This is a genomic window from Nocardioides sp. YIM 152588 (genome assembly GCF_040191335.1).
Lineage (GTDB): Bacteria > Actinomycetota > Actinomycetes > Propionibacteriales > Nocardioidaceae > Nocardioides.
This window is the reverse complement of sequence record NZ_JBEGDJ010000012.1, coordinates 1-101723: the sequence shown is the minus strand read 5'-3', so window position 1 is coordinate 101723 and position 101723 is coordinate 1. Positions and strand designations below refer to the sequence as shown.

The window sequence follows — 101723 nt, the reverse complement described above, 5'->3', positions numbered from 1 at the left end:
CGGCCTGCACGCGGATGTTCGGAGCGGGAGGGCAGCGCGGTCTGCATCTGCGCGACCGGCACGGCGAGCGCGCCGAGGACGACCACGACCAGCGCGGCGAACGCGAGCGGCGCCCTGCCCGACGGCCGACCAGACCCGGGTACGACGTGTTACATGCCGAGCGGCCGGGCCGCCGGAGCCGCATCGCCTCGCGGGGCCCGCACGCGGCCACCGCGTCAGAGCAAGGTCGCGGGCCGCACCGCGCCGTTCCCGAAGCGGCCCGCGACGCGGTCGACCGCGCGGTCCGCCGCCGGCCATCCCGGATCCGGCTCCCCGAGCGCGGCCTGGCGCGTCTCGCCGCTCCGGCGCGGGCGCAGCCCCTGCACGGCGACACCGACGAGCCGCACGCGGCGCCCGGGGTGCCGCTGGAGCACGGACAGCAGCAGGGCGTGGGCGACCCCGTACACGACCTGGGTGACGTCGGTCGGCTCCGGCAGCGTCCGCGAGCGCGACACCGTGCTGAAGTCGCTGAACCGCACGGTCACGGCCACGGTCCGCCCGACCTTGGCCGCGGCCCGGACCCGCGCCGCCACCCGCTGCACCAGTGAGAGCAGCTCCCGGGCCAGCCGATCCGCGTCCCCCACGTCGGCCGCCAGCGTGCGCTGGGCGCCCATGCTCCCCTCCGGCGCTCCCTCGCCGAAGCCGAACACCCCGGCGCCGCCCGGGCGCAGCTCGCGCCGGTCGGTGCCGTGCGACAGCGCGTGCAGCTGCGCTCCCAGGTGGTCGCCGAGGAGTCCGCGCAGCTCCTCGACGCCCAGTGCGGCGACGTCGCCGACGGTGACCAGGCCCAGCCGGTGCAGCCGGTCGCGCGTCGCCGGACCGACGCCGTACAGCTCGCCGACGTCGAGCGGGTGCACCCGTTCGACGAGGTCCGCGGGCGCCAGCACCAGCACGCCGTCGGGCTTGGCGCGCCGGCTGGCCAGCTTCGCCACCGAGACGGTCGCGGCGATGCCCACCGAGCACGTGATCCCGTGCTCGCGGCGCACGCGCTCGCGGATCGCCGCGGCGATCGCCTCCGGCCCGCCGAAGAGCCGCCGGGCCCCGCCGACGTCGAGGAACGCCTCGTCGAGCGACATCACCTCCACCACCGGGGTGAAGGAGCGGAAGGTCGTCATGATCGCCCGCGAGACCGGTCGCAGCAGGTCGAAGTCCGGCGCGATGAAGACCGCCCGAGGGCAGAGCCTCCGGGCCTCGGTGCCGGACATGCCGGACCGGACGCCGAACCCCCGCGCCGGGTAGTTCGCGGACAGCACGACGCCGCGATGGCCGCCGCCGACGATCACCGGCACGTCCTGCAGGTCCGGCCGGTCCCGCGTCATCACCGACGCGTAGAACGCGTCCATGTCCACGTGCAGGAGCCGGCACGCCGACTCCGCGGCATCGGTCTCGGCCCAGGAGCTCACGTCCGGGCCGGTGCGCGGCCCCGCTCCCGGTGGCCCGGAAGCGCGGGCTCAGGAGCAGAGCAGGTGCAGCTGCGTCGCCAGCGGCAGGTACTCCTCGCGCCCCGCGGCCGTGCGCTCGAGGTCGACCAGGGCCGCGGCCGCACCGGGCTCGACGTCGAGCAGCGCGCCCGGGACGTGGTCGGCGAAGACGCGGATGCCGTGCACGGCGTCGACCCCGAACCCGGCGTCGCGGACCAGTTCCCGCAGCTCGGTGAGCTCGAACCGGTGGCCGCGGCGCGGCTCACCGCCGCCGCCCTCGAGCAGCTCCTTGGCGTGGACGAAGTGTCCCGCCATCGCCCGGGCCAGCACCGCGGCGCTGCGCTGGGCGACCAGCAGGCTGAGCACGCCGCCGGGGCGCAGCACGGCGCGGATCGCCGCCAGCGCCGCCGCCGGGTCGACCACCTCGAGGACCCCGTGGCAGAGCACGACGTCCGCGCTCGACTCACCGACGAGCTCGACCAGGCCGGCGACGTCCCCCTGGTGGCCGGCCACCTCGACACCCTCCTCACCCGCGCGACGCGCGAGGGCCGCCAGGGCGTCCGGGCTCGGGTCGACCACGGAGACGCGGTGGCCGGAGGCCGCGAGCCGCACCGCCGAGCCGCCGGTGCCGCCGCCGATGTCGACGACCTCCCGGGGCGGGCCGGCGAGGGCCGCGTCGAGCACGTCCCACACGACCGCGGTGCGGATCGATCCCCGACGTTCGGTGGACTGGTTCTCCTGGACCATGGGCCGAACACTACGACCTCCCGCTCCGTCGCCTCAGCCGGCCGCCCGACCGGCGAGCCGATCGCCGACCGGCGGGTGCTCGCTCAGGCCGAGCGCCCGCTCGACGACCGCCAGGAACCGGTCCGCGTCGCGCACCAGGTCGTCGGCCTCCCGGTCGCTCGCGGCGCGCGAGGAGCCGGCCTCGGCGGCGGCGCGCTTGGCCGCGCCCGCCGCGAAGAAGGTCGCCCACTCCTCCATCTCCGGGGCCACCTGGGCCAGCAGCGCCCAGGCGTTCTGCTGGCGGCGTCGCTGACCGGGCGTGGGCCGGGCGCGAGCGGCCAGCAGCGCGGCCGCCGCCCGGAGCGCGGCCACGTGGGCGCAGGCGTAGCGCGTGGCCGCGTCCGTCGCCGCGACCGCCTCGCTCAGCGACTCGGCCGCCCGCAGCAGGTAGGAGTGCGTCGTCGCCGGGAGGGTGTGCGGCCGCCACAGCGGCAGCTCCGGGACCTCGGTGTTGTCGTTCGCCTCGCTCGCCACGGTGCCTCCCCTTCGTCCGGGGTCCGGTGGGAGCGGGGTCGAGGGCGCCCCCACCGGACCGTCGTTCGAACATCTGTTCGAACACCTCCGAAGGTACACCCCCGGTCCGTCACAACGTCAAGAGTCACGTCCGCGGACGAAGCGGGTCGTCTCCGGATGCCAGAGGAAGACCACGGCGACGGCCGCCGCGACGCCCGCGGCACCCGCGCCGACCAGCACCATCAACGGCGAGTCGGTGCGCATCATCGCCATCGCGCCGAGCGCGATCCCGATCGCGACGGCGGCCAGGCCGTGCTGCGCCCACAGGTGCCGGTTCCGGAAGAGCTGCACCATGGTCAGCATGGTGATCGCGATGACGCCGTAGAGGACCAGGACCACCGGCACGAACTCCGTCGGCTGGACCGTGCCGTCGCCGGCCTCCATCGGCGACCACACCTCGTTCAGGTCGCCGCGGAAGGCCACCACCAGCACGGACATCAGCAGTCCCGCCGCGACCAGCAGCCACAGCAGCCAGCTGGCGAGGTCGACCGTCACCGGCCGCTTCGTCATCGTTCCTCCTCTGGGCCCGCGGAACGGGCCGGATATTGTCGCCCCATGTCGGACGACCATCCCTCGATCAGCCGGTTCCGTGAGGAGCACCGACGTCGTGGTGGCGCCGGCGAGATCGTCATTCTGCCCGACTCGGTGCACACCGCCGCGCTGGCCGCCCAGGCGCTCGGCTGCGAGGTCGGCGCGATCGCCAACAGCCTGCTGTTCGAGTCCGACGGATCCCCCGTGCTGATCCTCACCTCCGGCGCGCACCGCGTGGACACCGAGGCGACCGACGCCGCGCTCGGCACCCGCCTGCGCCGCGCCGCGCCCGACTTCGTCCGCACCCACACGGGGCAGGTGATCGGCGGGGTCTCGCCCATCGGCCACCCGGCACCGATCGCGACGTACCTGGACCCCTGGCTCGCCCGGCACGAGGTCGTCTGGGCGGCGGCCGGCCACCCCGCCGCGGTCTTCGCGACCAGCTACGGCGAGCTGCTCACGCTCACCGGCGCGACCCCGCTCGAGGTCGAGTGACCCGATGAGCAGCATCGTCGTCGTCGGCGGCGGTCTCGGGGGCCTGGCCTCCGCGGCACGCCTGGCCAAGCTCGGCCACCAGGTCACCCTGCTGGAGGCGTCGGGCGGCCTCGGCGGAGCGCTCGGCCTGCTCGAGCAGGACGGGTACGCCTGGGAGTCCGGGCCGGCCGCGACCCTCCTCCCCGCCGCGCTGCGCGACCTGTTCCGCAAGTCCGGCCGCCCGCTGGAGGCCGAGCTCAAGGCGGACCTGGAACCGCTGCCGGTGATCCGCGAGCACCGGTTCGAGGACCGCACCTCGCTCCGCCTCCCCGGCGGGTCCCGGGCCGCCCAACTGCACGCCTTCGAGGCGCTGGGCGCCGGCCTCGGCGAGGCCTGGACAGCCCACGTGGACCCCTACGGGCCCGTCTGGGAGGTGCTGCGGCGCCACTACGCGGAGGTCCCCTGGGACCCGTTCACGAGGGGAGCACTCCCCCGCGAGCTGGACCGCCTCCTCCGCGACCGCGAGACCCTGCACCGCCGGCTGCGGCGCGACTTCCGCGACGAGCGGCTGGCGATGATCGCCGGCCACGAGGCCGTGCTCGCCGGGCACGACCTGCGCAACGTGCCCTCCTGGATGGGCGTCACCGCCTACCTGGAGGAGTGCTTCGGGGTCTGGCGCGTCCCCGGCGGCATGGGTCGGCTCGCCGACGTCCTCACCGGCCGGCTGCGCACCCGGAAGGTCGAGGTCCGCACCGGGACGCCCGCCCGCGACCTGGTCTGCCGGGACGGGCGCGTGGTCGCGGTCCGCACCGACGATGGCGACCTCGACGCGGACCGCGTCGTGGTCGCCGTCGACCCCCGCCGGCTGCCGACCCTCCGGCCGCTCGTCGAGCGCACGATGCCGGCCGTGCCGCCGGTCACCGTGCACGTGGGCCTGGAGGGTCCGCTCCCCGAGGCCGAGCGGGACCTGGACCACGACCTGGTCATCCACGCCGACCCGCTGATCGTGCTGCGCCGCGGGACGGCCGCCCCCGAGGGCGGCGCGGCCTGGAGCGTGCTGGTCCGCGGGCGGCTGGTCGAGGACCCGCTGACCGCCCTGGCCCGGCACGGGATCGACGTGCGCGAGCAGGTGGTCACCCGGCTGGACCTGAGCCCCCGCGACCAGGTGGAGCGGTTCGGCGGCTCGCCGTACGGGGTGCTCTGGCAGGGCCGCGGGACGGTACGCCGGCGGCTCGGCCCGACCACGCCGATCGAGGGCGTGCTGACCGCCGGCGCGCACGCGGCGCCGGGCGCCGGGATGGCGTTCGTAACGCTCTCCGCGGCGCTGGTGGCGCAGGTCGTCGGACCCGCCTGACCGGCCGCGCGGCCAGTCTCAGACGGTGATCCGCAGGGCGTCGAAGATCTCCAGCGTCGCCTTGGACCGGTTCAGCGTGTAGAAGTGCAGGCCCGGCGCCCCGCCCGCGAGCAGGTCGTCGCAGAGCTCGGCCGCCAGCCGGATGCCGGCCGCCCGGACCACCGCCGGGTCCTCGCCCGCCGACGTGATCCTGGCGACCACGTCGTCCGGCACGCTGGTGCCGATCAGCTCGCCCTGGCGGCGGATCGCGGCCAGGTTCAGGATCGGCATGATGCCCGGGAGGATCGGGATGTCCACGCCGCGAGCGCGGACGCGGTCGACCAGGCCGAAGTAGTCCTCGGCGCGGAAGAACATCTGGGTGACCGCGAACTCGGCGCCGGCGCGGGCCTTGGCCACCAGCACGTCGGCGTCGGCGTCCAGCGACGCGGCCGACGGGTGCCCCTCGGGGAAGGCCGCGACGCCGACCCGGAACCCGCGCGCGTGGGCGAGCTCGACGAGCTCGACCGCGTGGTTGAGGCCGCCGGGCGTCGGGGTCCACTCGGCGCGCGGACCCTCCTGCGGGTCGCCGCGCAGCGCCATGACGTGGCTGACGCCCTCCGCGACGTAGGAGTCGAGGATCCCCTCGAGCTCGGAGCGCGTGTGGCCGACGCAGGTCAGGTGGGCCATCGGCACCAGCTCGGTCTCCCGGGCGATCCGCCCGGTGATCGCGACCGTCTTGTCGCGGGTGGTGCCGCCGGCGCCGTACGTCACGGAGACGAACGTGGGCCGGTAGGGCTCCAGCGCCCGGATCGCCGACCACAGCTGCTGCTCCCCGGCCGCGTCCTTCGGGGGGAAGAACTCGAAGGAGAACGAACGCTCGCCCGCGCCGATCAGATCACGTAGGGAGCGTCCGGGACCGGTAGCCATGGGGGCGATTCTAGGGTGCCCACTAGGGTGTCCTGACGTGACGGACGCGGGATGGGACCCGGGCGCATTCCGCGCCGGGGTCCAGGGTGAGCTGGACCATTTCCTCGACCTCCAGGCGGTCCGCCTGGCGGCGCTCGGACCCGACGCCGATCGGCTCCTGGCCGAGGCGCGCGCGGTGGTCTCCGGCGGCAAGCGGTTCCGCGCCGCGTTCTGCTACTGGGGCTACTCGGCCGTCGCCGGGGTGCCCGAGGGCGCGGCCGCGAGCGCAGTGCTGCGGGCGGCCGCGTCGCTGGAGCTGCTGCACGCCTCGGCACTGGTGCACGACGACCTGATGGACGCCTCCGACACCCGGCGCGGCCGCGCGGCGACCCACCGCGGGTTCGAGGCCGGCCACCGTGGCGACGGATGGCGCGGCGACCCCGAGCAGTACGGCGCGGCGGCGGCCATCCTGATCGGCGACCTGCTCCTCTCCTGGGCCGACGAGCTGCTGCGCACCTGCGGCCTGGAGCGCACCGGACCGGCGCAGGACGTGCTCGACCTGTGCCGGTCGGAGGTGATCGCCGGGCAGTTCCTGGACGTCTCGGTCCAGGCGCGCGGCCACGCCGACGTCGCCGAGGCGATGACCGTGCTGCGCTACAAGTCGGCCAAGTACTCCATCGAGCGGCCCCTCCACATCGGCGCCGCGCTGGCCGGCGCGGACTCCGTCACGCTGGACCGGCTGACCGAGTTCGGTCTGCCCCTGGGCGAGGCGTTCCAGCTCCGGGACGACCTGCTCGGCGTCTTCGGCGACCCCGCCACCACCGGCAAGCCCGCCGGCGACGACCTGGTCGAGGGCAAGCGGACTGTGCTGGTCGCCCACGCCCTCTCCGGCGCCGCCCCCGCGGACGCCCGGCGGCTCGACGCCGCACTGGGCGGTCCGCTGACGCCCGACGAGGTCGACGAGATGCGCCGCATCATCACCGACTCCGGCGCCCGGGACCGCGTCGAGGAGCAGATCGCGGACCTCGGCCGCCAGGCGCTCGACGCCCTCGACCGCGGCCGGGAGCGGTTCGGCTGGGACGACGCCGCGTGCGGCGTGCTGGCCGGGCTCGCAGCCGCCGCGACGCAGCGCACGCACTGAGCCTGGGTGGGGCTGCTCGGCCCACCCGTGGGGTGGGTCGTGTGCCTGAGACACCGGCATGGCGGGGCCTGGGGCACACGAGCCCACTCCGAGCCCGGTCGTGTGCCTCAGAACGACGCATAGGCGGGTGTCAGGCACACGACTCCCCCGCGCGACGGCTCCCCCGCAGCCGGCCCGCAGCGTGGCCCGCGCCCAGGACCTTCACGTGGTCGGCGCCCGGTGGAACGATCGCCGCATGATCGACCACTTCGGCATCAACTGCGCCGACTGGGACGCGTCCCGGTCGTTCTATGACGCGGTCCTGGGCACGCTCGGCCACGGCCGCGTCATGGACTTCGGGGTGGCCGTCGGCTACGGCAGCGACGGCAACCCGGCCTTCTGGATCTCCGACGCGACCAAGGGCGACCACGTCGACGGCCCCAACCGCGAGGTGCACATCGCCTTCGCCGCCCGCGACGTCGAGCAGGTGCGGGCCTTCCACGACGCCGCGGTGGCCTGGGGTGCCGAGTCGCTGCACGCGCCGCGGCTGTGGCCGGAGTACCACCCGGGCTACTTCGGGGCGTTCGTCCGCGACCCCGACGGGAACAACGTGGAGGCCGTCTTCCACGGCGCGGCGCCGGCGTAGGCGAGCGCACGCCGACTCCGCTCAGTCGCCGAGGAGCTGGACGGGCCCGACGGGCGCCTCGTGTGCCCGACGGCCCGCTATGCCGATGCCTCAGGCACACGACCCACCCCCGCGGCGCCTCGAGTGCCCCACGCCCCGCCATGCCGATGCCTCAGGCACACGACCCACCCCCGCGACGCCTCGAGTGCCCCACGCCCCGCCATGCCGATGCCTCAGGCACACGACCCACCCCCGCGACGCCTCGAGTGCCCCACGCCCCGCTATGCCGATGCCTCAGGCACACGACCCCTCCCCACGGCGCCTCGAGTGCCCCACGCCCCGCCATGCCGATGCCTCACGCACACGACCCACCCCCGCGACGCCTCGAGCACCCCACACCCCGCCATGCCGATGCCTCAGGCACACGACCCACCCCAAACGACGCCTCCCAGCGCCGGACCTCCCCCGCGCCGGGCCCCCACCGCGTCGAGCGACGCGCGGGCTCAGCCCAGCAGCGGCGCGGCGTCCGCCGGCCCCGGCCCGACGAGCACGACCTCGAGCGCCGCGCCAGGCCGATCGGCGCCGAGCACGCGCACCACCCCGGCGAACGCCCGCGGCTCGGCGAGCGCCGGCGTGCCCCAGCCGCGCCAGACCAGCACGGTCGGCTCGGCGAGGTCCCGCAGGCAGTCGTGCAGCGCGTCCAGGTTCCGGCCGTAGTGGGCGGGGAAGTCGAGGGCGGCGCCGAGCTCGGCGAGCAGGCCGGCCCGGTCCTCGACGCCGGCGGTGTCGAGCGTCGCGCACCGCCACCCGGCCTCGCGCGCGGCCGGACACGGGTCGGCGTCCGCCCCTCCGGCCCAGCGGTGCACGCCGGCCGCGACGCGGCCGGCGAGGACGTCGGCCAGCACGTCGGCCCGCCCGGTCATCGGCGGATCCGCGAGAACGACGCGTAGTGGTCGTCGGTCCAGTACAGCTCGCCCCCGTCGCCGGCCACGATCCGGCGGGCGCCGCGATCGGGCGACCCGGGCGTCTCGACGGTGTACTCCGCGTAGTAGCCGTGCTCGTGCTCCGGCAGGATCCCCTCGTAGTTGCCGAAGGTGCTGCCGTCGGAGTCCGGGTAGGGGAACGGGCCGCCGTCGTCGATCAGCCGCAGCGTCTCCGCTGCCTCGGCGGGCAGGTCGGCCACGACGACCACCGGCAGGCCGCTCTCGGGGTCGATCTCCCCGTCGGCCGCCCCGTCGTCCGCCCCGTCCGCCACCCCGCCGTCCACCGCGACGCTGCTGCCGGGCGAGGCGGCCGGCGACTCGTCGCGCTCCTGCACCCACCACAGGCCCGCGCCGACCAGCACGAGCGCCAGGGCCAGCGAGCCGAGCAGGCTCCGCGGGCGCGCGCCCCGCCCCGCGGTCCCCCCGGCCATCGGCGCGTCAGAACCCGAGGGCCTGCGCCCGGCGCTTGACCTCCGAGCCGCGGTTCTCGCGCAGCGCGTCGATCGGCCGGCCCGGCAGGTTCGCGTCGAGGAAGATCCAGGCGATGCACTCGCGGTCGTCGAAGCCGGCGTCGTGCAGCAGCGTGAGCAGGCCGGGCAGCCCCTTGACGGGCAGCCCCTCCTCGTCGAGGAACAGCGCGGGGACCCCGGGCCGCCGGCCCGGGGACGGTACGGCGGAGGCCAGCTCGTGCTCGCGCACCATGGTCCGGACCTTGGCCGGCGTCACGCCGATCAGCTCGGCGGCGGCGTCCCAGTCCAGCCACTCCTCCACCAGCGCGTCGAGGTCGTGCTCGGACAGTCGCGGTTCACTCATGCCCCCATCCTCCACCACCGGCGGGCAGGACACCCAGCCACGCACCGCCCGGCCCGGGGACGCCGGATCCGGCGTGCCTGCCGATCTGACCGGCGCCGCGCCGTACGATGGGCGCTCCCGGTCGCTTCCCCGCCGGGGTCACCGAACGCGCACAGGAGGGTCGCTGTGCACGAACCGCAGGCCAGCGGCGCCGACACGCCGCCCGTCAGCGACCCCAACACCGGCCGGGTGCTGGACGGGCGCTACCGGATCGGCCGGCGGATCGCGCGCGGCGGCATGGCCAGCGTCTACCAGGCCCTGGACCTGCGCCTGGACCGCACGGTCGCGGTGAAGATCATGCACACCGGGCTCGGCGACCCGGCCGCCGGTGACGACGAGGCGTTCGCGGCGCGGTTCGTGCGCGAGGCGCGGGCCGCCGCCGGGCTCTCCCACCCCAACGTGGTCGCGATCTACGACCAGGGGCAGGAGCGCGACGGCACCCTGTTCATGGCCATGGAGCTCGTGCCGGGCCACACGCTGCGCGACACCGTGACCACGGAGGCGCCGATGGCGCCCGAGAAGGCGCTGGCGCTGCTCGAGCCGGTGCTGGCCGCGCTCGCGGCGGCCCACCGCGCCGGCCTGATCCACCGCGACGTGAAGCCGGAGAACGTGCTGATCGCGAACGACGGCCGGGTCAAGGTCGCCGACTTCGGGCTGGCCAAGGCGGTCAGCGCGGACACCCAGCACACGGCCACGCAGGGCGTGCTGATCGGCACCGTCTCCTACCTGGCGCCCGAGCTGGTGGTCGACGGCCTGGCCGACGCCCGGGCGGACGTGTACGCCGCCGGCGTCATGCTCTACGAGCTGCTCACGGGGGTGAAGCCGCACACCGGCGAGTCGCCGATCCAGGTCGCCTACCGCCACGTCCACCACGACGTCCCGCCGCCGTCGGAGCGGGTCCCCGGGCTCCCGGCGTACGTCGACGCGCTGGTCACCCGGGCGACGACCCGCGACCGCACGCTGCGCCCCGCCGACGCCACGGTGCTGCTGCACCACCTGCGCCGCGTCCAGGCCGCGCTGCGCGACGGGCTGGCCGAGGACCCCGAGCTGGTCGCCGACCTGCTGCCCGCGACGCGGGCCGCCCAGCCGACCGGGACGACCAGCGACACCTCGCCCGACCCCATCGAGGACCTGTGGGACGAGGCCGAGGCCGAGGCGCTCCTGGTGGCCCCCGCCGCGGCGGCCGCGGCCGGTCGCGGCGGGGTGCGTGAGGCGGCGCGCCCGACCCGGGCGCACGAGCAGACCACCGTGATCCCCGCCGGCGGCCCCGGCGTGCCGACCGGCGGCGGACGCCCCGGCGGCGGGTCCGGCCGCGCGGCGAAGCCGCAGCGTCCCCGGCGCCGGCGGCGCGGACTGGTCCTGCTGGTCCTCCTGCTGGTGCTGGCGGTCGCCGTCGGCGGCGGCGCCTACTGGTTCGGCTGGGCCCGCTACACGACCGCCCCGGCCGTGGTCGGGATGGGCGAGCGCAAGGCCGTGGCGACGCTGGAGGACGCCGGCCTGACCGTGGAGCAGGGCGCCGCCCTCCACTCCGACACCGTGGACTCCGGAAAGGTGATCTCCGCCGACCCGGGCGCCGGGAGCCGGGTCCTGCCCGGTGAGACCGTCACCCTGGTGCTGTCGCTGGGGCCGGAGCTGCACGACGTCCCGGACGTGTCGGGGATGAAGGTCCCCGAGGCGACCGACGCCCTGGCCGAGGTGAAGCTCGTCGTCGGCCGGCGGGTCGAGCGCTGGTCGGAGACCGTGCCCGAGGGCGTCGTGATCCGCACGGACCCCGCCTTCGGCACCAAGAAGGCCAAGGACCTCCCGGTCGACACCGCCGTGCGCCTGGTGGTCAGCAAGGGCCGGCAGCCGATCGCGGTCCGCGACTGGGTGGGCGAGGACGCCGGCGAGGCACGCTCCTACTGGGAGGGCAAGGGCCTCGTCGTCCAGGTCTCCGGCGAGGAGTACAGCGACGACGTGCCCGAGGGGAACATCATCGAGCAGAGCCCGCCGCGCGGCTCGCTCTTCCGCGGCGACACGGTCTCGATGACCGTGTCGAAGGGCCCCGAGCTGGTCAAGGTCCCGTCCGTCTTCTACGACTCCACCGACGACGCCGTGCGGGCGCTGGAGGACCTGGGTCTCAAGGTCGTGGTCAAGCACGCGGCGATCTACTTCAACGGCTCGCGCGCCTACTCCACCGACCCGCCGTCGGGGACGATGGTCCGCAAGGGCAGCACCATCACCGTCTACGTGGTCTGAGGACCCCCGCCGACTGCGGCGAACGGGTCCCCAGGGGCTAGGTTCTCCCCCGAGATGAGCACCCGCACCGCCCGCCCCGTCGGCACCCACGTCCCCGTTGGCAAGAACCTCGTGGCAGGCGCGCTGCGCACCGCGGTCGACCTCGGCTGCGAGGCCGTCCAGGTCTTCGCCGGCAACCCGCGCGGCTGGGCCCTCTCGGCCGGCGACCCGGCCGTGGACGCCGAGTTCCGCACGCGCACCGCCGAGCTGGGAATGCCGGTCTTCATCCACGCTCCGTACCTGGTCAACCTCGGCTCGCCGACCCCGGCGACGTACGAGAAGTCGGTCGCGGTCGTCGCCCACAACCTGCGCCGCGCCGTCCAGATCGGCGCCGAGGGCGTCGTCGTGCACACCGGCTCCTACGTCGACCCCGAGGGCGGCGAGGAGCGGTACGCCGCCGCGATGCGCCAGGTCCGCGAGGGCCTGCTGCCGGTCCTGGAGACCCTCGACGAGCTCGGCGAGGACGCGCCGTGGCTGCTGCTGGAGCCGACCGCCGGCCAGGGCCGGTCCCTGTGCGCGGGGATCGAGGACCTCGCGGCGTACCTGGGCGCGCTGGACCACCACCCGCGGGCGGGCGTGTGCCTGGACACCTGCCACGTGTTCGCGGCCGGCGAGCCGCTGGACGTCGAGGGCGGCGGCACCGCGGCGGTCGACCGCGTCGAGGAGATCGCGGGTCCGGGGCGGCTGCGCCTGATCCACGCCAACGACTCCAAGGACGTGCGCGGCGCGTTCAAGGACCGCCACGAGAAGATCGGCCAGGGCCACATCGGCACCGGCGCCTTCGCCGAGCTGTTCGCCCACCCCGCGACCGCCGGCGTCCCGTTCATCCTGGAGACACCCGGGTCGCGCGACGCCGACGACCCCGACCTGGCGCTGCTCAAGGCGCTGCGGGATGGCTGAGAGCCGTACCTCCCTGCTGGCGACGGCGGCGCTGCTGGCGATGACCGCCGCGTGGGGCTCGTCGTTCTACCTGACCAAGGACCTCCTCGACCACGTCCCCGCGATCGACTTCCTCGCCGTCCGGTTCGCCCTGGCCGGCGTCGCGCTGGTGGCGCTCGCACCGGGCGCGCTCGGCCGCCTCTCCCCCGAGCTGCGCCGCCGGGCGGTCGCCCTCGGCCTGCTCTACGGCGCCGCCCAGCTGATGCAGACGGTGGGCCTGGCGCACACCGCCGCCAGCGTCTCCGGCTTCATCACCGGCCTGTACGTCGTCGCCACCCCGCTGCTCGCCGCCCTGGTGCTCGGCACCCGGATCACCGCGGTCACCTGGGGCGCGGTGGTGCTGGCGACCACCGGCCTCGGGGTGCTCACGCTGGACGGCCTGGCGATCGGCTACGGGGAGGCGCTGACCCTGGTCGGCGCCCTGCTCTACGCGGCGCACATCGTGGGGCTCGCGGCGTGGTCGTCGGCCGTCGACGCGATCGGCATGACGATCATCCAGGTGCTGGTGATCGCGGCCGCGTGCCTGGCGGGGGCGCTGCTCACCGGCGACGTCGGCACGGTGGTGCTGCCGGAACGGACGGGCGACTGGCTGTCGCTGGTCTACATGGCGCTGATCCCCGGGGCGGCGGCCATGCTCGCCCAGACGTGGGCCCAGGCCCACCTGCCGGCGACCCGCAGCGCGATCATCATGAGCTCGGAGCCGGTCTTCGCGACGTTCTTCGCGGTCCTGCTGGGCGGGGAGTCGATGACGACCCGGATGCTGCTGGGCGGGGCGCTGGTGCTGGTCGCGATGGTGGTCACGGAGCTGGTGCCGCGGCGCCGGGTCGAGGCCGAGGTCACCCACCTCGCCGTGTGACCCCGCGGCCCGATCCTGCTGTCATTCTGTGAGACGGCTGTCCGTATCCCGATACTCGCCCCGCCCCGGCCGCGGCTGACCTACCGTCGTCGGGAGCACGAGGGACGGAGAGAACCATGGTCGTCGTCATGGCGCCCACCGCCACGGCCGCGGACATCGCCCAGGTCGTCCGGAAGGTCGAGGCGGCCGGCGGCAAGGCCAACGTGTCCCAGGGTGTCAGCCGCACCATCATCGGCCTCGTCGGCGACGTCGACGCCTTCCACGGCCTCAACCTGCGGGCGCTCCCGGGCGTCGCCGCGGTGCACCGGATCTCCGACCCCTACAAGCTGGTCAGCCGCCAGCACCACCCCGAGCGCTCGACGGTCTGGGTGGGCAACGGGGCGGCCCGGGTCCCGATCGGCCCGTCCACCTTCACCCTGATCGCCGGGCCGTGCGCCGTGGAGTCCCCCCGGCAGACGCACGAGGCCGCCACGATGGTGCGGGCAGCCGGCGCGACCATCCTGCGCGCCGGGGCGTTCATGCCGCGCACGTCGCCGTACTCCTTCCAGGGCCTGGGCGCCGAGGGCCTGGAGATCCTGGCCCGGGTCGGCGCCGAGCTCGGCCTGCCGGTGGTCACCGAGGTGACCGACGCCCGCGACGCCGAGATCGTCGCCGAGCACGCCGACATGCTGCAGGTCGGCACCCGCAACGCCCAGAGCTCCGCACTGCTCCAGGCGGTCGCCGACACCGGCAAGCCGGTGCTCCTCGAGCGCGGCGCCAGCGCGACCGTCGAGGAGTGGCTGCTGGCCGCCGAGCACATCGCGCAGCGCGGCAACCTCGACATCGTGCTCTGCGAGCGCGGGATCCGGACCTTCGAGCCGGCGACCCGGAGCACCCTGGACCTCTCGGCCGTCCCGGTCGTGCAGGCCGCCAGCCACCTCCCGATCGTCGTCGACCCCTCCCACGCCACGGGACGCAGGGAGCTGGTCGTGCCCCTCTCGCGGGCCGCCATCGCCGTGGGCGCGGACGGCCTGGTGGTCGACGTCCACCCGCACCCCGAGTACGCGCTGTGCGACGGCCAGCAGGCCGTCCTCGGACCCGAGCTGCGGGCGGTCGCCCAGGCCGTGCGCCAGCTCCCGCAGGCGGTCGGCCGCGTCCCTGCCGTGCCGCGCTCCGACGCGCCGGGCGGGGCCCGGGCCGGGGCCACCCGCCAGCCCTGACCGCTCGCCGCGCAGGTCGACCGCTGGGCTGCGGCGACGCGCCGCGGTTGTGGTCGGCGGCCGCTCGTGGGGCACACTGGCCATCCGAGCAACGAGCGGGGGCCCGATGACGCGCCCCTTGGTCGGCCGGCCCGGCGCCCGAGCGGCGCCGTCACCGGCCCGGGGAGCGCCATGACCTACTGCACCACCTGCGGGCACCAGATCGCGCTGGGACAGTTCTGCCACCAGTGCGGCGCGCCGATCGCCGAGCCGGTCACCGAGCCGATCGCCGAGCCGCCGCTGGTGGCGCCGGTCGGCGGGGGCGCCGCGTCGACCGCGGTCAGGGAGCCGGCGACCGCCGGCCTGACGTCCGCGGCCCCCACGGCGCCGATCACCCCGCTGCCGACGGGCCCGTTGCCGCCGGCCGCGCGCTACCCGCTCTACGCCACCGAGCACGCCTCCCCGGCGACCACCGAGCAGACCGCCGAGCGCGCCGCCGTACCCCCGACCCCGACGACCGCCTCGACGCCCCGCGGGCGGCGCCGGGCGTGGTGGATCGGCGGCGTCGCGGCGCTCGTGGTGACCGGCGCCGGCGCCGTCGGCGCCGTCCGGCTGGTCGGCGGCCAGGAGGGCCCGAGCCCCCTCGGCGCGGCCGCGGGCTCGGTCCGCGAGGGCTCCGAGGACGCCGCCGGAGGGGACTCCCCCGCGCCGACCGAGGACCTCACGCCCCTGGTCACGACGGTGCAGGTGCCCGGCACGGCACCCGACAGCGCCGACGCCCGGACCGGCGAGCCGGTCACCTTCGGGTCCCAGAACCTCACCGACGGCGACGAGAGCACCGCCTGGCGGGTCGCCGGCGACGCGTCCGGCTCCTCCCTCGTCATCGATCTCGGCCGGGAGGTCGAGCTGCGCGAGGTCGGCCTGGTCAACGGCTACGCCAAGTCCTACCCCGGGTACGACGGCTACCGGGCCAACCGACGGGTGAGCGCGGTCCGGTGGACCTTCGACGACGGCAGCAGCGTCGTCCAGCGCCTCGACGAGGACCGCTCGATGCAGGCGATCGGGATCGACACGGTCCGCACCGAGCGGGTCGTGCTCGAGATCCTGCGCACCGCCGCGCCCGGCGGGCGGAACTTCACGGCGATCAGCGAGCTGCGGCTCGGCGGCGCGGACGGCTGACGCTCCGGCCCCGGACAGCACCGAGCCCGGCCCCGACCGTGGTCGGAGCCGGGCTCGCTCGGCAGGTGGCGGCGGGATCAGGCCCGGCGCAGCATCTCCGCGACCAGGAACGCCATCTCCAGCGACTGCACCCGGTTCAGGCGCGGGTCGCAGACCGACTCGTACCGGTTGGCCAGGTCCTCCGCGGTCAGCTCCTCGCCGCCGCCGACGCACTCGGTGACGTCGTCGCCGGTCAGCTCCACGTGGATGCCGCCCGGCCAGGTGCCCAGCGAGCGGTGCACGTCGAAGAAGCCCTGCACCTCGTCGATGACGTCGTCGAAGCGGCGGGTCTTGTAGCCCGAGGACGCCTCGAACGTGTTGCCGTGCATCGGGTCGCAGACCCAGGCGACCTGGGTGCCCGACGCGGTCACCTTCTCGATCAGGTTCGGCAGCCCGTCGCGGATCTTCTGGGCGCCGAAGCGGGTGATGAAGGTCAGGCGGCCCGCCTCGTTGTCCGGGTTCAGCTTCTCGGCGAGCGCCAGCGCGTCGTCCGCGGTGGAGGTCGGGCCGAGCTTCACGCCGATCGGGTTGCGGATCTTCGAGAGCAGCTCCACGTGGGCGCCGTCGAGCTGGCGGGTGCGCTCGCCGATCCACACGAAGTGGCCCGAGACGTCGTACGGCTGCTCGGTCCGCGAGTCGATCCGGGTCATCGCGTGCTCGTACTCGAGCACCAGCGCCTCGTGCGAGGAGTGGAAGTCGACCCGCTTCAGCTCCTCGGCGTCGACGCCGATCGCCTTCATGAACTGCATGGCCTTGTCGATCTCGGCGGCCAGCTTCTCGTAGCGCTGCCCGTACAGCGAGCCGCTGACGAAGTCGGTGTTCCAGGTGTGCACCTCGCGCAGGTCCGCGTAGCCACCCGTGGTGAACGCGCGGATCAGGTTCAGCGTCGAGGAGGAGGCGTGGTAGACGTCCAGCAGCCGCTGCGGGTCGGGGCGCCGGGCCTCCGGCGTGAAGTCGAAGCCGTTGACGGCGTCGCCGCGGTACGCCGGCAGCGTGACGTCGCCGTCGGCGGTGGTCCGGGTCTCGGTGTCCTTCGAGCGCGGCTTCGCGTACTGGCCCGCCAGGCGGCCGACCTTCACGACCGGCACGGAGCCCGCGTAGGTCAGCACGACCGCCATCTGCAGCAGGACGCGCAGCTTGTTGCGGACGTTGTCGGCGCTGACGCCGGCCAGCGTCTCCGCGCAGTCGCCGCCCTGCAGCAGGAACGCCTCGCCCCGGGTGACCGCCGCCAGCTTGGTGGTCAGGTCGTCGCACTCGCCGGCGAAGACGAGGGGCGGCATGGTCCGCAGCCGGTCGACGACGCCCGCCACCGCGGTGGGGTCGGCGTAGGTGGGCTGCTGGGCCGCTCCGATGGCGTGCAGCTGCTCGAGGGTGGGGATGACGCTCACCGCACAAGGGTACGGCGCCGCCGGCGAGGATGCCGACTCCGTGCGGGACGTGGACACCCGCGCCCGCTCCGAGCGGCACGGCCGACCGCTTCCCCGCGTGCAGCCGCCGCAGGCCACCGCGACCACCGCGGCGCCCGACCGCGCGGCCGGCAGCGTGGCGCGAGCGCAGCGAGCGACACGCTCGGCCCATCCAGCTCAGCCGAAGAAGACCTGCGCCTCGGCGTACTCCTCGGGGCTGACCACCTTGAGCTCGTCGGTGCCCTCCGAGAGCGGCACCCGCACGATGTTCGTGCCGCGCAGCGCGACCATCACGCCGAACTCCTTGTCAGCGACCGCGTCGATCGCCTGGAGGCCGAACCGGGTCGCCAGCCACCGGTCGAAGGCGGTGGGCGTGCCGCCGCGCTGGACGTGGCCGAGCACCACCGCCCGCGCCTCCTCACCCGTGCGGGTCTCGATCTCCTTCGCGAGCCAGTCGCCGATGCCGCCGAGCCGGACGTGGCCGAAGGCGTCCCGATCCGCGCTCTGCAGGGTCTGCCCTCCGGTGTCGGCGGGGACCGCTCCCTCGGAGACGACGATGATCGGCGCGTACTCGCTCTGGAAGCGGGTCTGGACGTCCTCGCAGACCCGGTCGATGTCGAACGGGACCTCCGGGATCAGCACCTCCGAGGCGCCGCCGGCGATGCCGCTGTGCAGGGCGATCCACCCGGCGTGACGACCCATCACCTCGACCACCAGCACCCGGTGGTGGCTCTCGGCGGTCGTGTGCAGCCGGTCGATCGCCTCCGTGGCGATGTTGACCGCGGTGTCGAAGCCGAAGGTGAAGTCCGTGCCGGACAGGTCGTTGTCGATCGTCTTGGGGACGCCGACCACGCTGACGCCCATGCCGGCGAGCCTGTTGGCCACGCCGAGGGTGTCCTCGCCGCCGATCGCGATCAGCGCGTCGACCCCGGTGTCGGCCAGGTTCGCGACGATCCGCTCCACGCCGCCCTCGGCCGCGAACGGGTTGGTCCGCGACGAGCCGAGGATCGTTCCGCCGCGCGGCAGGATGCCGCGGCACTGCTCGATCCCGAGCGGGATGGTCAGCCCGTCCATCGGGCCGCGCCAGCCGTCGCGGTAGCCGACGAACTCGAAGCCGTGGGTCTTCACCCCCTTGCGGACGATCGCGCGGATCACCGCGTTCAGTCCTGGACAGTCACCGCCTCCGGTGAGCACTCCCACGCGCATGCGGACTCCCCCTGCCGGGTTGATGGCCTGCTGGTCGATGGTGCGTTCCGGCGCCGAGCCTAGCCACCGCAGCGGACCCAGGTCAGCCGAATCGCTCGCGTGTCCGCTCCAGGGCCGCCCGGGCCGCCTCCCGGTCGGCCTCGGCGCGGCGCAGCGCGGCGGCCGCCTCGTCCCTCTCCTCCGCCAGCGCGGCGGCCTCCTCGTCGACCTCGTCGCTCTCGGCCTCGAGGTCCGTCGTGCGCCGGCGCAGCTCCTCGATCTCGGCCTGCAGCTGCAGGGACCGCGCCTCCAGCCGGGCGCGCTCCTCGTCGGCCTCGGCCAGCGCCGCGGCGGCCGCGGCCCGCTCCTCCTCGGCGGCGGCGAGCCGCTCCTCGGCCGCCCGCACGGCCTTCGCCGCGGCGTCGGGGTCGGGCACCACCCGCAGGTCCGGCGGCCCGGGGGTGGGCGCCTCCCGGGCGGTGGCGGCGAAGCCCAGCGCCTCCGGGAGCGCCAGCGCGCCCGCCAGGTCGGCGGGGTCCAGCGGGGCGAGGCCGGTGGTGCGGACCGTCGTCACCAGCAGCCCGCTGCGCAGCGCGCGGCCGCAGTCGGCGTCGACCATCGCGGCGGTCAGCATCTCCTCGACCTGGCCGGACACCGCCTCGGTGACCCGCAGCCCCTCCGCCGCCGCCAGCGAGCGCGCCTGCTGGGCCAGCGCCGCGGTCAGCTGGCGGCGCTGCCGGGTCAGGGCGCGCAGCTCGCCGGCCTCCATCGCCGCCTGGGCCTCGCGCAGCGCCGCCCCCACGGCGAGCACCTGGTCGACCTGGCCGGCCTCCCGTCGTACCAGCAGGTTGGCCACCCAGGCCGCCGTGGTCGGCTTGCGCAGCGCCCGCACCGCCGCCGCCAACTCGGCCTCGCCCTCGGCGCGCAGCGCCTTGACCCGGGCGTCGCGCGCCGCGGTGAACGCGCCCAGCGGCTCGGCGTAGAGCTCGTCGGCGATGTCGAGCGGGGTGGTGGCGGGCACGGGCTCAGGATAGGGATGGTCGGCGCGTCCCTCGGCTCGCCTCCGGGGGTAGTCCCTGACGAAAAGCACCCGTGCCCGGGCGATGCGGGTGCTTTTCGTCAGGGACTACCCCCCAACCTCTAGAAAACGATGGATTGCTCGCTTTAGCCTCGGAGCATGACGCTCGACGAGGCCGGCACGGCCATCACCCCCGCCTCCGGCGCCGCCCCCACCCCCGCCGCCGGTACGACGGCGCTCCCGACCAGCCTGCGCCGGGTCGACGAGGCGCGGGCCCGGTTCGGCGCGTTCACCGAGGACTACCTCGCGGCGATGTGGCGCGGCGATGCCCTCGCCGACGCGTTCGTCGCCGACATGGGGCGGATCGGGCACGGACGCGCGATGCGGATGCTGCGGACCGCCTGCCGCGAGGGCGTCGACGCCGTCGCCGACGCTCCGGACTCGCTGCGCGACCTCTTCGCCCGGCTCGACGACACCCCCGACTGGTTCGACCTGCCGGCGATCGAGGCGGCGACGAGGTTCACCTCCCGCTACTCGCGCGCCTCCGGGATCGCCCTCGGCGCGGCGTCACTGGTGAGCGGCTACGCCAACTCGGCAGCCTCCCGGCCGCTGGAGATGACCGGCCGCTACATCGAGAACGCCGGCGCGCGCACCGTCGAGGTCGGCGCCTGGCTGAAGGCGGTCAACGACCCCGGTGGCCTCGACCGGTTCGGGCACGGCTTCGAGCTGACCGTGCGGGTGCGGATCATCCACGCGCTGGTCCGGGCCAGCCTGGCCGGGCGCGAGGACTGGGACGAGGCCGCGTGGGGCGTCCCGATCTGCCAGGCCTACCTCGCCTACACCCTGGTCGAGTTCACGCTGATCCCGCTGCGCGCGATGGAGCGGATCGGCGCCCCGTACCGGCCCGAGGAGCGGGCCGCCGGCTACGCGCGCTGGCGCTACATCGGCCACCTGCTCGGGATCGAGGAGACGCTGCTGCCCCGCGACGCGGCCGAGCAGCAGCGCCTGGAGGAGCTCTACCTGCTCACCCGGCCCGAGGTCGACGACTACTGCCGCTCGCTCGTGGCCAGCATCAACCGCGAGTTCCTGGTGCCCGAGCTCGAGGGCGTGCTCCCCGGGTTCCTGCACAGCCGGGCACCGCAGGTGGTGCACGCGCTGGAGCGGATCTTCCTCGGCGAGGAGATCGCCGACGACCTGCACATCCCGCGCACCCGGTTGGTCGGCGCGGTCCGCGTGGCCGGGCCGGCGCTCAGCGGCGTCAACCGACTGCTGGACCGGGTGCCCCGGCTGGTGGCGCTCCGCGCGGCGAGGGGCAAGGAGTTCGAGGCCTACCAGGAGGAGCGGCTGCGCCGGGAGTGGGGCGTGGGGCACGACCTGGTGGACGACTCCCCCAGCGGCGGGCGACCGCACCCGGCCCGGGGCGACATGCCCGCGACCCCGACGGCCCAGTGACCTGCACTTGTACGACGGCTCAGACCGGCCCGTCGGGATGGATGCTGCGCGTCTCGGCGCGGCGCCGCCGCGACGGCAGCAGGTCGCTGAGGTAGACCTTCGGCAGGATCTTCGCCACCGCCAGCGCCACGTACGCGATCGTGTTGATCGCGACGAACGCCGTCAGGACCGCGACCACCTGGGAGCGCAGCACAGCCTCCGGGAGCAGGATCCCCCACACCGTCGTCATGCGTGCTCAGCCTCCATCTCGCGCTCGATCGGACCGCCGGTCGCCGTTCCGGGCCCCGGCAGGTGCTTCCACGACGCCTCGCGCGCCAGCGACATGTCCCAGACCCCCTTCACGAAGGCGACGTTGAGGAACATCGCGTAGTAGAGCTCCGGGAAGAGCGTGACCGCGAGCAGCCGAGCGCGCCAGCCGCCGCGCCACACCGTCACCACCCGCTCCAGGGTGAAGACGCCGCCGATCCCGAGCCAGAACGGGAACCACACCCAGGTGTCGGTGGAGACCGCCATCAGCAGGATCAGCAGCAGGTAGGAGCCGAGGGCGAACACGCCGTACCCGAGGCCCAGCTGCTGCGCCCAGTAGCGGACCGTCGACGGTCGCAGCCCGTAGGCCCCGAGGTTCTCCAGCGCCCCGCGCTGCCACCGCAGCCGCTGCGACCACAGGGTCCGCCACGACGGCATCACCTCGGTGACCACGGTGCACTCGGCGGGCGAGATGATCAGCGCCCCCAGGGTCTTCAACGCGATCGTGAGCTCGTTGTCCTCCGTCAGCGCGACGGTGTCGTAGACGTCGCCGGGCACGCCGGGCAGGGCGCGACCCCGCTGCGCGGCGACCTCGCGCAGCGCCCACGGCCGGAACACCGAAGCGGTGCCGGTGAGCACGAAGACCCGGCCGCGGCGGCGCTTGAGGTCGCGCTGGTAGCGGGTGTACTCGTTGCGCTGGAACTGCCCGATCAGGCCGCCGCCCTGGTCGCCGTAGAACAGGCCGCCGACCGCCATCAGCGCCCGGTCGTCGGTCAGCCGGCGGATCGCGCCCGCCAGGAAGCCCTGGTCGAGGATGGTGTCGGCGTCCAGCACCATCACCGTGTCGTTGTCACCCTGCCCCGGCAGCAGCACCTCGAGCACCTGGTTGAGGGCTCCGGCCTTCTTGCGGCGGTTGCCGTCGGTCTCGAAGACCTCGACCCCCGCGGCGCGCGCCAGCGCCACGGTGCCGTCCGTGCAGTTGTCGGCGACGACGATGATCCGGTCCGGCGGCACCGACTGCGCCCGCAGCGAGGCGAGCGTGGCGCCCAGGCAGGCCTCCTCGTCGTGCGCCGGGATCAGGACGGTGACCGTCACCGGCCCGGCGTAGACGCCGTGCGTCTCGTCCATCACCAGCCGAGGGGCGAGCGGCAGCGCGGCGACGTCCCAGCTGCGACGCGTGCGGTCGCTGATCCGGCGCTCCAGCAGCGCCACGGCCGCCGCGAGGAGCAGGGCGACCCCGATCGCGGCCACGATGACGTCCACCGGCGGGATCTCAGTCTCGTAGAAGATCCGCCAGATCCCGAACAGGACACCACGTTCCGGTGGCGCGGCCGGCTCGGGATCGCTGGCACCGACCGAGACCCAGAGGAGCCCGGCGCCGAGCAACGCCGCTCCCAGGACCAGAAGACCGATGAATCGCTGGAACCTCATCCGCGCACCTCCCCGCGAGACCCGCGGGACCCGCGGTGCCTCGGGGATCCGACCCGTGGCCCATGCCGATCGGCCCACCCGGCCCCGACCTGAGTCGTCGGCCGGTGCGCGCCGCGTGGGATGGCTCACTCGAGCCGCAGGAACCGCCCACGCCGGTGCATCAGCGGCGCCGTGTCCTCGCCGACCTCGACCCGGTCCAGCTCGGCGGTGACCTCCACCGACCAGCCCACGTCGCGCTCGCCGACCAGGCGCACCGTGGCCCACGTCGTCGCCGACGCGAGGCGGGGCCCGTGGTCGGTGTCGACCCACTCCGCCTGCCGGAACGGCCCGCCGGGCGCCGGGCCGGTCCCGGCGAAGACCTCCGCCAGCCCACGGTCGGGCCAGGAGAGCACCTGCACGACGGCCCGTCCGGTCTCCCGCAGGGCACCGATCAGGTCGGAGTCGGGGTCGATCAGGGCCAGCAGCGCCGGTCGCGGCCCGAGCGCGACCAGCAGCGAGGAGACGGTCAGGCCCGCGCGACCCGCGCCGGCGCCCGCGGTCCACACCGTGACCGCGCCGCCGAGCCGGCCGCGCAGCCGGCGCACCGGATCGGGCTCGGGGTCGGCGAACGGGTGGGTCGTGTGGATCGTCATCCCACCGCCCCCTCGGGTGAGCCCCCGGTCAGGAGGCCAGCTTGCGGTCGCCGGCGTCGGCCTGCTTCGCCAGCTCCTTGGCCTTGGTGGCGTACATGTCGACGTACTCCTGGCCGGAGAGCCGCATGATCTCGTACATGATCTCGTCGGTGACCGAGCGCAGGATGAAGCGGTCGTTCTCGAGCCCCGCGTAGCGGGAGAAGTCCAGCGGCTCGCCGAACCGGACGTCGGGGCGCGTCCACCGGCCGAACACCTTGCCCGGGGGCGCCACCACGTCGGTGCCGATCACCGCGACCGGAACGACGGGCACCCCGGTCTCCAGCGTCAGCCGCGCGATGCCGGTCTTCCCGCGGTAGAGGCGGCCGTCGTGGGAGCGGGTGCCCTCGGGGTAGATGCCGAAGATCCCGCCCTCGGCGAGCACCCGCTTCGCCGAGAGCAGCGCGCCGGCCGCGGCGTCGGCGCCGGAGCGGTCGATCGGGATGTTGCCGGTGCCGCTGAAGAAGGTCTTCTTCAGCCAGCCCCGCACGCCCGGCGCGGTGAAGTACTCGGCCTTCGCGACGAAGCTGACCTTGCGCGGCACGACCAGCGGCATGAACAGCCAGTCCGCGTAGGAGAGGTGGTTGCTGGCCAGGATCACCGGTCCCTCGGCGGGCACGTTGCCGACGCCGGTCTCCTTCGGCCGGAAGACCAGCTTCAGCAGCGGACCCAGCGCGACGAACTTGAGGAACCAGTAGAACAACTCAGCACACCTTTCCCCGGACCGGTGCCGGGTCGCCCGCGGCCCCCGGAGCCGGGCCGACGGGTGCAGCGTAGCCGCTGCACCGGCCCCCGTGGCCAGGGCCGGGTGGCACAATCGCGACGTGCCCACACCCGAGGTCCTCCCCGACGCGAGCCCCCTGACGGCCGACGCCCGCCCCGAGCTCACCGGGGGCGCGCGGATCGGCGTCCTGCTCAGCCACGGCTTCACCGGCTCGCCCGCCTCGATGCGGCCGTGGGGCGAGTTCCTCGCCGAGCGCGGGTACGGCGTCCGGGTGCCGCGCCTCCCGGGCCACGGCACCACCTGGCAGGACCTCAACACCCGGCGCTGGGAGGACTGGCTCGAGGAGCTGAGCACGGCCCTCGACGACCTGAAGGCGCAGAGCGACGCGGTCGTGGTGGGTGGCCTGTCGATGGGTGGCGCCCTGGCCCTGCGCCTGGCCGCGGACCGTGGGGACGAGGTGGCGGGCGTGGTCGTGGTCAACCCCGCGCTGGCCAGCCGGCGCCTCGACGTCAAGCTGCTGCCCGTGCTCAAGCACGTGGTCGGCAGCTTCCCCGGGATCACCGACGACATCAAGAGGCCCGGGATGAGCGAGGGCGGCTACACCCGGACGCCGCTGAAGGCGATCCACTCCTTCATCCGGGCCTGGCCCGACCTCGTCGCCGACCTGGAGCGGATCACCGCTCCCCTGCTCTACCTGCGCTCCGACGTGGACCACGTCGTCGACGACGCGAGCGAGCCGCTGATCCTCGGCGGCGTCGGCTCCAGCGACGTGACCCGCGTGGCGCTGCCCGAGTCGTACCACGTCGCGACCCTGGACAACGACGCCGGGACGATCTTCGCCGAATCTGCGGATTTCATCGCGCGGGTGACGAAGTAGCCTGGGCCCGTGCAGCGCGACGACGGGACCGACGACCGGCGAGACGGTCAGGCCGAGGACGCAGCCTGGCAGGCGATCGTCGCCAACTACGGGGAGCGCCCGGCACTGGACCCGACCGAGATCGCCGAGGAGGCGCGGCCGGAGCCGGCCGACCCGCCGCCGGGCCCCCGCGGAACGGGCGCCCCCGCGCCCGAGGCGGCCGAGGCGCCCGAGGTGCCCGACGAGGACGCCTTCGTGCCGCCCGAGGCGCCGCCCGTGCCCGTCCCCTCGCTCGACCGCCTGGCCGCGTGGGTGGGCGTGCTCGGCTCGCCCGCGGTGCTGCTCGTCTGCCTGATCGCCGGCCTGTCCATCCCGACCTGGCTCGGCTGGCTGCTGGTCGTCGGCTTCATCGGCGGCTTCGGCTACCTGCTGTACCGCATGCCCGGCTCCCCCCGCGACCCCTGGGACGACGGCGCTCGCGTCTGACGGCCGACCGCACCGCGGCGCCGGCAGCGGCGGCTACAGCTCCAGCTCGTACGCGGCACCCACCGGGCGCCAGGCCTGGGGCAGGTGGTCGTAGTACGGCGCCAGCATCCCCGGCGGCGTCACCACCCTCCGGAAGCCCCGGTCCCGCAGCCCGGTCGCCTGCCGCCAGACGAACTCGCCCGGGGTGAAGTCCCGGTAGCGCGGCGTCACGAAGTCCAGCAGCACCTGGGCCACCTCGCCATCGCGCCGGATCAGCACCACGCCCACGGTCTCGTCGCCGCTCTGCACCTGGAACGCAAGGTCGTCCTCACCCAGCAGACCGGCGGAGAACCCGGGCTGGTGACGCTCGATGTCGGCCTCGTGCACCCCGAGGAAGTAGCGCAGGTAGGGGTCGCCGGGGCCGACCTCCAGCACGTCGTACGCCGTCTCCGAGTGCCGGTCGCGGAGCATCCTGGTGATGAAGAAGATGTTGATCGCGCTGGTCGCCAGGTTCATCCCGACCATCGGCCACACGGCCAGGAGCGCGTTGAAGATGACCAGGATGACCGACGCGGCGAGGTTCAGGAGCCGGAACCTCAGGACCCGGGTCTGCAGCAGCGAGACGATCAGCAGCCCGCTCCCGAGCCAGCCGAACAGGTCGAGCCAGTACTCGCTGAGCCAGGTCACCCTGGCAGGCTACGTCCGCCGCGGCGGCGTGCGGCGGGTCACCGACCGTCGCGGGCGATGAGCGCGGCGCCGACGGCGCCGGCCTCGGGCCCGAAGGCGGCCGGCACCAGGTCCGGTACGACGCGGTGGCCGGTCCCCTGGAGGGACTCGGCCAGCGCAGCGCGGGCCGGCGCCAGCAGCAGGTCGCCGTCGTTGGAGACGCCGCCGCCGACGATCACCAGCTCGGGGTCGAAGGCGGAGACCAGGCCGGCCGCGCCGACGCCCAGCCACGTGCCGATCGAGGCGATGGAGCGCCGGGCGACCTCGTCGCCCGCGCGGGCCAGCGCGGCCACCCGCGGCCCGTCGTAGTGCCGCCCCACGGCGACCCGCATCACCCGCTCGAGCGCCCGGCCGCTGCAGTACTGCTCCCAGCAGCCCCGCAGGCCGCACTCGCACTCCAGGCCGTCGGGGACGACCTGCATGTGGCCGAACTCGCCGGCGGTGCCGTGGGCGCCCCGGTACAGCCGGCCGCCCACGATGAGGGCGCCGCCGATCCCGGTGCCCACCGTGATCAGCAGGGCCGACCCGACGCCCTGCGCGGCGCCGGCGACCAGCTCGGCGTACGCCGCGCAGTTGGCGTCGTTGTCGAGCGTCACCGGGAGGCCCAGCAGGTCCTCCATGCGGGAGCGGACGGGGGTGTCGCGCCAGGGCAGGTGCGCGGCGAACCGGACCCGCTCCCCCTCCGCGTCGACGAGGCCGGCGCCGGAGATCCCCACCCCGCGCACCTCGGCACCGGCCGCCACGCGGCGGGCCGCGTCGGCCATCGCCTCCTCGATCGCGGCCTCGGGCGCGTCCCGTCCGGGCATCGCCACGGTCACCGAGCCGAGGATCTTCACCCCCGGGCCGGACTCCTCCACGCCCACGGCGAGCACCTTCGTGCCGCCGACGTCGACACCGACGTACACGCCCACGCCCTCCCGTCGCGCCTCAGGACCGCGCCAGGTCCGCCGCGCCGATGACCCCGGCGCGGTTGCCGAGCTCGGCGGACCGGATCTCCGCCTGGGACCGGTAGCCACGGCCCACGAGCCTGCTGTCGAAGGTGGTTCGCAGCGGGTCGAGCAGCAGGCTGCCCGCCTCGCTCACACCGCCGCCGATCACCACGATCGCGGGGTCGAGCACCTCGACCAGCGACGCGATCCCGTGGCCCAGCCAGTGGCCGAGCTGCTCGAAGAGACCGATCGCGAAGGGGTCGCCCTCGCGGGCGGCGGTGGTGACCATCGGGCCGGTGATCGCCATCGGGTCGCCGCCGGCGCGCTCGCGCAGTCCCGCGGCCAGCCGCGAGCCGCCGCTGGCGGTGGAGCGCGCGTCCCGGACCAGCGCACTCCCGCTGCCGTACTGCTCCAGGCAGCCGCGGTTGCCGCAGCCGCACAGCACCCCGTCGGGCACGACGCACAGGTGGCCGATCTCCGCCGCGGCGCCGAACGCACCGCGCTGCAGCCGGCCGCCGCTGATGATCCCGCCGCCCACGCCGGTGCCGACGGTGACCATCAGCTGGTCCTCGACGTCGCGGCCGGCCCCGAACCGGAACTCCCCCCAGGCCGCGGCGTTGGCGTCGTTCTCGACGACGACCGGCAGCCCGGTGAGCTTGGCGAGGTCCGCGCCGAGCGGCTCGTCGCGCCAGGCGATGTTGGGCGCGAAGAGCACCTTGGAGCGGCCCGCGTCGACGTAGCCGGCGGCACCGACCCCGACGGCGACCACCTCGCGGCCGGCGGAGAGGCCGGCCACCAGCGTCGCCGCGGCGGTCTCGATGTGGGCGGGCTCCGTCGCCGGCGAGGTCACCCGGTCCTCGGCGAGGACCACGCCCTCGGCGTCGACCAGCGCGCCGGCGATCTTGGTGCCGCCGATGTCGATCCCGATCGTCAGCGGTGCTGCGGTCACCACTCACCTCCCTGGTCGGTGTCGTCGCCGAGGTCGATCTTCTCCACCTCGGGTCCGCGCGGGTGTCCGTCCCCGTCGCCGTCCCGGCTGGCGGACGCCGCCTGCTCCATCAGCCCGGCGGCGGCCTGCAGCAGCGACGACGCCGCGGTGGCCAGGTGCGCGCGGACCTCCGGCGACGTCTCGCGGACGGCGTGGACCACCCGGCAGACGGGACAGTAGCGGCACTCGGCGTCGCCGGTCGCGATGTGGTCGTTGACGTCGCGCGCGAACGAGGCCGCCTGGCCCGCGAACCCGCCGATCCCCTCGCCGACGCCTCCGGCGGCCTCGCCGCCGTGCTGGCGGGCGAGGTCCGCGATCGCGCCGAACAGCTTCGCGGCCTCCTCGGCGACCCCGCCGACGTCCTCGGGACCGCCCTCGCGTCCGGCGCCGTGCCCGCCGGTCTGGTCGCTCATCGCCGGCCTCCGGTCGGCTCGGCGCCGGCGCCCGCCGCGGCGGCACCGACGGTCGTCGGCGCCGCGAACCGCACGCGCAGTTCCCCGTCCCCCACCCGGGCCCCGGCCACGTCCATCCGGGCCAGGCCCGGCGGCAGGGTGAGCAGGCGTCGGGCGGAGCCCACGGTGACCACCAGCTCGTCGCCGTTGCGGGCGAGGTCGACCTCGGCACGCGACACGAACGGCAGGGCGAGGTGCAGCACCGCGGCGCCGTCCTCGGTGCGGGTCACCCGGAACGGTCCGTCGCCGCCGGGCACCGCCAGCGGGTCGTCCCCGCCGTAGAGCGCCGCGGCGAAGTCCCGCAGCGCGGGCGCGCCGAGGGGCTCGCCGCTCTGGTACTCCGAGCGCCAGACCGGGAGCCCGGCGAACGACTGGTGGACCCGGCCCATGACCTCGTCCTGCGCCTCCACCCACGCCGCCCGCCACGGATCCTCACCGCCGTCGGGGAAGACCCGGTTGGCGACGACGCCGTCGACCCGGTAGCCGAAGAGGCACAGGCTCGTGTAGGCCCGGCGGGCCTCGGCCAGCACGACGTTCTCAGGCGTCATCACCAGCCGCACGGTCGACTCCGGCGCCGCCAGGAGCGCGTGCACCTCGTCCAGCTCGGCGTGCAGCGAGGCGACGGCGTCGAAGACCGAGTCGCCCGGCATCGGTACGCCGGCGGCGCGGTTGAGCACCGGGCGCAGCGCCCGCACCAGGCGCCGCTGGATCGGCAGCAGGCGCTCGATGTACCACCCGAGCGCCTCGGGCAGCGCCAGCAGCCGCAGCGTCTCCGCGGTCGGCGCGCAGTCGACCACGATGACGTCCCACCGGCCGGAGCGCGCGTGCAGCCGCAGCTCGAGGAGCGCGAGCACCTCCTCGGCACCCGGGATGACGGTCATCTCCTCGGCGGCCACCGGGTCCATGCCCGCGGCGTCGAGGACGGAGAGCAGGTAGCGCTGGACGTCCGCCCACGACTGCTCGAACCGGAGCTGGGCGTCGACCTGCTGCACGTGGAGCCGGGGCGCGACCTCGACGGGGTCGGCGGCGACCGTGCCCTCGGGCACGCCGTAGGCGTCGGCCAGGGAGTGGGCGGCGTCGGTGGACAGGACCAGCGTGCGCAGCCCGCGCTCGGCGGCCAGCGCGGCGGTGCCGGCCGCGACCGTCGACTTGCCCACACCACCCTTGCCGGTGAACAGGAGGATCCTCACGGTCCGGCGTTCCTCGACTTTCCCGTTGCCGCGCGCCTCAGGCGCCGGTCTCGACGCGCTTCTTGAGTCCCTTGAGCGCGGTGTCGATCAGGATCTTCTCGCCCTTGCGCTTGAGCATGCCGATCAGCGGGATCGACACGTCCAGGGCGAGCCGGTAGGTGACCTCCGTGGCACCGGTCCCGGTCTCGCGGAGGAGGTAGGCCCCCTCGAGCGAGCGCAGCATCTTGCCCTCGACGAGGTCCCAGGTGACCCGCTCGTCGCCGTGCCACCGGTACCGCAGCGTGTACTCGTCCTTGATCGGCGACACGTCGAGCGAGAAGAAGACCTCGCGGGCGCGGCCGCCGGCCTCGCCCTGGTCGAAGGTGGAGCGCACCTCGGCGACCCGGACGCCCTTGGCCCACTCGGGGTAGGCGGGGAAGTCCGCGATCACGGCCATCACGTCCGCCGCGGGCGCCTCGATGAGGATCGACGAAGACGTCTGCTCGGCCATGCGCGCAGGCTACCGGACCCGATCCCGCCTCGTGGGCGGGCCCGCTCACGGCGTAGCCTCCAGTCCGGGACGCGCGAGGTCCCGGAGATCGACCAGGAGGAACCGTGCGCGAGTACTCGACGCCGCAGACCGTGAGGATCGCGGCGACCGGGAACCTGACCGACGACATCGTCCGCAACGCGGCGGAGGTCCCCGACGCGGCCCTGTTCAGCCGTCCGGGACCGGACGGTCCGGACGGCGAGGCGTGGCAGGACGTGACCGCCGCGCAGTTCCTGGCCGAGGTCCGGGCGGTCGCCCAGGGGCTCGTCGCCGCCGGCATCGAGCCCGGCGACCGGGTCGGGCTGCTCTCCCGGACGCGCTACGAGTGGACGCTGCTCGACTACGCGATCTGGTTCGCCGGCGCGGTCTCCGTGCCGATCTACGAGACCTCCTCCGCGGTCCAGATCGCCTGGATCCTCGGCGACTCCGGCTCGCGTGCGGTGGTCGCCGAGGACGCGGCGCACCTGGAGCGGATCGCCTCGGTGCGCGCGGACCTGCCCGCACTGGAGCACGTGTGGGCGCTCGAGGACGGCGCCGTCGCGACGCTCACCGCGACCGGGGCGGAGGTCGACGCGGCCGACCTGGAGGCACGGCGCGTCGCGGCCGGCCCGGAGGACGCGGCCACCCTCATCTACACCTCGGGCACGACGGGGCGGCCGAAGGGCTGCATCCTCACGCACGGCAACTTCGAGACCGAGCTCGCGGTCGCGGTGGACCAGCTGCACGAGCTGTTCGAGGACGAGGAGGCGGCCACGCTGCTCTTCCTCCCGCTGGCCCACGTCTTCGCCCGGATCATCCAGATCGGCGCGGTGAAGTCGCGCACCCGGCTCGGCCACAGCGCCGACATCAAGAACCTCCTCGCCTCGCTCGACGCGTTCCGGCCGACGTTCATCCTCGGCGTGCCGCGGGTCTTCGAGAAGGTCTTCAACACCGCCTCGCAGCGGGCCGCCGCGGACGGCAAGGGGCGGATCTTCGACCGGGCCGTCGAGGTCGCCATCGCGACGTCCCGGGCGATGGACGGCGGCCGGACCCCGGTGCGGCTGCGCGCGCAGCGCGCCCTCTTCGCACGCCTCGTCTACCGCCGCCTGCTCGCCGCGCTCGGCGGCAACTGCCGCTACGTCATCTCCGGTGGCGCCCCGCTCGGCGAGCGGCTGGGGCACTTCTACCGCGGCATCGGGCTCAACGTCCTGGAGGGCTACGGGCTCACCGAGACCACGGGGGCGCTGACCGTCAACCTGCCGGACGCGCAGCGGATCGGCACGGTGGGGCGGCCGCTGCCGGGCACGGCGGTGCGGGTCAGCGACGACGGCGAGCTGCTCTTCCGCGGCGGCCAGGTCTTCCGGGGCTACTGGAACGCGCCGGACGAGACCGCCCAGGTGCTGGGCGCGGACGGCTGGTTCCACACCGGCGACGTCGGCGAGATCGACGACGAGGGGTTCGTGCGGATCACCGGCCGCAAGAAGGAGATCCTGGTGACCGCGGGCGGCAAGAACGTGGCGCCCGCCGTGCTCGAGGACCGGGTCCGGGCCCATCACCTGGTCAGCCAGTGCCTGGTCGTCGGCGACGGGCAGCCCTTCATCGGCGCCCTCGTGACGATCGACCCGGAGGCCTACGAGGTCTGGGCCGAGCAGCACCACCTGTCCGGCCCGTTCTCGGCCCATGTGGACGACCCCGACCTGCGGGCCGAGATCCAGGCCGCGGTCGACGACGCCAATCTCGCGGTCTCCAAGGCCGAGTCGATCCGCAAGTTCACCATCCTCCCCGAGGACTGGACCGAGGACGCCGGGCAGATCACCCCCAGCCTCAAGCTGAAGCGCAACGTCGTGATGCGCGAGTGCCGCGACGAGATCGCGGCGCTCTACCTCTAGCGCCTAGCACCTAGCGGTCACAACCGCCCCATCCGCCCCTTTTCGCGATTTTCGTCACCCGTGTCGCTACCAGCGGTTAGCCTCGCCCTGCTGCCGGGAGGGCAGTGATTTAACCAATCCTGGGGTTGCTGCCTCGGGATTGTTGGGGGACAGCACGGGGGCTCGCCTCCGTGTGGCCATGGGGAGCGGGGAGGGCTCTGATGGACCGTCGAAGGTTGTTGTTGGTCGTGGCGGCGGTGATCGCCACCTGCGGCGTCGCACTCGTCTTCGTCTACGCGCAGGGCGCCGACGCCCGCGCGGCGGAGCAGTACGACACCGTGGAGGTGCTCACCGCCACCGAGCGGATCCTGCCGGGCGAGAGCATCGACGATGCGATCGAGGTCGGGAAGGTCCGGCTGTCGGACGTCACCCGCGCGCAGCTGCTCCCGGACGCCAGCACCTCGGCGGCCGACCTGCGCGGCACGGTCGCGCTGACCACGCTCTACCCCGGCGAGCAGCTGATCCCGCTCAAGTTCGGCGGCGCCGACGACGTGGAGGCCGCGGCGAGCCTGCCCATCCCGGAGGACAAGCTCGCGATCTCGATCGCCGTCGAGGACGCCGCACGCGTCGGCGACTTCATCCGCCCCGGCGCGGAGGTCGCGGTCTTCCTCACCCAGCCGACGGAGTCCACCCGGACGCTGCTCGGCCGGGTCACGGTGCTGGCCTTCGGTGCGAGCACTGCGGTGCCCACGGACCCGGCCGCCCAGACGGAGGTCCGCAACGACGACCTCCGCTCGCTGCTCACCGTCGCCGTGACCCAGCGGGAGGCGGAGAAGGTGCGGTTCGCCGAGTCCGTCGGCGCGCTCTCCGTCGCGCTGCTCAACGACGGCAGCAAGGTCAAGCCCGACGAGGGCGTCACCGACGCCAACCTCTTCGACTGAGGAGTCACAGATGCCCGTCATCGTCGAGGCCGACTCGGCCGTCGTCCCACTGCTGCAGCGGGCCCTGCCCGCCGGCTCCCACGTCGTCGCCACCGTCGACGGCATGCTCGCCTGGCTGGACCAGCGCAGCGACGAGTACGGGGTCGTCCTCGGCCCCTCCGTCGGCCTGGAGGTCGCCTTCTCGGTCGCCGAGCTGCTCCGGATCACCCGGCCGGCGGTCAGCGTCGTGCTGGTCCGCCAGACCCTCGACACCACCGTGCTCACCCGGTCCATGCAGGCCGGCGTGCGGGACGTCGTCACCACCGACGACCACGCGATGCTGGCCGGCGCCATCGAGCGCGCCAACCAGCTGCACCGCGCGCTGCGCGGCATCACCGACGACGCCGAACGGGGCAGGATCGTCACGGTCTTCTCCCCCAAGGGCGGCGTCGGCAAGACCACGTCGTCGGTGAACCTGGCACTCACCCTCGCCGACGACGGCGCGCGCAAGGTCTGCCTCGTCGACCTCGACCTCGCCTTCGGCGACGTCGCGATCACGATGCAGATGTTCCCCACGCGCTCGATCGAGCAGGCGATCGGCTCGGAGAACTCGGTCGACCTGGCGATGCTCGAGGGGCTGCTGAGCCACCACGACAGCGGGCTGGAGGTCCTCGCCGCGCCGGCCCACCCGGACGTCCGCGAGCGGATCTCCCCGCTGCTCATCTCCCGGATCCTGCGCACCCTGCGCGACGGGTTCGACTTCGTCGTGATCGACACCTCGCCGTCGTTCGACGACGCCACGCTGACCGCGCTGGACGAGACCGACGAGTGCGTCGTCGTCGCCACGCTCGACGTGCCGACCCTGAAGAACGTCAAGGTCGCGCTCGAGACCATGGACATGCTCTCCATCGCGCGCGGCCACCGCCACCTCCTCCTCAACCGCGCCGACGACGCCGTCGGGATCACGGTCGAGAAGGTGGAGGCGATCCTGGACATGCCGGTGAGCGCCCAGATCGCCACGGCCGTCGACGTCGCCGCCGCCACCAACGCCGGCACGCCGATCGTGGCCCAGAAGCCCGGCCACCAGGCGAGCCAGGCCTACCTGAACCTGGCCGCGGCCCTGATCGGCGAGCCGCTGGCCGGGGCCGGAGCCGGCGCCGGCACCGGTGACGCCGCCCGGGCGCGCGGCCTGTTCCGCCGCGGGAGGAACTGATGGCCACCCTGTCCGAGCGGCTCGAGGCCGCACGACGCAGCGTCGCCGGCCAGCAGGCCGCGACCGAGCCCGACGAGGCCGGTACGACGCCGGCCGGCCCCGCCGCGCCCCCGGCCCACGCCGACGCGCCGGTCGCCGGCCCCGCGACGGACCCGCTCGACGGGCCGCTCCCCCAGGCGGCGGTGGAGGACCCGCTCGGCGTCGCCGGGCAGTCCGCGGCGGCACCCGCGGCGGCACCCTCGGCGGCCCTCACGCCTCAGGCGGCGCCCGCCGCGCCGGTCGCCATCACCGCCCAACCGCTCTCCGCGCGCGCCGCGGCGGCGGCCACGGGCGGCACCGAGAACCGGTCGGCCCAGCGCCGGGTCCTGGCCGGCCAGGGGGCGGACCGGATCAACGACCTGAAGACCGGGGTCCACGCCGAGCTGCTTGCCCAGCTCGGCCCCCAGCTCTACGACCAGAACCTCGAGCCGGCCGAGCTCGACCAGCGCGTGCGCACCGTGCTGACCAGCGTGCTCGCCGCCCAGGACCACCCGCTCAGCAACGCCGACCGGGCACGGGTGACGAGCGAGATCAGCGACGAGATCCTCGGCTTCGGGCCGATCGACCCGTACCTGCGGGACCCCGAGGTCTCCGAGATCATGGTCAACGGCCACGACGACGTCTGGCTGGAGCGCCGCGGGCGCCTGGTGAAGGCCGAGGCCCACTTCTCCGACGAGGCGCACCTGCGCCGCACCATCGACAAGATCGTCTCCCGGATGGGGCGGCGCGTGGACGAGGCCAGCCCGATGGTCGACGCACGCCTCCCCGACGGGAGCCGCGTCAACGCGATCGTGCCGCCGCTGGCGATCGACGGGTCCGCGCTGACCATCCGGAAGTTCTCCGCCAACCCGCTCACCGTCCAGGACCTGATCGACTCGGGCACCCTGACGGCCGCCACCGCCGACTTCCTCCACGCCTGCATCCACGGGCGCCTCAACGTCGTCGTCTCCGGCGGCACGGGAGCCGGCAAGACCACCACGCTCAACGTGCTCTCGTCGTTCATCCCGGCCGACGAGCGGATCGTCACCATCGAGGACGCCGCCGAGCTCCAGCTGACCCAGGGGCACGTCGTGCGGCTGGAGTCGCGCCCCTCCAACATCGAGGGCAGGGGCGAGGTCTCCATCCGCGACCTGGTCCGCAACAGCCTGCGGATGCGGCCGGACCGGGTCGTCGTCGGCGAGGTCCGCGACGCGTCGGCGCTGGACATGCTGCAGGCCATGAACACCGGCCACGACGGCTCCATCTGCACCCTGCACTCCAACGGCCCCCGCGACGCGCTGTCCCGGCTGGAGACGATGGTGATGATGGCCGGGATGGACCTGCCGATCCGCGCCATCCGCGAGCAGATCGCCTCCGCCGTCGACCTGATCGTGCACCAGGTCCGGCTCAAGGACGGCAGCCGGCGGATCACCCACATCACCGAGGTCGAGCGGATGGAGGGCGACGCGATCACCCTCCAGGACCTGTTCGTCTTCGACACCGGCGCCGGCTTCGACGACTCCGGACGCGCCCTGGGCCAGCTGCGCCCGACCGGGCTGCGCCCCGGGTTCCTCGACAAGATCGCCGCGCAGAACGTCGCCGTGGACCCGGCGCTGTTCCGGTCGGAGTGGCTGTGACGGGCCTCGAGAGCGCCCCCTGGCTGCTGTACGCCGGGACGGCGGTCCTCGGCCTGGGCGCGCTGGTCGTGGCGGTGCTGCTCGTCCCCGGCCGCCCGACGCCGATGTCGGTGGACGAGCGGATCTCGGCGTACGCGGCCGCGTCCGGTGCCGCCGGCAGCCACCGCAGCGCACCGTCGGCACGCCGGCCGGCGCGCACGCTCGCCGCCGGCGTCCTGCAGCGCAACAGGTCGCTCGACGCCCGGCTGACCCGGCTGCTCACCGCGGCCGGCAGCGAGATGAACAGCGCCGAGTGGCTGGTCGCGCACGTCGGCGTGGCGCTCGGCGGCGGCGCCCTGGGGCTCCTCGTCGGCCGCGGCAGCGCCGTGGTGGCGCTGCTGTTCGTCGCGGCCGGGGCCGTGCTGCCCTCGGCGTACCTGCGCTGGCGGGCCACCCAGCGGGCCCGCGCCTTCAACGCCGCCCTGCCCGAGACGCTGCAGCTGATGGCCGGCGCCCTCTCCGTCGGCATGTCGCTGGGCCAGGCGGTCGACGTGATCGTCCGCGAGGGTCCCGACCCGATCGCCTCGGAGTTCAAGCGGGTCCAGGTCGAGACCCGCATCGGGGTCTCGCTGGAGGACGCCCTCGAGAGCGTGGCGCTGCGGTTCGAGAGCAAGGACTTCGCCTGGGTCGTGATGGCGATCCGGATCCAGCGCCAGGTCGGCGGCAACCTCGCCCAGCTGCTCACCACCGTCGCGGACACGATGCGCGAGCGCGACTACCTGCGCCGGCAGGTGCACTCGCTCGCCGCCGAGGGGAAGTACTCGGCCTACATCCTGACCGCGCTCCCGGTCGGCTTCTTCACCTTCCAGCTGGTGACCAACCGGTCCTACCTCGAGCCGCTCTTCACCGACCCGGTCGGCATCGCGATGCTGGTCGGGTCCGCCTTCTGGCTGGCACTCGGGGTGTTCTGGATGAGCCGCATGATCCGAGTGGAGGTCTGATCGTGCTGACCGCCGCGATCGTGCTGATCGGCGCCGCGCTCCTGCTGGGCGGGATCGGGCTGGCCGGCGCCCGCCGCGTCGACCCAGTGACCCGGGCCCTGGACGCGCTCACGGACTCCCCCACCCGGTCCGAGGAGGTACGCCGGGAGGTGGACCGTCCCCTCGTCGAGCGGGTCGTCGCCCCGTTCCACGACCGGTGCGCCCGGCTCGGGCGCCGGCTCACCGGGATGGACAAGGCCGAGCGCCTCCGGCGCAGCCTCGACGTCGCCGGCAACCCGCACGACTGGTCCGTCGACACCATCCTGGCGTTCAAGGTCGCCGGCGCGGTGGCACTGCCGATCGCCGGCCTCGGCTACTGCGCGCTGGTCGACGCCTCGGTCACCGTGCTCGTCGCCGCGCCCCTCGCCTGCGTCGCGATCGGGTTCCTCCTGCCCGAGATGTACCTCTACAACAAGGGACACCACCGCAGCGAGGCCATCCGCGCCGCGCTCGCCGACACCGTCGACCTGCTCGCGATCAGCGTCGAGGCGGGGCTGGGCTTCGACGCCGCGCTGCTGCAGGTCGCGCGGAACACCCAGGGCCCGCTCTCCGAGGAGCTGGCGCGCGTGCTGCGCGAGATGCAGCTCGGCACCGGCCGCGCCGACGCGCTGCGGCGGCTCGCCGAGCGGACCGACGTGGACGAGCTGAAGTCCTTCGTCAGCGCGATGATCCAGACCGACGCGTTCGGCATCTCCATCGCGACGGTGCTGCGGACCCAGGCCGCCGAGATGCGGGTCAAGCGCCGCCAGTATGCTGAGGCCCGCGCTCGGCAGGTTCCGGTGAAGATCATGATGCCTCTGGTCGCCTGCATCCTCCCGTGCCTCCTCGTGGTCGTGATCGGCCCGGCCGCCCTCGACATGTACCGCACCCTCAACCTGTAGCCCTATGCCGAACCACCAAGCGCTCCTCGTCGTCTCGGCGGCCCGACTCTTCACGTTGATGGCCATCGGGGCCCAGGTGCTGTGGGCACCCGCCCCGAACGTGCTGCTCGCGGTGATCGGCCTCGGGGTGCTCTGGCTGCACCAGGTGCTGACGCCGTTGCTGCGCGCGCCGCAGCTGATGTTCGGTCCGGCCACCGAGGCGGCCGCGGTCGGCGCGCTCTGCGCGCTCGGCATGGACGCCTCCACCAGCGTGCTCGCCGCGCTGCTCGCGCCGGCGCTCTTCGCGACCATGCTGCTGGGCCTGCGGACGATGGTGCGCACGGTGCTGGTCGAGGTCGTCGTCGTGGTCGGGCTCGGGCTGCTGTGGTGGCAGACCGTCACCCCGGAGCAGGCGGTCGCCATCTTCACCTGGTCCGCCGCGGGCGTGGGCCTCAGCCTGGTCGCGAGCGCGACCGTCGCGGACGTGCCCCGGGAGACCGACCCGCTTCGCCCGTACCGCGACGCCCAGCACCTGTTCCGGCAGCTGATCGGGCTGTCCGGCAACCTCAGCTCCGGCCTGGACCCGGCCGCGCTCGGCGGCGGGCTCCTCGCCGAGCTCGGGGACATGGTGCCCACGCGCACCCAGTTCCTCTTCGTCCCGCGCGGCGACGGGCTGACCCCGATCGCCGCGGCCGCGACGGCGACGCCGGCCGACTCCGCCGTGTGCGAGACCCTCGCCCACGACGCGCGTGCCCGCGGGCGGGCGGTGCTGACCGACGGCGGGTTCGCGTTCCCCGCCGGTGACCAGGCCGTCGTCGCCGGCCTGCTGCCCGGCGACAGCGAGGTCGACCTCGACGAGGCCGGGCTCGAGCAGGTGCGCGCGAGCCTGTCCGCCGCCGTCGTACGGCTCGACACCGCGTTGCTCTTCGCCCAGTTCCGCGACGCCGCGACGGCCGACGAGCGCCAGCGCCTCGCCCGGGAGATGCACGACGGCGTCGCCCAGGACATCGCGTCGATCGGCTACATCGTCGACGCGCTCGCGGCCCGGCCGGCCGACGACACGCAGGCCGCCCAGTTCACCGCCCTGCGCGACCGGGTGACCCGGGTCGTGGCCGAGGTGCGCCAGTCCGTCACCAACCTGCGCACCAGCATCGGCGAGAACGAGAGCCTCGGCGCGGCGATCAGCGGCGTGGCGCGCCACCTGTCCGAGGCGTCGGGGATCGCGATCCAGGTCCGCCTCGAGGAGCAGCCCGCGCGCCTGCGCCCGGAGGTCGAGGCCGAGCTGTTCCGGATCGCGCAGGAGGCGATCAACAACGCCGTCAAGCACTCCCGCGCGCACTGCATCGAGGTGCTCTGCCACGTCTCCCCGCCGTACGCGCGGATCACGGTCACCGACGACGGCGTCGGGCTGCAGACCGGCCGGACGGACTCGCACGGCCTGACGATCATGCGGGAACGTGCAAGATTGATCGGCGCCGACCTGTCCGTCAGGGACAATGCCAGCCGGGGACTGACCGTCTCCGTGACGCTGCGTCCGCAGCTCGTACCCGCCGGCTGACCAGGAGGATCGATGGCCGACCGACCGATCAAGGTGCTGCTGATCGACGACCACGAGCTGATCCGCAACGGCCTGGGAGTGGTGCTCGACCTCGAGCCCGACATGTCGGTGGCGGCCACGGTCGCCACCGTTGCCGAGGGGATCGCCGCGGCCCAGGAGCTCCAGCCGGACGTGGTGGTCACCGACCTCCAGCTGCAGGACGGCACCGGCCTCGACGTCGTCCGCACGCTGCGGCGGCAGAGCGACACGGTCGGCCTGGTCGTGCTGACCATGCACTCCGGCGACGAGCAGATCTTCGCGGCGATGCAGGCCGGCGCCTCCGGCTTCGTCGGCAAGGACGCCCCCGCGACCGAGGTGATCAAGGCGACCCGGCACGCGTCGGTCTCGCCGCGGGCCTTCGTCTGCGCCGGCCTCGTCGGCGCCATGATGCGGCGGCAGTCGGGCGAGTCGACGGCGCTCACCGAGCGCGAGCACGAGGTGCTGCTGCTCCTCGCCGAGGGGCTCAACGCCGCCTCGATCGGCCAGCACCTCTTCCTCTCGGAGTCCTCGACGAAGTCGCACATCGCGCGGATCTACCAGAAGCTCGGCGCGGCCAACCGCGCCCAGGCGCTGGTCACCGCGATGCGGATCGGCCTGCTCTCCACCGTGCAGCCCTCCGCGCGCTGAGCCGCGCTGGGACCCCGCCCGGGTTCGCTGGTCAGAACTGACTAGCGCGTCGAAGACGATCTCCCGATCCGCTGACGGGTGCTCTCGGTCCAGAGTGGAAACGTCGGGGACCTATCCCCCCGGGGACAACGCTCCATTCACGAGAACATTCAGGAGGCACCCATGGTGCAGTACCTTCAGGCTCTGCTGGTGAGCCGCTACGCGCGCTCCGACCGTGGCGCCTCGGCCGTCGAGTACGGCCTGCTGGTGGCGCTCATCGCGCTGGCCCTCATCGTCGGCGCGGGGCTCCTCGGCGACGGCCTCAACCAGATCTTCAGCGACTCGGCCGACAAGCTCGACGAGGCCACCACCCCGACCACCCCGTGATCATCGGCGGGTCGCGCCGGCGCCACCGATCCGGGAGGCCAGCGCGACCCGCTCCAGCACCGTCGGGTGCGATCCGAACCACCACTGGGAGATCCGCGGCGGCGTCGGGTCCGACAGGTTCGCCAGCGCCAGCTCCTTCTGCAGCGCGACGAACGACGCCGAGTCCCCCGTCGTGCGCAGCGCCACCACGTCGGCGCGCGTCTCGACCTCGCGGCTGATCCCGTTCTGCACGGGCGCCGCCACCACTCCGGCCACCGCGACGAGCGCCAGCACCGCCGGCACCGCGGTCCCGTCGCGCAGCCGCACCACGCCGCGCCGCTCCCACCCGAGCAGCAGCAGCGCCAGCAGGCCCGTCCCGGCCACCACGCCCGCGACCCCGAGGACGGTGCCGACCAGCACGTCGTCGTGCCCGGCATGGGCCAGCTCGTGCGCGACCACCGAGAGCACCTCGTCCTCGGGACGCTGGTCGACGAGGTTGTCGTAGACGACCACCCGCCGGGTGTCGCCGAAGCCGGAGACGTAGGCGTTGAGCGCCGTCGTGCGGCGCGAGGCGTCGGCGACCAGCACGTCGTCCACCGCCACGCCCTCCTGGTCGGCCAGGTCGAGGATCGCCGAACGCAGGTGCCCCGCGGGCAGCGGCTCGAAGGAGTTGAACAGGGGCTCGATCAGCACGGGGTAGGCGTAGGAGCCGAGCAGCACGGCCACCCCCAGCACGGCCGCGAGCACCGCCGGCCACGCGGCGCGCCAGCGGCGGGCGCAGCCGACCGCGAGCACCAGGGCGAACGAGGTCACCGCGACCGTCACCGCCTCCGACACCAGCTGGTCGCGGGCCCACGCGCCCCACGAGGAGGTGGCCAGGCCCTCCCGCAGCTGCAGGCTCCGGAGGCCGATCCGGAACGGCGCGGTCGCCACCCAACCGGCGAGGGAGACGGCGGCCACGAGCAGCACGACCCGGAGCCACCAGCGGCCGGGGACGCGACCCGCCCACCGGCGGCCGGTCCGGCTGAACCCGAGCCAGCAGGCCACCACGAGGGAGACGGCGAGGCCGCTCCACGACCAGACCCGCGCCCACGTCGCGTAGGACTCCGCCCGGTCGATCTGGGCGGCCGTGAAGACGCTGTCGGCCGGGACCGGCGCCGGGGTCCCGCCCGGGACGGGCTGCCAGGGCACCAGCCAGGCGGCCAGCGCCACGAAGGCGACAGCACCGACGGCCAGCGTCACGGCCGCGACCCGGCCGGCTGGGCGCGGGCCGCCCGCGGCCCGATCGCCGACTGCGGCCGACGCCTGCTCGTCCGTGCTCACGTCCCTACTCTGACAGGCCGGCGAGCGCGGCCAGCCGGGCCCGCCAGGCGTCGGTGAGCCGCTCGGTGCTCCAACCGGTGGTCCGGCGCAGCGCGGCCTCCAGCGGGCGCCCGTCGAGCACCTGGCGGTAGAGCTCCACCAGCGCCTCCTCGCCCTTGCGGTCGGCGATCGTGACGCAGGCCAGCCAGGCCGCCTCGTACTGGGCGCCCAGGTGCTCGGCCGAGCCGGTGAAGTCGGCCTGGGTCGGCAGCTGGTCCGGCAGTCCGTCCGCGCGCAGGCGCTCGATCACCTGGCCCGCCGTACGCCGGTAGGGCAGATCGACGTCGCGCAGCGCGACGTAGTCGGCGAAGCCCTCCACCAGCCACAGCGGCGCGCCCACGGCGAGCGGCGCCCGGGTCACGGCGTGCACCCCCTCATGGGTCACCACCACCTGCGCGGCCAGCTCGCCGAGGGGATAGAAGACGCCCGGGTTGATCAGCACGTGCACGGGCGCGTCGGCGGCGAGCGAGCCGTCCACCGGGGCGGTGACCGCCGCGACCTCCGCGTAGAGCGGCGGGTCGGCGCCCAGGGCGCGGTGCAGCGAGGCCGAGGACGCCGGAGCCTCCACCACGATCCGCGGCGCGCCGCCGAGCACGGCCGCGACCTGGCGCGCGGCGACGCGGGTGAGGCGGGCCAGCCGGCCGAGACCGGCACGGCTGCCCTCGGCGAGCACCAGGTGGCTCGGACCGCGGGCCACGACGAGGCGGCGGGCCAGCCACAGCGGCGTCGCCTCGCGGCCACCGCCCACGTGGGTGATGCTGCGGGAGTCGGCGGCGAGGCCCACCTCGACCTCGCGGCGGGCGACCCCGTCGTCGAAGCCGCGGTAGCGCCACGTCACCTGCATGGTCGCGGTCCAGCGGCCGAGGGCGTCCGGGGCACCGCTCGCGCCCAGGTACCGGACGCCGACGTCGGCCATGTCGGCCCGCACGACGTTGCCCGCCGCGGCCGCGAGGCGGCGGCCGGCGCGGCGGTTGGCACCGAGGTCGGCGGCGCCGGCGCGGTCCCCCGCCGCGAGCGCGCTCCCGAGCGCGGCCACGGTCGCGGCCGCGGCGTCCTCGTCGCGGCCGCCGGCCGACGGCGTGGGCGTCGGAGCGACGTACGGGTCGGTGCAGCCCGTCGCCACCACGGCGGCGAGGACCACCCCGCCGACCGCCGGCCGGATCAGCGGCCGGCGCGAGCGACGCGGGGCGTCAGCCCGGACGGACCGCACCCACGTACGGCATCGAGTGCAGGGGCGCGACCCGGACGCCGGTGCCCGGGTTCGCGGCGTGCACGATGTTGCCGCCACCGATGTAGATGCCGACGTGGCTGATCGGGCTGTAGTAGAAGACCAGGTCGCCCGGCTGCAGCTGGCTCTCCGAGATCCGGGTGCCGCTGCTGAACTGCGCACTCGAGGAGTGCGGCAGGGAGACGCCGGCCTGCGCCCAGGCCATCATCGTCAGGCCGGAGCAGTCGAAGGCGCTCGGGCCGGCCGCACCGTAGACGTAGGCCTTGCCGACCTGCGCCATGGCGTAGGACAGCGCCGCGGAGGCGCGCCCGGACGCGGGCACCTGCGCGGTGGTCGTCGTCGGCACGGTGCGCGGCTCGCTGGAGCGCGAGAGCACCGCCGCGCGCTCCTCGGCCTCGAGCTCGTCGAGCAGGTCCTCGGCGTCGGCGAGCTTGTCGTTCGCGCTCGCCTTCTCCTTGTCGAGCCGGCTCTCGAGCGTCGCGATCCGGTCGCGGCGGTCCGCGGTCTGGGCGCGGCGGATGTTGTAGGCCTTCAGCTCGTCGCCGTAGGCCGAGAGCAGGGAGTCCTGGAGGTCGCTGACGGTGGACAGCGTCGACAGCTGGGTGAGGAAGCCGTCGGAGTCCGACTCGAGCAGCTCGCCGGCGGCACCGAGGGTCTGGCCCTGGTACTGGGCGATCATCGCCTCGCGCACGTCGGTGCGGACACCGTCGAGCACGTCGCCCTGACGCTTCTGGTCCGCCTTGAGGGACTCCAGCTCGGCGTTGAGCTCGTCGAGCTCGATCTTCGCGTCGTTGTAGCGCTCGGAGGCCTGCTCGGCCTCGTGCAGCAGGGACTCGACGCGGTCGCGCACGGTGTCGATGTCGGGCTCCGCCTGGGCCGGGCTCTGCGACACGGTCACGGCGACGCCGACGGATCCGGCGACAGCGAGGGCGGCGAGCGTTCCGGTGATGCGGTTGCGGGCGTTCAGCACGAGCTGGCGGTCCCCTTCATGTCGTACGCCTACCGGGTGAGCTGTCGGGTTCGGGCACGACCTGCCCTACCCGCACTCCACGCGTGTCGCGCTCTCGTGCGGGACTCACCCCAGAAAACCTGTGGTTCCCCGGCTCCGGACCGCGGACGGTCCAGACTCAGCGCGGTGCCCGCGCGGGTCGGTCGACCCACTTCCACGAGCACCTGAACCGGCAGGATAGCCAGGCCCGGCCCGCTCGCCCAAGACGACGCGGCAAATCGAGACGCTCGCCGAAGTGAGACACATCTCACATTGCGCGATTCAGGCGGACTCCACGTCGGGGCCCTCGACCGGGCGCACCAGCCGCAGCGGCGGCACCAACCCGGAGTCGGCGAGGACGTCGAGGGCGCGCTGCTCCTCGTCGTCGATGGTCAGCTCGGGCGGCGGGCCGAGCAGCACCGTCACGACGCAGTCGTGACAGGCCAGGCCGCGCAGCACGCACGTGTCGCAATCGATCGTGGTCATGGCGTCAGGCTCGCGCGGCCCTCCGACACAACGCGCGGACCGGGCCGCCGCGACGGGCGGTGGCGACGAGCGGTGGCGCCTCAGGCGTCGGTGCGGACGACCGTCTCGATCGCGTCGTCACGCCCGCACCAGCGGCAGCGCACGCTCTCGACCGTCTCCGCCAGCACCTCGGCCTCCTCGACCTGGGGCTCGCCCGGGAGGTCGAGGTGCCAGAACTCGGTGGTCCGGCGGGTGCGGACGACGTCGAAGCGCGTCAGGTTGCCGCAACCAGCACAACGCCACCGGTGCGACTCGTCGGGAAGCTCAGGCATGCCGCGAAGTCTAGGGGCGCCGGCACGGGCCCGCCGTGCCGGGCGTCCCCCGCGGGACGCCTCCCGGGTTGTGTCGCCCCGCCGTCCTACCGTGATCGGCATGACCACCCACGCACCCGAGGCAGCGACCCGACCGCGGTGGGAGGACCAGCGCGGGTTCGACGACCTCGGCCGCGCGCTGCACGGGGTGACGTTCTGCGTGGTGGACCTCGAGACGACCGGGGGCTCGGTCGGCGACGGCGACCGGATCACCGAGATCGGCGCGGTCAAGGTCCGCGGCGGCGAGGTCCTCGGCGAGTTCCAGACACTGGTCAACCCCCACCAGCCGATCCCGGCGTTCATCGCGGTGCTGACCGGGATCACGAGCGCGATGGTGGCGGACGCGCCGAGGATCGGCAGCGCGCTGCCGGCGTTCCTGGAGTTCGCCGCCGGCAGCGTCCTGGTCGCCCACAACGCCCGGTTCGACGTCGGGTTCCTCCAGCACTTCGCGCGCGAGGAGGGGCTGGCCTGGCCGGACTTCGAGGTGCTCGACACCGTCAAGCTCGCACGGCACGTCGTCAGCCGCGAGGAGTCCCGGAACCACAAGCTCTCCTCCCTGGCCCGCGTGTTCGGCTCGGCGACGACGCCGAACCACCGGGCACTGGCCGACGCCCGGGCCACGGTCGACGTCCTGCACGGCCTGATCGGGCGCCTGGGCGGCCTCGGCGTGCACACCCTCGAGGAGCTCCAGTCCTACTCCTCCAAGGTGGCCGCGCCGCAGCGGCGCAAGCGGCACCTCGCCGACCACCTCCCCCACGCGCCGGGCGTCTACCTGTTCACCGACGCCGGCTCCCGCGTGCTCTACGTCGGCACCTCCAAGGACCTCCGCAAGCGCGTCCGGTCCTACTTCACGGCCTCCGAGACCCGGTCCCGGATCGGGGAGATGGTGCGCCTCGCCGAGGCGGTGCGCGGCATCGAGTGCGCCACGGCCCTGGAGGCGGAGGTCCGCGAGCTGCGGCTGATCGCCGAGCACAAGCCGCCCTACAACCGCCGCTCGCGCCACCCGGAGAAGGTGACCTACCTCAAGCTCACCCGCGAGGCGTGGCCGCGGCTGTCGCTGGTCCGCCGGATCGCCGACGACGGAGCCGACTACGTCGGACCGTTCTCCTCGCGCGGCGCCGCCGAGGCCAGCCTCGCGACGCTGCACGAGGTCTTCCCGCTGCGCCAGTGCAGCGACCGCCTCGGCCGGTCACCCAGCCGCAGCGCGTGCGCCCTGGCCGAGCTGGGGCGGTGCCTCGCCCCCTGCGACGGCAGCGTCGACCCGCTCACCTACGGCGCGGTGGTGCGCCAGGTCCGCGACGCGGTCGTCGAGCGCCCCGAGGAGGTGGTCGAGGCCGTCGAGCGCAAGCTCGCTGCGCTGGCCTCCGAGGAGCGCTTCGAGGAGGCCGCGCTCCACCGCGACCGGCTCGCGGCCTTCATCCGGGCAGCGGCCCGGACCCAGCGCCTCGGGCCGCTCCTGGCCTGCCCGGAGATCGTCGCCGCCCGGCGCGAGGACGACGGCCGGTGGGCCGTGCACGTGGTGCGCCACGGGCGGCTCGCCGCGGCCGGCGTGATCCCCGGCGGCGTCGACGCGGGCGACTACGTGGCCGGGCTGCGCGCCTCGGCCGAGACCGTGCTGCCCTCCCTCGCCCCGGCCGCGACGGCCGAGGAGTCCGAACGGATCCTCGCCTGGCTCGAGCGCCCCGGGATCCGGCTCGTCGAGGTCGAGGGCGAGTGGACCTGCCCCGTCACCGGCGCCGGCCGCCACCTGGACCGCTGGGGCCCGAGCGTCACTAGAGTGACCACATGATCACCGCCATCGTGTTCGTGAACGCCGAGACCGCCCGGATCCCGGAGGTCGCCGAGGCGATCGCGGCGCTCGAGGGCGTCAGCGAGGTCTACTCCGTCACCGGTCAGATCGACCTGATCGCCCTGGTCCGGGTCCGGCGCCACGAGGACATCGCCGTCGTGGTCTCCGACCAGCTCAACAAGGTGCCCGGCGTCGTGGACACCGAGACCCACATCGCCTACCGCGCGTACTCCCGGCACGACCTGGAGTCGGCCTTCTCCCTCGGGCTGGACTAGCCCGGATGGCGCGAGCGCGTCTCCGCGTTTGTGCGCGCCCGATGCTCCGCGAGTCGGCACAAACTGACACCGCCCGTGTGACGGGCGGTGTCAGTGTGACGTCTGCGGTGTCAGTGTGTGCCGACTCGCGTGTCAGTTTCTGCCGACTCGCGCGTCAGGCGGAGGCGGCGGCGACCCAGCGCTGGAGCGCCGCGTCCGCCGCGCCGGAGTCGACCGCGGCGGCGGCGCGCTCGAGACCGCGGGCCAGCGACTCCATCACCGGCGCGCCCGGCTCGTCGTAGACCGCCAGCGCGGCGCCCGCGTTCAGCAGCACCGCGTCGCGGACCGGGCCCCTCTCGCCGGCGAGCACACGCCGTACGACGTCGGCGTTGTGGGCGGCGTCGCCACCGCGCAGGTCCTCCGGCGTCGCCGGGGCGAGGCCGAGCGCGCGCGGGTCCACCTCGGCGGTGGTGATCTCGCCCCGGTGGGCCACCCAGACCTGCGACGTCGTGGTGGTGGTCAGCTCGTCGAGCCCGTCGTCGCCGCGGAAGACCCACGCGTCGACGCCACGGCGGGCGAACACACCCGCCATCACCGGGGCCATCCGGGCGTCGGCGCACCCGATCGCCTGGGCCTGCGGGCCGGCCGGGTTCGACAGCGGCCCCAGGAAGTTGAAGGTGGTGCCGATCCCGAGCTCGCGACGGACCGTGGCGGCGTGTCGCATCGCCGGGTGGAACGCCGCGGCGAAGCAGAACGTGATGCCGGACTCCACGGCCACGTCCGCCACCCGGCCCGGGGCCAGGTCGAGGCGGACGCCGAGCTGCTCCAGCACGTCGGCGGAGCCGGACTTCGACGACGCCGAGCGGTTGCCGTGCTTGACCACCGTCGCGCCGGCACCCGCCGCGACGATCGCGGCCATGGTGGAGATGTTCACCGAGAACGACCGGTCGCCGCCGGTGCCGACGACGTCGAGCAGCCGCCCCGGGACGGTGATCGCGTTGCCGGCGGCGTGCATCGCCGCGACGATCCCGGTCAGCTCCTCGATGCTCTCGCCCTTGGCGCGCAGCCCGACCGCGAAGCCGGCGACCTGCGCCTCGGTCGCCTCGCCGCCCAGGATCTCCCCCATCGCCCAGGTGGCCTGCTCCGTGCTCAGGTCCTGGCCGGCGACGAGCGCGCCGAGGACCTCCGGCCACGAAGCGGCCGGAGGTGTCGCGCCGCTCACGCGGGCACGCGCGAGGACAGCAGCGTCGCCACGGCCTCCGCCAGGCGGATCGGGTCGAGCGGGTGCGGGACCGCGGCGTCCGCACGCGACCAGGTGGCCAGCCAGGCGTCCTGCGGCCGGCCGGTGAGGACGAGCAGCGGCGGGCACGAGTCGATCTCGTCCTTGAGCTGCTTGGCGATGCCCATGCCACCCGCGGGCACGGCCTCGCCGTCGAGGATCGCCAGGGCGATGCCACCGGCGTCCATGTTCTGGATCACGACCGGCTCGGTGGCGACCTCGACGTACTCCACCTCGGGCAGGTCCGGGTGCGGGCGGCGGCCCAGCGCCAGGATGACCTGCTCACGGGTGTGCACGTCGTCGCTGTACACGAGCACCTTCAGCGGCTTCGGGGAGGACACGCGCCGGATGCTACTCACCGCAGCGCCCGCGCGGAACCGTAGACGGCAACGCACCCTTTCTCAGACCCGCTTCAGGTGGCTCTCAGGCCACATTTGGAGGGGGGTGGGGTGCCGCCGATCCGGACTACCGCCATAATGAGGCCCGTGGCGACCTCAGCAACGGCTTCTCTCCCTGCCTCCCGGCTCTACGGCCAGCACGACCGACCGAGCATGGTCGCCGTCGGCACGATCATCTGGCTGTCCAGCGAGCTGATGTTCTTCGCGGCCCTCTTCGCCGCGTACTTCACGATCCGCGCCGTGAGCCCGGACATGTGGGCGGAGAACACCGCCCTGCTCAACGTGCCCTTCGCGCTGGCGAACACCACGATCCTGGTGCTCTCCTCGCTGACCTGCCAGCTCGGCGTCTTCGCGGCCGAGCGGGGCCAGGTCGGCCGCAGCGGCTCGGTGTTCCAGGTCAACAAGTGGGGCCTGCGCGAGTGGTTCATCCTCACCTACATCATGGGCGCCGTGTTCATCGGCGGCCAGGCGCTCGAGTACACCGAGCTCATCCACGAGGGTGTCACCATCCCGCACGACGCCTACGGCACGATGTTCTACCTGACCACCGGCTTCCACGGGATCCACGTGACCGGCGGCCTGATCGCGTTCCTCTTCGTCCTCGGGCGCACCTACCTGGCGCGCCGGTTCACCCACGAGCAGGCCGTCAGCGCCATCGTCGTGTCCTACTACTGGCACTTCGTCGACGTCGTCTGGATCGGCCTGTTCGCGACGATCTACCTGGTCAAGTGATGACCAACCCTCTCCGCCCCGCCCCGACACGGACACGCAAGGACTGAACGTGCGTCTTCTGAACCGCTCCGCCGGTCGCCTGTCACGGCATCGCCGTGGCCCGATCGCCGGACTGATGGTGCTGCTGGTCGGCCTCCTGCTGACGGGTGGCCTGTACGCCGCCTTCTCGCCGGCGCAGGCCGACTCCGCCACGGCCGCAGACGAGGAGCTGATCCAGGAGGGCCGCGAGCTCTTCCTGGTCGGCTGCGCCTTCTGCCACGGCCAGAACGGTGAGGGTGTGCTCACCCAGGGCGGCAGCCAGTACGGCCCCGCGCTCACCGACGTGGGCGCCGCCGCCGTCGACTTCCAGGTCGGCACCGGCCGGATGCCGATGGCCCAGCCCGGCTCCCAGGCGCCGCGCAAGGAGGTCGTCTACTCCGACGCCGAGATCGAGGCGCTCGCCGCCTTCGTCGACTCGCTCGGCACCGGCCCGGCCATCCCCGACGAGGAGCTCTACTCCACCGAGGGCATGGACGAGGACGAGCTCGAGGAGCTCGTGGTCCGCGGCGGCCAGATCTTCCTCGCCAACTGCACCGCGTGCCACAACTTCGAGGGCTCCGGCGGCGCGATGCCGCGCGGCGGCTACGCCCCGAAGATCCGCGGCGTCGACTCCAAGCACATCTACGAGGCCATGCTGACCGGCCCGCAGTCGATGGACACCTTCTCCGACGGCAACATCCCGCCGGAGGACAAGAAGGCCGTCATCGCCTACCTGAACACGCTCGACGAGCAGCCCGGGTACGGCGGCTTCAGCTTCGGCAGCCTCGGTCCCGTGAGCGAGGGCATCACCGCCTGGCTCATCGGCCTCGGCGTCCCGGTCGCGTTCGCGATCTGGATCGCCGCCCACACCACACGCTCGAGCAAGAAGAAGGACGAGGCGCAGGCGTGACCGACGTACACGACCACGACACCGCCGCGGTGCCGGCCGTCCCGGACCCGATCGCGGATCCGGGACTCCCGGAGCACCAGTGGCGGCCGACCGACGTCGACGACAAGGCGGAGAAGCGGGCCGAGCGGCAGGTGGCGAGCTTCTTCGGCCTGTCCGCCCTGTTCACGGTCCTCTTCCTGGTCTCCTACTTCGCCCTCGACGTCGAGGACGACTGGACCATCGTCGCCGGCTTCGGCGCGTCCACGATGGCACTCGGCACCTGCCTGGGCCTGGCCCTGATGTTCATCGGCATCGGCGTCATCCACTGGTCCCGCAAGCTCATGGCCGACCACGAGATCGTGGAGATGCGCCACCCCGCCCGCTCCTCCGACGAGGACCGCGAGGCCAGCCTGGCGGCGCTCAGCACCGGCGGCGCGGAGTCCGGCATCGGCCGGCGCCCGCTGATCCGGAACTCGATGCTCGGCGCGGTCGGCCTCCTCGGCCTCCCGGCGGTCGTGATGCTGCGCGACCTGGGCCCGCTGCCCGGCGACGCGCTGGAGCACACCATCTGGGGCCAGGGCGGCAAGACCGTCGACGGCACCACGGTGCCGCTGATGCGGGTCGCGCGCGACGCGATCGGCACGCCGATCCTCGCCTCGGACCTCGAGATCGGCGACCTGGTCAACGCCCAGCCGGAGGTGCTGTTCAACCCCGAGCGCTACCTGGTCGACCCCGAGGACGTCGAGGGCATCAACCTCCAGGTGCACAAGTCGAAGGCCTCGCTGATCCTGCTCCGGATGGACCCGGCGGACATCAAGCCCGGCCGGACCGCCGACGGCGGCAGCCGCGAGAACTGGAGCGTCAACGGCATCGTGGCGTACTCCAAGATCTGCACCCACGTCGGTTGCCCGATCTCGCTGAACGAGCGCACGACGCACCACCTGCTCTGCCCCTGCCACCAGTCCACGTTCGACCTGGCCGACTCGGGCAAGGTCGTCTTCGGCCCCGCCGGCCGGCCGCTGCCCCAGCTGCCGCTGGCGGTGGACGACGAGGGCTACCTGGTCGCGCAGAGCGACTTCGACGAGCCGGTCGGCCCGAGCTTCTGGGAGCGTGACTACTATGACCGTTTCTGACATGAGCAAGGTGGCCGCGACGAACGGCACCGAGCCCGCCACGCCGGCCAAGAGCAGCAAGGCCGCGGGCGTCGTCGCCAACTGGGCGGACGAGCGCCTGGGCCTCGGCTCGGCGATGAAGAAGAACCTGCGCAAGGTCTTCCCCGACCACTGGTCCTTCATGCTCGGCGAGGTCGCTCTGTGGAGCTTCGTCGTCCTGCTGCTGAGCGGTGTGTTCCTCACGCTGTGGTTCGACCCGAGCATGGCCGAGGTCCAGTACAACGGCAGCTACAGCCCGCTGCGCGGTGTGCACATGTCCGCGGCCTTCGCCTCGACGCTGGACATCTCGTTCGACGTCCGTGGCGGCCTGCTCATGCGGCAGATGCACCACTGGGCGGCGATGATCTTCATCGCCTCGATGATGATCCACCTGCTGCGCGTCTACCTGACCGGCGCGTTCCGCAAGCCGCGCGAGGTCAACTGGCTGATCGGCTGCCTGCTGCTGCTGCTCGGCACCATCGAGGGCTTCACCGGCTACTCGCTCCCCGACGACCTGCTCTCGGGCACCGGCGTCCGGGCCGCGGACGGCTTCATGAAGGCGACCCCCGTGGTCGGCACCTACATGTCGTTCTTCCTCTTCGGCGGCGAGTTCCCGGGTGACTCGATCATCCCGCGCTTCTACGTGATGCACATCCTGCTCATCCCGGGCCTGCTGCTCGCGCTGATCGCGGCCCACATGCTGCTGCTCGTGTACCACAAGCACACCCAGTGGCCTGGCCCCGGCCGTACCCAGGAGAACGTGGTCGGCTACCCGATGCTCCCGGTCTACATGGCCAAGGCGGGCGGCTTCTTCTTCATCGTGTTCGGCGTGACCGCGCTGATGGGCGGACTCTTCTCCATCAACAACGTGTGGAAGCTCGGCCCCTACGACCCGTCGAAGGTGACCGCCGGCTCGCAGCCCGACTGGTACATGGGCTGGCCCGACGGCCTGCTGCGGATCATCCCGGCGTGGGAGACCCACCTGTGGGGTCACACCGTGTCCTGGAACGTCATGCTGCCGATCCTGATCGCGCCGCCGATGTTCCTCGTGATCCTGATGCTGCTGCCGTTCATCGAGTCGTGGGTGACCGGCGACAAGCGGGAGCACCACCTCCTGCAGCGTCCGCGCAACGCGCCGACCCGGACCGCGGTGATGGTCGCCCTGATGACCTTCTACGGCCTCGCCTGGGCCGCGGGCGGCAACGACATCATCGCGATCAAGCTGCACCTGAGCATCAACCAGATCACGTACTTCATGAGGGCCGCGGTCTTCATCGGACCCGTGATCGCCTTCTTCATCGCACGACGCTGGTGCATCTCGCTCCAGCGCCACGACGAGGAGAAGCTGCTGCACGGCTACGAGTCGGGTGTCCTGGTCCGCTCGCCGCAGGGCGGGTACGCCGAGAAGCACCTGCCGCTCCCGGAGGCCAAGGCCTACACGCTCACCGCGCGTGACCGTGACCCGGAGGTCGAGGAGGTCGACGAGTCGCTGACCGGAGGCAAGGGACGCAGGGCACGCCTGCGCAACCGCCTGCAGAAGCTGTACTTCGCCGACAACGTGCAGAAGCCGACGGCCGACGAGCTGCACGACGCGCAGCACCACGCCGAGCACGAGCTGCACGAGCTCGAGGGGCAGATCGCCGCCGGACCGAACAGGCACGGCCCGGCCGACCACTGAGCCTGACGGCATCGCGACAGCGGGCCCGAACCCTTCCGGGGGTTCGGGCCCGCTGTCGTCGTACGGCGGGTGACTCGTCGCCGCCCTCAGCCCGGGCCGCTCAGGCCGGCGTCGGCGCGTCCGCCTCCAGGAGCCGGACCACCCGCGGCGCCCGGAGCAGCCGCGCCACGAGCCACACCGCCAGCAGCGTCGCCGCCACGAGCACGAGCATGGTCGCGGGCCGCCGGACCCACCCGTCGAGGAAGGCGTTGCGCCACCACACGTCGGCCACCTTCACGTAGAAGCCGTCCAGGACCGCGCCGGGCGCGATCAGCACGACCTGGAGCACGGCCACCGGGCCGAGCCAGCGGCGGCCGCGCTCCCCCAGCCGGTCGGCGCAGAGCGCCAGCGCCGGCGCCAGGCAGACCACGAGCTCCAGGCTCGTCCGGTAGCCGTAGAACTGGTCGCCGCCGCTGAACCGGACCAGGGCGCCCTGCGTCAGCAGGTAGGCGACGCCCGCGAGGGCCAGCGAGCGCGACCAGTCCGGGAGCCCGCCCCACCCCCGCACCAGGGCGGGCCCGAGCACCACCAGCAGCGGCGCCCACCACAGCAGCCCGCGGTCCGCCGAGACCACGAAGCCGAGGTAGTTCAGCACGTCCAGCACGCCGGCCGCCGCTCCCCCGGTGAAGTCCCCGGCCCGGTAGCCCGACGAGGGGTCCCAGCGGCCGTACATCCAGCGGGTCCACAGCGACATCGCCGCCAGCAGGCCGACCGCCGCCACCCCGACCCGGACCGCGATCCCGGGCCGGCGCCGCGCCCAGGCCACACCGACGCCGAGCACCGCGCAGATCAGCGCCGCGTGGAGCCTCCCCCAGAGCGCGACGCCGCCGAAGAGCCCCACCAGCCACCACCGCCCGCGGTCCGCGGCCCAGGCCATCCCGACGATGCCGAACGCGGTCAGCGTGTGCGGCCACACCGCGTCGGCCGCCACCGACCACAGGGGGGTGCCGAACGCGAGCAGCAGCGCGGCGGGGAGCGCCCGGCGCGTCCCGATCCGGTCGCGGAGCAGCAGCAGGAACAGCGTGACCGTGCCCGCCGAGATCAGCGCTGCGGTCAGCCCTCCCGGCACCGCGGAGAGCCGGTCGCCGCCCAGCAGCCAGTACGCCGGCACGACGGCCGCGATGACGCCCGGGGACCGGCCCACGGCCTCCCTCCCGTCGGCCGTGGTGACCAGCCAGGTCTCGCGGATGATGTTGTCGTCCAGCAGCGGGAAGTCGGAGATCGTAGGGACCGGGTCGCCGGTCCGCGCGATGTGCCACCCGGCGAAGTCGGCGGTGTACGCGTCCGGGCTCGGGTTCGTGCTGACGGTGGCGCCGTAGACGCACGCGACCAGGCAGAAGAGCGCCAGCGGCACCCGCCACCGCCGGCCCTGCGCCGGGGCGCCGGCGCGGCGGAGTCGGTCCGGGCGCGCCTCCGGATCGGTCCCGCCCGAGCGCTTCGCCACGCCTGCATTCTGCGAGCCCGGCGGGCCCGGCGGGAGGCCCGCGCGACAGGGATCGCGAGATGTTCGCCGACGCGTCACCTCGGCGTCCCGTCGGGGACCGCCGCCCTTCCTACGCTCCGGGCGACCGAAGCACCACCCGTCGTACCCCAGCGAGGCCCCGTGAAGCTCGTCGTCCAGGTGCCGTGCCTCAACGAGGAGGAGACCCTCCCCCTCGTGCTGTCCTCGATCCCGCACGCGATCGACGGGATCGACGAGATCGTCGTGGTCGTCATCGACGACGGCTCCACCGACCGCACGGTCGCGGTGGCGCGGGACCTCGGCGTGCGCGAGTTCGTGCGCCACCACCGCAACCAGGGCCTGGCCCGCTCGTTCACCGACGGCGTCGACCACGCCCTCGCGCTCGGCGCCGACATCGTGGTCAACACCGACGGGGACAACCAGTACCCGCAGGAGCGGATCGCGGACCTCGTCCAGCCGATCCTGCGCGGTGAGGCGGACATCGTGATCGCCGACCGGCAGGTCCGCCAGATCGAGCACTTCTCCAGCACCAAGAAGGCCCTGCAGCGCCTCGGCAGCGCGGTGGTCAACGTGGCGGCCCGCACGGAGCTGCCGGACGCGGCCAGCGGCTTCCGGGCCTACTCCCGGGAGAGCCTGATGCGGCTCAACACCGTGACCCGGTTCTCCTACTGCATGGAGACGGTGATCCAGGCCGGCAACAAGAACCTCGCCGTCGCGAGCGTCCCGGTCACCACCAATCCCAAGACCCGCGAGTCGCGGCTGTTCCGGAGCACCCGGCAGCACGTGGTCCGCTCGGCCGCGGCGATCGTGCGCGCCTACATCATGTACCGGCCGTACGTGATCTTCGGTCTCGCCGCCGCCCTCTTCGGCGTGCTGGGGCTGGTGCCGTACCTGCGCTACGCCTACCTCGCCGCCACCGGCGACGGCGGTGGCCACGTGCAGTCGCTGCTGGTCGGCGCGGCGCTCGTGGTGATGGCGTCGCTGTGCCTGATGCTCGGCGTCATCTCGGACCTGATCCGGACCAACCGCGCGCTGATCGAGACGAACCTCGAGCACACCAAACGCGCGCGGTTCGACATCCTGCGCGTGCCCGACTCCTCCCCCGAGAGCGTGAGGTTCTGAGTGAAGCGCCTCTACATCCGCACCGTCCGGGCGATCGGCTCCGGCATGGAGGCGGTCGGCGGGCTGGCCTACCTCGAGCGCCGCGCCCCGACCTCCCGCACGGCCACCTGGGCCCGGTCGCTGTTCGCGATCCACGACGTCGACGACCTCGGCTCGCTGGACCTGCCCTGGTGGACCTTCGAGTCCGCCGAGCGGGTGGCGGCGCACCTGGCGCAGCGCCCCGGGGCGCGGGTCTTCGAGTGGGGCTCCGGCGCGTCCACGCTGTGGTTGGCCGGCCGCGCGGGCTCGGTGCACTCCGTGGAGCACCACGCCGGGTGGGCGGCCGCGCTGCTGCCCCGCCTGCCCGACAACGTGCTCCTCCAGGTCGTCGAGCCCGCCGCGTCCCGGATCCCCGCGATCGGTTCGGCCAAGCGGGGGCACGGCGGCCTCGACTTCAGCGACTACGTCGCCGCCATCGACGACGTCGACGGCGCCTTCGACGTCGTCGTCATCGACGGCCGCGCGCGGGAGGCCTGCCTGGCGCGGGCCGTCGAGCGGTTGGCCCCGGACGGCCTGATCGTCTTCGACAACGTCGACCGGCGCCGCTACCTGGCGGCGATCGACGCGGTCGCTCCCCGCGTCACGGTCCTGATGACCCGGGGCCTCACCCCGGCCCTCCCCTACCCGACGCGCACCGCGCTGCTGCGCCCCGCGTCGTCCGCGTGAGGCGCGCGCACGCCCTCCTGGGCGCCCGGATCGGCTTCGTCCTGCTCACCATCGGGTTCGCCTGGTGGGGGTTCCGCGGACGCTGGGCCGAGATCGGCGAGGCCATCACCGGGACCAGCGCCTGGCAGCCCGCCGTCGCGCTGGTCGCGACGGCGAGCGGGCTCCTGCTGACCGGTGCGCTGTGGCGACGCCTGCTGGCCGCGCTCGGCTACCGGGTGTCGAGGCCGGACGCGGCGTCGGTCTTCTTCGTGGGCCAGGTGGGCAAGTACCTGCCCGGGTCGGTGTGGAGCTTCGCCGCGCAGGCGCAGCTCGGGCGCCGCTACGCGGTCCCGATGCGGACCAGCTTCACCGCCTCCGCGCTCTTCCTGTTCCTGCACACCGCGAGCGGTCTGGTGCTCGGCGGCGCGCTCGCCGCGGCCGGGGTCGTCGACCTGGACGCCGCGCGCTGGTGGTGGCTGGCCGCCATCGCGGTCGGCGTCGTGTCGATGTCGCCGCCCCTGGTGCGCGTGCTGGGCGACCGGCTCGCGGGACGTGCCGGCGGCACCGCCTTCGGCGCCCGGGCGCTGCTCACCTCGTGCGCGCTGATGGCGGGTGTCTGGGCGTGCTTCGGGGCGGCGACCTGGGCGCTCGCCGGTCCCGGCCACGGCGTGGCCCCCGCGAGCGCCGTCGGGGCGTTCGCGATCGCGCACGTCGCCGGCGTGCTGCTGGTCTTCGCGCCGGCCGGGCTCGGCGCCCGCGAGGCGGTGCTGGTGGCGGCGCTGGCGCCCGCGCTCGGCGTCGGCGCCGCGGCCGCCGTCGCCCTGCTGGCCCGCGTCGTGCACACCGTCGCCGACTTCCTGCTCGCGACCGCCTCCGCCGCGCGCGTCGGGCTCCGCACCCGGCGCGGGGCCGACGCCGAGCGCGTCCTGGCCTCCCCATCCCAGGACGGGCCGGCCGCCGCCGATGCCTGACCACCCGACCACCGGCGTCCCGGCCGGCGTCCCGTCCGGCGGCCCGACCGCCGGATCGGTCCGTGACGGCCGGCCGCCGCGGACGGGCACCCGCCCCACCGTGACACCCGCGCTGGTGGCCGCGGCGGTGCTGGCGGCGTACCTGGCCTTCGTCGGCGCCCGGCTGGCGGTCTTCGACGGCGACCCGAGCGCGTTCGTCGCCGCCGGCGACGGCGTGACCGACCCCGGCACCGCGCCCGACGGCCTGCTGGTGACCCCCGGGGTCGACGGCTACGACGGCCAGGCCTACTACCGGCTGGCCCGCTCGCCGCTCACCGAGGCCGTGAGCGACCTCGGCATCACCTTCCGGCGCCCCGCCTACTGGCAGGCGCGGATCGGCTACCCGGCGACGGCGTGGGTGCTCTCCGGCGGCGGGCGGGGCGGCGCCGTGCCCGTCGCGCTGCTGGCGGTGAACCTCGCCGCGGTGGCCGTGATCGCGCTGCTGGCCGCCGCGCTGGCCCGCGACGCCGGTCGCAGCCCGTGGTGGGGCGCCGTGCCGGCGCTGTGGCCCGGCTACCTGGTCGGCGTGGGCCAGGACCTCAGCGAGCCGCTCGCCGGGGCGCTGCTGCTGGCCGCACTGCTCGCGCTGCGCCGCGACCGACCGCTGCCGGCCACCGTCCTGCTGCTGCTCGCGGCACTGACCCGGGAGACCACGCTCGTGGTCGCGCTGGCGGTGCTCGCGGTGGGCATGACCCGCGCCGTCGGCGAGGCGGCGGGTGGTGCGGAGCGCCTGCGCGCCCGGATCGGCGCCGCGCCGGCCTGGTGGGTCGGCGCGGTGCCGCTGGCCGGGTACGCCGCCTGGCGCACCTGGGTGCGCGCCCGCTGGGCGGACCAGCTGCCCGACCCGCCCGCGGACAACAACCTCGGCCCACCGCTGCGCGCGCTGGCGCACTACCTCGGCCGGGCGGCCGGTGACCTCGCCGGCGGAGGCACCGGCGAGGTCGGCAACCTGGTGCTGCTCGTGCCCACCCTGGTCGTCGTCGCGCTGCTGGCGGGGATCCTGGTGCGCGTCGACGGCCCGGCGTACGAGCGCTTGGCGCTGGCGGGCTACCTCGCGCTGCTCCTCTGCCTCCCGGTGTGGGACCGCGGTCAGGCCTACCTGCGCTGGGGCTGCGAGCCGGTGCTGCTGGGGTGGCTGCTGCTCGTCGCCCGGCGGGTCCCGCCGGGCGGCCCGTCCGGACCCGCGCGTCCGGCCGCGGCGATCGCCGCGCTGACCGTCGCCCTGTGGCTGGTCGCGGCCACCCAGAGCGTCGGCTACCCGCGCCCCGGGGAGGGGTGGTGGTCGTGGTCCTGACCGACGAGCGGCGGGCCGCGGCGCCGCCGCGACCTCGCCGCCCCGACCCGCGGACGCTGGCCCTGGTGGCGATCGTGGCGACGGCGTTCGCCCTCCGCGTGGTCGCCGTGCGGCACGGCCTGCCGCACGCCTACAACCCCGACGAGGATCTCCACTACGTCCCGGCGGCCGCGCGGGCCGCGGACGGCGACTGGAGCACCGGGTACTTCGAGAACCCGGCGGGCTTCACCCACCTGCTCGCGCTCTGCTTCCTGGTCGTCTTCGGCGGGCAGGACGTGACCGCGCTCCGGGTGGCCGACCCGACCGCGGTGTTCACGGTGGCGCGGCTGGTCGCGGTCGTCCTGGGCACGCTCACGGTCGCGCTGGTCCACCTCGCCGGCAAGCGCTACGCGGACCGCGCGACCGGCCTCGTCGCGGCGGCGCTGCTGGCGACCGCCTACCTGCCGGTCTTCTACAGCCACCAGGCGCTCAACGACGTGCCCGCCATGGCGCCGACCACGGTGGCGCTGATCGCGTGCCTGCGGGTCCACCAACGCGGCGACCTGACCGGGCTGCTGCTGGCGGGCGCCGCGGTCGGCGTGGCCTCGGGCACGAAGTACCTGGCGGCGCCGATGGCCCTCGTGATCGCGCTCGCCCTCCTGCTGCGGGTGGTCGAGCGCCGCAGCGCGGTGCTGCCGGCGCTGGCCGGGCTCGGCGCGGCGGCCGCCGCCAGCATCGCCGGGCTGCTCGCGCTCAACCCGTATGCCGTCGTCGAGCCCGGCAGGTTCGTGGACGACGTCACCGGGCAGTCGGCGCGGGTCGGCGGCGAGAAGCTCGGCCAGTCCGGCTCGGCCTGGCTCGGCTACCCGGCGACCCTGCTGTGGGGCCTCGGGGTGGCGGCGGTCGCGTTCGCGCTGCTCGGCGCCGTGCTGCTCTGGCGCGCGGACCGCGCCCGGGCGCTGCTCCTGGTGACCTTCCCCGTCGCCCTCTACGTCGCGATGGCCGCCCAGGAGCGGTACTTCGGCCGCTGGCTGCTCCCGGCCTACCCCGCGCTGGCCGTGCTCGCCGGGTACGGCGTGGTGCGGGTCGCCCGCGCCGTACGGAGCCGGACCGGGCCCCGTGCCGGGCTGCTCGCGACGGCGGGGCTGCTCGTGGCCCTGCTCGCGCAGCCGACGGTGGACGCCGTCCGCAGCGACCTGCTGCTCACCCGCACGGACACCCGCGCCGACGCCCTGGCGTGGACGACCGGCCACGTCCCTCCCGGCAGCGGGATCGTGGTCGAGCCGGCCGTGCCGGGCTCCTACCGCCGAGCGCTGCGCGCGGCGGGCCTGGAGATCTACCCGGTCCAGCGCCCGTACGAGGACTACGAGCGGACGCTCTCCCCCGCGCTGCTGGACGACTACCGGTCGGCGGGCTACTGCTGGGTGATGGTCAACGGCCACCAGCGGGACCGGGGACGGGCCGCCGGCCTGCTCGACGCCGGCGCCTACTACGACCGCCTGCGCCGGGAGAGCACGCCGGCGTTCGCGGTCAGCCCCTACTCCGCCGGGGCGACACCACCGCCGTTCTCCTACGACCTCAGCTTCAACTACTACCCGCCCGCCTTCCGGCGGCCCGGTCCGGTCGTCGAGGTCCGACGCCTGGTGGGCTGCGCCGGGGCGCCCGACCCGGCCTAGCCCGCTCCGAGAGGGAGAGACCCGTGCTGACGATCGCCCCGCCCCGCGGACCGCTGCCGCCGCGCGCCCGCCGCCTGGCCGGCCACCCGCTGGCCGTGCCGGTGCTGGCGGCACTGATGATCGCCCTGCTCGGCACGCAGATCGCCCTCGTCTTCAAGGTGCCGAGCTGGGGCAACGACGAGCCCGCCCACGTCGGCTATGTCGCCGCGCTCGCCGAGGGCCGGCTGCCGACCATCGACACCGCGATCGTCGACGACCCCGCGCGCTTCCCCGGCACGGCCGAGGAGCTCCGCGGCTGGGACGACGCGCACGGCGACATCTGGACCGCGAACCACCCGCCGCTGTTCCACCTGGCGATGGTCCCCGTCTGGTGGGCGCTCTCCGACATCCAGGGCCCCGACGGCGGCCAGAGCGGGATGGTCATCGCGATGCGGCTCGCGAACACCGCCGGATTCGCGCTGTGGCTCCTCCTGGTCGGTCTCGTCGCGCGCGAGCTGGTGCCGCGCAGGCCCGCGGTCACGGCGCTCGCGGTCGTGGTGGCGATGACACCGACCCTGGTGCTGCGCTCGGCGTTCTTCATCAACGACGGTTGGGCCTCCTCCGCCGCGCTGCTCCTGCTGCTGGCGACCGTGCGGATGCTGCGCGACCGGATCACGCCGGCGCGGCTGGCGTGGGCGACGGCGGCGGGCACCGCCGCGGCCGGGTTCCGGGCCCAGGGCGTGCTGGTCGTCGCGCTCTGCGCGGTCGCGCTGGCGCTGACCGCCCTGCACCGGGCCGGCTGGCTCCGGGCGGGCTGGCGCGGGTGGCGCCGGGCCCTGGCGGTGGGTGGCCTGGTGGGCGGCGTGCCCGCGCTGGCCTGGGGCTGGTTCTACCTGCGCAACCTGCGGCTCTACGGCGACCTGACCGGCCAGGACGCGCTGCTGGAGAAGTTCGAGCGTGAACCGGTCGACGGGCTCGCCGGGATCGTGCACGTCCCCGGTCTGACCGAGCCCACCCTGGCCACGCCGATCGTGCTGGTCGCGGCCGTGGTCCTGGTGCCGGTCGCCCTGGTCGGCACGGTACGCCGCCACGGCCTCCGCTTCGACGCGGCGTGGACGCTGCTGGGCGTGCACGCCGCGCTGACCGCCCAGAGCGTCGTCTCCTTCATCGCGCACGGCGGTGGGTTCCACGACCGGTACCTGATGCAGGCCATGCCGCTGCTCGCGACCGCGACCGCGATCGGGATGCTCGAGGTGGCGCGCTGGCTGCCGGCGCCGGCCGAAGGGACCGCGACCTCGCGCCGGTCCCGCGAGTGGTGGACGGCGACCGCGTGGGCCGCGGTGCTGCTCGCCTGGCTCGCCGTGGCGCTGTGGTGGCTGGAGCGCTACTACGTCTTCACGCGGCAGTCGACGTCGCCGGTGGACGGGCCGCTGCCCGTCCTCCTCGTGGTGCTGGCGTCCGGCGTCGGCGCGCTGCTGCTGGCGACGATGGCCGGGCGGGCGATCGGCGCGGCGGGGAGCGGTGCCGGGAGCGCGGGCCGCGCGTCCGCGCCGCCCGCGTCGGGTCAGAGCGCGGAGTCGGCCTTGTAGTCGGCGTAGCCGATGTTCCAGTCGCCGTACCCGTTCTCCGCCTCCATGGGACGGCCGGTGCCCGTGTACTCCACGACGTCGCCGCGGCGGGTCATCGAGTAGAGCCAGCCGGCGTTGGCGGTGCTCATCCCGGTGCAGCCGTGGGAGACGTTGGCGTAGCCCTGGGAGCCGACCGACCACGGCGCGGCGTGGATGAACTCGCCGGAGTAGGTCAGTCGCATGGCCCACTTCACGTCGTCGATGTCGTAGGCCTCGGCGCTGTCGGCCGGGATGCCGACGGTCTCGGAGTTCATCCGCTTCTCGGCGAACTTCTCGATGATCACCTTCACGCCGGAGCGGGTGGTGAAGCCCGCCTTGCCGGTGGTGATCGGGATGGTGCGCAGGAGGTCGCCGTTGGAGAAGACCTTCATCTGGTGGGTCTGCGCGTCGACCTTGTAGATGTGCGCGTCGCCGACGGTGAAGTCGACCGTCCGGTCCTCCTGGCCGTAGATCCCACCACCCGCGTCGACGCCGTTGATGTCCACGTCGACGTGCACGTCGGTGCCGGCCTGCCAGTACTTCTTCGGGCGCCAGTGCACCTCGGTGTCGTTCAGCCAGTGCCACGTGCCCGTCTGGGCGGGCTTCGAGGTGACCGACATGTGCCGCTCGATCTCGGCGCGGTCGGTGACCGGGATGTCGAAGGTGACGATCACCGGCATGCCGACGCCGACGGTCTCGCCGGCCAGCGGCGCGACCGACGGGTAGGTCTGCTGGTCCAGCGTCAGGGCCTCGGTCGTGAACGAGGTGGTCCGCTTCGTGCGGGTGCCCTCCTCGCCGCGAGCCGCCGCCGAGAGCGTGTAGGTGACGCCCGGCTCGAGCCGGTCCTCGGCCTTCCACCGCAGGCCGTCGGCGGAGATGCTGCCGGGCACGGTGCCGCCGTCGTAGCTGGCGGTGACGTCCGTCAGCGAGCCGCGCTTGGCCTTGACGGTCAGCACCGTGGAGACGGGGACGTCGGTCGCGCCGCGGGCGACGTTGGTCCGGAGCACCGGCGTGACCGGTGCCTCGGCGGTCTCCGTCGCGTCCGGCGAGGCGCTCTCGCCGCCGGCGGTGGTCCCGGTGATCCCCGCGCTCGCGTCACAGCCGGCGAGCGCGGCGGCCCCGAGCAGCGCCACCACCAGGGCGGCGGCACTGCGGGCACGTCGGGTGCGGGAGGACGTCGTCACCCGTCGAGGATAACGACGGGGCGGTCACGATCCTGCATCCGCGCGCCCGGCGAGGCGCCGGGAGACGCGACCGGCGCCGCCCCCGAGGGGACGGCGCCGGTGCTGGGTTCGTGCGTGCTCAGTGAGCGTGCTCGCCCCGGTAGTACTCGAAGATCCAGCCGCACAGCGCGACGGTGCCGAGCGCGCAGCCGATGATGAAGAGCCACCAGGCCAGCATCGCCAGGGCGAACACGCAGATGGCCATCGTCGCGGCGCACCAGAACGGCCACCAGGAGTACGGCGGGAAGAAGCCGAGCTCGCCCGCGCCGTCGGCGATCTCGCCGTCCTTGCGGTCCTCGGGCCGGGCGTCCATGCGCTTGGCGTGGAAGCCGAGGTAGAGCGTGACCATCGCGCACAGCAGGCCGGTCATGACCAGGGCCGACGTGCCGGTCCAGTCCGCGCCGGACTCGCCGGCGTCGGTGATGAACCAGTAGGCGGGCGTGACCAGGACGAGGAAGATCGCCGTGATCCCGAAGATCCATGCCTCGATCTTCATCAGGCGTCACCGTCCTTCTTCTCGGCCTGCTCGGCCAGGTGCTCCGCGCGGCCGTCGGTGTCCGGCAGGTCGGCCGGGGCGCCCACGTTCGCGAACTCTGCGGGGTTGTCGTCCATCTCGATCGCGGCGATCTCCGGGTGGTGGAGGTCGAACGCCGGCGACTCCGAGCGGATCCGCGGGATCGAGTGGAAGTTGTGGCGCGGCGGCGGGCAGCTCGTCGCCCACTCCAGCGAGCGGCCCCAGCCCCACGGGTCGTCGGTGTTGACCAGCGGCGCCTTCCGCGACACGTACACGTTGTAGAAGAACGGCAGCATCGAGGTGGCGAGCAGGAACGAGCCGATCGTCGAGACCTGGTTCAGCGTGGTGAACCCGTCACCCGGCAGGTAGTCCGCGTAGCGGCGCGGCATGCCCTCGACGCCCAGCCAGTGCTGCACCAGGAACGTCAGGTGGAAGCCGATGAACAGCAGCCAGAAGTGGATCTTGCCGAGGCGCTCGTCCAGCATCCGACCGGTGAACTTGGGCCACCAGAAGTAGAAGCCGGCGAACATCGCGAAGACGACCGTGCCGAACACCGTGTAGTGGAAGTGCGCCACCACGAAGTAGGAGTCGGAGACGTGGAAGTCCAGCGGCGGGCTGGCCAGGATGATGCCGGTCAGACCACCGAAGAGGAAGGTCGTCAGGAAGCCGATCGACCACAGCATCGGCGTGTCCATCCGGATGGATCCGCCCCACATGGTGCCGATCCAGTTGAAGAACTTCACGCCGGTCGGGACCGCGATCAGGAAGGTCATGCCGGAGAAGAACGGCAGGTTGACCGCACCGGTGACGAACATGTGGTGGGCCCACACCGCGACCGACAGGATCGCGATACCGAGCGTCGCCGCTACCAGGCCGACGTAGCCGAAGATCGGCTTGCGGCTGAAGACGGGCAGGATCTCGGAGACGATGCCGAAGAACGGCAGCGCGATGATGTACACCTCGGGGTGGCCGAAGAACCAGAACAGGTGCTGCCACAGGATGGCGCCGCCGTGCGAGGTGTCGAAGACGTGGGCGCCGAGGGCGCGGTCGGCCTCGAGCGAGAGCAGCGCGCCGGCCAGGATCGGGAACGCGATCAGGACCAGGATGCCGGTGATCAGCACGGTCCAGACGAAGATCGGCATCCGGAACATGGTCATGCCGGGGGCACGCATGCAGATGATGGTGGTGATGAAGTTGACCGCACCGAGGATGGTGCCCAGACCACCCATCCACAGACCCATGATCCACAGGTCACCGCCGACGCCGGGGCTGTTCACCGAGTCCGAGAGCGGCGTGTAGGCGAACCAGCCGAACGAGGCCGCACCCTGCGGGGTGAGGAAGCCGGCGGCGGCGATCAGGCCACCGAACAGGTACAGCCAGTAGCTGAACATGTTGAGTCGCGGGAACGCGACGTCGGGCGCACCGATCTGCAGCGGCATGATCGCGTTGCCGAAGCCGAAGAACAGCGGCGTCGCGAAGAGCAGCAGCATGATCGTGCCGTGCATCGTGAAGAGCTGGTTGTACAGCTCCTCGTTGACGACCTGGCTGCCCGGGTAGGCCAGCTCGGAGCGGATCAGCAGCGCCATCACGCCGCCGACCACGAACCAGAACAGCGCGGTGATGAAGTACAGGTTGCCGATCAGCTTGTGATCGGTCGTGGTCATCGCACGGACCAGGAGCTTGCCCAGGGGCTTGCGCTCCGTGAGCTCCGCGGACCGAGCTGCCGTGGCGGTCACTCGTGCTCTCCCTCGATGTCGAGTTCGTTGAGGTAAGGCTCGGTGGAGTAGGCGCCACCGAGGACCGGCTCAGAGGAGACGTGGTCGGGGTCCTGCGCCAGCTCGGCCAGGTACGCGTCGTACTCCGTGGCGGAGACGACGTCGACGTTGAACAGCATCCGCGAGTGGTACGCGCCGCAGAGCTCGTAGCACTTGCCGGCGTACGTGCCCTCCTCGGTCGGGGTGATCTGGTACGCGTTGTCCTCGCCGGGCACCACGTCCATCCGCATCGCGAAGGCCGGGATGCCGAAGTTGTGGATCACGTCCGGGCTGTAGAGGTCGAACTCGACCGTCTGGTCGACCGGGATCACCAGCGTCGGGATGTCGTCACCGGTGCCCGAGACGTAGACGTACTCGTCCTCGAACTCGTGGTTGAAGGTCCACGACCACTTCTGGCCGACCACCTTCACCGTGACGTCGGGGTCCGGGACCAGCTCGGTCGCGATGTTCTGCACCCGCACCGTGTGCGAGAAGAACGCGATCACCATGATGATCGGGAAGATCGTGTAGAAGATCTCGACCGGCAGGTTGTAGCGCGTCTGCACCGGGACCTCGTCGTCACTGCGACGGCGGAACCAGTACAGCGGCCCGAGGATCAGGGTCCAGGTGACCACACCGGTGATCAGCGCGGCGATCCACGCACCCTGCCAGAGAGCAAGGATGTGCTCGCCCTGCTCGGACTTGATCTCGGGCATGCCGAACCGCTCCCACTGGGAGTCGGTCGAGCAGCCCGAGAGTGCGAGCGCCAGAACAGCGAAACCGGCGAACGGGAGCGATCGGCGCAGCCGACGCCTTCCCCGCATGCGCTCGGGATGCCACAAGCCCACGAACGAGCCTTCCTCTCGAGGGTCAGATCTGACCAAAACCTTAGCGGAGCCTGAGAGTTGGCGCGCCCCGGGGTCGTCCCGCGGAGACGCCCCGCGGTCGCACCGGGGCGTGACCGCAGCCAGGCCCGAGCCTTCAACGGCGACATCCTAGGGTCTGTCCTGTGCAGAGCAGCCCGACCCCCGGCGCACCGGTCCCCCCGGTCTACCTCGACGCGGCCTCGTCCACCGCGCTCCACCCCGCGGCCCGCGACGTCCTGCGGGCCGCCCTCGAGCGCGGGTACGGCGACCCCCGCCGCCTGCACGGCGCCGGACGCGATGCGCGGCTGCTGCTGGACAACGCCCGCGCCGTGGTGGCCGAGTGCCTCGGCGTCCGCGCCGACGAGGTCGCCTTCACCGCCTCCGGCACCGACGCCGTGCACCGCGGCCTGCTCGGCCTCGTCGCCGCCCAGGCGCCCTCGGGCCGCGCCGGCGTCGCGCACACCGCCGTCGAGCACTCCTCCGTGCTGCACGCCGTCGCCTGGCGCCCGTCCGACGACCACGTCGCGCTGCCGGTCGACCGGCTCGGCCGGGTGGCGCCCGACGTCGTCGCCGCGGCCGCCGGGCGCCCCGGCACGGCCGCGGTGGCGGTGCAGGCCGCCAACCAGGAGATCGGCACGCGGCAGCCCGTCGACGAGCTCGACCTGCCCGCCGGCGTACCGCTCTTCGTCGACGCCGCCGCGGCGCTCGGCCACGCGGACCTGCCGACCCGCTGGGACGTCCTGACCGCCTCGGGGCACAAGTGGGGCGGGCCGGCGGGCGTCGGCGTGCTCGCCGTGCGGCGCGGCACCCGCTGGCACAACCCGTTCCCCGGCGAGGACGTCCTGGAGCCCGACGGCTTCCCCGACGTGCCGGCGGCGCTGGCCGCCGCGGCCGCCCTCCAGGCGGTGCTCGCGGAGCGGACCGAGGTCGCCGCGCGGCAGCGGGTGCTGGTGGACCGGATCCGGGCCGCCGCGGCCGCGCTCCCGGACACCGAGGTCGTCGGCGACCCCGACGACCGGCTCCCGCACCTGGTGACCTTCTCCTGCCTCTACCTCGCGGGCGACGAGCTCGTCACCGACCTGGACCGGCAGGGGTTCGGCGTCGCCAGCGGCTCGGCGTGCACGGCGTCCACCCTGGAGCCGAGCCACGTGCTCGCCGCGATCGGCGCGCTCACCCACGGCAACGTCCGGGTGTCGCTCACCCGGGAGACCACGGCCGAGCAGGTCGACGCGTTCTGCCGCGCGCTCGGCGAGACGGTCGAGCGGCTGCGCCGGGGCGTGCTGTGAGCGCCCGTGAGCTCGACTGCCGGGACCTGCCGTGCCCGCGCCCGATCATCGAGCTGGCACGGGCGCTGCCCGACGTCGCGGTCGGCGAGACGATCGCCGTGCTGGCGCGCGACCCCGCCGCCCGGCACGACGTCCCGGCCTGGTGCCGGATGCGGGGGCAGGAGTACGTCGGCGAGGAGGCCGCCGAGGACGGGACGCCGCGCTACGTCGTGCGGCGCCTGACCTGACGCGAGCCGGCAGAAACTGACAGCCCCAGGGCGCGAGTCGGCAGAAACTTTCTGCCGACTCGCGCCCCGGACGTCTCAGACGAGGTACGGGGCGACGTCCTCGGCGGCCTGGTCGCCGTAGGAGTCGCGGACGCGCTCCAGGAACTGCGCGTGCGTGAAGTCGTACTCCTGGGTGCCGACGGTCTCGACGACGTAGGCGGCGAGCACGCAGCCGACCTGGCAGGCCCGCTCGAGCGTCACGCCCCAGGCCAGCGCGGCCAGGAACCCGGCACGGAACGCGTCGCCGACGCCGGTGGGCTCGACGGCGCCGACGTCCTTGGCGGCCGGCACCTCGATCAGCAGGCCGTGGCGGTCGCGGACCCGGACGCCTTCCTTGCCGAGCGTGGTGACCTGGTAGCCGACCCGGTCGAGGACCTCGTCCTCGGTCCAGCCGGTCTTCTTCTCGATCACGTGCGACTCGTACTCGTTGGAGAAGAGCAGGGCCGCACCGTCGATCAGGTCGCGGATCAGCTCCCCGTCACCGAAGGCGAGCTGCTGGGAGCAGTCCGCGATGAAGCGGTAGCCGCGCTGGCGGCACTCCTCGGTGTGCCGGCGCATCGCGTCCGGGTCGTCCGCGCCGATCAGCACGTACGCCGGGTCACCGACGCGGGCCACGATCGGGGCCAGCTCGATCAGCCGGGCCTCGCTCATCGCGCCGGGGTAGAACGAGGCGAACTGCGCCATCGTGGTGTCGGTGGTGCACACGAAGCGGGCGGTGTGCCTGCTCTCGGAGATGTGCACCGAGTCGCAGTCGACGCCGTGCCGCTCCAGCCAGGAGCGGTAGTCGCCGAAGTCCTCCCCCGCCGCGCCGACCAGCACCGGCCGCAGGCCCAGCCGGCCGAGGCCGAAGCACATGTTCGGCGCCACCCCGCCGCGGCGGATCTCCAGCTCGTCGACGAGGAAGGAGACCGACAGCTTGTCCAGCTGGTCGACCACGAGGGAGTCCGAGAACTGGCCCCCGAACGTCATCAGGTGGTCGGTGGCGATGGAGCCTGCGATGAGCAGCGCGCCCGAGGCGTCTGGTGCGGGGGTCACGTGACCCCACACTACCGACCGGTACTCCTGGGTGTACGCGCAAGTAACGCCTACCGTCGCTGACATGACGCCGTACGAGGAGATCCAGGCTCCCGCCGACCTCCGCGCCGACTGCGAGGCGGTCCACCGCCGGCTCGCCCAGGCCGAGGTCCGCGTGGTTCGCCCCGCCCCGAGCATCCACTTCGACGAGTACCCCCGCGAGGTCCGCAAGCGGGACATCCGGATCGACGAGGCCGCCCAACGCCTCGCCAACGCGCTCCACCTCCACCTCGACTGACTTGGATGGGGCCGAGCGCGTCTCCGCTTCGCTCCGCCGACATGCAGAAAGCCACCCCGATCGGGGTGGCTTTCTGGTGTCTCAGGTGCCGCCAGTCGACCCGAGCGCCGATCTAACGGCCGCAATCGCGGGAAACGCACGGCGAGCCCGCGCAGGGAGCGCAGCGACCGGAGCGGACGAGCCGGGCTTTACCGCGTGCGGCCGCCGCAGGCCGCCAGGAGTCCTGGCACCCCGCGGCGGCCGACAGCGAGCGCGGCAGCGCGGCGCGACGAAGGAGCGACGCGCTCGCGCAGTTCAGCTCAGTGGAACGAGTCGCCGCAGGCGCAGGAACCCGTGGCGTTCGGGTTGTCGATCGTGAAGCCCTGCTTCTCGATGGTGTCGACGAAGTCGATCACCGCGCCGTTGAGGTAGGGGACGCTCATCCGGTCGACGACCACGGCGACGCCGTCGAAGTCGGTGACCACGTCGCCGTCGAGGCTGCGCTCGTCGAAGAAGAGCTGGTAGCGCAGGCCCGAGCAGCCGCCGGGCTGCACCGAGATCCGCAGGGACAGGTCGTCGCGCCCCTCCTGCTCGAGCAGGCTCTTCACCTTGCCGGCAGCCACCGGGCTGAGGTTGATCTGGTCCTCACGGCGGTCCGTCATCACCGGGGCGGCGACCGTCTGGGTCGCGCCGGCGGCCTCGTGACCGTGGCCGTGGCCGCTACCGCAGCCGCATCCGTCGCTCATACTCACTCCCGCAAGTCGTTGTCGTGGCGCGGCACCTTCCGGCCCGCGTACTGGTTCCAATGGTGACACACCGGGCGTTATTCCCGGCGATCGCGCGCCCGGCGCCGGACGGTGGCCGGAGGCGGCTCACCAGACCAGGACCGGCTTGATCACCTTCCCGGCGTGGGCGTCGGCGACGGCGTCGGCCAGGCGCTCGAAGGGGTACGTCGTGACCAGGCCGTCCACGTCGAACCTCCCCTCCTCCCGCAGCGAGATCAGCTCGGGGATGGTGACCAGCGGGTCCGCGTCGCCCTCGATCGAGGACCGCACGGTCTTCCCGCCCTGCAGCAGGTCGAGCGCGTCCACCGTGTACTCCGCGGCACCCAGGCCCAGCGCGACCAGCGTGCCCTGTGGACGCAGGGCGTGCTGCGCCTGCAGCACCACGGCCGGGATCGCGGTGGTGTCGATCGCGTACCGCGCGCCGCCGCCCGTGGCGGCCTTGACCTGCTCCTCGACGCTCGGCACGTCGTCCGCCCCGGCGCCGGCCGGGTCGATCGCCACGGCGCCGTACCTCTCGGCCGCGGCCCGGCGCTCGGCCGACGGGTCCACCGCCACGATCGTCTCCACCCCAGCGCCGGCCGCCGCCGCGATCGCCGCCAGCCCGACAGCACCGGCACCGAAGACGGCGAGCGTGTCCCCGGGGCCGGCACCGATCACGTTGAGCACGGTGCCGGCGCCGGTCTGGAAGCCGCACGCGAACGGCGCCAGCCGGGTGAGGTCGAGCTCCTTGTCCACGACGACGCAGTTGTCGGCGTACGCGAGGGCGTGCCGCGCCAGGCTGGACTGACCGAAGAACGAGCCGAAGACGGTCTCCTCGCCCCGGCTCATGGTGGTCGTGCCGTCGGGGCGCATGCCCATGTAGTTGAGCAGCAGCGACTGCTCGCAGTAGCCGACGTCGCCGTCCCGGCAGGGTCCGCACGCGCGGCAGGAGCGGAACGAGAGGACGACGTGGTCGCCGACCTCGATCCCGGAGACCTCCGCGCCGACCGCCTCGACCACGCCGGTGCCCTCGTGGCCCATCACGGTCGGGAACATCTCCGCCGGCAGCATCGTCGGGACGGTCAGGTCGGTGTGGCACAGCCCGGTGGCCACGATCCGCACCAGCACCTCGTCGGGCCGGGGCTCCTCGAGCTCGACCTCGGCGAAGGTGAACTCCCCGCCCGGCTTCTCCACCAGCGCCACGGTGGTCCTCATCAGTCCTCTTCCTCCCTCTCCGCCGACCGGTGTCAGCGGTCCCGCTCCAGCCAGAACCAGTACAGGTCCGGCACGCCGAAGTACGCCGCCAGCTTGCCGTTCATCACCCCGAGCAGCGTGTCCCCGTCGACCGCCTTGAAGTGGTCGAGGACGGGCATCCGGTCGTAGACCATCGTGGCGGTGACCTCGCCGCGGAAGGCGATGTCCCACAGCGACGCCTCGCCGCCGGCGGCGGCGTCGGTGTTGGAGTACAACGCGCCGTCGGCGCCGCGGCAGACCAGCGGCTGGGCCGCCATCGGGTCGTCGAAGTTCTTGCCGTGCCAGCCCAGCCTGGTCAGCAACCCGCTCGCGGGGTGGCCGCACGCGAAGTCGCCGCCGCGCCAGGGCCCGAGGATGTCGGCGACCGCCACCGTCGGCAGGTCGGCCCACAGCGCCTCCACCTCGGCGGGGTCGACGGAGTCGGCGGAGCGGAGCTCCTCGAAGCGGCTGCGGACGTCCATGGCGGCCGAATCTAGAACACGTTCTCCCGGTCCGCCAGGGGTTCGGCCGCTTCGCCCACGCGGCCTCAGCGGCTCCAGGTCCGGGCCACCCGCTCGGCCGTCTCCGCCAGCGCTCCGGCGGGGTCGGCGAAGGACCGCTCCTCCCCCACCACGTCGACGAGCGCGTAGGCGGCGTCCATGCCGAGCGCACGCATCTCCCGGGACCCGACCAGCACCCGGCCGGCGATCGCGACGCACGGCCGCAGCGCGGCCGACGCCACCGCGGCCACCCCGAACGGGACCTTCCCGGCCCGGCTGCTGAAGTCGAACGCGCCCTCGCCCGTCAGCAGCAGGTCGGCGTCGCGGGCACGCTCGGCGAGGCCGACCGCCTCGGCGACGTACTCCACCCCCGGCACCCGGGTCGCGCCGAGCAGCAGCAGCGCGTGGCCCAGGCCGCCGGCCGCGCCGGCCCCCGGCTCGAGCGCGGTACGGCGGTCCGTGGCCGCGGCGAAACCCTCCAGCACGGCGTCCAGGCCCGGCAGGTCGGCCTCGGCGACGCCCTTCTGCGGGCCGAAGGTCTTCGTGGCGCCGAACAGGCCGGTCAACGGGCTGTCGACGTCGCTGGCGATGACCAGCTCGACGCCGGCGACCGCGCTGCGGGCGGGTGCCAGGTCCACCGCCGCGACCCCGGCGAGCGCCTCGCCACCGCGGTCCAGCGGCCGGTCGGCGGTCGCGCCCAGCGCGCCGAGCAGGCCCGCGCCGCCGTCGTTGGTCCCCGATCCCCCGAGCCCGACCACGACCCGCCCCGCCCCCGAGGCGACGGCGGCCGCGACCAGCCCGCCGACGCCCGCCGTGGACGCCGACGCGCCGCCCTCGCCGCCGGTCAGGTGCACCCCGCACGCCTGCGCGCACTCCACGTACGCCGTGTCGCCGACGCGCAGCACCGCCGCCGGCACCGGGTCGCCGAACGGCCCGGGCACGGTGACGGCCAGCAGGTCGCCGCCGCGGGAGGCGTGCAGCACGTCGACGAAGCCGGGCCCGCCGTCCGACATCGGCACCAGCTCGAGCTCGTCGCCCGGGGCGTGCCGCCGCCAGCCGACGGCGATCGCCTCCGCCGCCTCGACCGCTGTCAGCGTGCCGGCGAACTTGTCCGGGGCCACGAGTACGCGCATGCGCCCATCCTGCCGCCTCGGCCGTCGCTGGCGCCCGCTCCGCTCCCGAAGGCCCCCTAGGCTCCGGGCATGGAGATCCGGGCGATGCGGGCGACGGACGTGCCCGTCGCCGAGCAGGTGTGCGACGAGGCCTTCTACCAGCTCGACGTGGCCACCTTCCCGCCATCGTGGCCCGCGCCCCAGCGGCGTACGCCGGCGCGGTCGGCCGCCTGGATGGCCCGCACCCGGAGGTTCCTGGACATCGACCCCGGGGGGTGCTGGGTGGCCGAGGACGAGGGCCGGATGGTCGGGTTCGCCACCTCCTTCCGGCGCGAGGACGTGTGGTGCCTGGCCACCTACGCGGTCCTCCCGGGCCGGCAGGGAGCCGGGATCGGGCGCGCGGTACTGGACGCGGCGATGGGCTACGCCGAGGGCTCCCCGCGCCGGATGCTGTCGGCCTCCTCGGACCCGAAGGCGCTGCGCCGCTACCACCGGGCGGGCTTCACCCTGCACCCGCAGGTCCACCTCGCCGGCGAGGTCGACCGGGCCGCGCTCCCCGCGGTCCGGGGTGTGCGCGAGGGGACCGCCGACGACCTGGCGTGGATGGACGACCTGGACCGCGACCACCGCGGCGGCCCGCACGGACCCGACCACGCGGCGCTCGCCGACTACGGCCGCCTGCTGGTGCTCGCGGACCGGACCGGCTACGCCTACGGCGGACCGACCCACGTCGCCGTCGTCGCCGCACGGGAGGTCGACGGCGCCTCGGCGCTGCTGTGGGAGTGCCTGGCCCGGGCCGAGGGCCGCTTCGAGGTCGACCACGTCACCGACGCCAACCAGTGGGCGGCCCGGATCGGCCTCGACGCCGGGCTCGCGCTCGGCCAGTCCGGCTTCCTCGGCCTCGCCGGCATGGCTCCGCCGTCGCCGTACCTGCACAACGGTGCGCTGCTCTGAGCGCCTCGTCGCAGGGGCGGGGTCGGGTGACGCAGAACACCAGGTCGCGGACACCGAATCGGGACGCCGGAAGGTCGCGGCCTAGAATCCACCCATGACGACCGTCGACCTGCCGCTGCTGCCGCTGGGACGAGGCACCGACCCGCTCTCCGAGCGTGGTGTCGAGTGCCCGGGCGACCTGCCGCCGGCCTCGGACCCGGACCTGGTGGCCCGGGCGGAGGCGGCGAAGGCGGCGCTCGGCGAGAAGCTCTTCGTGCTCGGCCACCACTACCAGCGCGACGAGGTCATCCGCTTCGCCGACGTCACCGGCGACTCGTTCAAGCTCGCCCGCGACGCCGCGGCGCGGCCGGACGCCGAGTACATCGTCTTCTGCGGCGTGCACTTCATGGCGGAGTCGGCCGACATCCTCACCACCGACGACCAGCAGGTGATCCTGCCCGACCTCGCGGCCGGCTGCTCGATGGCGGACATGGCGCGCCTGGCGCAGGTCGAGGCCGCCTGGGAGGCGCTCGCCGCCGCCGGAGTCCAGGACCAGGTCGTCCCGGTCACCTACATGAACTCCAGCGCCGACATCAAGGCCTTCTGCGGCCGCAACGGCGGACTGGTCTGCACCTCCTCCAACGCCGAGGTGGCGCTGGAGTGGGCGTTCGAGCAGAACGGGCCCGACACCAAGGTCCTCTTCCTGCCCGACCAGCACCTCGGCCGCAACACGGCCGTCCTCGAGCTCGGCGTCGGGCTCGACGAGTGCGTCGTGTGGAACCCGCTCAAGCCCGGCGGCGGCCTGACCGCCGAGGAGCTCGCCGGCGCGAAGATGATCCTGTGGAAGGGCCACTGCTCGGTCCACGGCCGCTTCTCCCCCGACGTGATCGACGAGCTGCGCGCCAAGGTCCCCGACCTGAACGTGCTGGTGCACCCCGAGTGCCAGCACGAGGTGGTGCTCAAGGCCGACCTGATCGGCTCCACCGAGTTCATCATCAAGACCATCGAGGCCGCGCCGGCCGGCTCGAGCTGGGCCATCGGCACCGAGCTGAACCTCGTGCAGCGGCTGGCCAACGCCCACCCGGACAAGAACATCATGTTCCTCGACCGGAACGTCTGCTACTGCTCCACGATGAACCGGATCGACCTGCCCCACTTCGTGTGGGCGCTGGAGAACCTGGTCAACGGCGTCGTCGTCAACCGGATCGAGGTCGACGAGAAGACCCAGGCCGAGGCGCTGGTCGCGCTCCAGCGGATGCTCGACCTGCCCGGGAAGACCGCGCGCGACTGACCGCGCGGCCCACCGATCCCACCCACCCGAACCACCGCACCACCCGAACCACCCGAGGGAAACCAGAACCGATGTTCAAGCGGACCAAGTCCGAGCCCGTCGCCACCGCGCCCGTGAAGGAGGGCGGCAAGGGTCGCCCGACGCCGACCCGCAAGGAGGCGGAGGCCGCGGCCAAGGCCCGCGCCAAGGCGCCGCGCGACCGCAAGGAGCTGGCCAAGCGCGACCGCGCCGCCCGCGCCGAGCGCAGCCAGAAGGTACGCCAGGCCATGAAGACCGGCGACGAGCGCTACTTCCTGCAGCGCGACAAGGGCCCGGTCCGCCGGTTCATCCGCGACTTCGTGGACGTCCGGTTCTCGGTCGTCGACCTGCTGATCCCGCTGGTCGTCTTCTCGCTGGTGCTCAGCACCTTCGGCGGTGCCGCGCTGCTGCAGGCCGCCAACATGATCATGCTGGCGACCTTCCTGTTCGTCATCGTCGACATGGTGCTGCTGCGCTTCAAGCTGCACCGCGAGCTGCGCCGCCGGTTCCCCGACGAGTCCCACAAGGGCGCGACCTACTACGCGCTGGTCCGCGGCATGCAGATGAAGTTCATGCGGATGCCCAAGGCGCGCATGAAGATCGGGCAGCAGCTGCCCGACGACTACAGCTGAGCGGGAGCACGCCCCGCGACTCACCCCGGCACGGTCTACCGTGCCGGGGTGAAGTGCATCCTGGCCCTGCACCGCGACCTGGACGGTGACCAGCACCGCGAGCCGGGCGCCGGCCTCCGCGACGACCTGCTCGGGCCCGGCCTGCGCGCCGAGCTCGCCGCCGTCGGCGCCACCCGGCTCCAGGTCAACCTGGACGACGCCGAGGTGGCGGACGCGATGCGGTTCGGCCCCGGGCCGCGGATCACGGCGGTGGTCAGCGTGTGGGGCGGTACGTCGCCGCGGGCCGTCGCGGGCGTCGTACGGCGCCGGGACGCGGGCGCCGACGGCTGGTCGGTCGAGGAGCGCCGGCCGCTGCCCGGCCCGGCCGACGCGGACGGCGTACGGACCCCGGCGCTGGCCAACGTCGCGTTCCTGCGGAGGCCCGGGGCGATGACCCGCGAGGCGTGGCTCGCCGACTGGCTGGACCGGCACACCGCCGTGGCCATCGCCACCCAGGGGACCTTCGGCTACGTGCAGAACCCGGTGCTGGAGGCGATCACGCCGGACGCGCCGCCGGTCGAGGGCATCGTCGAGGAGCTGTTCCCCATGGCAGCGATGACCGACGGCCACGCCTTCCACGGCAGCGGCGGGGACGAGGAGGAGCTCCAGCGCCGGTTCGCGACCCTCATGGAGAGCTGCTCCCGGTTCGGGGCGGACACCGGCCTCGACCTCGTCCCCACCAGCCGCTACTCGTTCACGCTCTGAGGCGCGAGTCGGCAGAGACTGACGGTCAGCTCGTGCCGACTCGCGCCCGTGGGCTCAGCCCAGGACCTCCGAGCGGCGCGGCGAGACGGTCAGCGCCGGGTCGGTGATCACGGCGTCGCCGAGCACCTCGTCGATCGCGGACAGCACGTCCTCCCCCAACGTCACGCCGGCGGCCTTGACGTTCTCCGTCACCTGCTCGGGGCGGCTGGCGCCGATGATCGCGCAGGAGACGTTCTGGTTCTGCAGCACCCACGCCACCGCCAGCTGCGCCAGCGTCAGGTCGACGCCCTCGGCGATCGGCTTGAGGCGCTGGACGCGCTCCAGCACGTCGTCGGTCATCCACTTCTCGATGAAGCCGGCGCCGCCCTTGGTGTCGGTGGCCCGCGAGCCCTCCGGCGGCGGCTGGCCGGGCAGGTACTTGCCGGTGAGCACGCCCTGGGCGATCGGGGACCACACCACCTGGCCGAGCCCGAGCTCGCGGCAGGCCGGGTCCACCTCGGACTCGATGACCCGCCACAGCATCGAGTACTGCGGCTGGTTGGAGACCAGCGGGACCCGCAGCTCGCGAGCCAGCCCGGCGGCCGCGCGGATCTCCTCGGCACGCCACTCCGAGACGCCGATGTAGAGCGCCTTGCCGGCGCGGACGACGTCGGCGAAGGCGAGCATCGTCTCCTCCAGCGGCGTCTCGTGGTCGTAGCGGTGGGCCTGGTAGAGGTCCACGTAGTCGGTGCCCAACCGCTTCAGCGAGCCGTCGATCGACTCCATGATGTGCTTGCGGGACAGGCCGTGGTCGTTGTGCTCACCGGGACCGGTGGGCCAGAAGACCTTGGTGAAGATCTCCAGCCCCTCGCGCCGCTCGCCGGCCAGCGCCCGCCCGAGCACCGACTCCGCGGCGGTGTTGGCGTAGACGTCGGCGGTGTCGAAGGTGGTGATGCCCTCGTCGAGGGCCTGCCGCACGCAGGCCGCGGCGGCGTCCTCCTCGACCTGCGATCCGTGGGTGAGCCAGTTGCCGTAGGCGATGGCCGAGATCCTCAGGCCGCTCGCTCCGAGATTCCGAAACTCCATGGGACCGACCCTAGCCACCCGGTGGCGGGCGGGCGCCTGCCAGACTGGCCGCATGGTGGGTGCAGACGTCTCCGTCCGGGTCGCCTGGCCGGCCGACGCCGCCGGCATCGCCGGCGTCCAGCTCCGGGCCTGGCAGCGGCGGTTCGCCGCCGCCGCCGCGGACCTGGGCGACGAGGCGGCGGCGGGGCTGCAGGAGGCGTGGCGCGCCAGCCTGGCGCGGCCGCCCGCCGCCCGGCACCGGGCGCTCGTGGCGCTCGCCGGCGACGAGGTGGTCGGCTTCGCGCTCACGGTCCCGGCGGCGGACCCCGACAGCGAGGACGTCGCCGACGGCGAGGTCGCCGAGTTCACCGTCGACCCCGACCGCACCGGGCACGGGCACGGCTCCCGGCTGCTCCAGGCGTGCGTGGACACCCTCGTCGCGGACCGGTTCAGCCGCGCGGTGTGCTGGGTCGACACCGGCGACGACGGGCTGCGGGCCTTCCTGACCGGCGCGGGCTGGTCCGCGGACGGCGCCAGCCGCGAGCTGACCGGCGAGGTGGGACCGGAGTCCGTGCGTCAGGTCCGGCTGCACACCTCGATCGAGTGACCGCGCGGGCCGACCGGCGCGGCGTCGTACGCGACAGCCTGGGGGTGGGCGTCGCCACCGGCCTGTACGGCGTCAGCTTCGGCGCGGTCGCCGTCGGCTCCGGCCTGAGCGTGGCGCAGACCTGCGCGCTCTCGCTGCTGATGTTCACGGGCGCCTCCCAGTTCGCGCTGGCCGGCGTGGTCGGGGCGGGCGGTGCGCCGCTGGCCGGGATGGCCACCGCGCTGCTGCTCGGCGCCCGCAACACCCTCTACGGGCTGCGGATGGCGCCCCTGCTCGGCTGGCGCGGTTGGCGTCGCGCCGCGGCCGCGCACGTGCTGATCGACGAGTCGACCGCGATGGCGGTCAACCGCCCCGGCCGCGACCTGGCCCGGGTCGGCTTCCTCACCACGGGGATCAGCATCCTGGTGCTCTGGAACGCCTTCACGCTCCTCGGCGCGCTGGCCGGGGAGGCGATCGGCGACCCCCGCGACTACGGGCTCGACGCGGCGGTCGGCGCCGCGTTCCTGGCGCTGCTGTGGCCACGGCTGCGGGAGCCGGGGCACGCCCGCGTCGCGCTGCTCGCCGCCGCCCTGGCCGCGCTGGCCGTGCCGTTCACCCCCGCCGGGCTGCCGGTGCTGCTGGCCGGGGGCGTCGCGATCCTGGTCGGCGCGCTGCTCGCCGGACGCAGCCACGCCCCACCGCCGGAGGTGGCGCCGTGATCTGGTGGGCCGTCCTCGGCGGCGGCGTCGGCTGCTACCTGCTCAAGCTCGCCGGGCTCTCCGTGCCCGAGTCCGTGCTGGCCCGGCCCTGGGTCGCACGGGTGGTGGACCTGATCCCGGTGGCGCTGCTGGCCGCGCTGGTCTCGGTGCAGGTCCTCTCCGCGCCGGATCCCGACGGCGGCCAGCGGCTGGTCCTCGACGCGCGCGTGGCCGGCCTGGGCACCGCCGTGGTGCTGCTGGTGCTGCGGGCACCGTTCCTGGTGGTGGTCGTCGGCGCCGCGGCGGTGGCTGCGCTGCTGCGCGCCCTGTGACCCGCGAGTCGGCAGAAACTGACCGCGTCGCGCGCCGAGTCGGCAGAAAGTCTCTGCCGACTCGCGCTCAGTCCAGGTCGAGCAGGTGCTCCAGGCCCACGGTCAGGCCCGGGAACGACGCGATCTTCCGGACGCCGGTGAGCACGCCGGGGGTGAACGAGGCACGGTCGAGCGAGTCGTGGCGGATGGTGAGGGTCTCCCCCAGCCCGCCGAGGACGACCTCCTGGTGCGCGACCAGGCCACGGATCCGCAGCGCGTGCACGGGGATGCCGTCCACGTCGGCGCCGCGCGCTCCCTCCAGGGCCGTCGAGGTGGCGTCCGGGACCGGGCCCGTGCCGGCCTCGCGGCGGGCGGCCGCGATCAGCTCGGCGGTACGGCGCGCCGTACCGCTCGGCGCGTCGGCCTTCGTCGGGTGGTGCAGCTCGACCACCTCGACCGACTCGTAGAACGGGGCCGCCTGGGCGGCGAAGCGCATCATCAGGATGGCGCCGATCGAGAAGTTCGGCGCGATCAGCACCCCGACCTCGGGGTGCTCGGCCAGCTGGCCGCGCAGCGTCCCCAGCCGCTCCTCGTCGAAGCCGGTGGTGCCGACGACGGCGTGGATGCCGTGCTCGATGCAGTAGCCGAGGTTCGCCATCACCACGTCGGGGTGGGTGAAGTCGACGACGACCTGGGTCCCCGTCTCCGCCAGCGTCTCGATCGGATCGCCCGCGTCGACCGCCGCGGAGAGCACCAGGTCCGCGGCGGCCTCGACCGCCTTGACCACCTCGGAGCCGACCTTGCCGCGGGCGCCCAGCACGCCCACCCGGATCGGGCTGGTTCCGGACTCGTCCATCGTCGCGTTCGTCACGGCTCACCAGCCTAGGCGGTGCCCCCGCGCCCGGGACACGCGGTCGGTGAGGTGGACCTGTGGTGCCAGGACCGGCCCGCGTCTGGCAGGCTGGCCCTCATGTCAGCACAGCAGATCCCGGCCCGGATCCGGTGGGCGGTGGACTTCATGGACGTCCAGCCTCAGGACCACGTGCTGGAGATCGGGTGCGGAACCGGCGCGGCCGCCGACCTGATCTGCCGGCGTCTCGAGGGCAAGGGCAAGATGTTCGCGATCGACCGGTCCGAGGCCGGCGTCGACCGCACCAAGCAGCGGTGTGCACCGCACATCGAGGCGGGCCGGCTCACCGTGCGCCAGATCGACCTCGCCACGCTCCGGGTCCCGGTCAAGCGCCTGACCAAGGTCTTCGCCTTCGACGTGAACCTGTTCTGGGTCCGCGACTGCAAGGACGAGATCGCGCTCCTCCACGAGCGGGTGCTCCCGGGCGGCTCGGTCAACCTGTTCTTCTCGACCACGCGTCCCGAGCAGGTCCCCGAGATCCTCGCCAAGACCTCGGCGGCCCTCACCGAGGGCGGCTTCCGCGTCTACATCGTCGACTCGAAGCAGCCCCCGGTGATCGGCATCATCGGTCGTCGCTGACCCCGCCTCGCGGCGACCGCTTCGAGGACCACGACGGCCGCGACGACGGCGGCGTCGCCGAGTTGCCGCCGCGGCGGCGCATCTCCCGGGTCACGTGGTCGGTGATGTGATCGGTCAGCTGCTCGGTGACGATCCGGCGCTCCTCGCGCCGCATGACCCGGTTCTCCGCCAGCAGCTCGCGCGCGGTGGCGACGCACATCGCCACCATCACGAGGCTGAACGGCAACGCCAGCAGGATGGCCATGGTCTGCAGCGCCCCGAGCGGGTTCACGCTCGGATCGGTCTCCTGCGCCTGGATCCCGACGTAGAGCAGGACGGCGGCGACCGCGCCCTCCATCGTCGCCCAGAACGCACGGCTCCACACCGGCGGGTTCTGCTCACCGCCGGAGGCCAGCATGTCCACCACGAAGGAGCCCGAGTCCGAGCTGGTCACGAAGAAGACCACGATCAGCAGCACCGCGACCCCGCTGAGGATCGCCGATCCGGGCAGCAGGTCGAACATCTGGAACAGGGCGGTGTCGGTCGTGACCGAGCCGTCCTCGCCGACGAGCCCGCCGGACCCGAACAGCTCCTCGTACAGCGCCGTGCCGCCCATCACCGAGAACCACAGGAAGGTCACCAGGGTCGGCACCAGCAGCACGCCGACCACGAACTCCCGAACGGTCCGGCCGCGGGAGATCCGGGCGATGAAGACGCCCACGAACGGCGCCCAGCTCATCCACCAGCCCCAGTAGAAGGTCGTCCAGTCCCCCAGCCACGCCTTGCCGTCCGGCTGGAACGGCCGGGCGTTGAACGACATCTCGAAGAAGCGCTGGATGTAGGAGCCGAGCTGGGTGACGAAGTCGCTGAAGATGAAGAAGGTCGGGCCGAGCAGCACCACCGCGAGCATCAGCGCGACCGCCACGCCCATGTTGACGTTCGACAGGATCCGGATGCCCTTGTCGACGCCGGACACCACCGAGACCAGGGCGATCGAGGTGATCACCACGATGAGCGCGATCAGCAGGAGCGTCGTCGGCTCGTCGACGACGCCGAGGTAGGCGAGCCCCGCACTGATCTGGCTGACGCCCAGGCCCAGCGACGTGGCCACGCCGAACAGCGTGCCGAGCACCGCGGAGACGTCGATGACGTCACCCCAGAAGCCGTGCACCCGCTCCCCCAGCAGGGGCTCGATCGCCCACCGGATCGAGACCGGGTTGCCGCGCCGGTGCACCGAGTAGGCGATGGCGACGCCGACGACGACGTAGATCGCCCAGGCGTGCAGGCCCCAGTGCAGGTACGTCGTGTCCATCGCCGTGCGGGCGTCGAGGGACGGCGTGCCGGCCGGCGAGCCCGGCGGCGGGGAGGCGAAGTGGCTCAGCGGCTCCGCCACGCCCCAGAACACCAGGCCGATGCCCATGCCGGCCGCGAAGAGCATCGCGAACCACGAGCCGAGGCTGAACTCGGGGTCGTCGTCGTCCTGCCCCAGCACGATGTCCCCGAGCCGCGAGATCGCCAGCCACGCCGCGAAGAAGACGAACCCCGTGACCGCCGCGATGTACCACCAGCCGAGGTCCTCCACGACCGTGTCGTTGATCGTCGCGAGGACGTCACCGGTCTCCTTCGGGAAGGCCGCCGTGACGACCACGAAGGCGATCAGCAGGCCGGCGGCCGGAAGGAACACCCGTGGTTCGGTGATCAGGCCGCTGAAGCGCGACGGCGGTCGGGGGGACGGCTCGGAGCCGGGACGGACAGTAACCGGAGCGGCCATGGAAACCTCCTTGGTGCAGCGTGGCAGCACAAGGCTCCCCAGACACGCTAGCCCCAAACGTCCCCGGTCGCACCGACCATGGGCCCGGGGTCAGGCCGGGCCCACCACCGCCAGCACCTCCGGACGAGCGAAGACCTCGGCGGCGATGTGTCGCACGTCCTCGAGCGTCACCGCGTCGATCCGGGCCATCACCTCGTCGATCCCGAGCACCTCGGTGTGCACCAGCTCGGCCTTGCCCAGCCGCATCATCCGCGCTCCGGAGTCCTCCAGACCGAGCACCAGGCCGCCGGTGAGCTGGCCCTTGCCTCGGGCGAGCTCCTCGGCCGTGATGCCGTGCGCGGCGATCTCCGCCAGCTGCTGGCGGACCACCGCGAGCACCTCGTCGGTGCGGTTCGGCAGGCAGCCCACGGCGACGCCGACCAGGCCGGAGTCGGCGTAGTGGCTGGCGAAGGAGTAGACCGAGTACGCCAGGCCGCGCCGTTCGCGGATCTCCTGGAAGAGCCGGCTCGAGGTGCCACCGCCGAGCGCGGTGTTGAGCACGCCGAGGGTGAACCGCTCGTCGTCGTCGCGGGCCGGGCCCTCGACGCCGAGCACCAGGTTGACCTGCTCGAAGTGGCGCGCCAGGCGGCGCTCGCCGCCCGCGATCCGCGGCCGGTGGGCGCCCCCGCGGCACGCCTTGGGCTCGGCCGTCCCGGCCAGGAAGTCGTGCTGGGCGAACGCCTGCTGCACGGCCCGCACGACCTCGCCGTGGTCCAGCGCGCCGGCCACCGAGATGACCATGTTGTCCGGCGTGTAGTGGTGCCGGTAGAAGCGCTGGATCTGGTCCTGGGTCATCGCCTCGATCGTGGCGGTGGTGCCGGCGATCGGGCGGCCCAGCGGGGCCTCCTCGCCCCACGCCACCTCGGCGAGGAGGTTGTGCACGACGTCGTCGGGGTCGTCCTCGTGCATCGCGATCTCGTCGAGGATCACGTCCCGCTCGGCGTCGACGTCGTGGACGTCGATCAGCGAGCCGGTGATCATGTCGCCGAGCACGTCGACCGCGAGCGGGAGGTCCTCACCGAGCACCCGCGCGTGGAAGCACGTGTACTCCTTGGCGGTGAAGGCGTTGAACTCGCCACCGACCGCGTCCAGCGCGATCGAGATGTCGAACGCGCTGCGCCGGGACGTGCCCTTGAACAGCAGGTGCTCGAGGAAGTGGGAGGCGCCGTGGGTCGCGCCGTGCTCGTCTCGCGAGCCGACGCCGATCCAGACGCCGATCGAGGCCGACCGCGCGCCGGCCATCTGCTCGGTGACGATCCGCAGGCCCGAGGGCAGCTGCGTGCGCCGTACCTGCGAGGTGATCTGACCGGCGGCGTCGCGCACCGTCTCCAGCGTCCGGGTGCTGGCGCGACCGGCGCCGACCTCCGTCTCGGACTGGTCGGGGAAGGCCGACGGCCGGCCAGCATCGAGCTGGCCGGCCGTCTGTGAAACCGGGTGGTTCACGAAGGGATCACGCCTCCACCGAGTCGGCAGCCTCGCTGCCCTCGGCGTCCTCGACCACCGGGACCAGCGACAGCTTGCCGCGGTCGTCGATCTCGGCGATCTCGACCTGGAGCTTCTGGCCGACCGAGACGACGTCCTCGACGTTCTCGACGCGCTTGCCGCCGGCGAGGCCACGCAGCTTGCTGATGTGCAGCAGGCCGTCCTTGCCCGGGAGCAGCGCGACGAAGGCGCCGAAGTTGGTGGTCTTGACGACGGTGCCGAGGTAGCGCTCGCCGACCTCCGGCATGGTCGGGTTCGCGATCGCGTTGACCGCGGCCCGGGCCGCCTCGGCGGCCTCGCCGTTGGTGGCGCCGATGTAGACCGTGCCGTCGTCCTCGATGGACACGCTCGCGCCGGTGTCCTCCTGGATCTGGTTGATCACCTTGCCCTTGGGGCCGATGACCTCGCCGATCTTGTCCACGGGCACCTTGACGGTGATGATCCGCGGCGCGGTCGGCGACATCTCGCCGGGCACGTCGATGGCCTCGGCCATGACCTCGAGGATCGCCAGGCGGGCGTCCTTGGCCTGGTTCAGGGCCTGCGCGAGCACCTCGGCGGGGATGCCGTCGAGCTTCGTGTCGAGCTGCAGGGCGGTCACGAACTCCTTCGTGCCGGCGACCTTGAAGTCCATGTCGCCGAAGGCGTCCTCGGCGCCGAGGATGTCGGTCAGCGCGACGTACTCGGTCGTGCCGTCGATCTCGCCGGAGATGAGGCCCATCGCGATGCCCGCGACCGGTGCCTTCAGCGGCACGCCGGCCTGCATCAGGGCCAGCGACGAGGCGCAGACCGAGCCCATCGAGGTGGAGCCGTTGGAGCCCATCGCCTCGGAGAGCTGACGGATCGCGTAGGGGAACTCCTCGCGGCTCGGCAGCACCGGCAGCAGCGCCCGGCGGGCCAGCGCGCCGTGGCCGACCTCGCGACGCTTCGGGGAGCCGACGCGGCCGGTCTCGCCGGTGGAGAACGGCGGGAAGATGTACTTGTGCATGTAGCGGCGCGACGTCTCCGGGGAGAGCGTGTCGAGCTGCTGCTCCATCTTCAGCATGTCGAGGGTGGTGACACCCAGGATCTGGGTCTCGCCACGCTCGAACAGCGAGGAGCCGTGGACCCGCGGGATCACGTCGACCTCGGCGTGCAGCGGGCGGATGTCCGCCAGGCCGCGGCCGTCGATGCGGATCTTGTCGCGGAGCACGCGCTCGCGCACGACCTGCTTGTTGACCGAGCGGAACGCCGCGCCGAGCTCCTTCTCGCGGCCCTCGAACTGGCCGGCGAGCTTCTCGAGCAGCTCGGCCTTGAGCTCGTCGGTGCGCGCCTCGCGCTCCTGCTTGTCGGCGATGCTCATCGCGGCGGTCAGGTCGCCCTTGGCGGCGGCCTCGACGGCCTCGTAGACGTCGTCCTCGTAGTCGAGGAAGATCGGGAACTCCTGGACCGGCTTGGCGGCCACGTTGGCGAGCTCGACCTGCGCCTCGACCAGCTGCTTGATGAACGGCTTGGCGGCGTCCAGGCCGCTGGCCACGATCGCCTCGGTCGGTGCCTGCGCACCGGAGGTGACCAGGCCCCACGACTGCTCGGTGGCCTCGGCCTCGACCATCATGATCGCGACGTCGCCGGTCTCGGTGACGCGCCCGGCGACGACCATGTCGAAGACGGCGTCCTCGAGCTGGCTGTGCGTCGGGAACGCGACCCACTGGCCGTCGATCAGCGCGACGCGGGTCGCGCCGACCGGGCCGGAGAACGGCAGGCCGGAGAGCTGGGTGGAGAGCGACGCGGCGTTGATCGCGAGCACGTCGTAGGGGGTGTCGGGGTTGAGCGCCATCACGGTGATGACGACCTGGACCTCGTTGCGCAGACCCTTCTTGAAGGTCGGGCGCAGCGGCCGGTCGATCAGGCGGCAGGTGAGGATGGCGTCCTCGCCCGGGCGGCCCTCGCTGCGGAAGAACGAGCCGGGGATCTTGCCCGCGGCGTACATCCGCTCCTCGACGTCGATCGTCAGGGGGAAGAAGTCGAAGTGGTCCTTGGGGTGCTTGCCGGCGGTGGTCGCCGACAGCAGCATCGTGTCACCGTCGAGGTAGGCGCTCACCGAGCCGGCGGCCTGGCGGGCCAGGAGGCCCGTCTCGAACTTGACGGTGCGGGTGCCGAACTTGCCGTTGTCGAGAACGGTCTCTACGGCGGAGATGACGGGTTCAGTCACAGATGACTCTTTCGTTCGCGGTGCGATCCGCGACGCCCGCGTCAGGTGGTCGATCTTCGATCGAGGCCCACGCTGCGTCACAGCGGAAGCCACTACCGAGGATCGATCCCGTAGGTGACGCGGATCGCTCCAGTGGTTGTGTATCCAGTTGTCGGTGCACCGGGCTCCCGATCGGGTCGCGCGGGGTGCACCACCGATGAATGTAGCGAAGGGACCCACCGGAGTGGTGGATCCCTTCGCTCGTGTTCATCGACGCAGGCCGAGGCGCTCCACGATGGAGCGGTAGCGCTCGATCTCGGTCTTCTTCAGGTAGTTGAGAAGCCGGCGGCGCTGACCCACGAGGAGCAGCAGGCCACGACGGCTGTGGTGGTCGTGCTTGTGCTGCTTGAGGTGCTCGGTCAGGTGGCTGATCCGGTGGCTCAGCAGCGCGATCTGCACCTCCGGCGAACCGGTGTCACCCTCGGTGGTGGCGTACTCGGCGATGATCTTCTTCTTGGTCTCAGCGTCGGTACCGACTGCCATGTGGAACTCCTCGGTTCGCTCGTTGCGCGGCGCGCCGGGGCCTGTTCACCCGGGCACTCTCGATCCGCGGCCGTTGGACGGCGTGTCGCCCGTTCGGACAACCCAGCAAGACTACCAACGCGCTCACCCCCGGCCCCAATCGGCGGACGGGTCCGACCCGCCGAGGGCCGGACCCGTCCACCGCGAGGGCCTCAGACGGAGATGCCGTCCAGGACCGCCAGCACGTCCTCGGCGGAGCCGGCCTCGTCCAGGCGCGCGACCTGGTCGGGGTCCGCGAAGACCGTCGCCAGCCGGCGCAGCAGCTCGAGGTGGTCGTCCCCCGCACCGGCGATCGCCACCACGAACCGGGCCTGCTTGCCGTTCCAGTCGATGCCGCCGGGGTACCGGACGAACGACAGCGCCGTGCGCCGGATCGACCCCTTCGCCTCGTTCGTCCCGTGCGGGATGGCCAGGCCGTTGCCCATGAACGTCGAGACCGAGCGCTCCCGCTCGTGCATCGCCTCGATGTACGCCGGGGCGACGGCGCCCGCCTCCACGAGCAACCGCCCCGACTCGGCGATCGCGTCGTCGAGCGTGCGGGCCGCGCCGTCGAGCACGATGCTCTGCGGGTCCAGCACGTCGGAGCTGCCCGCGACCCCGCCGGGCGCCTCGGACGCGGCGCCGGCCCCGTCCTCGGAGGCGCCGCCGGCGTCGAGCATCTCGACGATCTCGTCGTACCGCGGACTGCCCATGAAGTTGTCGACCGAGACGTGGAGCGCGGACGGCGCGTGGTGCCGCGCCCGCTCCGTGAGGTCCTGGTGGGTGACCACCAGGTCGGCACTGTCGTCCAGGTTCGCGATCGACCGGTTCACCACGGTGACGTCGGCGTGACCGGCGCCCTGCACCTTCCGGCGCAGCACCGACGCGCCCATGGCCGAGGAGCCCATCCCGGCGTCGCAGGCGAAGACGATCGAGCGGATCTCGCGGCCCGCCGCGCCCGTGGCGAGCGCGCTGGAGGCGATCGACCTCTTGCCCTTCATCGACTCCATCTGGGAGGTGGCGGCACCGAGGTCGCCCTCGTCGGCCCGGCGGTCGGTCTTGAGCAGCAGGCCGCCGACCACGAAGGAGACGGCGGCCGCGCCGAACACGCCGGCCGTGATGCCGACGAAGTCACCCGCGGGCGTCTGGGCGTAGACCGCCATGATCGACCCCGGCGCGGCGGGGGCCCGCAGCCCGACGTCGAAGAGCGTGAAGAGGAAGATGCCGGTCATGCCGCCGGCGATGGCGGCCAGGATCATCCTCGGCTTCATCAGCACGAACGGGAAGTAGACCTCGTGGATGCCGCCGAAGAACTGGATGATCGCCGCACCCGGCGCCGACGCCTTGGCGATGCCCCGACCGAAGACGGTGTAGGCCATCAGCACCCCCAGCCCGGGACCCGGGTTGGCCTCCAGCAGGAAGAGGACCGACTTGCCGGCCTCGGCCGCCTCGTCGATGCCGAGCGGCGTGAGCACGCCGTGGTTGATGGCGTTGTTCAGGAACATCACCTTCGCCGGCTCGATGAACAACGAGGTGAGCGGCAGCAACCCGGCGTCGACCAGCGTGTTGACGGCGTTGCCGAGCCAGTCGATGACCTGCCGGAGCACCGGCGCGAGGGCGAACATGCCGACGATGGCCATCAGGCCGGCGAGGATGCCGGCCGAGAAGTTGTCGACCAGCATCTCGAAGCCGGGCCGGATCTTGCCCTCCCAGAGCTGGTCGAGCCGCTTCATCAGGTACGCCGTGACCGGCCCCATGATCATGGCGCCGAGGAACATCGGGGATCCGCCCTCGTCCCCGACGAAGATCGGGTCGCTGGTCGCGACGATCACCCCGATCACCGCGGTCGCTCCCACGACACCGCCGCGGACGTCGTAGACGATCTTGCCGCCAGTGTAGGCGATCACGATCGGGAGCAGGTAGAAGATCATCGGGCCGACCATCAGCGCGATCTTCTCGTTGGGCGTCCAGCCCACGTCGATGAAGAACGCCGTGATCAGGCCCCAGGCGATGATCGCGCCGATGTTCGGCATGATCATCGCGGACAGGAACGTCCCGAACTGCTGGACGCGCACCCGGACTCCCACGCGGGAGCCGGCGTCGTCGGTGGCGATGCTGGCCATGCTTCTCCTCCTCTGCGCCGAACCGGCGGAGTGACGCCGGTCACATCATGTGTGCAGTGAACCACGCATCCGGGGGTATTGCCAAGCGTTCCAACACCGCTTTGTGCCCGACTGTGTGGCTTTTGGTGGCCGGCCGAGGCTACGGTGGACGAAAGTGACGCACCCCACTCTCCGCGACCCCCACCTGAGGAGCCACCCAATGAAGGCCTTGCGCTTCTTCGCCCCCGAGGACGTCCGACTGGTCGACGTACCCGAACCCGAGTGCGGCCCGCGGGAGGTGAAGATCCGTGTCCGCAACTGCTCCACCTGCGGCACCGACGTGAAGATCCGGCGCAACGGCCACGTCAACATCACCGGCGAGACGACCATGGGCCACGAGGTGGCCGGCGAGGTGGTCGAGGTCGGCGCCGAGGCGCTCGGCGGCTTCGCGGTCGGCGACCGCGTCCAGTGCATCGCCGCGGTGCCCTGCGGCGACTGCCACGAGTGCCGCAAGGGCTGGATGGAGGTCTGCCAGAACCAGACCTCCGTCGGCTACCAGTACGACGGCGGGTTCGCCGAGTACATGGTGGTGCCCGAGCAGGTGCTCAAGGTCGACGGGCTCAACCGGATCCCCGACAACGTCGGCTTCGACGAGGCGTCGGCCGCCGAGCCGTTCGCCTGCGCGATCAACGCCCAGGAGCAGCTCGGCATCGAGGAGGGCGACTTCCTCGTGGTCTTCGGCGCCGGCCCGATCGGCTGCATGCACATCCGGATCGCCCGCGGCGTGCACAGGGTCGGCACCGTCGTCCTGGTCGACATCAACGCCGAGCGGCTGAAGATGTCGGCCGAGGCCGTCTCCCCCGACCACGTGATCGACGCCTCCGAGGTCGACGTCGTCGAGGCGGTCATGGAGCTGACCGGCGGTCGCGGCGCGGACGTGGTGATCACCGCGACCCCGGCCAACGTCACGCAGGAGCAGGCGATCTCGATGGCCGCCCGGCAGGGCCGGATCTCCTTCTTCGGCGGCCTGCCCAAGAACGACCCCTTCATCAAGGCCGACTCCAACCTCATCCACTACCGCCAGCTGCACGTGCACGGCGCGAACGGCTCCGCCCCGGCGCACAACAAGCGGGCGCTGGAGTACATCTCCACCGGTCAGGTGCCGGTCAAGGACCTGATCACCCGCCACGTTCCGCTCGACGACGTGATGAGCGTCTTCGACATCGTCGCCAAGGGCGAGGCCATCAAGGTCACGGTCGAGCCGTAGCCCGGCACCGGGTCGGCCTCGTGTGCCTGAGGCATCGGGATAGCGGGCTCTCAGGCACACGACCCGCCCCACCACGGGGCCCGGCCGTCACCCGGACCGCGAGCGGGCGACCGACCGCGACGTCCCGCGGATCAGTGCCCCAGCACCTCCCGCACGGCCGCCCGGCCCGCCATCGGGTCGGCGGCCGACAGCGCGGCGTCCGCCGCGGCCCGGCACACGTCCTGGGTGACCTCCGAGAGCTGGGCGCCGACGGGCCGGACGGCCCGGGCCGCCATCGACAGCGAGGTGATCCCCATGCCGATCAGCGCGGTGGCCAGCAGCGGGTCGGCCGCGGCCTCACCGCAGACGCCGACCGGCTTGTCGGCGGCGGCGCCGGCGAGCGCCGTCATCGAGATCAGCTGCAGCACCGCCGGCTGCCAGGGGTCGGTCAGGTAGGCCAGGTCGGTCGCCATCCGGTCCGCCGCCATCGCGTACTGGGTGAGGTCGTTGGTGCCGATCGAGAGGAAGTCGACGACCTCGAGCATCCGGTCGGCGAGCAGCGCGGCGCTGGGCACCTCGACCATGACACCGGCGCGCAGGCCCCGGTCGCGGACCAGCGCGGCGAAGCCGGCCGCCTCGTCGACGGTGGCCACCATCGGGGCCATCACCCAGGCCTCGGCGCCGGTGCGCTCGGCGGCCAGCGCGATGGCATCCAGCTGGCGGTCCATGAGCCCCGGGTTGTCGATGGAGAGCCGCAGGCCGCGCACGCCCAGCGCCGGGTTCTCCTCGTCCTCGTGCGCGGCGAACGCGATCGGCTTGTCCGAGCCGGCGTCCAGCGTCCTCACCACGACGTGGTGCCGGCCGGCGAAGGGCGCCAGGACGGCGGCATAGATGTCGGCCTGCTCCTCCACCGACGGCTCCTCGGTCCGGTCCAGGAAGCACATCTCGGTGCGGAAGAGCCCGACCCCGGTGACCGGCTCCTTCGCCGCGAGCTCGGCGGACGGCCCGTCGATCACGTTGGCCAGCAGCTTCACCGGTACGCCGTCGGCGGTCGCCGCCGGTCCGGTCCAGGCCGCGAGTGCCGCGCGCCGCTCCAGGCTCGCCGCCACCCGGCGGGCGGCCTCGTCGGGGTCCGCCCCGACCTCGACGGTGCCGGCCTCGCCGTCGACGACGACGAAGGCGCCCTCATCGAGGTCGGTCACGCCGGAGGTCCCGGCCACGCAGGGGATGCCCAGCTGGCGCGCGATGATCGCGGTGTGGCTGGTGGCGCCGCCGCGCTCGGTGACCAGGGCGAGCACGCGCTCGGGGTCGAGCCCCGAGGTGTCGCTGGGTGCGAGGTCCGACGCCACCACGACGGAGGGCTCGTCGGGAACCGGCACCCCGGGCTGCGGCTCGCCGACGAGGTGGGCGATCAGCCGACGCTCGATGTCGCGCAGGTCGGTGACCCGCTCGGCCATCAGCCCACCCATGCTGGCGAAGACCGTGGCGAACTGGTCGACAGCGGCACGCACGGCGGCCACCGGCCCACCGCCCTCCCCCAGCCCCTTGACCACCGCCGCCCGCAGGCCCTTGTCGCGCGCCAGGCCGGCGCTGGCGGTGAGCACCGCGGCGGCGCCGTCGCTGACGGCGGCCGCGCGGGCGGTGAAGTCGTCGGCGACCGCGGCCGCCGCGCCGTCGTACGCCTCCATCGCGGCGTCGGCGTCGGCGAACCCGCCGTCGCCGAAGCGTTCGATCGCCTCGGGGGAGATCTCGTCACGCACGTGCACGACCGGGCCGGCGACCACGCCGGGCACGACCGGCGTGCCCCTCAGGAGCGTGGCGGAGGTGGCGGAATCGAATGTGGTCATGGTCACATGTTATTCCACGTGATCCTTGACACTCAACACGTTCGGCACTAAAACCACAGAGACACAGATTCTGCCGAAAGGACGCGATGTACGCCGAGGAGCGCCAGCAGGCGATGGCCCAGCTGATCACCACGCGCGGCCGCCTCTCGGTGGCGCAGCTGGCCACCGAGTACGCCGTCACGACCGAGACCGTGCGCCGCGACCTGTCGACGCTGGACCGGATGGGGCTCGTGCGGCGGGTCCACGGCGGCGCCGTGCCGGCCAGCTCCCTCACCGTCATCGAGTCCGGCGTCGGCGAGCGCGAGGGCGCCAACGCCACCGCCAAGGACGCCATCGCGGCGGCCGCGCTCGAGCTGCTGCCGCCACCCGACTCGGTCGTCGTGCTCGACGCCGGCACCACCACCGTGCGGCTCGCCGCGGCACTCCCCCGCGACCACCGCCTGGTCGTGGTGACCCACGCGGTCCCCGTCGCCGCCCGTCTCGCCGGCCTGCCCCAGATCGAGCTGCACCTCCTGCCCGGCCGGGTGCGGCCCACGACCCACGCCGCGGTGGGCAGCGACACCGTCGCCGCACTCGCCGACCTCCGGGCCGACGTGGCCTTCGTGGCCACCAACGGGTTGACCGCCGACCACGGACTGACCACCCCCGACCGCGACGAGGCCGCGGCGAAGCGGGCGATCGTCGGCTGCGCGCGCCGGACGGTGGTGCTCGCCGACGCCAGCAAGATCGGCGTCGAGACCGCCGTCCGGTTCGCGTCGCTCAGCGACGTCGACACGCTGGTCACCGACGCCTCGATCGACGCGGCCGAGCTCGCCGCGCTCGAGCGCACCGGCCTGGACGTGGTGGTCGCGTGATCCTCACCCTGACCCCGAACCCCAGCATCGACCGCACGGTCGCGCTGGACGGCGAGCTGTGCCGCGGGCAGGTGCAGCGCGTCACCGGCGTCACCGCCCAGGCAGGCGGCAAGGGCGTCAACATCTCCCGCGCCGCCGCCGTGGCCGGGCTGCCGACCATGGCCGTAGTCCCCGCCGAGCCGGAGGACCCGTTCGTCCTCGAGCTGCGCGCCGCCGGCATCGACTGCCTCCCGGTGCACCCGGCGGGCGACGTCCGGGTCAACCTGACGATCACCGAGCCCGACGGCACCACCACGAAGCTCAACTCCCCCGGCGCCCGGGTCGGCCCCGAGCACCTCGAGGTGATGGCCGAGGCCGTGCTCGAGCGCGCGGCGGACGCCGCCTGGACGGTGCTCGCCGGATCGCTGCCGGCCGGCGCCCCGGCCGGGTTCTACGCCGACCTGGTGACCCGGCTGCGGCAGCACGGCGCGCGGGTCGCGGTCGACACCAGCGAGGCGCCGCTCCGCGCGCTCGTCGACGCGATGCCCGCCGCGGCACCGGACCTGATGAAGCCCAACGGCGAGGAGCTGGCCTCGATCCTGGGCGGGGACCCCGAGGTGCTCGAGTCGGACCCGGCCGCGGCGGCCGAGGCCGCGCACGGGCTCCTCGCCCGCGGCGTCGGCGCCGTGCTCGCCACGCTCGGCGGCAACGGCGCGGTCCTCGTCACCGCCGAGGGTGCCTGGCACGCCAGCCCGCCGCCGACCACCGTGGTCAGCACGGTCGGCGCCGGCGACTGCAGCCTCTTCGGCTACCTGCTCGGTGACGTCACCGGGCTTCCTGCTCCCGATCGTCTCGCGCTCGCCGTGGCCTACGGCAGCGCGGCCGCGAGCCTGCCGGGCACCACCATCCCGGCTGCCGACCAGCTCCGCACGGAGCTGGTCGGAGTCACCGCCATCGGAGGTACGAAGTGAACGACCTGATCACCAGCGACCTGGTGCGGCTGGGCGCCGACTGGGGAGCGGACAAGCGCGAGGTCATCCGGGCGATGGCGGGGATCGTCGGCGACGCCGGGCGGGCCACCGACACCGAGCAGCTCGTCGCCGACGCGTTCGCCCGCGAGGACACCTCGGCCACCGGCCTGCCCGGCGGCATCGCCATCCCGCACTGCCGCACCGCCGGCGTCGACGAGCCGACCCTGGCCTTCGCCCGGCTCGACCCGCCGGTCGACTTCGGCGCCAAGGACGGCCCCGCCGACCTGGCCTTCCTCATCGCCGCTCCCGCCGGCGGGGACGCCACCCACCTCCAGCTGCTCACCCAGCTGGCGCGGTCGCTGGTCAAGCCGGACTTCACCCAGGCGCTGCGCGAGGCCGGCGACGAGGCCGAGGTCGTCGCGCTGATCAACGAGGCGCTCGGGGTCGCGCCGGCACCGGCGGCGGAACACGCCGCGGCCGCCGCCGCGGCGCCCGCCGCGACCACCGCCGCCCCCGACGCCCCGCCGTCCACGGGCGAGCCCGGCGCCCCCGCCTCGCTCGTCGCCGTGACCGCGTGCCCGACCGGGATCGCCCACACCTACATGGCCGCCGAGGCCCTCGAGGCCGCCGCCGAGAAGGCCGGCGTCGAGATCGAGGTGGAGACCCAGGGCTCCGCCGGGGCCACCCCGCTGGCCCACGACACCATCGCCCGGGCGGGCGCCGTGATCTTCGCCGTCGACGTCGGCGTGCGCGACCGCGGGCGCTTCGCCGGGAAGCCGATGGTCACCTCCGGGGTGAAGCGGCCGATCGACGACGCGGACGCCATGATCGCCGAGGCGCTGCGCTACGCCGCCGACCCGGCGTCGGCGCCGAAGGTGGAGGGCGAGGCCGCGGACGCCGAGGGCGGCGCCGGCGAGGAGTCGTGGGGCGCCCGCACCCGCCGGGTGCTGATGACCGGCGTCTCCTACATGATCCCGTTCGTCGCCGCGGGCGGCCTGCTGATCGCGATCAGCTTCCTGCTCGGCGGCTACGAGATCGCCAACCACGCCGGTGCCGTCATGGCGGACTCGACCCTGTTCAACCCGCCGGACCTGGCGGCGTACTCCGACCCGGGCCTGGACCACGTCCTCTTCGGGTCCGCCGAGATGGCCTACCTCGGTGCGGCGCTCTTCGTGCTCGGCAAGGTGGCGTTCGCGTTCTTCGTGCCCGCCCTCGCCGGCTACATCGCCTACGCCATCGCCGACCGCCCCGGCATCGCGCCCGGCTTCGTGATGGGCGGCCTGGTCACCGACATCTCCGGCTTCGGGGTGCCGCAGAGCGGCTTCCTCGGCGCGATCGTCGGCGGCGTCCTGGCCGGCCTCATCGCGCACTGGATCGCGAGCTGGAAGATGCCCTCCTGGGCGCGCGGCCTGATGCCGGTGATGATCATCCCGCTGTTCACGACCATCATCGCCGGCATGATCATGATCGTCGTTCTCGGACGCCCCATCGCCTGGCTCATGGAGCAGCTGACCGACGGGCTCAACTCGATGAGCGGTGAGAGCGCCGTCGTGCTCGGCGTCATCCTCGGGCTGATGATGGCCTTCGACATGGGCGGCCCGCTGAACAAGGTCGCCTACAGCTTCGCGGCCGCCGGCGTCGGCGCCGCATCCCTGGCCACCGACGCCCCCGAGCTGAAGATCATGGCTGCGGTGATGCTGGCCGGGATGGTGCCGCCCATCGCGCTGGCGCTGGCCACCGTCGTGCGGCCCGGTCTCTTCTCGATCCCCGAGCGCGAGAACGGCAAGGCCGGTTGGCTGCTCGGCGCCTCGTTCATCACCGAGGGCGCCATCCCGTTCGCGGCCGCCGACCCGCTGCGCGTGATCCCCGGGATCATGCTCGGCAGCGCCGTCACCGGCGGCCTGTCGATGGCGATGGACGTCGGCGTCCGCGCCCCGCACGGCGGCATCTTCGTGCTGTTCGCCGTCGACAACGTCCTCGGCTACCTGATCGCGCTCGCCGTCGGCACCGTGGTCGGCGCCGTCGCGGTGATCGCGCTCAAGAGCATCGGCCAGAGCGACGCCGACGTCGCGACCGTCTGACCCCGGCCGCCACCTGCCCGACCGTCCGCAGCATCCCCCACCCGAAGGAGCGCCATGCCCAGCAAGTCCGTCGTCGTCGGCTCCGCCGTCGGCCTGCACGCCCGCCCCGCCGCGATCATCGCCGAGAAGGCCGGCGAGCTCGGTGTCGACGTCACCATCAACGGCGTCGACGCCAGCTCCTCGCTGATGATCATGACCCTCGGCGCCGGCAACGGGGACACGGTCGAGGTGGCCAGCGACGACCAGTCCGCGCTGGACACGATCGCGGCACTGGTCGAGGAGGACCTCGACGCCTGACCCCGCGACGCGCGACGACGCCCACGCCCCGAGGGGCGTGGGCGTCGTCGGTACGGCGGCGGCGCGGCGTCAGCCGACCGGTCGGTCGTCCCGGCGCTCGGTGACGGTGTGGCTACCGTCGGCGTGGGTGGTGACCGCCTCGGAGCGGCGGCCGCGGGCGACGGTCGCCGCGGTCAGCACGAGGACGAGCAGGCCGGCCCCGGTCAGGATCCAGCCGATCATGGTCAGGTCGACGGCATCGATCGAGTCCTGCACGGCCAGCGCGAGGATCAGGCCCACCGCGGTCAGCAGCACTCCCAGTCCGTATCCCATCGTCTTCTCCTCCTGGACCCCGGGTCCGGGGCATCGGGTGTGTCGGTCCCCGTCGGTCCGACGGGCTACCTCCACCCTTGCCTGGAGGAGCGGACCTCAAACCTCCACGGACCGCGCGCGCAGCGCGAGGTAGACCGCGCGCACCCCGACGGCGCGCTCCAGCTCGCGGGTCACGCCGCCGAAGAACTGGGTCCGGTAGGCCTCGTCGGTGACCGTCGAGACCGTCAGGTACAGCCCCGAGAACGCGGCCAGGAAGACCGACACCTGGACCAGTCCGCGCCCGGGGTTGAACGGCGGGTCGGTCTGCCAGGCGTCGAGCACCGGCCCGGTCATGATGATGGTGCCGAAGACCATCAGGAACGCGAAGACGGCCAGCGAGAGCAGCAGCACCTGCACCACGTGCACGACCACCAGCACCAGGATCAGGTTCCAGCGCTCGAAGCCCGACACCTCCGCGTGCGACGCGGGGTCGGCGTCCTCGGCCCGGAGCAGGTCCTCGCAGGGCTGCTGCAGGGGCGTGCCCGCGCACGCGCGCCGCAGCAGGTCGGCGTCGACGGCGTCGTCGGCGCGGTCGACCTCCTCCGGCAGCCGCACCAGGAGGAAGGAGACGGCCAGCGCGGCGAAGAGGACGACCACCAGCCACAGCGAGCCGACGGTGAGGCTGGTCGCCACCTGCCACACCTCGGTGTTGATGAAGAGGAACGTGATCGCCATCAGCAGCAGCGGCAGGGCGCGCGTGGTCAGCGGCAGCAGTGCCCGCAGGCTGCTGACGGTGTGGCCGAGCCCCCAGGTCACGATCTGGCGGGCGTGGAGCGCGGTCAGCGCGTACCAGAGGGCCACGCCGAGGCCGACGGCGACGAGCGTGGCCGGCGCGGCGCTGAGCTCGCCGAGCCGGCCCGCCAGCGCCACGCCGGCGGCGGCCGCCGCGAGCCCGACGAGGACGGCCAGCGGCAGGGTCCGCCGCAGCCGCAGGGCGCGACGCACGTCCGCGCGGCGCTCCGGCACGAAGTACGGCAGCCCGTGCGTCTCGAACCAGCGGTCCGCGGCGTCGAGCCGCTCCCCCGTCACCCCGCTCAGGCGCCGACGATGCTGCGGGTGCGCGCGACGTCGTCGGCCATCGCCTCGAGCAGCGCCTCGACGGAGGCGAAGCGCACCATCCCGCGCAGCCGCTCCACGAAGGCGACCTCGACCTCGCGGTCGTAGAGGTCGAGGTCGGTGCGGTCCAGGACGTAGGCCTCGACCCGCCGCTCGCGGTCGCCGTCGAAGGTGGGGTTGGTGCCGACGCTGATCGCCGCGGGGTGGGTCACCCCGGCGTCCGGCCCGTCGGCCACGGTGAGCCACCCGGCGTACACGCCGTCGGCCGGCGCCGCCGCGCCCGGGGCGACCGGGACATTGGCGGTCGGGTAGCCGAGCTCGCGTCCGCGCGCGTCGCCGCGCGCGACCACGCCGCGCGTCGCGAACGGCCGGCCGAGCGCCTCCGCGGCGCCGGTCACGTCGCCCGCCGCGAGGCAGGTGCGGACGTAGGTGGAGGACCACACCTGCGGCCCGCCGTCGAGGGTGACCTCCTCGAGCACGAAGTCGTGCTCGAGGCCCGCGCGGCGCAGCAGGTTGCAGTCGCCGGCCGCGCGGTTGCCGAAGCGGAAGTTGGCGCCGACCACCACGGCCCGGGCGTGCAGCGCGCCGACCAGGATCCGGTCGATGAACTCGTCGGGGGTCCAGGCGGCGATCTCGCGCGAGAACGGGATGACCAGCACGTCGTCGACGCCGGCCGCCTCCATCATCGGCAGCCGCTGCTCGACGGTGCTCAGCATGGCCGGGGCGTGCTCGGGACGGAGCACGGCCATCGGGTGCGGGGCGAACGTCACCGCGACCACGCGGTCCACGCCGACCGTGTCGGCCACCTCGCGCGCCCGCCGGACCACGTGCTGGTGGCCGAGATGCATGCCGTCGAAGTTGCCGATGGTGACGGCGGTCCGTCCCAGGTCGGTCGGGACCTCGCTCAGCTCACGCCACACACGCACGGCGCTCACTCTCCCACATCGCGCCGCCGCTCCCCGGCCGACCCGGCCCCGGCGGACCCGCGTGGCGACGCGTCACCCGACGAAGACGGCGACCGGCCGGGCCTGGCCGCCCTTCGGCTCGTACAGCGCCAGGAACTCGCCGCCGTCGAAGACCGCGGTGAGCCCGTCCAGCGGCAGGTCGAGACGCCGGCCGTACCGGACCTCCTGCGCCTGCCCGGGGTCGAGGTCCACGGAGGGGAAGCTGGCGCGCGCGGCGTCGTCGAGGGAGACCATCGAGAACTCCGCGTCGAGCTGCTCCAGGGTCCGGGCGCTGTCGAGGCCGAACCCGCCGACGGCCGTACGCCGCAGCGCCGTCAGGTGCCCACCGACCCCCAGCGCGGCGCCGGCGTCGCGGGCGATCGCCCGGATGTAGGTGCCGCTGGAGCAGCGCACCGTCACGTCCACCTCGGGCGCCTCGCCGAGCTCGACCCGGGAGACCGCGATCTCGTCCACCCGCACGCGGCGGGCCGGGATCTCGACGTCCTCGCCGGCCCGGACCCGCTGGTAGGCGCGCCGGCCGTCGATCTTGATCGCCGAGACCGCCGTCGGCACCTGGTCGATCTCACCGACCTGGGCGGCCAGGGCGGCGCGGATCTGCTCCTCGGTCACCGCGGAGGCGTCGACGGTGGCCACCACCTCGCCCTCGGCGTCGTCGGTGTGGGTGGCGACGCCGAGGCGGATGGTGGCCTCGTAGACCTTGTCGGTGAGCATCAGGTGCCCGAGCAGCCGGGTGGCCCGGTTGACCCCGAGCACGAGCACGCCGGTGGCCATCGGGTCGAGGGTGCCGGCGTGGCCCACCTTGCGGGTGCCGGCCAGGCGCCGGACCCGGGAGACGACGCCGTGGCTGGTGATGCCGCCCGGCTTGTCGACGACCACCAGGCCGGAGGCGGTCACGCCCCGGCGCCCTCGTCGTCGAGGTCGTCCTCGTCGTCGAGGTCCTCGAGGTCCTCGTCCTCGCGCGGCTTCTTGTACGGGTCGGCCTCGCCGGCGTGGGCCTTGCCCTCGCGGACCGCGGCGACCTCGGCGTCGGCCTCCCTGGCCTTCGCGAGGACCTCGTCGAGGTGGCGGGCCGTCTCGGGGACGCCGTCCCAGGCGAACGTCAGGGTCGGCACGTGCCGCATGCCGAGCTGCTTGCCCACCTCGGAGCGGAGCAGGCCCTTGGCCGACTCCAGCGCCGTCGCGGTCGACTCCTGGTCGGCGTCGGCGCCGAGGACCGTGTAGTAGATGGTCGCCTGCTGGTTGTCGCCGGTGACCCGCACCTCGGTGATGGTCACGAAGCCGAGCCGCGGATCCTTGATCCGGCGCTCGAGCATCTCGGCCACGATGACCTGGATCCGGTCGGCGATCTTGCGCGACCTGGGGTTGCTCATGGGTATGTCCTATCAGGGACGGCTCCCTCGGGAGCCGGGGGTGGAAACGCGAGTCGGCAGGAGCCGCAGACGAACTGCGAGCTCCTGCCGACCCTGTGCCTGGATTGGCCAGGTGGGACCGTCAGGCCCGCGGGATCTCCTTCATCTCGAAGGCCTCGACGATGTCGCCCTCCTTGATGTCCTGGAAGTTCCGCAGCACCAGACCGCACTCGAAGCCCTCGCGGACCTCGGACGCGTCGTCCTTCTCGCGCTTGAGCGAGGCGAGGTCGAGGTTGTCCGCGATGACGGCGCCGTCGCGGAGCAGCCGGACCTTGGCGTTGCGCCGGATGAGACCGCTGGTGACCATGCAACCGGCGATGTTGCCGATCTTGCTGGAGCGGAAGATCGCCCGGATCTCGGCCTGGCCGAGCTGGACCTCCTCGTACTCCGGCTTGAGCATGCCCTTGAGCGCGGCCTCGATCTCCTCGATGGCCTGGTAGATGACCGAGTAGTACCGGATCTCCACGCCTTCCTTGTCGGCCATCTGGCCCGCCTTGCCCTGCGGGCGGACGTTGAAGCCGATGATGATGGCGTCGGAGGCGGCGGCCAGGTCGACGTTGGTCTCGGTGATCGCGCCGACGCCGCGGTCGATGACCCGGAGGCTGACCTCCTCGCCCACGTCGATCTGGGCCAGGGCGTCCTCGAGGGCCTCGACCGAACCGGACACGTCGCCCTTGAGGATGAGGTTGAGCTCCTGGCTCTCGCCCTTCTCCATGGAGGCCATGAAGTCCTCGAGGGTACGGCGGACCCGGCGCTTCGCCTGCTGCGCGGCACGCTCGCGCGCCTCGCGCTTCTCGGCGATCTGACGGGCCATCCGGTCGTCCTCGACCACGATGAAGTTCTGACCCGCGCCCGGCACCGCCGAGAGGCCCAGGACCATCGCCGGACGCGCCGGGTCGGCCTCGGCGAGCTCGTTGCCGTGCTCGTCGAGCATCGCCCGCACGCGGCCGTAGGCCGGACCGGCGACGATCGAGTCGCCGACCCGCAGGGTGCCGCGCTGGACCAGGATCGTGGCGACCGGACCGCGACCGCGGTCCAGGTGCGCCTCGACCACGAGGCCCTGGGCGTCCTGCACCGGGTTGGCGCGCAGGTCGAGCGAGGCGTCGGCGGTCAGCACGACGGCCTCGAGCAGCTTGTCGAGGTTCAGCTCCGACTTGGCCGAGACGTCGACGAACATCGCGTCGCCGCCGTACTCCTCGGGGACGAGGCCGTACTCGGACAGCTGGCCACGGACCTTGGTCGGGTCCGCCTCCGGCTTGTCGATCTTGTTGACCGCGACCACGATCGGGACGCCGGCCGCCTTGGCGTGGTTGAGCGCCTCGATCGTCTGCGGCATCACGCCGTCGTCGGCCGCGACCACCAGGATCGCGATGTCGGTCGCCTGGGCACCGCGGGCACGCATGGCGGTGAACGCCTCGTGACCCGGGGTGTCGATGAAGGTGATCCGGCGCTCGTCGCCGTCCACCTCCGTGGCCACCTGGTAGGCACCGATGTGCTGGGTGATGCCACCGGCCTCGCCCGCCACGACGTTGGCGTTGCGGAGCGCGTCGAGCAGCTTCGTCTTACCGTGGTCGACGTGACCCATGACGGTCACGACCGGCGGACGGACCACGAGGTCGGACTCGTCGCCCTCGTCGGCACCGAACTCGATGTCGAAGGACTCGAGCAGCTCGCGGTCCTCGTCCTCGGGCGAGACGACCTCGACCTTGTAGTTGAGCTCGTCGCCGAGCAGCTCCAGGGTCTCGTCGCCCACCGACTGGGTGGCGGTCACCATCTCGCCGAGGTGGAACAGCATCTGCACCAGCGAGGCGGCGTCGACGCCGATCTTCTCCGCGAAGTCGGTCAGCGAGGAGCCACGGGCCATCCGGATGGTCTCGCCGTTGCCCTTGCGGACCCGCATGCCGCCGATCGTCGGGGCCTCCATGGCCTCGAACTCCTGGCGACGCGCCCGCTTCGACTTGCGACCGCGGCGCGCGGGACCACCCGGACGCCCGAAGGCACCCTGGGTCTGGCCACGCTGGCCCGGACGGCCACCGCCGGGACGACCGCCACCGAAACCTCCGGGACGACCCGGGGCACCGGCACCGGCGCCACCGCCGGCACCCGCGCCACCGCGACCCGGGGCGCCACCGCGACCGGGGGCACCGCCCGGACGGCC

Annotated in this window: 101 protein-coding genes and 1 riboswitch; of the genes, 49 read left to right on the top strand and 52 right to left on the bottom strand. The window is 73.5% G+C overall.

Annotated features, from left to right (window positions below; translation table 11 throughout):
* Positions 1–215: 215 nt before the first annotated feature.
* The 4 genes from dinB to ABLM29_RS08745 form a co-directional block, all read right to left on the bottom strand.
* Complete coding sequence (gene dinB / locus ABLM29_RS08760; protein WP_349713706.1) at positions 216–1442, bottom strand: DNA polymerase IV; 1227 nt, start codon at positions 1440–1442, stop codon at positions 216–218.
* A gap of 48 nt (positions 1443–1490) precedes the next feature.
* A complete protein-coding gene (locus tag ABLM29_RS08755; protein WP_349713705.1) occupies positions 1491–2207 on the bottom strand; it encodes a methyltransferase domain-containing protein in 717 nt (238 codons plus the stop codon).
* Between the two features lie 33 nt (positions 2208–2240).
* Entirely contained in the window at positions 2241–2720 is a 480-nt protein-coding gene (locus tag ABLM29_RS08750) for an SAV_6107 family HEPN domain-containing protein (RefSeq protein WP_349713704.1), read from the bottom strand.
* Positions 2721–2837: 117 nt separating this feature from the next.
* A complete protein-coding gene (locus tag ABLM29_RS08745) occupies positions 2838–3269 on the bottom strand; it encodes a hypothetical protein (protein ID WP_349713703.1) in 432 nt (143 codons plus the stop codon).
* Between the two features lie 45 nt (positions 3270–3314).
* On the opposite strand from ABLM29_RS08745, the gene ABLM29_RS08740 reads away from it, so the two are divergent.
* Positions 3315–3785 (top strand): YbaK/EbsC family protein, encoded by a 471-nt coding sequence (locus ABLM29_RS08740; RefSeq protein WP_349713702.1) that lies wholly within the window; start codon positions 3315–3317, stop codon positions 3783–3785.
* 4 nt (positions 3786–3789) lie between these two features.
* Positions 3790–5118, top strand: a complete 1329-nt coding sequence (locus tag ABLM29_RS08735; RefSeq protein ID WP_349713701.1) for a phytoene desaturase family protein — start codon at positions 3790–3792, stop codon at positions 5116–5118.
* 18 nt (positions 5119–5136) lie between these two features.
* Here the strand turns inward: ABLM29_RS08735 and metF are convergent, their stop codons facing one another.
* Positions 5137–6024, bottom strand: coding sequence for a methylenetetrahydrofolate reductase [NAD(P)H] (metF, locus tag ABLM29_RS08730; protein WP_349713700.1), 888 nt, complete (start codon positions 6022–6024; stop codon positions 5137–5139).
* A 37-nt stretch (positions 6025–6061) separates the two neighbouring features.
* Between metF and ABLM29_RS08725 the strand changes: the two genes are divergently transcribed.
* Both ABLM29_RS08725 and ABLM29_RS08720 read left to right on the top strand, forming a co-directional pair.
* Positions 6062–7144 (top strand): polyprenyl synthetase family protein, encoded by a 1083-nt coding sequence (locus tag ABLM29_RS08725; protein ID WP_349713699.1) that lies wholly within the window; start codon positions 6062–6064, stop codon positions 7142–7144.
* Positions 7145–7379: 235 nt separating this feature from the next.
* The gene (locus ABLM29_RS08720; protein WP_349713698.1) at positions 7380–7769 is read left to right on the top strand and encodes a VOC family protein; all 390 of its coding nucleotides are present in this window, start codon (positions 7380–7382) and stop codon (positions 7767–7769) included.
* Positions 7770–8251: 482 nt separating this feature from the next.
* On the opposite strand, the gene ABLM29_RS08715 is transcribed toward ABLM29_RS08720, so the two are convergent.
* Genes ABLM29_RS08715 through ABLM29_RS08705 form a run of 3 tightly spaced genes read right to left on the bottom strand, consistent with a single transcriptional unit; the run spans position 8252 to position 9544 of the window.
* The gene (locus tag ABLM29_RS08715; protein ID WP_349713697.1) at positions 8252–8671 is read right to left on the bottom strand and encodes a barstar family protein; all 420 of its coding nucleotides are present in this window, start codon (positions 8669–8671) and stop codon (positions 8252–8254) included.
* On the bottom strand, positions 8668–9162 hold the full coding sequence (locus ABLM29_RS08710; protein WP_349713696.1) for a guanyl-specific ribonuclease: 495 nt from the start codon (positions 9160–9162) through the stop codon (positions 8668–8670). The genes ABLM29_RS08715 and ABLM29_RS08710 overlap by 4 nt, the downstream gene beginning before the upstream one ends.
* Before the next feature lie 7 nt (positions 9163–9169).
* The gene (locus tag ABLM29_RS08705; protein ID WP_349713695.1) at positions 9170–9544 is read right to left on the bottom strand and encodes an Rv2175c family DNA-binding protein; all 375 of its coding nucleotides are present in this window, start codon (positions 9542–9544) and stop codon (positions 9170–9172) included.
* Between the two features lie 165 nt (positions 9545–9709).
* Between ABLM29_RS08705 and pknB the strand changes: the two genes are divergently transcribed.
* The 5 genes from pknB to ABLM29_RS08680 all read left to right on the top strand — a co-directional run bounded on the left by pknB (position 9710) and on the right by ABLM29_RS08680 (position 16012).
* Positions 9710–11821, top strand: a complete 2112-nt coding sequence (gene pknB, locus ABLM29_RS08700) for a Stk1 family PASTA domain-containing Ser/Thr kinase (protein WP_349713694.1) — start codon at positions 9710–9712, stop codon at positions 11819–11821.
* Between the two features lie 54 nt (positions 11822–11875).
* A complete protein-coding gene (locus ABLM29_RS08695) occupies positions 11876–12760 on the top strand; it encodes a deoxyribonuclease IV (RefSeq protein WP_349713693.1) in 885 nt (294 codons plus the stop codon).
* Positions 12753–13655, top strand: coding sequence for a DMT family transporter (locus ABLM29_RS08690; RefSeq protein ID WP_349713692.1), 903 nt, complete (start codon positions 12753–12755; stop codon positions 13653–13655). The genes ABLM29_RS08695 and ABLM29_RS08690 overlap by 8 nt, the downstream gene beginning before the upstream one ends.
* Before the next feature lie 116 nt (positions 13656–13771).
* Complete coding sequence (gene aroF, locus ABLM29_RS08685; protein ID WP_349713691.1) at positions 13772–14854, top strand: 3-deoxy-7-phosphoheptulonate synthase; 1083 nt, start codon at positions 13772–13774, stop codon at positions 14852–14854.
* A 171-nt stretch (positions 14855–15025) separates the two neighbouring features.
* Entirely contained in the window at positions 15026–16012 is a 987-nt protein-coding gene (locus ABLM29_RS08680) for an NADase-type glycan-binding domain-containing protein (protein WP_349713690.1), read from the top strand.
* Between the two features lie 77 nt (positions 16013–16089).
* On the opposite strand, the gene ABLM29_RS08675 is transcribed toward ABLM29_RS08680, so the two are convergent.
* The 3 genes from ABLM29_RS08675 to ABLM29_RS08665 form a co-directional block, all read right to left on the bottom strand.
* Complete coding sequence (locus ABLM29_RS08675; RefSeq protein ID WP_349713689.1) at positions 16090–17439, bottom strand: class II 3-deoxy-7-phosphoheptulonate synthase; 1350 nt, start codon at positions 17437–17439, stop codon at positions 16090–16092.
* Positions 17440–17634: 195 nt separating this feature from the next.
* The gene (locus ABLM29_RS08670; RefSeq protein ID WP_349713688.1) at positions 17635–18663 is read right to left on the bottom strand and encodes a 6-phosphofructokinase; all 1029 of its coding nucleotides are present in this window, start codon (positions 18661–18663) and stop codon (positions 17635–17637) included.
* An 82-nt stretch (positions 18664–18745) separates the two neighbouring features.
* A complete protein-coding gene (locus ABLM29_RS08665; RefSeq protein ID WP_349713687.1) occupies positions 18746–19663 on the bottom strand; it encodes a hypothetical protein in 918 nt (305 codons plus the stop codon).
* A gap of 156 nt (positions 19664–19819) precedes the next feature.
* Between ABLM29_RS08665 and ABLM29_RS08660 the strand changes: the two genes are divergently transcribed.
* Positions 19820–21112: an oxygenase MpaB family protein gene (locus ABLM29_RS08660; protein ID WP_349713686.1), complete on the top strand. Its 1293-nt coding sequence runs from the start codon at positions 19820–19822 to the stop codon at positions 21110–21112.
* Between the two features lie 19 nt (positions 21113–21131).
* On the opposite strand, the gene ABLM29_RS08655 is transcribed toward ABLM29_RS08660, so the two are convergent.
* The 4 genes from ABLM29_RS08655 to ABLM29_RS08640 form a co-directional block, all read right to left on the bottom strand.
* Positions 21132–21341, bottom strand: a complete 210-nt coding sequence (locus tag ABLM29_RS08655; RefSeq protein ID WP_349713685.1) for a hypothetical protein — start codon at positions 21339–21341, stop codon at positions 21132–21134.
* Positions 21338–22789: a glycosyltransferase family 2 protein gene (locus ABLM29_RS08650; protein ID WP_349713684.1), complete on the bottom strand. Its 1452-nt coding sequence runs from the start codon at positions 22787–22789 to the stop codon at positions 21338–21340. The genes ABLM29_RS08655 and ABLM29_RS08650 overlap by 4 nt, the downstream gene beginning before the upstream one ends.
* Before the next feature lie 125 nt (positions 22790–22914).
* Entirely contained in the window at positions 22915–23421 is a 507-nt protein-coding gene (locus ABLM29_RS08645; RefSeq protein WP_349713683.1) for a flavin reductase family protein, read from the bottom strand.
* Positions 23422–23449: 28 nt separating this feature from the next.
* Positions 23450–24160 carry a lysophospholipid acyltransferase family protein gene (locus tag ABLM29_RS08640; protein ID WP_349713682.1) on the bottom strand — a complete coding sequence of 237 codons (711 nt, stop codon included), beginning with the start codon at positions 24158–24160 and terminating at the stop codon, positions 23450–23452.
* Between the two features lie 121 nt (positions 24161–24281).
* Between ABLM29_RS08640 and ABLM29_RS08635 the strand changes: the two genes are divergently transcribed.
* Both ABLM29_RS08635 and ABLM29_RS08630 read left to right on the top strand, forming a co-directional pair.
* Positions 24282–25058, top strand: a complete 777-nt coding sequence (locus ABLM29_RS08635) for an alpha/beta hydrolase (protein WP_349713681.1) — start codon at positions 24282–24284, stop codon at positions 25056–25058.
* Positions 25059–25067: 9 nt separating this feature from the next.
* Positions 25068–25523 carry a hypothetical protein gene (locus tag ABLM29_RS08630; protein WP_349713680.1) on the top strand — a complete coding sequence of 152 codons (456 nt, stop codon included), beginning with the start codon at positions 25068–25070 and terminating at the stop codon, positions 25521–25523.
* Between the two features lie 33 nt (positions 25524–25556).
* Here the strand turns inward: ABLM29_RS08630 and ABLM29_RS08625 are convergent, their stop codons facing one another.
* The 6 genes from ABLM29_RS08625 to ABLM29_RS08600 are packed head-to-tail and all read right to left on the bottom strand — an operon-like array spanning position 25557 to position 30277.
* A complete protein-coding gene (locus ABLM29_RS08625) occupies positions 25557–26189 on the bottom strand; it encodes a hypothetical protein (protein WP_349713679.1) in 633 nt (210 codons plus the stop codon).
* 38 nt (positions 26190–26227) lie between these two features.
* Positions 26228–27133, bottom strand: coding sequence for an ROK family protein (locus tag ABLM29_RS08620; RefSeq protein WP_349713678.1), 906 nt, complete (start codon positions 27131–27133; stop codon positions 26228–26230).
* 22 nt (positions 27134–27155) lie between these two features.
* Entirely contained in the window at positions 27156–28106 is a 951-nt protein-coding gene (locus ABLM29_RS08615; RefSeq protein ID WP_349713677.1) for an ROK family glucokinase, read from the bottom strand.
* Positions 28103–28558 carry a hypothetical protein gene (locus ABLM29_RS08610; protein ID WP_349713676.1) on the bottom strand — a complete coding sequence of 152 codons (456 nt, stop codon included), beginning with the start codon at positions 28556–28558 and terminating at the stop codon, positions 28103–28105. Before ABLM29_RS08610 ends, ABLM29_RS08615 begins: the two co-directional genes overlap by 4 nt.
* Positions 28555–29787, bottom strand: a complete 1233-nt coding sequence (locus ABLM29_RS08605; RefSeq protein ID WP_349713675.1) for an ArsA family ATPase — start codon at positions 29785–29787, stop codon at positions 28555–28557. Before ABLM29_RS08605 ends, ABLM29_RS08610 begins: the two co-directional genes overlap by 4 nt.
* 37 nt (positions 29788–29824) lie before the next feature.
* Positions 29825–30277, bottom strand: a complete 453-nt coding sequence (locus ABLM29_RS08600) for an SRPBCC family protein (RefSeq protein ID WP_349713674.1) — start codon at positions 30275–30277, stop codon at positions 29825–29827.
* Between the two features lie 104 nt (positions 30278–30381).
* Between ABLM29_RS08600 and ABLM29_RS08595 the strand changes: the two genes are divergently transcribed.
* The 9 genes from ABLM29_RS08595 (at position 30382) to ABLM29_RS08555 (ending at position 40420) form a co-directional block, all read left to right on the top strand.
* The gene (locus ABLM29_RS08595) at positions 30382–32184 is read left to right on the top strand and encodes an AMP-dependent synthetase/ligase (RefSeq protein ID WP_349713673.1); all 1803 of its coding nucleotides are present in this window, start codon (positions 30382–30384) and stop codon (positions 32182–32184) included.
* A gap of 200 nt (positions 32185–32384) precedes the next feature.
* Positions 32385–33104: a Flp pilus assembly protein CpaB gene (cpaB, locus tag ABLM29_RS08590; protein WP_349713672.1), complete on the top strand. Its 720-nt coding sequence runs from the start codon at positions 32385–32387 to the stop codon at positions 33102–33104.
* Positions 33105–33114: 10 nt separating this feature from the next.
* Positions 33115–34296, top strand: a complete 1182-nt coding sequence (locus tag ABLM29_RS08585) for a CpaE/TadZ family protein (RefSeq protein ID WP_349713671.1) — start codon at positions 33115–33117, stop codon at positions 34294–34296.
* On the top strand, positions 34296–35951 hold the full coding sequence (locus ABLM29_RS08580; RefSeq protein WP_349713670.1) for a TadA family conjugal transfer-associated ATPase: 1656 nt from the start codon (positions 34296–34298) through the stop codon (positions 35949–35951). The genes ABLM29_RS08585 and ABLM29_RS08580 overlap by 1 nt, the downstream gene beginning before the upstream one ends.
* On the top strand, positions 35948–36931 hold the full coding sequence (locus ABLM29_RS08575; protein WP_349713669.1) for a type II secretion system F family protein: 984 nt from the start codon (positions 35948–35950) through the stop codon (positions 36929–36931). Before ABLM29_RS08580 ends, ABLM29_RS08575 begins: the two co-directional genes overlap by 4 nt.
* 2 nt (positions 36932–36933) lie before the next feature.
* Positions 36934–37851: a type II secretion system F family protein gene (locus ABLM29_RS08570; protein ID WP_349713668.1), complete on the top strand. Its 918-nt coding sequence runs from the start codon at positions 36934–36936 to the stop codon at positions 37849–37851.
* A gap of 4 nt (positions 37852–37855) precedes the next feature.
* Positions 37856–39388, top strand: coding sequence for a sensor histidine kinase (locus tag ABLM29_RS08565; protein WP_349713667.1), 1533 nt, complete (start codon positions 37856–37858; stop codon positions 39386–39388).
* Positions 39389–39400: 12 nt separating this feature from the next.
* Positions 39401–40054, top strand: coding sequence for a response regulator transcription factor (locus ABLM29_RS08560; RefSeq protein WP_349713666.1), 654 nt, complete (start codon positions 39401–39403; stop codon positions 40052–40054).
* Positions 40055–40216: 162 nt separating this feature from the next.
* On the top strand, positions 40217–40420 hold the full coding sequence (locus ABLM29_RS08555; RefSeq protein ID WP_349713665.1) for a Flp family type IVb pilin: 204 nt from the start codon (positions 40217–40219) through the stop codon (positions 40418–40420).
* Here ABLM29_RS08555 and ABLM29_RS08550 read toward each other — a convergent pair whose 3' ends face one another.
* The 5 genes from ABLM29_RS08550 to ABLM29_RS08530 all read right to left on the bottom strand — a co-directional run bounded on the left by ABLM29_RS08550 (position 40421) and on the right by ABLM29_RS08530 (position 44774).
* Positions 40421–41722 (bottom strand): M48 family metallopeptidase, encoded by a 1302-nt coding sequence (locus tag ABLM29_RS08550; RefSeq protein WP_349713664.1) that lies wholly within the window; start codon positions 41720–41722, stop codon positions 40421–40423. It abuts the gene before it with no gap.
* A 4-nt stretch (positions 41723–41726) separates the two neighbouring features.
* Positions 41727–42971, bottom strand: a complete 1245-nt coding sequence (locus tag ABLM29_RS08545; RefSeq protein ID WP_349713663.1) for a hypothetical protein — start codon at positions 42969–42971, stop codon at positions 41727–41729.
* Positions 42952–43959, bottom strand: coding sequence for a C40 family peptidase (locus tag ABLM29_RS08540; RefSeq protein WP_349713662.1), 1008 nt, complete (start codon positions 43957–43959; stop codon positions 42952–42954). Before ABLM29_RS08540 ends, ABLM29_RS08545 begins: the two co-directional genes overlap by 20 nt.
* Before the next feature lie 10 nt (positions 43960–43969).
* A riboswitch (cyclic di-AMP (ydaO/yuaA leader) is annotated at positions 43970–44132 on the bottom strand.
* Between the two features lie 127 nt (positions 44133–44259).
* Positions 44260–44463, bottom strand: coding sequence for a hypothetical protein (locus ABLM29_RS08535; protein ID WP_349713661.1), 204 nt, complete (start codon positions 44461–44463; stop codon positions 44260–44262).
* An 80-nt stretch (positions 44464–44543) separates the two neighbouring features.
* Entirely contained in the window at positions 44544–44774 is a 231-nt protein-coding gene (locus ABLM29_RS08530; protein ID WP_349713660.1) for a hypothetical protein, read from the bottom strand.
* Between the two features lie 100 nt (positions 44775–44874).
* On the opposite strand from ABLM29_RS08530, the gene ABLM29_RS08525 reads away from it, so the two are divergent.
* Positions 44875–46602, top strand: a complete 1728-nt coding sequence (locus ABLM29_RS08525) for a DEDD exonuclease domain-containing protein (RefSeq protein ID WP_349713659.1) — start codon at positions 44875–44877, stop codon at positions 46600–46602.
* A complete protein-coding gene (locus ABLM29_RS08520; RefSeq protein ID WP_349713658.1) occupies positions 46599–46877 on the top strand; it encodes an Lrp/AsnC family transcriptional regulator in 279 nt (92 codons plus the stop codon). Before ABLM29_RS08525 ends, ABLM29_RS08520 begins: the two co-directional genes overlap by 4 nt.
* A 154-nt stretch (positions 46878–47031) precedes the next feature.
* Here the strand turns inward: ABLM29_RS08520 and trpD are convergent, their stop codons facing one another.
* Both trpD and ABLM29_RS08510 read right to left on the bottom strand, forming a co-directional pair.
* Entirely contained in the window at positions 47032–48078 is a 1047-nt protein-coding gene (gene trpD / locus ABLM29_RS08515) for an anthranilate phosphoribosyltransferase (protein WP_349713657.1), read from the bottom strand.
* Positions 48075–48476 carry an Rv3143 family two-component system response regulator gene (locus ABLM29_RS08510; RefSeq protein ID WP_349713656.1) on the bottom strand — a complete coding sequence of 134 codons (402 nt, stop codon included), beginning with the start codon at positions 48474–48476 and terminating at the stop codon, positions 48075–48077. Before ABLM29_RS08510 ends, trpD begins: the two co-directional genes overlap by 4 nt.
* 135 nt (positions 48477–48611) lie before the next feature.
* Here ABLM29_RS08510 and ctaE point away from each other — a divergent pair, with 135 nt between their 5' ends.
* From ctaE to qcrB, 4 genes are read left to right on the top strand one after another with little or no spacing between them, the layout of a single operon-like run.
* Positions 48612–49265, top strand: coding sequence for an aa3-type cytochrome oxidase subunit III (gene ctaE, locus ABLM29_RS08505; protein WP_349713655.1), 654 nt, complete (start codon positions 48612–48614; stop codon positions 49263–49265).
* A 49-nt stretch (positions 49266–49314) separates the two neighbouring features.
* Complete coding sequence (qcrC, locus tag ABLM29_RS08500; RefSeq protein WP_349713654.1) at positions 49315–50193, top strand: cytochrome bc1 complex diheme cytochrome c subunit; 879 nt, start codon at positions 49315–49317, stop codon at positions 50191–50193.
* Positions 50190–51305 (top strand): cytochrome bc1 complex Rieske iron-sulfur subunit, encoded by a 1116-nt coding sequence (gene qcrA, locus ABLM29_RS08495; protein ID WP_349713653.1) that lies wholly within the window; start codon positions 50190–50192, stop codon positions 51303–51305. The genes qcrC and qcrA overlap by 4 nt, the downstream gene beginning before the upstream one ends.
* 1 nt (position 51306) lies before the next feature.
* Positions 51307–53001, top strand: coding sequence for a cytochrome bc1 complex cytochrome b subunit (gene qcrB, locus ABLM29_RS08490; protein WP_349713652.1), 1695 nt, complete (start codon positions 51307–51309; stop codon positions 52999–53001).
* Between the two features lie 100 nt (positions 53002–53101).
* On the opposite strand, the gene ABLM29_RS08485 is transcribed toward qcrB, so the two are convergent.
* Positions 53102–54484, bottom strand: coding sequence for a hypothetical protein (locus ABLM29_RS08485; RefSeq protein WP_349713651.1), 1383 nt, complete (start codon positions 54482–54484; stop codon positions 53102–53104).
* A gap of 159 nt (positions 54485–54643) precedes the next feature.
* Between ABLM29_RS08485 and ABLM29_RS08480 the strand changes: the two genes are divergently transcribed.
* The 6 genes from ABLM29_RS08480 to ABLM29_RS08455 are packed head-to-tail and all read left to right on the top strand — an operon-like array spanning position 54644 to position 61835.
* Positions 54644–55624, top strand: a complete 981-nt coding sequence (locus tag ABLM29_RS08480; protein ID WP_349713650.1) for a glycosyltransferase family 2 protein — start codon at positions 54644–54646, stop codon at positions 55622–55624.
* On the top strand, positions 55625–56329 hold the full coding sequence (locus ABLM29_RS08475; RefSeq protein ID WP_349713649.1) for a class I SAM-dependent methyltransferase: 705 nt from the start codon (positions 55625–55627) through the stop codon (positions 56327–56329).
* Positions 56326–57279, top strand: coding sequence for a lysylphosphatidylglycerol synthase domain-containing protein (locus ABLM29_RS08470; protein WP_349713648.1), 954 nt, complete (start codon positions 56326–56328; stop codon positions 57277–57279). Before ABLM29_RS08475 ends, ABLM29_RS08470 begins: the two co-directional genes overlap by 4 nt.
* Positions 57272–58612 (top strand): hypothetical protein, encoded by a 1341-nt coding sequence (locus ABLM29_RS08465; protein WP_349713647.1) that lies wholly within the window; start codon positions 57272–57274, stop codon positions 58610–58612. The genes ABLM29_RS08470 and ABLM29_RS08465 overlap by 8 nt, the downstream gene beginning before the upstream one ends.
* Positions 58603–60267, top strand: coding sequence for an ArnT family glycosyltransferase (locus ABLM29_RS08460; protein WP_349713646.1), 1665 nt, complete (start codon positions 58603–58605; stop codon positions 60265–60267). Before ABLM29_RS08465 ends, ABLM29_RS08460 begins: the two co-directional genes overlap by 10 nt.
* Before the next feature lie 23 nt (positions 60268–60290).
* Entirely contained in the window at positions 60291–61835 is a 1545-nt protein-coding gene (locus tag ABLM29_RS08455; protein WP_349713645.1) for a hypothetical protein, read from the top strand.
* Here ABLM29_RS08455 and ABLM29_RS08450 read toward each other — a convergent pair.
* The 4 genes from ABLM29_RS08450 to ctaC form a co-directional block, all read right to left on the bottom strand.
* Positions 61811–63037 carry a L,D-transpeptidase gene (locus ABLM29_RS08450; protein WP_349713644.1) on the bottom strand — a complete coding sequence of 409 codons (1227 nt, stop codon included), beginning with the start codon at positions 63035–63037 and terminating at the stop codon, positions 61811–61813. The genes ABLM29_RS08455 and ABLM29_RS08450 overlap by 25 nt on opposite strands.
* A gap of 118 nt (positions 63038–63155) precedes the next feature.
* On the bottom strand, positions 63156–63572 hold the full coding sequence (locus ABLM29_RS08445) for a cytochrome c oxidase subunit 4 (RefSeq protein ID WP_349713643.1): 417 nt from the start codon (positions 63570–63572) through the stop codon (positions 63156–63158).
* Positions 63572–65326, bottom strand: coding sequence for an aa3-type cytochrome oxidase subunit I (ctaD, locus tag ABLM29_RS08440; protein WP_502889198.1), 1755 nt, complete (start codon positions 65324–65326; stop codon positions 63572–63574). Before ctaD ends, ABLM29_RS08445 begins: the two co-directional genes overlap by 1 nt.
* Positions 65323–66168, bottom strand: coding sequence for an aa3-type cytochrome oxidase subunit II (gene ctaC / locus ABLM29_RS08435; protein WP_502889197.1), 846 nt, complete (start codon positions 66166–66168; stop codon positions 65323–65325). The genes ctaD and ctaC overlap by 4 nt, the downstream gene beginning before the upstream one ends.
* 185 nt (positions 66169–66353) lie before the next feature.
* Here ctaC and ABLM29_RS08430 point away from each other — a divergent pair, with 185 nt between their 5' ends.
* Positions 66354–67496, top strand: a complete 1143-nt coding sequence (locus tag ABLM29_RS08430) for a cysteine desulfurase family protein (RefSeq protein ID WP_349713641.1) — start codon at positions 66354–66356, stop codon at positions 67494–67496.
* A complete protein-coding gene (locus ABLM29_RS08425; RefSeq protein WP_349713640.1) occupies positions 67493–67723 on the top strand; it encodes a sulfurtransferase TusA family protein in 231 nt (76 codons plus the stop codon). Before ABLM29_RS08430 ends, ABLM29_RS08425 begins: the two co-directional genes overlap by 4 nt.
* Positions 67724–67798: 75 nt before the next feature.
* Here the strand turns inward: ABLM29_RS08425 and ABLM29_RS08420 are convergent, their stop codons facing one another.
* The gene (locus tag ABLM29_RS08420) at positions 67799–68731 is read right to left on the bottom strand and encodes a carbohydrate kinase family protein (protein WP_349713709.1); all 933 of its coding nucleotides are present in this window, start codon (positions 68729–68731) and stop codon (positions 67799–67801) included.
* A gap of 130 nt (positions 68732–68861) precedes the next feature.
* On the opposite strand from ABLM29_RS08420, the gene ABLM29_RS08415 reads away from it, so the two are divergent.
* Positions 68862–69074, top strand: coding sequence for a hypothetical protein (locus tag ABLM29_RS08415; protein ID WP_349713639.1), 213 nt, complete (start codon positions 68862–68864; stop codon positions 69072–69074).
* Positions 69075–69373: 299 nt separating this feature from the next.
* On the opposite strand, the gene erpA is transcribed toward ABLM29_RS08415, so the two are convergent.
* The 4 genes from erpA to ABLM29_RS08395 form a co-directional block, all read right to left on the bottom strand.
* The gene (gene erpA / locus ABLM29_RS08410; RefSeq protein ID WP_349713708.1) at positions 69374–69715 is read right to left on the bottom strand and encodes an iron-sulfur cluster insertion protein ErpA; all 342 of its coding nucleotides are present in this window, start codon (positions 69713–69715) and stop codon (positions 69374–69376) included.
* Between the two features lie 210 nt (positions 69716–69925).
* Positions 69926–71032, bottom strand: coding sequence for an NAD(P)-dependent alcohol dehydrogenase (locus tag ABLM29_RS08405; RefSeq protein WP_349713638.1), 1107 nt, complete (start codon positions 71030–71032; stop codon positions 69926–69928).
* A gap of 32 nt (positions 71033–71064) precedes the next feature.
* Positions 71065–71532, bottom strand: a complete 468-nt coding sequence (locus ABLM29_RS08400) for a DUF4334 domain-containing protein (protein WP_349713637.1) — start codon at positions 71530–71532, stop codon at positions 71065–71067.
* Between the two features lie 65 nt (positions 71533–71597).
* Entirely contained in the window at positions 71598–72683 is a 1086-nt protein-coding gene (locus ABLM29_RS08395; protein WP_349713636.1) for a glycerate kinase family protein, read from the bottom strand.
* A 69-nt stretch (positions 72684–72752) separates the two neighbouring features.
* Between ABLM29_RS08395 and ABLM29_RS08390 the strand changes: the two genes are divergently transcribed.
* The 4 genes from ABLM29_RS08390 (at position 72753) to ABLM29_RS08375 (ending at position 76280) form a co-directional block, all read left to right on the top strand.
* Positions 72753–73616, top strand: a complete 864-nt coding sequence (locus ABLM29_RS08390; protein ID WP_349713635.1) for a GNAT family N-acetyltransferase — start codon at positions 72753–72755, stop codon at positions 73614–73616.
* 94 nt (positions 73617–73710) lie between these two features.
* Positions 73711–74886, top strand: a complete 1176-nt coding sequence (nadA, locus tag ABLM29_RS08385) for a quinolinate synthase NadA (protein WP_349713634.1) — start codon at positions 73711–73713, stop codon at positions 74884–74886.
* Between the two features lie 71 nt (positions 74887–74957).
* The gene (locus ABLM29_RS08380) at positions 74958–75536 is read left to right on the top strand and encodes a DUF3043 domain-containing protein (protein ID WP_349713633.1); all 579 of its coding nucleotides are present in this window, start codon (positions 74958–74960) and stop codon (positions 75534–75536) included.
* Between the two features lie 48 nt (positions 75537–75584).
* Entirely contained in the window at positions 75585–76280 is a 696-nt protein-coding gene (locus ABLM29_RS08375; protein ID WP_349713632.1) for a hypothetical protein, read from the top strand.
* 54 nt (positions 76281–76334) lie between these two features.
* Here ABLM29_RS08375 and ABLM29_RS08370 read toward each other — a convergent pair whose 3' ends face one another.
* On the bottom strand, positions 76335–77345 hold the full coding sequence (locus ABLM29_RS08370) for an aldo/keto reductase family protein (RefSeq protein WP_349713631.1): 1011 nt from the start codon (positions 77343–77345) through the stop codon (positions 76335–76337).
* A 52-nt stretch (positions 77346–77397) separates the two neighbouring features.
* Here ABLM29_RS08370 and ABLM29_RS08365 point away from each other — a divergent pair, with 52 nt between their 5' ends.
* From ABLM29_RS08365 to ABLM29_RS08355, 3 genes are read left to right on the top strand one after another with little or no spacing between them, the layout of a single operon-like run.
* Positions 77398–77931 carry a GNAT family N-acetyltransferase gene (locus ABLM29_RS08365; RefSeq protein ID WP_349713630.1) on the top strand — a complete coding sequence of 178 codons (534 nt, stop codon included), beginning with the start codon at positions 77398–77400 and terminating at the stop codon, positions 77929–77931.
* Positions 77928–78629 carry an AzlC family ABC transporter permease gene (locus ABLM29_RS08360; RefSeq protein ID WP_349713629.1) on the top strand — a complete coding sequence of 234 codons (702 nt, stop codon included), beginning with the start codon at positions 77928–77930 and terminating at the stop codon, positions 78627–78629. Before ABLM29_RS08365 ends, ABLM29_RS08360 begins: the two co-directional genes overlap by 4 nt.
* Positions 78626–78940 (top strand): AzlD domain-containing protein, encoded by a 315-nt coding sequence (locus ABLM29_RS08355; RefSeq protein WP_349713628.1) that lies wholly within the window; start codon positions 78626–78628, stop codon positions 78938–78940. The genes ABLM29_RS08360 and ABLM29_RS08355 overlap by 4 nt, the downstream gene beginning before the upstream one ends.
* Before the next feature lie 67 nt (positions 78941–79007).
* Here ABLM29_RS08355 and dapB read toward each other — a convergent pair whose 3' ends face one another.
* A complete protein-coding gene (dapB, locus tag ABLM29_RS08350; RefSeq protein ID WP_349713707.1) occupies positions 79008–79775 on the bottom strand; it encodes a 4-hydroxy-tetrahydrodipicolinate reductase in 768 nt (255 codons plus the stop codon).
* A 114-nt stretch (positions 79776–79889) separates the two neighbouring features.
* Between dapB and ABLM29_RS08345 the strand changes: the two genes are divergently transcribed.
* The gene (locus tag ABLM29_RS08345) at positions 79890–80408 is read left to right on the top strand and encodes a class I SAM-dependent methyltransferase (RefSeq protein WP_349713627.1); all 519 of its coding nucleotides are present in this window, start codon (positions 79890–79892) and stop codon (positions 80406–80408) included.
* Here the strand turns inward: ABLM29_RS08345 and ABLM29_RS08340 are convergent.
* From ABLM29_RS08340 to ABLM29_RS08320, 5 genes are all read right to left on the bottom strand, one after another.
* A complete protein-coding gene (locus ABLM29_RS08340; protein WP_349713626.1) occupies positions 80392–82158 on the bottom strand; it encodes a BCCT family transporter in 1767 nt (588 codons plus the stop codon). The two genes, ABLM29_RS08345 and ABLM29_RS08340, sit on opposite strands and share 17 nt — an antisense overlap.
* Positions 82159–82248: 90 nt before the next feature.
* Positions 82249–83640 (bottom strand): M16 family metallopeptidase, encoded by a 1392-nt coding sequence (locus ABLM29_RS08335; protein WP_349713625.1) that lies wholly within the window; start codon positions 83638–83640, stop codon positions 82249–82251.
* 7 nt (positions 83641–83647) lie between these two features.
* The gene (locus ABLM29_RS08330) at positions 83648–85867 is read right to left on the bottom strand and encodes a polyribonucleotide nucleotidyltransferase (RefSeq protein ID WP_349713624.1); all 2220 of its coding nucleotides are present in this window, start codon (positions 85865–85867) and stop codon (positions 83648–83650) included.
* A gap of 246 nt (positions 85868–86113) precedes the next feature.
* A complete protein-coding gene (gene rpsO / locus ABLM29_RS08325) occupies positions 86114–86389 on the bottom strand; it encodes a 30S ribosomal protein S15 (RefSeq protein ID WP_036542197.1) in 276 nt (91 codons plus the stop codon).
* Positions 86390–86580: 191 nt separating this feature from the next.
* Positions 86581–88530: a PTS mannitol transporter subunit IICBA gene (locus ABLM29_RS08320; RefSeq protein WP_349713623.1), complete on the bottom strand. Its 1950-nt coding sequence runs from the start codon at positions 88528–88530 to the stop codon at positions 86581–86583.
* A gap of 199 nt (positions 88531–88729) precedes the next feature.
* Between ABLM29_RS08320 and ABLM29_RS08315 the strand changes: the two genes are divergently transcribed.
* A complete protein-coding gene (locus ABLM29_RS08315) occupies positions 88730–89776 on the top strand; it encodes a zinc-dependent dehydrogenase (protein WP_349713622.1) in 1047 nt (348 codons plus the stop codon).
* 131 nt (positions 89777–89907) lie between these two features.
* On the opposite strand, the gene ptsP is transcribed toward ABLM29_RS08315, so the two are convergent.
* Positions 89908–91602, bottom strand: a complete 1695-nt coding sequence (gene ptsP, locus ABLM29_RS08310) for a phosphoenolpyruvate--protein phosphotransferase (RefSeq protein ID WP_349713621.1) — start codon at positions 91600–91602, stop codon at positions 89908–89910.
* An 86-nt stretch (positions 91603–91688) separates the two neighbouring features.
* Between ptsP and ABLM29_RS08305 the strand changes: the two genes are divergently transcribed.
* From ABLM29_RS08305 to ABLM29_RS08290, 4 genes are read left to right on the top strand one after another with little or no spacing between them, the layout of a single operon-like run.
* Complete coding sequence (locus tag ABLM29_RS08305; protein WP_349713620.1) at positions 91689–92456, top strand: DeoR/GlpR family DNA-binding transcription regulator; 768 nt, start codon at positions 91689–91691, stop codon at positions 92454–92456.
* Complete coding sequence (locus tag ABLM29_RS08300) at positions 92453–93406, top strand: 1-phosphofructokinase family hexose kinase (RefSeq protein ID WP_349713619.1); 954 nt, start codon at positions 92453–92455, stop codon at positions 93404–93406. Before ABLM29_RS08305 ends, ABLM29_RS08300 begins: the two co-directional genes overlap by 4 nt.
* Positions 93403–95487 (top strand): PTS fructose transporter subunit IIABC, encoded by a 2085-nt coding sequence (locus ABLM29_RS08295; RefSeq protein ID WP_349713618.1) that lies wholly within the window; start codon positions 93403–93405, stop codon positions 95485–95487. The genes ABLM29_RS08300 and ABLM29_RS08295 overlap by 4 nt, the downstream gene beginning before the upstream one ends.
* Before the next feature lie 54 nt (positions 95488–95541).
* A complete protein-coding gene (locus tag ABLM29_RS08290) occupies positions 95542–95784 on the top strand; it encodes an HPr family phosphocarrier protein (RefSeq protein WP_349713617.1) in 243 nt (80 codons plus the stop codon).
* A gap of 69 nt (positions 95785–95853) precedes the next feature.
* Here ABLM29_RS08290 and ABLM29_RS08285 read toward each other — a convergent pair whose 3' ends face one another.
* The 6 genes from ABLM29_RS08285 to infB form a co-directional block, all read right to left on the bottom strand.
* On the bottom strand, positions 95854–96096 hold the full coding sequence (locus ABLM29_RS08285; protein ID WP_349713616.1) for a DUF6458 family protein: 243 nt from the start codon (positions 96094–96096) through the stop codon (positions 95854–95856).
* Positions 96097–96192: 96 nt separating this feature from the next.
* On the bottom strand, positions 96193–97164 hold the full coding sequence (locus ABLM29_RS08280) for a hypothetical protein (protein WP_349713615.1): 972 nt from the start codon (positions 97162–97164) through the stop codon (positions 96193–96195).
* A gap of 5 nt (positions 97165–97169) precedes the next feature.
* Entirely contained in the window at positions 97170–98117 is a 948-nt protein-coding gene (locus ABLM29_RS08275; protein ID WP_349713614.1) for a bifunctional riboflavin kinase/FAD synthetase, read from the bottom strand.
* Between the two features lie 72 nt (positions 98118–98189).
* Positions 98190–99050 carry a tRNA pseudouridine(55) synthase TruB gene (gene truB / locus ABLM29_RS08270; protein ID WP_349713613.1) on the bottom strand — a complete coding sequence of 287 codons (861 nt, stop codon included), beginning with the start codon at positions 99048–99050 and terminating at the stop codon, positions 98190–98192.
* Complete coding sequence (gene rbfA, locus ABLM29_RS08265; RefSeq protein WP_349713612.1) at positions 99047–99526, bottom strand: 30S ribosome-binding factor RbfA; 480 nt, start codon at positions 99524–99526, stop codon at positions 99047–99049. Before rbfA ends, truB begins: the two co-directional genes overlap by 4 nt.
* 121 nt (positions 99527–99647) lie before the next feature.
* The coding region (infB, locus tag ABLM29_RS08260; RefSeq protein ID WP_349713611.1) for a translation initiation factor IF-2 at positions 99648–101723 on the bottom strand (2076 nt) is incomplete at its 5' end.

What these genes read in the sequence shown, in the direction of transcription:
- ABLM29_RS08755 (WP_349713705.1), bottom strand. Translation starts at nt 2,207, where the DNA reads ATGGTCCAGGAGAACCAGTCCACCGAACGTCGGGGATCGATCCGCACC.
- ABLM29_RS08745 (WP_349713703.1), bottom strand. Translation starts at nt 3,269, where the DNA reads ATGACGAAGCGGCCGGTGACGGTCGACCTCGCCAGCTGGCTGCTGTGG.
- ABLM29_RS08740 (WP_349713702.1), top strand. Translation starts at nt 3,315, where the DNA reads ATGTCGGACGACCATCCCTCGATCAGCCGGTTCCGTGAGGAGCACCGA.
- ABLM29_RS08735 (WP_349713701.1), top strand. Translation starts at nt 3,790, where the DNA reads ATGAGCAGCATCGTCGTCGTCGGCGGCGGTCTCGGGGGCCTGGCCTCC.
- metF (WP_349713700.1), bottom strand. Translation starts at nt 6,024, where the DNA reads ATGGCTACCGGTCCCGGACGCTCCCTACGTGATCTGATCGGCGCGGGC.
- ABLM29_RS08720 (WP_349713698.1), top strand. Translation starts at nt 7,380, where the DNA reads ATGATCGACCACTTCGGCATCAACTGCGCCGACTGGGACGCGTCCCGG.
- ABLM29_RS08715 (WP_349713697.1), bottom strand. Translation starts at nt 8,671, where the DNA reads ATGACCGGGCGGGCCGACGTGCTGGCCGACGTCCTCGCCGGCCGCGTC.
- ABLM29_RS08710 (WP_349713696.1), bottom strand. Translation starts at nt 9,162, where the DNA reads ATGGCCGGGGGGACCGCGGGGCGGGGCGCGCGCCCGCGGAGCCTGCTC.
- ABLM29_RS08705 (WP_349713695.1), bottom strand. Translation starts at nt 9,544, where the DNA reads ATGAGTGAACCGCGACTGTCCGAGCACGACCTCGACGCGCTGGTGGAG.
- ABLM29_RS08695 (WP_349713693.1), top strand. Translation starts at nt 11,876, where the DNA reads ATGAGCACCCGCACCGCCCGCCCCGTCGGCACCCACGTCCCCGTTGGC.
- ABLM29_RS08690 (WP_349713692.1), top strand. Translation starts at nt 12,753, where the DNA reads ATGGCTGAGAGCCGTACCTCCCTGCTGGCGACGGCGGCGCTGCTGGCG.
- aroF (WP_349713691.1), top strand. Translation starts at nt 13,772, where the DNA reads ATGGTCGTCGTCATGGCGCCCACCGCCACGGCCGCGGACATCGCCCAG.
- ABLM29_RS08680 (WP_349713690.1), top strand. Translation starts at nt 15,026, where the DNA reads ATGACCTACTGCACCACCTGCGGGCACCAGATCGCGCTGGGACAGTTC.
- ABLM29_RS08670 (WP_349713688.1), bottom strand. Translation starts at nt 18,663, where the DNA reads ATGCGCGTGGGAGTGCTCACCGGAGGCGGTGACTGTCCAGGACTGAAC.
- ABLM29_RS08660 (WP_349713686.1), top strand. Translation starts at nt 19,820, where the DNA reads ATGACGCTCGACGAGGCCGGCACGGCCATCACCCCCGCCTCCGGCGCC.
- ABLM29_RS08655 (WP_349713685.1), bottom strand. Translation starts at nt 21,341, where the DNA reads ATGACGACGGTGTGGGGGATCCTGCTCCCGGAGGCTGTGCTGCGCTCC.
- ABLM29_RS08650 (WP_349713684.1), bottom strand. Translation starts at nt 22,789, where the DNA reads ATGAGGTTCCAGCGATTCATCGGTCTTCTGGTCCTGGGAGCGGCGTTG.
- ABLM29_RS08645 (WP_349713683.1), bottom strand. Translation starts at nt 23,421, where the DNA reads ATGACGATCCACACGACCCACCCGTTCGCCGACCCCGAGCCCGATCCG.
- ABLM29_RS08610 (WP_349713676.1), bottom strand. Translation starts at nt 28,558, where the DNA reads ATGAGCGACCAGACCGGCGGGCACGGCGCCGGACGCGAGGGCGGTCCC.
- ABLM29_RS08600 (WP_349713674.1), bottom strand. Translation starts at nt 30,277, where the DNA reads ATGGCCGAGCAGACGTCTTCGTCGATCCTCATCGAGGCGCCCGCGGCG.
- cpaB (WP_349713672.1), top strand. Translation starts at nt 32,385, where the DNA reads ATGGACCGTCGAAGGTTGTTGTTGGTCGTGGCGGCGGTGATCGCCACC.
- ABLM29_RS08585 (WP_349713671.1), top strand. Translation starts at nt 33,115, where the DNA reads ATGCCCGTCATCGTCGAGGCCGACTCGGCCGTCGTCCCACTGCTGCAG.
- ABLM29_RS08580 (WP_349713670.1), top strand. Translation starts at nt 34,296, where the DNA reads ATGGCCACCCTGTCCGAGCGGCTCGAGGCCGCACGACGCAGCGTCGCC.
- ABLM29_RS08565 (WP_349713667.1), top strand. Translation starts at nt 37,856, where the DNA reads ATGCCGAACCACCAAGCGCTCCTCGTCGTCTCGGCGGCCCGACTCTTC.
- ABLM29_RS08560 (WP_349713666.1), top strand. Translation starts at nt 39,401, where the DNA reads ATGGCCGACCGACCGATCAAGGTGCTGCTGATCGACGACCACGAGCTG.
- ABLM29_RS08555 (WP_349713665.1), top strand. Translation starts at nt 40,217, where the DNA reads ATGGTGCAGTACCTTCAGGCTCTGCTGGTGAGCCGCTACGCGCGCTCC.
- ABLM29_RS08535 (WP_349713661.1), bottom strand. Translation starts at nt 44,463, where the DNA reads ATGACCACGATCGATTGCGACACGTGCGTGCTGCGCGGCCTGGCCTGT.
- ABLM29_RS08530 (WP_349713660.1), bottom strand. Translation starts at nt 44,774, where the DNA reads ATGCCTGAGCTTCCCGACGAGTCGCACCGGTGGCGTTGTGCTGGTTGC.
- ABLM29_RS08525 (WP_349713659.1), top strand. Translation starts at nt 44,875, where the DNA reads ATGACCACCCACGCACCCGAGGCAGCGACCCGACCGCGGTGGGAGGAC.
- ABLM29_RS08520 (WP_349713658.1), top strand. Translation starts at nt 46,599, where the DNA reads ATGATCACCGCCATCGTGTTCGTGAACGCCGAGACCGCCCGGATCCCG.
- ctaE (WP_349713655.1), top strand. Translation starts at nt 48,612, where the DNA reads ATGAGGCCCGTGGCGACCTCAGCAACGGCTTCTCTCCCTGCCTCCCGG.
- qcrB (WP_349713652.1), top strand. Translation starts at nt 51,307, where the DNA reads ATGAGCAAGGTGGCCGCGACGAACGGCACCGAGCCCGCCACGCCGGCC.
- ABLM29_RS08465 (WP_349713647.1), top strand. Translation starts at nt 57,272, where the DNA reads ATGCCTGACCACCCGACCACCGGCGTCCCGGCCGGCGTCCCGTCCGGC.
- ABLM29_RS08445 (WP_349713643.1), bottom strand. Translation starts at nt 63,572, where the DNA reads ATGAAGATCGAGGCATGGATCTTCGGGATCACGGCGATCTTCCTCGTC.
- ctaC (WP_502889197.1), bottom strand. Translation starts at nt 66,168, where the DNA reads ATGCGGGGAAGGCGTCGGCTGCGCCGATCGCTCCCGTTCGCCGGTTTC.
- ABLM29_RS08420 (WP_349713709.1), bottom strand. Translation starts at nt 68,731, where the DNA reads ATGACGTTCGGGGGCCAGTTCTCGGACTCCCTCGTGGTCGACCAGCTG.
- ABLM29_RS08415 (WP_349713639.1), top strand. Translation starts at nt 68,862, where the DNA reads ATGACGCCGTACGAGGAGATCCAGGCTCCCGCCGACCTCCGCGCCGAC.
- erpA (WP_349713708.1), bottom strand. Translation starts at nt 69,715, where the DNA reads ATGACGGACCGCCGTGAGGACCAGATCAACCTCAGCCCGGTGGCTGCC.
- ABLM29_RS08405 (WP_349713638.1), bottom strand. Translation starts at nt 71,032, where the DNA reads ATGAGGACCACCGTGGCGCTGGTGGAGAAGCCGGGCGGGGAGTTCACC.
- ABLM29_RS08400 (WP_349713637.1), bottom strand. Translation starts at nt 71,532, where the DNA reads ATGGACGTCCGCAGCCGCTTCGAGGAGCTCCGCTCCGCCGACTCCGTC.
- ABLM29_RS08395 (WP_349713636.1), bottom strand. Translation starts at nt 72,683, where the DNA reads ATGCGCGTACTCGTGGCCCCGGACAAGTTCGCCGGCACGCTGACAGCG.
- ABLM29_RS08390 (WP_349713635.1), top strand. Translation starts at nt 72,753, where the DNA reads ATGGAGATCCGGGCGATGCGGGCGACGGACGTGCCCGTCGCCGAGCAG.
- nadA (WP_349713634.1), top strand. Translation starts at nt 73,711, where the DNA reads ATGACGACCGTCGACCTGCCGCTGCTGCCGCTGGGACGAGGCACCGAC.
- ABLM29_RS08380 (WP_349713633.1), top strand. Translation starts at nt 74,958, where the DNA reads ATGTTCAAGCGGACCAAGTCCGAGCCCGTCGCCACCGCGCCCGTGAAG.
- ABLM29_RS08370 (WP_349713631.1), bottom strand. Translation starts at nt 77,345, where the DNA reads ATGGAGTTTCGGAATCTCGGAGCGAGCGGCCTGAGGATCTCGGCCATC.
- ABLM29_RS08365 (WP_349713630.1), top strand. Translation starts at nt 77,398, where the DNA reads ATGGTGGGTGCAGACGTCTCCGTCCGGGTCGCCTGGCCGGCCGACGCC.
- dapB (WP_349713707.1), bottom strand. Translation starts at nt 79,775, where the DNA reads ATGGACGAGTCCGGAACCAGCCCGATCCGGGTGGGCGTGCTGGGCGCC.
- ABLM29_RS08345 (WP_349713627.1), top strand. Translation starts at nt 79,890, where the DNA reads ATGTCAGCACAGCAGATCCCGGCCCGGATCCGGTGGGCGGTGGACTTC.
- ABLM29_RS08340 (WP_349713626.1), bottom strand. Translation starts at nt 82,158, where the DNA reads ATGGCCGCTCCGGTTACTGTCCGTCCCGGCTCCGAGCCGTCCCCCCGA.
- rpsO (WP_036542197.1), bottom strand. Translation starts at nt 86,389, where the DNA reads ATGGCAGTCGGTACCGACGCTGAGACCAAGAAGAAGATCATCGCCGAG.
- ABLM29_RS08320 (WP_349713623.1), bottom strand. Translation starts at nt 88,530, where the DNA reads ATGGCCAGCATCGCCACCGACGACGCCGGCTCCCGCGTGGGAGTCCGG.
- ABLM29_RS08315 (WP_349713622.1), top strand. Translation starts at nt 88,730, where the DNA reads ATGAAGGCCTTGCGCTTCTTCGCCCCCGAGGACGTCCGACTGGTCGAC.
- ptsP (WP_349713621.1), bottom strand. Translation starts at nt 91,602, where the DNA reads ATGACCACATTCGATTCCGCCACCTCCGCCACGCTCCTGAGGGGCACG.
- ABLM29_RS08305 (WP_349713620.1), top strand. Translation starts at nt 91,689, where the DNA reads ATGTACGCCGAGGAGCGCCAGCAGGCGATGGCCCAGCTGATCACCACG.
- ABLM29_RS08290 (WP_349713617.1), top strand. Translation starts at nt 95,542, where the DNA reads ATGCCCAGCAAGTCCGTCGTCGTCGGCTCCGCCGTCGGCCTGCACGCC.
- ABLM29_RS08285 (WP_349713616.1), bottom strand. Translation starts at nt 96,096, where the DNA reads ATGGGATACGGACTGGGAGTGCTGCTGACCGCGGTGGGCCTGATCCTC.
- rbfA (WP_349713612.1), bottom strand. Translation starts at nt 99,526, where the DNA reads ATGAGCAACCCCAGGTCGCGCAAGATCGCCGACCGGATCCAGGTCATC.